Source organism: Moraxella sp. Pampa (assembly GCF_035181385.1).
Lineage (GTDB): Bacteria > Pseudomonadota > Gammaproteobacteria > Pseudomonadales > Moraxellaceae > Moraxella.
In genome coordinates, this window is sequence record NZ_JAXCJK010000002.1 from 288,358 (window position 1) to 375,635 (window position 87,278).

General features: G+C 41.5%; 78 protein-coding genes, 1 pseudogene and 1 CRISPR repeat array (1 of these 80 running past the window's edge). Of the genes and pseudogenes, 38 read left to right on the top strand and 41 right to left on the bottom strand.

What is annotated here, in order from left to right; genetic code table 11:
- A protein-coding gene (locus tag R0123_RS05700; RefSeq protein WP_323841042.1) for a thiol:disulfide interchange protein DsbA/DsbL crosses the window boundary here: on the top strand, nt 1–440 show its 3' portion. It extends 184 nt beyond the left edge of the window; 440 of the gene's 624 nt are visible here — the last part of the coding sequence; its start codon lies off the left edge, out of view; the stop codon is at nt 438–440.
- Nucleotides 441–758: 318 nt separating this feature from the next.
- Here the strand turns inward: R0123_RS05700 and yjgA are convergent, their stop codons facing one another.
- From yjgA to cysK, 9 genes are all read right to left on the bottom strand, one after another.
- On the bottom strand, nt 759–1,265 hold the full coding sequence (gene yjgA, locus R0123_RS05705) for a ribosome biogenesis factor YjgA (RefSeq protein ID WP_323841041.1): 507 nt from the start codon (nt 1,263–1,265) through the stop codon (nt 759–761).
- Nucleotides 1,266–1,348: 83 nt separating this feature from the next.
- Nucleotides 1,349–2,227 carry an RNase adapter RapZ gene (gene rapZ, locus R0123_RS05710; RefSeq protein WP_323843391.1) on the bottom strand — a complete coding sequence of 293 codons (879 nt, stop codon included), beginning with the start codon at nt 2,225–2,227 and terminating at the stop codon, nt 1,349–1,351.
- A 21-nt stretch (nt 2,228–2,248) separates the two neighbouring features.
- The gene (gene panC / locus R0123_RS05715) at nt 2,249–3,097 is read right to left on the bottom strand and encodes a pantoate--beta-alanine ligase (protein ID WP_323841039.1); all 849 of its coding nucleotides are present in this window, start codon (nt 3,095–3,097) and stop codon (nt 2,249–2,251) included.
- Between the two features lie 20 nt (nt 3,098–3,117).
- Nucleotides 3,118–3,939 carry a 3-methyl-2-oxobutanoate hydroxymethyltransferase gene (gene panB / locus R0123_RS05720; RefSeq protein ID WP_323841038.1) on the bottom strand — a complete coding sequence of 274 codons (822 nt, stop codon included), beginning with the start codon at nt 3,937–3,939 and terminating at the stop codon, nt 3,118–3,120.
- Between the two features lie 127 nt (nt 3,940–4,066).
- Nucleotides 4,067–4,558, bottom strand: a complete 492-nt coding sequence (gene folK, locus R0123_RS05725) for a 2-amino-4-hydroxy-6-hydroxymethyldihydropteridine diphosphokinase (RefSeq protein WP_416381498.1) — start codon at nt 4,556–4,558, stop codon at nt 4,067–4,069.
- A 31-nt stretch (nt 4,559–4,589) separates the two neighbouring features.
- On the bottom strand, nt 4,590–6,389 hold the full coding sequence (gene pcnB / locus R0123_RS05730; protein ID WP_323843392.1) for a polynucleotide adenylyltransferase PcnB: 1,800 nt from the start codon (nt 6,387–6,389) through the stop codon (nt 4,590–4,592).
- A 120-nt stretch (nt 6,390–6,509) separates the two neighbouring features.
- A complete protein-coding gene (locus R0123_RS05735) occupies nt 6,510–6,887 on the bottom strand; it encodes a ComEA family DNA-binding protein (RefSeq protein WP_323843393.1) in 378 nt (125 codons plus the stop codon).
- The gene (gene mazG, locus R0123_RS05740; RefSeq protein WP_323843394.1) at nt 6,860–7,684 is read right to left on the bottom strand and encodes a nucleoside triphosphate pyrophosphohydrolase; all 825 of its coding nucleotides are present in this window, start codon (nt 7,682–7,684) and stop codon (nt 6,860–6,862) included. Before mazG ends, R0123_RS05735 begins: the two co-directional genes overlap by 28 nt.
- A 154-nt stretch (nt 7,685–7,838) precedes the next feature.
- Nucleotides 7,839–8,762 (bottom strand): cysteine synthase A, encoded by a 924-nt coding sequence (gene cysK / locus R0123_RS05745; RefSeq protein WP_323841033.1) that lies wholly within the window; start codon nt 8,760–8,762, stop codon nt 7,839–7,841.
- 214 nt (nt 8,763–8,976) lie between these two features.
- Between cysK and R0123_RS05750 the strand changes: the two genes are divergently transcribed.
- Nucleotides 8,977–10,392: a phosphomannomutase CpsG gene (locus tag R0123_RS05750; RefSeq protein ID WP_323843395.1), complete on the top strand. Its 1,416-nt coding sequence runs from the start codon at nt 8,977–8,979 to the stop codon at nt 10,390–10,392.
- A 65-nt stretch (nt 10,393–10,457) separates the two neighbouring features.
- Here R0123_RS05750 and R0123_RS05755 read toward each other — a convergent pair whose 3' ends face one another.
- Nucleotides 10,458–11,336, bottom strand: coding sequence for an SPFH domain-containing protein (locus tag R0123_RS05755; protein ID WP_416381696.1), 879 nt, complete (start codon nt 11,334–11,336; stop codon nt 10,458–10,460).
- Between the two features lie 121 nt (nt 11,337–11,457).
- Nucleotides 11,458–12,843 (bottom strand): argininosuccinate lyase, encoded by a 1,386-nt coding sequence (gene argH / locus R0123_RS05760; RefSeq protein ID WP_323843396.1) that lies wholly within the window; start codon nt 12,841–12,843, stop codon nt 11,458–11,460.
- A gap of 109 nt (nt 12,844–12,952) precedes the next feature.
- On the opposite strand from argH, the gene R0123_RS05765 reads away from it, so the two are divergent.
- From R0123_RS05765 to dnaK, 5 genes are all read left to right on the top strand, one after another.
- Nucleotides 12,953–13,696 (top strand): LytTR family DNA-binding domain-containing protein, encoded by a 744-nt coding sequence (locus tag R0123_RS05765; RefSeq protein ID WP_323843397.1) that lies wholly within the window; start codon nt 12,953–12,955, stop codon nt 13,694–13,696.
- 94 nt (nt 13,697–13,790) lie between these two features.
- Nucleotides 13,791–14,744, top strand: coding sequence for a hydroxymethylbilane synthase (gene hemC / locus R0123_RS05770; RefSeq protein WP_323843398.1), 954 nt, complete (start codon nt 13,791–13,793; stop codon nt 14,742–14,744).
- 19 nt (nt 14,745–14,763) lie between these two features.
- On the top strand, nt 14,764–15,558 hold the full coding sequence (locus R0123_RS05775; protein WP_323841028.1) for a uroporphyrinogen-III synthase: 795 nt from the start codon (nt 14,764–14,766) through the stop codon (nt 15,556–15,558).
- Between the two features lie 135 nt (nt 15,559–15,693).
- Nucleotides 15,694–16,215 (top strand): nucleotide exchange factor GrpE, encoded by a 522-nt coding sequence (grpE, locus tag R0123_RS05780; protein WP_323841027.1) that lies wholly within the window; start codon nt 15,694–15,696, stop codon nt 16,213–16,215.
- A 265-nt stretch (nt 16,216–16,480) separates the two neighbouring features.
- Nucleotides 16,481–18,391 carry a molecular chaperone DnaK gene (gene dnaK, locus R0123_RS05785; protein WP_323843399.1) on the top strand — a complete coding sequence of 637 codons (1,911 nt, stop codon included), beginning with the start codon at nt 16,481–16,483 and terminating at the stop codon, nt 18,389–18,391.
- Between the two features lie 160 nt (nt 18,392–18,551).
- Here dnaK and R0123_RS05790 read toward each other — a convergent pair whose 3' ends face one another.
- Nucleotides 18,552–21,374: a lactoferrin/transferrin family TonB-dependent receptor gene (locus R0123_RS05790; RefSeq protein WP_323843400.1), complete on the bottom strand. Its 2,823-nt coding sequence runs from the start codon at nt 21,372–21,374 to the stop codon at nt 18,552–18,554.
- 93 nt (nt 21,375–21,467) lie between these two features.
- Nucleotides 21,468–23,294, bottom strand: a complete 1,827-nt coding sequence (locus tag R0123_RS05795; protein ID WP_323843401.1) for a transferrin-binding protein-like solute binding protein — start codon at nt 23,292–23,294, stop codon at nt 21,468–21,470.
- Between the two features lie 419 nt (nt 23,295–23,713).
- Between R0123_RS05795 and nqrM the strand changes: the two genes are divergently transcribed.
- The gene (gene nqrM, locus R0123_RS05800; protein WP_323843402.1) at nt 23,714–23,980 is read left to right on the top strand and encodes a (Na+)-NQR maturation NqrM; all 267 of its coding nucleotides are present in this window, start codon (nt 23,714–23,716) and stop codon (nt 23,978–23,980) included.
- A gap of 106 nt (nt 23,981–24,086) precedes the next feature.
- Here the strand turns inward: nqrM and rlmB are convergent, their stop codons facing one another.
- Nucleotides 24,087–24,926 (bottom strand): 23S rRNA (guanosine(2251)-2'-O)-methyltransferase RlmB, encoded by an 840-nt coding sequence (gene rlmB, locus R0123_RS05805; RefSeq protein WP_416381701.1) that lies wholly within the window; start codon nt 24,924–24,926, stop codon nt 24,087–24,089.
- A gap of 243 nt (nt 24,927–25,169) precedes the next feature.
- Between rlmB and recN the strand changes: the two genes are divergently transcribed.
- From recN to ribB, 11 genes are all read left to right on the top strand, one after another.
- Nucleotides 25,170–26,843 (top strand): DNA repair protein RecN, encoded by a 1,674-nt coding sequence (gene recN / locus R0123_RS05810; protein ID WP_323843404.1) that lies wholly within the window; start codon nt 25,170–25,172, stop codon nt 26,841–26,843.
- A 60-nt stretch (nt 26,844–26,903) separates the two neighbouring features.
- Nucleotides 26,904–27,470, top strand: a complete 567-nt coding sequence (locus R0123_RS05815; protein ID WP_323841020.1) for a YqgE/AlgH family protein — start codon at nt 26,904–26,906, stop codon at nt 27,468–27,470.
- Nucleotides 27,470–27,964: a Holliday junction resolvase RuvX gene (gene ruvX / locus R0123_RS05820; protein ID WP_323841019.1), complete on the top strand. Its 495-nt coding sequence runs from the start codon at nt 27,470–27,472 to the stop codon at nt 27,962–27,964. The genes R0123_RS05815 and ruvX overlap by 1 nt, the downstream gene beginning before the upstream one ends.
- Before the next feature lie 83 nt (nt 27,965–28,047).
- Entirely contained in the window at nt 28,048–28,521 is a 474-nt protein-coding gene (locus tag R0123_RS05825) for a hypothetical protein (RefSeq protein ID WP_323843405.1), read from the top strand.
- The gene (gene tusA, locus R0123_RS05830) at nt 28,521–28,751 is read left to right on the top strand and encodes a sulfurtransferase TusA (RefSeq protein ID WP_323841017.1); all 231 of its coding nucleotides are present in this window, start codon (nt 28,521–28,523) and stop codon (nt 28,749–28,751) included. Before R0123_RS05825 ends, tusA begins: the two co-directional genes overlap by 1 nt.
- Nucleotides 28,752–28,753: 2 nt before the next feature.
- Nucleotides 28,754–29,683 carry a site-specific tyrosine recombinase XerD gene (xerD, locus tag R0123_RS05835; RefSeq protein ID WP_323843406.1) on the top strand — a complete coding sequence of 310 codons (930 nt, stop codon included), beginning with the start codon at nt 28,754–28,756 and terminating at the stop codon, nt 29,681–29,683.
- Between the two features lie 188 nt (nt 29,684–29,871).
- Nucleotides 29,872–30,477, top strand: coding sequence for a class I SAM-dependent methyltransferase (locus tag R0123_RS05840; protein WP_323841015.1), 606 nt, complete (start codon nt 29,872–29,874; stop codon nt 30,475–30,477).
- A gap of 11 nt (nt 30,478–30,488) precedes the next feature.
- Nucleotides 30,489–30,989: a hypothetical protein gene (locus R0123_RS05845; RefSeq protein WP_323843407.1), complete on the top strand. Its 501-nt coding sequence runs from the start codon at nt 30,489–30,491 to the stop codon at nt 30,987–30,989.
- A 64-nt stretch (nt 30,990–31,053) separates the two neighbouring features.
- Nucleotides 31,054–32,325, top strand: a complete 1,272-nt coding sequence (locus tag R0123_RS05850) for a replication-associated recombination protein A (RefSeq protein WP_323843408.1) — start codon at nt 31,054–31,056, stop codon at nt 32,323–32,325.
- A gap of 61 nt (nt 32,326–32,386) precedes the next feature.
- Complete coding sequence (locus tag R0123_RS05855; protein WP_323843409.1) at nt 32,387–33,577, top strand: CynX/NimT family MFS transporter; 1,191 nt, start codon at nt 32,387–32,389, stop codon at nt 33,575–33,577.
- Between the two features lie 296 nt (nt 33,578–33,873).
- Nucleotides 33,874–34,962, top strand: coding sequence for a 3,4-dihydroxy-2-butanone-4-phosphate synthase (ribB, locus tag R0123_RS05860; RefSeq protein ID WP_323843410.1), 1,089 nt, complete (start codon nt 33,874–33,876; stop codon nt 34,960–34,962).
- Between the two features lie 168 nt (nt 34,963–35,130).
- Here ribB and R0123_RS05865 read toward each other — a convergent pair whose 3' ends face one another.
- From R0123_RS05865 to rpmH, 13 genes are all read right to left on the bottom strand, one after another.
- The gene (locus R0123_RS05865) at nt 35,131–35,757 is read right to left on the bottom strand and encodes an L-threonylcarbamoyladenylate synthase (RefSeq protein ID WP_323843411.1); all 627 of its coding nucleotides are present in this window, start codon (nt 35,755–35,757) and stop codon (nt 35,131–35,133) included.
- Nucleotides 35,735–36,940 (bottom strand): DNA-processing protein DprA, encoded by a 1,206-nt coding sequence (gene dprA, locus R0123_RS05870; protein ID WP_323843412.1) that lies wholly within the window; start codon nt 36,938–36,940, stop codon nt 35,735–35,737. The genes R0123_RS05865 and dprA overlap by 23 nt, the downstream gene beginning before the upstream one ends.
- Nucleotides 36,941–37,010: 70 nt before the next feature.
- Nucleotides 37,011–38,426 carry a threonine synthase gene (gene thrC, locus R0123_RS05875; RefSeq protein ID WP_323841008.1) on the bottom strand — a complete coding sequence of 472 codons (1,416 nt, stop codon included), beginning with the start codon at nt 38,424–38,426 and terminating at the stop codon, nt 37,011–37,013.
- 100 nt (nt 38,427–38,526) lie between these two features.
- Complete coding sequence (gene rsmB / locus R0123_RS05880; RefSeq protein ID WP_323843413.1) at nt 38,527–39,855, bottom strand: 16S rRNA (cytosine(967)-C(5))-methyltransferase RsmB; 1,329 nt, start codon at nt 39,853–39,855, stop codon at nt 38,527–38,529.
- Nucleotides 39,845–40,864, bottom strand: a complete 1,020-nt coding sequence (gene fmt / locus R0123_RS05885) for a methionyl-tRNA formyltransferase (RefSeq protein WP_416381492.1) — start codon at nt 40,862–40,864, stop codon at nt 39,845–39,847. The genes rsmB and fmt overlap by 11 nt, the downstream gene beginning before the upstream one ends.
- 95 nt (nt 40,865–40,959) lie before the next feature.
- The gene (locus R0123_RS05890; protein ID WP_323841005.1) at nt 40,960–41,619 is read right to left on the bottom strand and encodes a riboflavin synthase; all 660 of its coding nucleotides are present in this window, start codon (nt 41,617–41,619) and stop codon (nt 40,960–40,962) included.
- Between the two features lie 311 nt (nt 41,620–41,930).
- The gene (gene ribD, locus R0123_RS05895; RefSeq protein WP_323841004.1) at nt 41,931–42,989 is read right to left on the bottom strand and encodes a bifunctional diaminohydroxyphosphoribosylaminopyrimidine deaminase/5-amino-6-(5-phosphoribosylamino)uracil reductase RibD; all 1,059 of its coding nucleotides are present in this window, start codon (nt 42,987–42,989) and stop codon (nt 41,931–41,933) included.
- 8 nt (nt 42,990–42,997) lie between these two features.
- Entirely contained in the window at nt 42,998–43,465 is a 468-nt protein-coding gene (nrdR, locus tag R0123_RS05900) for a transcriptional regulator NrdR (protein WP_323841003.1), read from the bottom strand.
- 9 nt (nt 43,466–43,474) lie between these two features.
- Complete coding sequence (mnmE, locus tag R0123_RS05905) at nt 43,475–44,869, bottom strand: tRNA uridine-5-carboxymethylaminomethyl(34) synthesis GTPase MnmE (RefSeq protein WP_323843414.1); 1,395 nt, start codon at nt 44,867–44,869, stop codon at nt 43,475–43,477.
- A gap of 121 nt (nt 44,870–44,990) precedes the next feature.
- Nucleotides 44,991–46,631: a membrane protein insertase YidC gene (gene yidC, locus R0123_RS05910; protein WP_323843415.1), complete on the bottom strand. Its 1,641-nt coding sequence runs from the start codon at nt 46,629–46,631 to the stop codon at nt 44,991–44,993.
- 151 nt (nt 46,632–46,782) lie between these two features.
- Complete coding sequence (gene yidD, locus R0123_RS05915; protein ID WP_323843416.1) at nt 46,783–47,112, bottom strand: membrane protein insertion efficiency factor YidD; 330 nt, start codon at nt 47,110–47,112, stop codon at nt 46,783–46,785.
- 22 nt (nt 47,113–47,134) lie between these two features.
- Nucleotides 47,135–47,506 (bottom strand): ribonuclease P protein component, encoded by a 372-nt coding sequence (gene rnpA, locus R0123_RS05920; protein WP_323843417.1) that lies wholly within the window; start codon nt 47,504–47,506, stop codon nt 47,135–47,137.
- Nucleotides 47,507–47,588: 82 nt separating this feature from the next.
- Nucleotides 47,589–47,723, bottom strand: coding sequence for a 50S ribosomal protein L34 (gene rpmH / locus R0123_RS05925; protein WP_003662232.1), 135 nt, complete (start codon nt 47,721–47,723; stop codon nt 47,589–47,591).
- A 774-nt stretch (nt 47,724–48,497) separates the two neighbouring features.
- Between rpmH and dnaA the strand changes: the two genes are divergently transcribed.
- The 4 genes from dnaA (at nt 48,498) to gyrB (ending at nt 54,895) form a co-directional block, all read left to right on the top strand.
- Nucleotides 48,498–49,880, top strand: a complete 1,383-nt coding sequence (gene dnaA, locus R0123_RS05930) for a chromosomal replication initiator protein DnaA (protein WP_323843418.1) — start codon at nt 48,498–48,500, stop codon at nt 49,878–49,880.
- Nucleotides 49,881–49,964: 84 nt separating this feature from the next.
- Nucleotides 49,965–51,119: a DNA polymerase III subunit beta gene (gene dnaN / locus R0123_RS05935; RefSeq protein WP_323843419.1), complete on the top strand. Its 1,155-nt coding sequence runs from the start codon at nt 49,965–49,967 to the stop codon at nt 51,117–51,119.
- 26 nt (nt 51,120–51,145) lie between these two features.
- Nucleotides 51,146–52,294 carry a DNA replication/repair protein RecF gene (gene recF, locus R0123_RS05940; RefSeq protein WP_323843420.1) on the top strand — a complete coding sequence of 383 codons (1,149 nt, stop codon included), beginning with the start codon at nt 51,146–51,148 and terminating at the stop codon, nt 52,292–52,294.
- A 144-nt stretch (nt 52,295–52,438) separates the two neighbouring features.
- The gene (gene gyrB / locus R0123_RS05945) at nt 52,439–54,895 is read left to right on the top strand and encodes a DNA topoisomerase (ATP-hydrolyzing) subunit B (protein WP_323843421.1); all 2,457 of its coding nucleotides are present in this window, start codon (nt 52,439–52,441) and stop codon (nt 54,893–54,895) included.
- A gap of 309 nt (nt 54,896–55,204) precedes the next feature.
- Here gyrB and R0123_RS05950 read toward each other — a convergent pair whose 3' ends face one another.
- The gene (locus tag R0123_RS05950; RefSeq protein WP_323843422.1) at nt 55,205–55,750 is read right to left on the bottom strand and encodes a lipocalin family protein; all 546 of its coding nucleotides are present in this window, start codon (nt 55,748–55,750) and stop codon (nt 55,205–55,207) included.
- A 78-nt stretch (nt 55,751–55,828) separates the two neighbouring features.
- On the opposite strand from R0123_RS05950, the pseudogene R0123_RS05955 reads away from it, so the two are divergent.
- The 3 genes and pseudogenes from R0123_RS05955 to R0123_RS05965 all read left to right on the top strand — a co-directional run.
- Nucleotides 55,829–55,948: pseudogene (locus tag R0123_RS05955) on the top strand (IS1595 family transposase); the annotation flags it as partial.
- A gap of 270 nt (nt 55,949–56,218) precedes the next feature.
- Entirely contained in the window at nt 56,219–57,781 is a 1,563-nt protein-coding gene (gene guaA / locus R0123_RS05960) for a glutamine-hydrolyzing GMP synthase (RefSeq protein WP_323843423.1), read from the top strand.
- Nucleotides 57,782–57,867: 86 nt separating this feature from the next.
- On the top strand, nt 57,868–58,632 hold the full coding sequence (locus R0123_RS05965; RefSeq protein ID WP_323843424.1) for a hypothetical protein: 765 nt from the start codon (nt 57,868–57,870) through the stop codon (nt 58,630–58,632).
- A 226-nt stretch (nt 58,633–58,858) separates the two neighbouring features.
- Here the strand turns inward: R0123_RS05965 and msrAB are convergent, their stop codons facing one another.
- The 8 genes from msrAB to R0123_RS06005 all read right to left on the bottom strand — a co-directional run bounded on the left by msrAB (nt 58,859) and on the right by R0123_RS06005 (nt 65,343).
- Nucleotides 58,859–60,541, bottom strand: a complete 1,683-nt coding sequence (msrAB, locus tag R0123_RS05970; protein ID WP_323843425.1) for a bifunctional peptide-methionine (S)-S-oxide reductase MsrA/peptide-methionine (R)-S-oxide reductase MsrB — start codon at nt 60,539–60,541, stop codon at nt 58,859–58,861.
- Between the two features lie 44 nt (nt 60,542–60,585).
- A complete protein-coding gene (locus R0123_RS05975; RefSeq protein ID WP_323840990.1) occupies nt 60,586–60,792 on the bottom strand; it encodes a hypothetical protein in 207 nt (68 codons plus the stop codon).
- A gap of 24 nt (nt 60,793–60,816) precedes the next feature.
- On the bottom strand, nt 60,817–61,473 hold the full coding sequence (locus R0123_RS05980; RefSeq protein ID WP_323840989.1) for a sigma-70 family RNA polymerase sigma factor: 657 nt from the start codon (nt 61,471–61,473) through the stop codon (nt 60,817–60,819).
- A 21-nt stretch (nt 61,474–61,494) separates the two neighbouring features.
- Entirely contained in the window at nt 61,495–62,136 is a 642-nt protein-coding gene (locus R0123_RS05985; RefSeq protein ID WP_323843426.1) for a DoxX family protein, read from the bottom strand.
- Nucleotides 62,137–62,173: 37 nt separating this feature from the next.
- Nucleotides 62,174–62,995 (bottom strand): DNA-binding domain-containing protein, encoded by an 822-nt coding sequence (locus R0123_RS05990; protein WP_323843427.1) that lies wholly within the window; start codon nt 62,993–62,995, stop codon nt 62,174–62,176.
- Between the two features lie 20 nt (nt 62,996–63,015).
- The gene (locus R0123_RS05995; protein WP_323843428.1) at nt 63,016–63,912 is read right to left on the bottom strand and encodes a DUF692 domain-containing protein; all 897 of its coding nucleotides are present in this window, start codon (nt 63,910–63,912) and stop codon (nt 63,016–63,018) included.
- Nucleotides 63,913–64,022: 110 nt separating this feature from the next.
- Nucleotides 64,023–64,361, bottom strand: coding sequence for a hypothetical protein (locus R0123_RS06000; protein WP_323840985.1), 339 nt, complete (start codon nt 64,359–64,361; stop codon nt 64,023–64,025).
- Nucleotides 64,362–64,794: 433 nt separating this feature from the next.
- A complete protein-coding gene (locus R0123_RS06005; protein WP_323843429.1) occupies nt 64,795–65,343 on the bottom strand; it encodes a DUF2059 domain-containing protein in 549 nt (182 codons plus the stop codon).
- 479 nt (nt 65,344–65,822) lie between these two features.
- Here R0123_RS06005 and R0123_RS06010 point away from each other — a divergent pair, with 479 nt between their 5' ends.
- On the top strand, nt 65,823–67,103 hold the full coding sequence (locus R0123_RS06010; protein WP_323843430.1) for a valine--pyruvate transaminase: 1,281 nt from the start codon (nt 65,823–65,825) through the stop codon (nt 67,101–67,103).
- 75 nt (nt 67,104–67,178) lie between these two features.
- On the opposite strand, the gene R0123_RS06015 is transcribed toward R0123_RS06010, so the two are convergent.
- Both R0123_RS06015 and R0123_RS06020 read right to left on the bottom strand, forming a co-directional pair.
- Complete coding sequence (locus R0123_RS06015; RefSeq protein WP_323843431.1) at nt 67,179–67,529, bottom strand: RidA family protein; 351 nt, start codon at nt 67,527–67,529, stop codon at nt 67,179–67,181.
- Nucleotides 67,530–67,555: 26 nt separating this feature from the next.
- Nucleotides 67,556–68,806 carry a D-amino acid dehydrogenase gene (locus tag R0123_RS06020; protein WP_416381697.1) on the bottom strand — a complete coding sequence of 417 codons (1,251 nt, stop codon included), beginning with the start codon at nt 68,804–68,806 and terminating at the stop codon, nt 67,556–67,558.
- 350 nt (nt 68,807–69,156) lie between these two features.
- Here R0123_RS06020 and R0123_RS06025 point away from each other — a divergent pair, with 350 nt between their 5' ends.
- The 7 genes from R0123_RS06025 to cas6f all read left to right on the top strand — a co-directional run bounded on the left by R0123_RS06025 (nt 69,157) and on the right by cas6f (nt 80,246).
- A complete protein-coding gene (locus R0123_RS06025) occupies nt 69,157–71,004 on the top strand; it encodes an ABC transporter ATP-binding protein (RefSeq protein WP_323843433.1) in 1,848 nt (615 codons plus the stop codon).
- Nucleotides 71,005–71,070: 66 nt separating this feature from the next.
- A CRISPR array of direct repeats spans nt 71,071–71,578; the repeat unit is 28 nt; unit sequence TTTCTAAGCCACCTGTGCGGTGTGAAGG.
- Nucleotides 71,579–71,838: 260 nt separating this feature from the next.
- A complete protein-coding gene (gene cas1f, locus R0123_RS06030; RefSeq protein WP_323843434.1) occupies nt 71,839–72,780 on the top strand; it encodes a type I-F CRISPR-associated endonuclease Cas1f in 942 nt (313 codons plus the stop codon).
- A complete protein-coding gene (gene cas3f / locus R0123_RS06035; protein ID WP_323843435.1) occupies nt 72,781–76,080 on the top strand; it encodes a type I-F CRISPR-associated helicase Cas3f in 3,300 nt (1,099 codons plus the stop codon).
- A 226-nt stretch (nt 76,081–76,306) separates the two neighbouring features.
- Complete coding sequence (gene csy1 / locus R0123_RS06040; RefSeq protein ID WP_323843449.1) at nt 76,307–77,653, top strand: type I-F CRISPR-associated protein Csy1; 1,347 nt, start codon at nt 76,307–76,309, stop codon at nt 77,651–77,653.
- Nucleotides 77,653–78,585: a type I-F CRISPR-associated protein Csy2 gene (gene csy2 / locus R0123_RS06045; protein ID WP_323843436.1), complete on the top strand. Its 933-nt coding sequence runs from the start codon at nt 77,653–77,655 to the stop codon at nt 78,583–78,585. The genes csy1 and csy2 overlap by 1 nt, the downstream gene beginning before the upstream one ends.
- 29 nt (nt 78,586–78,614) lie before the next feature.
- Complete coding sequence (gene csy3 / locus R0123_RS06050; RefSeq protein WP_323840977.1) at nt 78,615–79,670, top strand: type I-F CRISPR-associated protein Csy3; 1,056 nt, start codon at nt 78,615–78,617, stop codon at nt 79,668–79,670.
- Between the two features lie 6 nt (nt 79,671–79,676).
- Nucleotides 79,677–80,246: a type I-F CRISPR-associated endoribonuclease Cas6/Csy4 gene (gene cas6f / locus R0123_RS06055; protein ID WP_323843437.1), complete on the top strand. Its 570-nt coding sequence runs from the start codon at nt 79,677–79,679 to the stop codon at nt 80,244–80,246.
- 61 nt (nt 80,247–80,307) lie between these two features.
- Here cas6f and def read toward each other — a convergent pair whose 3' ends face one another.
- Nucleotides 80,308–80,829: a peptide deformylase gene (gene def, locus R0123_RS06060; RefSeq protein ID WP_323840975.1), complete on the bottom strand. Its 522-nt coding sequence runs from the start codon at nt 80,827–80,829 to the stop codon at nt 80,308–80,310.
- 191 nt (nt 80,830–81,020) lie between these two features.
- Here def and hisB point away from each other — a divergent pair, with 191 nt between their 5' ends.
- Nucleotides 81,021–81,617 carry an imidazoleglycerol-phosphate dehydratase HisB gene (gene hisB / locus R0123_RS06065; RefSeq protein WP_323843438.1) on the top strand — a complete coding sequence of 199 codons (597 nt, stop codon included), beginning with the start codon at nt 81,021–81,023 and terminating at the stop codon, nt 81,615–81,617.
- Nucleotides 81,618–81,627: 10 nt separating this feature from the next.
- Nucleotides 81,628–82,269, top strand: a complete 642-nt coding sequence (hisH, locus tag R0123_RS06070; RefSeq protein WP_323843439.1) for an imidazole glycerol phosphate synthase subunit HisH — start codon at nt 81,628–81,630, stop codon at nt 82,267–82,269.
- A gap of 152 nt (nt 82,270–82,421) precedes the next feature.
- On the opposite strand, the gene fabF is transcribed toward hisH, so the two are convergent.
- Nucleotides 82,422–83,726 (bottom strand): beta-ketoacyl-ACP synthase II, encoded by a 1,305-nt coding sequence (fabF, locus tag R0123_RS06075; protein WP_323843441.1) that lies wholly within the window; start codon nt 83,724–83,726, stop codon nt 82,422–82,424.
- A gap of 447 nt (nt 83,727–84,173) precedes the next feature.
- Between fabF and R0123_RS06080 the strand changes: the two genes are divergently transcribed.
- On the top strand, nt 84,174–84,566 hold the full coding sequence (locus tag R0123_RS06080; protein WP_323843442.1) for an MliC family protein: 393 nt from the start codon (nt 84,174–84,176) through the stop codon (nt 84,564–84,566).
- Nucleotides 84,567–84,768: 202 nt separating this feature from the next.
- Here the strand turns inward: R0123_RS06080 and R0123_RS06085 are convergent, their stop codons facing one another.
- Nucleotides 84,769–85,992: an anhydro-N-acetylmuramic acid kinase gene (locus R0123_RS06085; RefSeq protein WP_323840970.1), complete on the bottom strand. Its 1,224-nt coding sequence runs from the start codon at nt 85,990–85,992 to the stop codon at nt 84,769–84,771.
- A gap of 246 nt (nt 85,993–86,238) precedes the next feature.
- Here R0123_RS06085 and R0123_RS06090 point away from each other — a divergent pair, with 246 nt between their 5' ends.
- Nucleotides 86,239–86,658: a DUF7606 domain-containing protein gene (locus R0123_RS06090; protein ID WP_323843443.1), complete on the top strand. Its 420-nt coding sequence runs from the start codon at nt 86,239–86,241 to the stop codon at nt 86,656–86,658.
- The last annotated feature ends 620 nt before the right edge of the window (nt 86,659–87,278 follow it).

An 87,278-nucleotide genomic window follows, 5' to 3' on the forward strand; every position in this document is an offset into this window, starting at 1 on the left:
AGCCTCATATGCAAGCATGGGCAAAAAATCGTGATAAAGATGTGGCATTTTTTCGCACACCCGCTGCCATGAACCCTGCATGGGAGGTGGCAGCACGAGGCTTTTATGCAGCACAGCAAATGCAGCTTGACAACAAGACTCACCAAGCACTATTTGACGCTATCCACAAAGACGGTCAAAGAAACATCATTGCCAACCAAGAAAATTTGGCCAACTGGTATGCAGCACAAGGTGCGGACAAAGCAAAATTCAACAGCTTTTACAATTCTTTTCCAGTCAGCACCAAGATTGAGCGTTCCAAACAAGGTGCTTCACGCTATCAGCTAACAGGTGTGCCTGCAGTTGTCGTTCATGGTAAATATGTGGTGTCTGGCGAGGACAAGAAAGTCACAGAAGTTGTTGATTTTCTCATCAACAAGGTACGCACTGAAAGCAAATGATGAAAACGCCGACAATAAAGCCACAATCATTTATGGCTTTATTGTCGGCAATCACTTACAAAGATTGGCGATATTCGCCAATAGCCATATTCATCAAATTTTGCGATACTATACACACAGCAAAGGAATGGACAAATGGATATGTCAATTAAGGATAAATGCTGTGATACATGGAGTAACTGCAAGGGGCAATATCGCCAAGGAAGTGATAATACAGCCAAATGATTCATCATTTGGCTGTATTATTTTGCTATTTTGATGGTCTTTTAAAATCTTAACTCTTAAAAACTGGCACTTTATCAGCCTCACAACAAAAAGTTAGCTTGATAAAATCGCCACTTCTTTAACATAACTTTCAAAATCTGCCACGCTTTCATTAAAAAGTTCATCATCTTGTAAATGCTTGGCATACTCAATCCATAGCAAAAGCTGATAAATGCTATTAAATTCACTGGCGTTAAATTGTTTGACAAATTGCTTGATGGTACCTTCATCATGCAGTTTTAGGCGGCTGAACCAAGTCTCAATTTTTGCCATCTGCTCTTTGGTAAATTTGATTTCAAATAAGGCTTGGGTCAGTGTATGGCGGTCTTCTTCAATGATGAGTTTGCCTACTCGTTTGATTTGTCTATTCTTGGCAGCGGCACTGGTGATGTTTGACAAATGCTTCAATTCATCCAAAAAAAACTCACTCACAGGTAGATTGTCAAGCTGTTTTTTGGATAGATTTGCCAGTGGCGTAGCAAGAGACTGCAAACGCTCATGTGCTTTTTTAATTTCAGTGCGAGACACTCGCATGTCTTGTTTTGACCAGTCAATATTCATAATTTTCTCTAAATGCTTGGCTTATATGATGAATCTATCTTTCTTTAATCTTTAAAACCAGTTGGTATTGATTGCTCAGTCATTCACCAATGGCGTTTTTCACGGTGTTTGATGCGTACTTTTAAATAAGAAGGCAAGTGTTTACTTAATGTTAAGCCCACCTTCTCAGCAACATAAACCGAGCGGTGTTTACCACCTGTACAGCCGATGGCAACTGTCATGGTATGGCGGTTATTATCAGCAAAACTTGGTAGCCATTTTGACAAATACGCGATGAGATCAGCCACCATGTCTTGCACTGCTAAATGGGTGGCAAAAAATGCCTTGACTGCATCATCTCGCCCAGTCAGCAAACGCAGGTCTTCATGCCAGTGTGGATTGGGCAAAATTCGCATATCAAACACCAAATCAGCATCAAGCGGTACGCCATATTTAAAGCCAAATGACAGCAAATTGATGATCACTTGATTTTCAATACCCAAATAATCACGCACTTTTTGTTTTAGTTCATGCACATTTAATAAGCTGGTGTCAATCTTGATGTCAGCAAGGCGGGCAATCGGTTCAAGTAAGGCAACCTCACTGGCAATCGCCTTTGGCAAATTGCCCTTGGTCGCCATCAAAGGGTGCACTCGCCTAGTAGAGCCAAAGCGTGCCACCAACACTTGCTCTTTGGCGGTGGCATACACCACGGTTACGGCACGCTCACCATATTCATGCACCAAGCTACGATGCAAAATCGGAAAATTCACCAAATCTGTCTGCGGCAGACGACTGTCAATGCCCAGTGCAATCTTATGAATGCTATCACCAACCATCAAACGCTTAATGGCATCAAACGCAAACGACAAGGGCAAATTATCAATGACATAGTAACCAAAATCTTCTAGTATATTTAATACCGAGGTTTTACCAGAGCCTGAGCGTCCTGATACGATAATGATGGAAATTTGCTCGCTCATTGTTGCACCCAAGTTGATTGATCAATTGACTGGTAATTCAATTTCCAAATTATCCAAAAGCCTTGCTTTGCCCACATATACAGCAGCCAATACCACCAAATGTTTGTCTGTCGGCCTCACGGCTTGCAGTTTATCATTATACAACTCCAAATAATCCACAAGCAGACCCTCATCGGTTAACTGCTGATGATATTTTTGAATAATCTTTGAATACTGCTCAAATGATGCACTTAGCACATCGGCTTCAATTCGTTGTAAAGTTTTTTGAATGATTGGGGCGGTACTGCGTTCTTTTTTGGTCAAATAGCCATTGCGTGACGAGAGTGCCAAACCATCATCAGCACGAACAATCTTAGCCCCAATGATTTCAATATTAAAATTCAGCTCGCGATTTAATTGACGGATAATGGCCAGCTGTTGGTAGTCTTTTTTACCAAAAACTGCCACAGCAGGGCGAACAATATTAAAAAGCTTACTCACCACAAGCCCCACCCCATCAAAATGTGTGGGGCGAGATTTTCCGCATAAAATCTTGGTAATATCGCCACTTAATACAGCAATATTTGGCGGATAAACAGGATACATTTCATCAACGCTTGGAGCAAATACCACATCTGCACCAACAGTTCTTAATTTCTCACAATCCTCATCAAGCGTGCGTGGATAGCTGTCAAAATCCTCACCTACGCCAAATTGGGTGGGGTTAACAAAAACACTCACCACCACCATATGAGCGTTTTGCTGGGCGATTTTGACCAATTGTAAATGCCCATCATGCAAGTTGCCCATCGTGGGAACCAAGGCAATTTTTTTGTCACTGTGTAATTTTAATTCAGATTGTAAATCAACAATTGTATGAAAAATTTTCATTTTTTGCCCCAAACTTATGACTAAAAACTATGTTCAGCACTTGGGAAGGTCCCATCTTTGACTGATTGATGAAAATTCACAAACGCCCCCAAGACATCATGCGTTTGATTGCCATCGTCAGTCAAAAAATCTTTAACAAATTTAGCAGGTTTTCGGGTGTATACACCCAGCATATCATGCATCACCAGCACCTGACCGTCCGTATCCCCTCCTGCTCCAATGCCAATGACAGGAATGGCAAATTTTTGGGTAACTTGTTTTGCTAACTCACTGGGCACGCATTCTAATAAAATAATACTTGCCCCTGCATTGACCAAAATTTCACAATCTTTTAACAACTTTTTGGCCTTTGCATCTGTTTTGCCTTGCACTTTATAACCGCCGAAGACATTCACCGATTGTGGTGTTAGACCCAAATGTACACAAGTTGGCACACCATTATTGGTTAAAACTTGTACGATATCAGCAAGCTCGCCACCACCTTCGATTTTAACCACATTTGCCCCTGCCTGCATGACCGCCCGAGAACTGGCAACTGCATCATCAAGCGTGGCATAACTCATGAACGGCAAATCAGTCATGATCAGGGCATGATGGTTGCTTCGTGCCACATTTTGAGTATGATAAACCATGTCAGCAACTGTAACAGGCAGGGTAGAATTTTGTCCTTGCACCACCATGCCCAGACTGTCGCCTACCAAAATCGTGTCAATCTCGGCCAATTGCATCAAATGGGCAAAGCTTGCATCATAGCAAGTCAAACAAGAAAATTTTTGCCCATTTTTTTTGTATTTTTGAAGGGTGGATAGGGTAACTGGGTTTTTTTGGGTTAAATATGTCATGTTTACTCTTGATTTACATTAGCTAAGATATTGATTTTGTTTAATTTTATTAAATAATTTGGTAAGTATCTCATCTTGTTTGGACGCCTCGTTTGATCGCTTGACCAAAATATTTTCGCTCTACGATTTACAAACCAAGCTTTACCAAACCTGTCATGTCCTGTACCAATGGCAAATCAGCAATTTTATGCTCGTTGATAACCAACTCTGAATTTAATTCCAATAATGGCACAAGCACAAAATTTCTTAGTAAAATTTCTTTATGCGGTACAGTCAGTCGCTCATGATCAATCACTTCATCACCATAGAGTAAAATATCCACATCAAGACAGCGTTCACCCCAATGCCTAAGACGCACTCGCCCTGCCATATTTTCCAGATTTTGGCAACAGTCTAGCAGTTCAAGCGGAGTCAAATGAGTATCTGCCTGCAAGACGGCATTAAAAAAATCAGGCTGATCGGTTACTCCATAGGCCTTTGATGAATAAAATGATGACACAATGACACGCTCAAAACTCTCACTGCTTTCAAAGAATTTTATCGCATTTTGCAAATGCTGAATGGGTGTGCCAAACTCATTAGCGATATTACCACCCAAACCAATATATACAGTTGTCATACTCATCTTAATCGCCTATCTCGTCTTTTGTCTAGTCTTTTGCTCGTGATTTGGCATTGGACTTTTTTCGCCGTCTTGGCCTACTGGTATTATCCGAAGACGGCTTGGTCTCTGCCACAATCTTGGTTTGACGCTTGGGTTTGGTTGCAGATTTCTTTGCTGGCAATTTAGATTGCACCGTCTTTGGCAATGCCATTTCTTCGGTCATTCCCTGCATTCGCTCCTTGATGGATAAGGTTGATGATGGCTGGCGTTTGCGATAACGCATGGCAGGAATATAAGGCTCATCATTACCAAGTAATTTTAAAAAATCTTCATGGGTATACTCTATGTATGCAAATTCAGGCGTAGCAACCCTTGGGCGTGGCTCTGGTCTGTCATCTTTTTTGACAGGCAAAAAATCATCAGCATTATCCACCACAAACAATGGCTTTGGTTTGGTCTTATCATCGCTGATTTCGCCACTAGACAGCTGTTGAAGCTGCAGCAATTCATCACTCACCTTATTACGATTGCGACGACGGCGAGATGACGATCTTTTGACATTGCCACCATCAGCAAAAATCTCCACCATCTGTGTACGAGTGCCCGCATCTGAATCTTGGTAAGCCTGCCACCATACACCCATACCATTAGTTGGCTCAGACAGCTCATGCTTATCGTATGACTCACGCATGACAAGAAAATCAAAAGCTGCACGAAATTTGGCGTGGCGTTCAAGACTGGCAATATCGTGCACTCGTGGACTGACCAGTTTTGGTTGCATGAGCCAAATACCTGTAATAAACTCTTCAGCAAATTTAGGAATGGCGGTCTTTTGACGCTGGGTGTCTACCACCTTGGCCGCAGCTTTAATCTGTGCTTCGTGAAATGACAATCCTTTTTTCTTAAATTTGGCCAGCTGATGCAGATAATTTTCCCACAACAGTGCCGCATAAAAGAACGCAGGATTTACACCCTTGCCCTGCTTGACACGCTTATCCGTATTGCTAGCAACAGCCTTCATAAGCATGGTTGGTTCCTTGGGTGCATATGCCATCAAATGATTAATCGCCCCATGCTCAAATAAAATTGGCAAAAGGGGTGTAAGATAACCACCTGTGAACATTTTTTGCGTCTCATCATACAGGCGGTGTGCCGAGACTTGCTCAAGCAATGTCCAATTAGCCTCATGAAACTGCTTGGCAAGATTATCATCAAATTCAAAGCCCAGTTTTGCCTTAAACCGCAAAGCTCGTAGCAGACGGACAGGGTCTTCTTCAATGCGTACCTTGGCATCGCCAAGCAATCTTAGGGTGCAATTTTTGATGTCGTCAATCGCCCCACAAAAGTCCAAGACCTCACCTTTGATGGGCTGATAATACAAAGCATTAATTGAAAAATCTCGGCGTGCAAAGTCCTGATTGATGTCGCCCCAAACATTATCACGCGTAATCATACCATCTTCCGTGGTGTGCGTATCGTCCTTGGGTGGTGCACGAAAAGTTGCCACCTCAATCAGTTCACGCCCAGAATAGACATGAGCCAGCTGAAAACGCCGACCAATGATACGACAACGACCTCCAAAAATCGCTTTTATCTCATGCGGACGAGCATTTGTTACCGCATCAAAATCCTTAGGTGCAAGCCCAAGTAGGCTATCACGCACACCACCACCCACAATATACGCCTCAAACCCTGCCTTGTTAAGCGTGCTGATCACCTCAACAATGCTATGTGGCAAGGCAGACTTATGCAACCCCAAGGATTTGTCATGATGAACGATGATTTTTTGTGTTTTTTTGGATTTGCTTCTGCTGGATTTCCCAGAATTCGCAGGCTTATTCGCCATGCTGAAATTCTCCTTGACAGCCATAATTTATTTTCTTTGCTGAATTTCTTTGGTTAAACCGTCTATTTTAACCGTTCTTAATAAAAAAAGCGAATTTAACACACATATTGGTGTTTTTTATCAATCAATCACACTTAGGCGATGCCGATTCTTATCAAGCACTGCCTTGCCCACGCCTTTCACATTTTGAAGTTCATCAACACTGACAAACCCTCCTGCTTGCATACGATATTTGACAATGCGTTCAGCGGTGGCCATACCCACACCTTGTAGGTTGGCAAAATCGCCAGCAGTGGCGGTGTTAATGTTTATTCTACCGGCCTGCTTTTTGGCAAGTTTTTGTGCTTTTATCATCGCATCATAGGCACTAATTGCATCACGATAACAAGGTTTTGACGGGCTTTGATCTGGAAAAACCTGCTCCGTCAAGCCATTTTTTGTCGCCATTGCCAGCAATACCACACCAAAAATCAGCCCAATTTTAATGATTTTTCGCACTGTTTTGCCATCTCCCAATAACCATCCTTCTCCAGCTCATCACTTTCTTCAAAAGTCTTGCCAGCGTCTTGTAGCGACTGCTCCACAAAAGCAAATCGTTGTCTAAACTTGTTATTCGCCCCTTGCAGTGCCATTTCACCATCTATGCCCAAATGCCTTGCCAAATTACTCAGCACAAATAAGACATCACCAAGTTCATCTGTGATTTTTGATTTTTGCTCATGAGTTATTTTATCTGGTTTGTAACCAAAATCAGCGTTTGGTAATTCAGCCTTCAACTCATCAATTTCTTCACCAAGTTTATCTAGCACACCGCCCAAATTCGCCCAATCAAACCCCACGCTTGCTGCTTGCTTTTGCAAATTTTGCGCGGTCATCAAAGCCGTTCCAGCCTTAACATTGGACAACAAGCGTTGTGGTTTGGCTTGATTTTCCAATACTTTAATTTCTTCCCAGCGACGCTTGACCTCTTCATCAGTTTTTAGATTTTCTTTATCAAACACATGAGGGTGTCGGCGAATGAGTTTTTCCATAAGATGATAAATAACATCACCAATATCAAACTGAGCATTCTCACCATAAATCTCAGCATGAAAAATGACTTGGAGCAACACATCGCCAAGCTCGCCTTTAATCTCCTGCAAATCATTGGCATAAGTTGCCTCAACAAGCTCATAGCTTTCTTCTAGCAGATAAGGCAAAAGGCTAAGGTTGGTCTGCTTTGCGTCCCACGGGCAATCGCTACGCAGTCGGTGCATTAAGGCAAGTAAATCATTAAAATCACGGCTGGGAGTCATCGCACATTTCCAATAAATCATTGTTAATAAGTAAAGCCCATTATACAAGATAATGGGCTTTGTCGCACCTGACTTAGCGTACTTTTTTCACATCAAAAAGCATGGCTTCTTAGTTTTGGGGCATGGGCAGACAGAAGCAATAACCCAACTGACACTAGGCCAAATCTGCAAATAATGCCGTGGACAGATAACGCTCACCTGATGACGGAATCATCACGACAATATTTTTGCCCACATTCTCTGGACGATTTGCCACTTGCAATGCCGACCACACTGCCGCCCCTGCACTAATACCTACCAAAATTCCCTCCTGTGATGCCATTGCTCTTGCGGTATCAAAGGCATTTTGGGTGGTTACGGTAATGACCTCATCATAAATGGCGGTGTTTAAAATACTTGGGACAAAGCCAGGGGCAAGACCTTGTAGTTTGTGCGAGCCTTTTTCACCGCCACTAAATACAGGCGAGTCAGCTGGTTCTACTGCCACAATTTTAATATTGGGATTTTTTTGTTTTAATACTTCACCCACACCTGTAATCGTACCGCCTGTGCCAATGCCTGCCACCACGATGTCCACCTTACCGTCTGTATCATGCCAGATTTCTAGGGCGGTGGTTTTACGATGAATTTTAGGATTGGCAAGATTATCAAACTGGCGTGGCATAAAATAACCATTTTCTTTGGCAAGCTCATTCGCACGAGCAATCGCCCCAGCCATGCCGTCAGCAGCTGGCGTTAATACCAACTCTGTCCCATAGGCACGCAACAAAGCACGGCGTTCTAAGCTCATGCTCTCAGGCATGGTGATGATCAAACGATAACCACGAGCGGCAGCAACCATTGCCAAGCCGATGCCCGTATTACCCGATGTGGCCTCAATCAGTGTGTCTCCTTTTTTAAGCTCGCCCGTTTTTTCTGCTTCATCAATCATGGATAATGCAATGCGATCTTTGACTGAGCTTGCTGGATTAAAATATTCAAGCTTAGCAAAAATATTGGCATGGCTATTATTTAAAGCGTTTAATTTGACAAGAGGCGTATTGCCAATGAGGTCGGTAATGCTGTTTGCGATATTCATGAATTTTCCTTATTTTAAAGATACGAGATTTTAAAAATACTAGGCTAGCATATCAAATTTTTAGTCAGTTTAACAGCAAGGCCTCAGAAGTTTTTAAGCAAAAAAGGATAAGCATTATTCCAATTTAGACTTTACAAAATAGCATATTTTGACTGGCTAACTTATGATAAAATTGGTTTTATTTCATCAATATTTTATCAATTTGGACACACCCATGAGTCTACACCCCCCTATTGCCATCACTTGTTTTAAAGCCTATGATGTGCGTGGCGAGCTTGATGTGAATCTAGATAATACCATTGCCTATCGTATTGGGCGTGCTTTTGCTGAATATCTCAACCCAAGCTTTGAAAACAGCAAGGTCATCGTCATTGGCTCAGACATTCGCCCAAGTAGTGATGACCTAAAAAAATCTACCATAGATGGCATTTTAGATGCAGGTGTAGATGTCATTGATTTGGGCATGAGTGGCACAGAAGAAGTATATTTTGCCACCAGTTTTTATCACGCCATCGGTGGTATTGAAATCACCGCCAGCCACAACCCCATTAACTACAACGGCCTAAAAATGGTGCGTGAAAACTCCAAACCCATCAGCGCCGATACAGGACTTACCGACATTCGCAAAATTGCCGAGCAAGGTAGTTTTATTACACCAGCTGTTCGTGGCAAATATCAATTAAAGAATGATAAGACCGCCTACATTGATAAACTCATGGGATTTATTGACACTGGCAAATTCACACCCAAAACAATTGTGATTAACAGTGGTAATGGCTCGGCAGGCCCTGTGGTTGATGAATTAGAAAAACGCTTGGGCAGCCAAATCAAACTGATTAAAATTCACCACCAACCTGACGGCTCATTCCCCAACGGCATACCCAATCCCATGATTATCGCCAACCAAGAAGTGACATCAAAGGCGGTCATCACATATGCAGCAGACTTTGGTGTGGCGTTTGATGGTGATTTTGACCGCTGTTTCTTTTTTGACGAATCAGGTCGATTTATTGATGGTTCTTATGTGGTTGGTATGCTTGCTGAGGCCTTTTTAAACAAGTATAAGGGCGAGAGTATCGTCTATGATCCACGGGTGGTTTATAATACCCAAAGTGTCATTGCTCAGCATGGCGGCATTGCCCAAATCAGCAAATCTGGGCATTCTTTCATCAAACAAGTGATGCGTAAAACACAAGCGGTATATGGCGGTGAGATGTCAGCACATCATTATTTCCGTGATTTTGCCTATTGTGATAGTGGTATGATTCCTTGGCTATTGGTGATTGAACTGTTATCCAACACAGGTAAAAGTCTATCCGAACTGGTTAATGGCTATATTGATGATTTTCCAAGCTCTGGCGAATTAAATTTTCGCCTAAATACACTGACCGCTGATGATATTTGCAAGCAATTAGAAAGCCAATACAGTAAAGACACCCCCAGCAAAAACACCTTAGACGGACTCAGCCTAGACTTTGGTACATGGCGGTTTAATTTGCGTTCGTCTAATACCGAACCGCTGATTCGTCTAAATATTGAAACCAAAGGCGATAAAGCATTATTACAAGCCAAAACCGAAGAGATTTTACAACTCTTAGCAAAAAGCGGTACAATATCAGCCGACGCCTGATTAAGTTTATGAACAATAAAAAAAGACCCAATAACACAGGGTCTTTTTTGTGCTTATATCATCGCTTAGGATTTGGGCAATTGACCACCCATCAAACCCTTGACTGTATGCAGGATATCAGCAGGAATGATGACAGTTTTGGCGTTATCTGATTGTGCCATGTCATTCATCGCCTTGATGTACTGTTCGCCAAGCAGATAAACAAGTGGCAGCTCCTTACCGTCCATCGCCTGTGAAATCAAACGAATTGACTGCTCCGAGCCTTTTGCCAAGACGACTTGTGCTTCGGCATCACGACGAGATGCTTCAAGTCGCCCATCAGCTTCCAAGATTGCTGCTTGCTTCTGGCCATCAGCACGGGTTACCATTGCACGGCGTTGGCGTTCGGCAGCTGCTTGCTCCTCCATTGCCATTTGCATGGTGCTTGATGGTTTGATGTCTTGTATTTCCACGGTTTTTAGCGTAATCCCCCAATCAGCAATATCATCAGAAATGGCGTGTTTTAATTGTGCTTTAATCTGATCACGACTGGACAACGCTGCGTCCAAATCCATCTCACCAATGATAGAACGCAAAGATGTCTGCACCAAATTGCGAATGCCTTGTTCATAATCTTCAATGCCATACACCGCATGAGCAGGCTGCACGATATTAATATAAGCAACAGCATTAGCAATGATGACGACATTATCCCGAGTAATGACCTCTTGGCTTGGTATATCTAATACAATATCTTTTGTGGTAACCTTGTACGCCACCATATCCACATAAGGAATGATAAAATTAAGCCCAGGTTCAAGCGTCTGATGGTATTTGCCCAATCGCTGCACAACCCACTTCTCGCCCTGCGATACCATGCGTACACCCTTTAAAATGGTCAATACCACAAAAACAATCAACACCAGTATCGCCACACTGCCATTGGCCAAAAAATCAAATAGCATGTTTACCTCCAATTTATTTTTGCCTTACTAAAACCATCATGCCTTATTGTAATATTGCAAAAAACCCAGTAAGACAATTACACAAAAATTCAGATACAATTTTTTCGTCAATTTTTTTTAATCAGCTGATACGCTCTCGCCCCTGCTCAATCGCCAACTTCACCGCCTGTGGGGCAGTTCCGCCAATATGATTGCGAGCATTGAGCGAACCTTCTAGCGTTAGGCAGTCAAACACATCGCTGTCAATCAAATCGCTAAATTGTCTTAATTCATCAAGACTAAGCTGTGCCAAATCCACGCCCTTTGCCACACCAAGTGCCACCGCACGCCCCACCACCTCGTGAGCGTCCCGAAAGGGCAAGCCTTTTTTGACCAAATAATCCGCCAAATCGGTGGCGGTGGCATAGCCTTTTAAAGTCGCTTGACGCATATTGTCCGCTTTTGGTACAAGATTGGGAAGCATATCGCCAAAGGCAATGAGCGAGCCTGTGAGTGTATCCACCACATCAAACAGTGGCTCTTTGTCTTCTTGATTGTCTTTGTTGTACGCCAAAGGCTGACTTTTCATCAAAGTCAAAAGCGTGGTCAAACTGCCAAACACCCGAGCCGTTTTGCCACGCACAAGCTCTGGCACATCAGGGTTTTTCTTTTGGGGCATAATGCTTGACCCTGTGCAAAAGCGGTCAGGTACTTGCACAAAATCAAACTGTGCCGACATCCACAGGATAATTTCTTCACTCATTCTTGATAAGTGCATCATCAAAATGCTGGCATTGCTGGCAAATTCAATGGCAAAATCACGGTCAGACACGCCGTCCAGCGAATTTTGGCAAATGCCTTCAAAGCCGAGTAACTCGGCAGTCATCGCACGGTCAATCGGATAAGTCGTGCCTGCCAGTGCCGCCGAGCCAAGTGGCATTTGGTTAATGCGGTGTCTTGTGTCAATAAACCGCTGGCTGTCTCGCACAAGCATTTCAAACCACGCCATCAAATGATGAGCAAAGGAGATGGGCTGGGCGGTCTGCAAATGGGTAAAGCCTGGCATAATCGTGTCGGTGTGCTTGTCCGCTAAATCAAGCAGTCCTGTTTGCAAACGCTTTAACAACGCTAAAATTTTGTCGGTCTCATCACGCAAATACAGACGAATGTCGGTGGCGACTTGGTCGTTGCGACTGCGTCCTGTGTGCAGTTTTTTGCCGACATCGCCAATCAAAGCGGTAAGACGGCTTTCAATATTCATATGCACATCTTCAAGTTCAATTTTCCACACAAACTCGCCACGCTCAATCTCACTTTTGACTTGATTTAAGCCGTCAATAATCGCTTGGCTGTCATCATCTGTGATAATGCCACACGCCCCAAGCATCGTGGCGTGGGCGATAGAGCCTTGTATGTCGTGGTAGGCAAGGCGTTTGTCAAAATTGACCGAGGCGGTAAATGCTTGCACAAAGCTGTCGGTGGCTTCGCTAAAGCGTCCGCCCCACATGGTAGAAGCGTTGTCAGTCATGATGCCTCCTGATTCATTATTCATTTGCCTTAAATTTAGCAAATTATAGCACAGCGACGACATAAATTCGGTATCAATGCAGGAAAATTTATATAAAAAATGCTATGATATGATCAGAACAACTTTTTTTCACTTTGCCATCTTAATGATTATTTTACTGGTCAGCACATATGCCACGCTCATACAGCACGCTCACCAAACAACAAGCAATGATGCTCACACACTCATCACAGTAGGCACGGTGCCTGATGCCATCAAAGCCTGCAAGCTACATCAGCCTGCCATCATCATGCTTGATATCTCATCAGCCAACCTCTCATGCTTTGCCGATGAATTTAGCAAATGCTATCAACAGACCACTCGTCCCACACTCATCATTCTTAGTCAAACAAAACCGCCTTCTGAGGAGATTTTAGCATTGGGGATTGGCGGATTTGCTCGTTATGATGACAATCACCTACCACCACTATTGTCGCTAATCACTCACGCACAAAAACCAACTTTAGCACAACAATCACCCAATCAACCCACCATCATCACCCATACACATCGTGGTCGTGAGCGAATATTTATTGATGATGTTTTATATTGTCAATCTGAGCAAAAATACACCAAAATTCATCATAAGCACGGCGTCACTTATATTGACAGTCCCTTAAAATCACTTGCATTGACTTACCCTAGCGATTTTATTCGCATTCATCGACACACGCTCGCAAGTGTTCGCCACATTCGCCAAATCAGTAATGATGGTACAAAATTAACTCTTTATGGCATGGCAGAACCACTAATCATTTCAAGACGATGCCTGCCAGCATTACGATTAAGGCTGGCAAATTTGGGTAAAATTTGATAAATTTGATGAATCTAAACCAAGCAAAAAGCCATTTGCTCAAATGCGATTATTGTGGTTAAATACCAACATCACAATCAATAACGAAATCTTTATGAATATTCCAAACACACTGACCATCGCCACTCGTCAAAGCCCTCTAGCTCTATGGCAAGCCCATTTTGTTCAAAAAATTCTAGAAAAACTTTATCCTACCATGAAAGTTGAACTGCTAGAAATGGTAACCAAGGGCGATAAGATTCTAGACACACCGCTTGCCAAAATCGGTGGTAAGGGCTTGTTTGTCAAAGAATTAGAAACCGCATTGTATGAAAAGCGAGCCGACATTGCTGTGCATTCATTAAAAGATGTGCCAATGGTATTACCAGAGGGTCTGACCCTAGGAGCATACCTTGAACGCCATGCACCAACCGATGCTTTTGTGTCTAACAAATACAAGCACCTAAATGACCTACCAAACGGTGCCGTGCTGGGCACATCAAGCCTACGCCGTGAATGCCAAATCGCCCACGCCTACCCAAATCTTACCATTAAGTCTTTGCGTGGCAATGTTGGCACACGACTGTCCAAACTTGATGATGGTGAATACGACGCAATCATCTTAGCAACCAGCGGACTTGAACGCTTGGGGCTAAACGAGCGTATTTGCCATGAATTAGACAAAAAACTGAGCTTGCCTGCGGTTGGCCAAGGGGCGTTGGCGATTGAATGCCGAGCAGAGGACAGCACAATTTTAAATTTACTCGCCCCGCTAAACCACACCGCCACACGCCTGTGCGTTCTTGCTGAACGAGCCATGAACCGCACACTAGAAGGTGGTTGCCAAGTACCGATTGCAGGCTTTGCCACCATTGATAGCGATACACTCACTTTGCGTGGGCGAGTTGGTAGCATTGATGGCAAAACCCTGTTAAAAAGCAAAGATAACATCACACTAACCCACACAGCAGCTGACGAAATTGCAGCCAAAACCTTAGGCGAGAGCCTTGCCAAAGACCTGTTATCAAAGGGTGCAGACACCATTTTAAAAGAAGTTTACAACAGCTGATTGCACTGATTTACCGTTCATGACCGCACTATTTATTAACACACGCCCCACACACCGTAGCACTGCCTTAAACGAGCTTGGCAATGTGGCTGGCGTGTGCGTGGTCAATCTACCCTTGCTTGCCATTTGTAATTTACCCATCAATGAATGCGAGCAAAAAATGATGAACGATTTGCTTGATGGTGCTTATCAAACGCTCATCATCACCAGCGTAGAGTCCGCAAAACGAGCGATTGATTATCTAAAAAAAATAGGATATCAACACGCAAATGATTTACCCCAATCATTTTCCACCCCAATCATTGCAGTAGGTTCTGCCACCGCAAAAGCATTGCAAGCATTTGGTCTATCAGTCATACTGCCCATCACTGCTAATAATGAGAGCATGCTTGAATTGGCTGTGATTAATAAACTTCAAAAAGGGGACAAAGTGCTGATTTGGCGTGGTATGGGTGGTCGCAGACTGCTACAAGACACCTTGTCAGCAAAAGGCGTCAACATTGATGCCATCAGGTGGTACAAGCGAGTTACTCCACCAGATTTAAAAGATACTTATCATGCCATCGCCCCACAGCTTGTTCAAGCCCACAATAACAACACACCCATTTTCATACTGATTGCCAGTCAAATGGCTTTTGAAAATTGGCAAAATCTTGCTTGTCCTTTTGCCAAAAGTATTCGTTATCTGACCCTAGGCGAGCGATTGTTTGAGCTGGTAAAAAACACCCAGCCCAACGCCCAAATTTTACTCATTGATGAACTTGGCAAACAGCACATTGAATCAATGATTACCCAAATTACCAGCACTTGCTAGGCGCCACCTACCCACCAGAATTATCTCCTTTACTCATTTTTTTCAGCATTTTGTGTCATATCTCCCCTTGAAAAACCATGAAAAGTCTTTATCAAGATAAGGATTTTTTGTTTTTATTGATAAGGTGGAAAAACCATGACTGACGCAACCCAAAACGAGACCATCGCACCACAAGAAACCGCAGAAACGGCGACACAAGAGACCTGCGAGATGACCACAAAAATTGCTCAACTAGAAGCTGAGATTAAAGAGGCAAAAGAGGTGGCGGCACGAGCCAACGCTGAAAGCTACAATGCTCAACGCCGCATGGAACAAGAAACTGAAAAAGCCAAAAAATTTGCCTTGCAAAAATTTGCCAAAGAATTGCTTGATGTGGTGGACAACCTAGAAAGAGGATTGGCCGCCAGCGAGCAAACAGGTGCAGACGAAAGTGTGCTTGAAGGCTTGCGTCTAACACATAAATCGCTACTGTCAGTATTAGAACGCAATGGCGTGGTCGCAGTAGGCGAAGTGGGTGAAGCATTCAACCCTGACCTACATGAGGCAGTCGGTATTTTTCCTAATGCAGACAAAGATGTCATCGGACAAGTTTTGCAAAAAGGTTATATGCTAAACGAGCGTTCCATTCGCCCTGCGATGGTGCTTGTCGGAGCGTGATTGTGGGTGCTTAGATACATCTGATTAAGATATCCTATCTGGACCGACTTGCAATCAAAACTTAAAGCTTTGTGGATTTTATTTTAAATTTCAATGACTTAAAACAAAGTTTTTTATAAAAAAATTTAAAATTTGTCAAATTTTCCCTTGAAAATCAAAATTTGACACAAATATAGCAGACAAGTTTGGCAAAACACAGATTTTTTAAAAGATTTAAAATTATCTAATTTGCTAAAAAATTAACCAAACAAATCGGAGAATAATTATGGGTAAAGTAATTGGTATTGACTTAGGTACAACCAACTCATGCGTTGCCGTTCTAGAAAATGGCAATGTTAAAGTCATCGAAAATGCAGAAGGTGCACGCACCACACCATCTATTGTCGCCTTTAAAGACGGTGAGACTTTGGTTGGTCAATCAGCCAAACGCCAAGCGGTAACCAACCCACAAAACACGCTATTTGCTGTCAAACGCCTGATTGGTCGTCGCTATGATGAGCAAGCAGTACAAAAAGACATTGGTCTTGTGCCTTATAAAATCGTCAAAGCAGACAATGGCGATGCTTGGGTAGAAGCGGGCGACAAAAAACAAGCACCGCCACAAATCTCGGCAGAAGTTTTGAAAAAAATGAAGAAGACCGCCGAAGATTACTTAGGAGAGCCTGTTACCGAAGCTGTTGTTACAGTACCAGCCTACTTTAACGACAGCCAACGCCAAGCCACAAAAGACGCAGGTCGTATTGCAGGGCTTGATGTCAAGCGTATCATCAACGAACCAACCGCTGCTGCCCTTGCTTTTGGTCTTGACAAAAAAGAAGGTGACCGCACAATTGCTGTCTACGACCTAGGTGGCGGTACTTTTGATGTGTCTATCATCGAGATTGCTGATGTAGATGGCGAGCAACAGTTTGAAGTACTTTCAACCAATGGTGACACTTTCTTAGGCGGTGAGGATTTTGATATTGCTTTGATTGACTATCTGGTCGAAGAATTTAAAAAAGAGCAAAATGTCAATCTAAAAGGCGATCCGCTAGCCATGCAACGCCTAAAAGAAGCTGCTGAAAAGGCCAAGATTGAACTGTCAAGCTCAACCTCTACTGAAGTAAACTTACCGTACATCACTGCCGATGCGACAGGTCCTAAGCACTTGGTGATCAACATCAGCCGTGCCAAACTAGAGGCCCTGACCGAAGAGCTAGTGGCTCGTACCATCGCTCCATGCAAAATCGCTCTAGAAGATGCAGGCTTGTCAGCATCTGACATTGACGATGTGATTTTGGTGGGTGGTCAAAGCCGTATGCCATTGGTTCAGCAAAAAGTACAAGACTTCTTTGGCAAAGAGCCTCGTAAAGATGTCAACCCTGACGAAGCTGTCGCCATCGGTGCTGCCATTCAAGGTGCCGTGTTGGCTGGTGATAAAAAAGATGTCTTGCTACTAGATGTAACTCCGCTAACCTTGGGTATTGAAACCATGGGTGGCGTGATGACTGCCATTATTGAGAAAAACACCATGATTCCTACCAAAAAATCACAAGTGTTTTCAACAGCGGCCGACAATCAGCCTGCGGTATCCATTCAAGTTTATCAAGGTGAGCGTAAGATTGCCAACCAAAACAAACTGCTTGGCAACTTTGATCTGACTGACATTCCGCCAGCACCAAGAGGCGTACCACAAATTGAGGTTACCTTTGACATTAACGCTGACGGCATTATGAATATCTCGGCTCGTGATAAAGGCACAGGCAAATCACAATCCATTCAAATCAAAGCAGACAGCGGTCTGTCTGAAGAAGAGATTGAGCAAATGGTGCGTGATGCTGAGGCGAATGCTGAGGCGGATAAGAAATTTGCCGAGCTGGCAAACGCCCGTAACGAGGCTGACGGTCGCATTGGTGCGGTGCAAAAAGCACTAAAAGACAACGCCGATAAAGCCACTGGCGAAGAAAAACAAGCGGTTGAAACAGCCATCAGTGAGCTAGAACTTGCCACCAAAGAAGACGATGTGGAGGCAATCAAATCCAAGATAGAAGCTCTTGACAATGCTTTCTTGCCAATTGGTACAAAGATTTATAGTCAAGAAAGCGGTGCAAGTGCTGAACAGGCCCAACAAGCTCAACAACCTGCTGATGACGGCGTAGTGGATGCTGAATTCACCGAAGTCAAAGATGACAAGTAATCTTTAAGGCGGATTAATAAAAAAATAAGCTCCCATAAAGGGGGCTTATTTTTATCAATCTTACAAATTTTTAAAAACCGTGCAAATCATGGTTTTTTTGATTTTATGAATCAGTCGCACTCCGCTTAGCGTGCGACCGATTCAAATGATGATTTTTATTTTAAAATTTCATCTCCAAAGACACGGTGTAATTACGACCTGGTGCAGCATATCGGACATGATTTGTCCCAGTATCCTGATTGACCGCATTAATAGACGACTGACGCAAACTCTCCCAAGTGCTGTACTTGTAGTTCATCAAATTATGTATACCCGCTCGGACAGTAATATTTTTGTGAGGCATGAAATAGCCTATCAAATCATGCGTATACCAACTACGAGAGCCTTTATTAGGAATGGCCAACGCAATATTGCTACCATAGTAAGCAGAACCAGTCAGTTCATCGGCATTTTTGGCCATAGAGTAGGTAAGGCTATGATTAAAACCCCATTGGCCATCAGGAGCGTCATAACCAACCCCTACCACCATTCGAGCAGGTTGAATGGCATCTAAAATTGGATCGGTGGTCAATGTAAAGCCTTTGTGAATATGACGGTCTTTAACTTTAATATGATTATACGCAATATTAGAATATAGCCCATCAGGCAGTCTATCAGATACGCCATACCAATCAATCTTACCCAGCACATTAACACCCTCCAAAAGAAGATTTTGGATATTATAATAATCACTGATCAGCACCCCATCTTTTTTATCCCCTTTGGCAATTAGGTCCTTGTATTTATTGGTAAAATAGCTGGCTTCAAGTGTACCAAGCCGTCCTGACACGCCCACACCAAACTCATGGTTGGTAGATTTTTCAGGACGAGGAGCTACACGGCTTTTATAATCCTTATCGGTAAGTGCGTTATCTTTTCCAGATGCACCCGTACGAATGCCATACATTTCATAAAAAGCAGGCACTCTAAATCCGTTTGAATAGCGATAAGACAATGCTAAATAGTCCGTTGGGCGTACTGTCAATCCTGCATTGTACGACCAGTTTTTATAGTTACCCACCGCTGTCCATTCATCATCTGAGCGAAATTGGTATGTATCATGTCGAAGACCTAAGCCCAAATCCACCTTGTCGCCAATTTGTATATGATCTTTAAGTGCCCAAAAAGCATTTTTTCCTGTAATGACACGAGCCTGACAGCTGTTATTATCAGCACTGTTTGCATTACAAGCGGTACCCGACTGCATGGCAACTGGCAAACGCTCATACACCCAAGGAGTAATGCCAGTCGCTGCGTGTTTAGCTCCTTTATATAGGGTTTTATATCCGCCCGAAACATAGTTAAACGACAATGCCCCACGATCCAGCACAGATTTAAGATCGCTCACACCAATCAAAGCACCCACATGATGCTTACTTTTGGCAATCTCAAATCTTTTTTCAAGCTTGGTTTGTGCCAGCGTGATACGTTCTTGATATTTATTATGTTCCTTGCCTGACCATGACCAAGGCTTATCTAGGCTTGCTTGGCAACGACCCAGATTAGGATAGTCATTACAACGCATCAAATGCACTGTACTGTCCAAATTTACCACTTGATTATCCAGACTCACCGTTGCTTTATCAAGAAGTCCTTGTTGGTTTGGATTGGTAAACTGATACGACAAACCAAAACGATTTTTTTGATGCACTTCGTCAAAAAATCGTGTGTTACTATATCTGGCACCGTATTTACCAGTATTACCAGCATCAAATACCAAACCGCTTAACGGATTGTTAATATCATCAGGAATACCCAAATTACCACCCAGAGTTAAAGACTTAACACCATGACTATCCTTGGTGTAATAAGCGGGTAGGGTCATGTCTTGGATATTATAGTACTGTTTGGTATGCTCAATGACCGTCCACAAACGATGGGCATCATCAATACTATAGCCCGCCTTATAAAAAATAGATTTGCTTTTATAATCCATCGGATTGGCATGAACACGGTCACGCCCTGTATATTCTTTGGTGTTGGCAGTTTTTGTAGGATAAAGCGTACGATCAGCCTGAGCCTGCTCTTCGTCGGTTAATATGGGTGTGGTACGCACCGACAATGTGCTACGATTGACCTCAGCAGAAGGCAAAGGTAGGCAATCTAGCGTTGGACAATCATTCTTAACCAAATAATAAGCATTGCTGTAAGTGTTAGGCTGACTACTGATTAAATCATAACGATTAAAATAACCCACCAACGGCTGATAGCTATGCTGTTTGGCATCAATGTCGCTATGGCTAAGAGTTTGCTTACCCTCTCTGTGCGTATAAATCAAGATACTATCAAATTTATCGGCCTTAAACGCCCCTGCTATTGATTGCGTCCACTGATCATTTTTGCTACTATAAGCACTCTTACTGTCCAACCCCCAATTTTTTCCCTGCTTGATGACATCAAAAGCATCTTTGGTGACAAAACCCACTGCACCACCCAAAGCTCCGCTACCATATTCAGCAGAACTAGCCCCTTTACTTAGCTCAATATTTTTAATGTTTTCATATTCAACTTCGTTAATAGCACCGCCACCTGCTTGGGTTTTTAATGCCACATAGGATTGAGCCTGATTTAATCCATCTACCATAATTGCAACACGGTTTTTATCTACACCCCGTATCGCATAGCCTGAGGTTGCACCACGACCTTGCTCCACCACAGAAATACCAGGGTCATAGCGAGTCAGATCACGAATACCAAGTACCAAATCTTTATCTATGTCGGTGGCGCGTTTTACCACCTTGCCCAAACCTGTAATCTCATTAGTCTTGCGTGTTGCTTTTTTTTGCGAGACAATGTCAATATTTTCAAGAACAACAACAGGCTCAATATTGGCATTGTTAGCACTACTGATATTATTGGTATTTTGCTCTTGGGCCCAAGCTGAGTTGCCAAATAATGCCAAACTGACTGCCGAAAATAATAAATTGTATTTATACTGGTGCATATTTTTTCCTATTGCTAGATTAAATTTAGACTAGATACCTAATTGATATCTAGTCCAATGGTTTTTTACAAATTCAGTGATTGGTATTGATATTTAAGGTTTTTTCGTTTGTTTTTTACCCCCAAAAACCACCGCAATACCATCCTCACCCTCTTTTTTATGATGGATAACCCCACCGAGTTCTGAGGCATTAGGCCCATAAAAACCACCAGTAAAACCTGCATTGATATTGACAATCGCAGCAGCACCTGTGCTTTTAGGATCAAGATTGAAGCCACCCTTAGCTGTCTTGGCTGTACCACTAAAACCATTGCCTGCGATCACGCCATTTAACATCAAAGCAGGGCGATCATCCAGACCGTCATTATCAATCAGCTTGCCATCAAACTTCTTGCTACCAAAATCCACCTCAAAAAGACTGCGTGTACCAGACTGTTTATCAGCACTGGCAGATACCGTCCATCTGCGACCATCATCTTTGCTGTCAAAATAGCCCTCCCATGTACCACGATAGTAAGCCTTGCCATCTTTGGGCATTTTGTCAGCTTCGGTACGCTCACCCACCAAAAACAATCTGCCATCTTTTAAGATGATGACACCACCCTCTTGATTGACCGTGCCATAAACACCAAATTTAATATAATCCAAATTGTTACAGCAGACGCTAACAGAAAGTTTTTTACCATTATGATCTACCTGTCTGGTATGGATAAAGTCCATACCAGCAAAGCTAGCAATACCCTCAGGTAATAACGCCAAGCGTTTACCATCAATAATGAGATGGGTGATTTGCCCAAAAGTATCCATGCTAAATTTGTTCAAAGTGGCTGTATCAATGCCAATAGCATCAAATTTATGCTCCAAATTATCATCGCTTAGCTTATCACGCTTGGCAGCAAACACCCCAAATAGTGATTTATTTGTTGCCAAAAACTTACCAGCCAGCTCTTCAGCTTTTTCGCCAAAAAACCCACCTTCAAGCTGTCCATCTTGACCAAAAATGGTATGGCTCTTATCAGTAGCGGTCGCTGTGCCACTAAATCGGTTGCCTTTTAGTGTGGCATTGACTTGGTAACGCTCGGTGTTGGTTTGCTCTGATGCCTTAGATTCGGCAACATAACCATGACTGTATAATTTTCCTGCCAGTGTTTTTGCCCCAAAATCCACCTCAAACTCACTACCATGACCAACTTTAGCACCTTCAATACGGTTGTTGACATACGCATCAAGCGATGTTGCACCCGACAAGTTGCCAGGGCTATTTTGATTATCACTTGTAAAGCCATCAGGCAAAGAGCGAGTCTTGTCAGCATCAGAAGTAAAATCCCAAGTCCCTACATATTTGACTTTTTGGGTAGGCATGATGAATGATGGTGTTGCCCCTTGATAAAATACATAGCCACGAGGCCCCACATATAGCTGGCGTTTTTTCTCGCTGTCAGTTACCCAACTGCCCCCTGCCTCAGTATCAATAATATATCCTGAACGCACATACTGCATATCACGATTACGAGACAGTACGCCTTTATCATGTGAATAAACAATTTCTTCACTGGCCTTGTCTTGTTGGCTCAATAGCTTTTTGTAATGTTCTGGAATGTCTTGCAAACGATGATTGATGATAGAGGCGTCATTGATACCGACCTTATCTGTTTTATTGCCCCGTCTTGGAATTTCGGCAATATACCCCAAAGCAGGCTCCTGACCTTGAACTGCACCATCTAGCGTGCGTCTATCACCTTGCTCATCTTGATAGGTAGGCTCTTTGGGTGTGCTTGGTGCATTTGTGTTTTGTTGTGCACCCTGTGTATTAGGATTTTGAACATGATTGACATCAAAACTGCCGCCATTACTGGCACAAGCGGTCAATAGTAAGGCACCAATCATCACGCTCAGGGGCGTTTTTACATACAATTTCATACAATCCTCCTAAATGGTTTTGTATTTTTATAAAAATAAAGCAATAAAACATTGTTAAGCAATGATATGTTTAAAGAAAAAACCGCTCACAGTAAAGCCATCACAGCTTTTTTTTGATGGACAAATCAGATGAAAACAAAAAAAACTTAACCACATCTTTACCTGACAACACTTAACTTGACAACATGACTAATAAAAGTCATTTGATAATTATTCATAATTGTAAATAATATTTATTATTATGTCAATACTACAGAAATATTATTTCAATTTGTATCCTCATAAATACACAAATCAATAAAGCGATGGCAAGCCATTAGCAAAAAAAAAAAATCAGTCCTTACAAAAAAAAGAGACTGATTTTTTTATAAAAGTTCTTTATAATAAATTAAAAATATTCATTGATAAGGGACGGGCTGATGTCAGACATACTTTCTCAATTTCTTCCCATTTTCTTGGTTACACTTGGTGTATTTATCCTGTTTTTCTTGTTCATGGGGGTTGGTTATCTGATACAAAAAAAACCTCTCAAAGGCTCATGTGGCGGGGTAGCAACCTTAATGGGCGATGAATATTGCCAATTTTGTGGCAATGACCCCAATAAATGCGAAAGCCTAACCGATGAAAACAAAGAATCAATGCGTACCAAGCAAGCCAAGCTAGAGCAAATCACCAAGCAAGCATGAACAAAAAAGGGCGTATCAACCGCCCTTTATTGATCGCTTGGTTTGTTACTGCGGTTTTATTTATTCCATACGGAGCGGATGTCTGGTCAATGTCTGATTGCCAATCTTAACAGTCGGACACACCCACTCGTTGCCTTGCCACTTCATACAATGCCATACCTGTAGCAACGCTGACATTTAGGCTTTGTGGGCGGTCTGGATTGTCAGCCATGGGAATATACACCAAAGTATCACAATACTCTTGGGTAAGCCTTCTCATGCCATCGCCTTCTGAACCCATGATGACAGCGACTTTTCCGCTAAAATCACAAGCATACAAGGGTTTGGCAGTCTCATCAAGTGCTGTACCAAAGACGAACACGCCTGCTTTTTTAAGAACGTCAAGACTACGAGCCAGATTGGTTACGGCAATCACAGGGATCACTTCTGCCGCCCCCACCGATACCTTTGCGACCGCTGGTGTCATGGAGACACTTTGATGCTTAGGGACAATGACAGCATCCACGCCCATTGCACTTGCTGAACGCAGACACGCCCCCAGATTATGTGTATCTGTGATTTGGTCCAGTACCAAAAACAGCACATCAGACTTTTGAGCAAGCTCAGCCATATATGTCTCATCATACATTGGTGGCAGTCGTGCCGATAATACAACACCTTGATGCTGATGACTGTCACATAATTCGGACAGCCTGTCCTTATGTGTCATTTGCACACTCACGCCAACCTCTTTTGCCAAAGCAATGATGTCATCGTGTGTCTGGCTGACCAACCCGTCCTCACGAATCTGCACAAACAATGTCAGTGCATCATGTGGACGATGCTTTAATAAAGCAATAACAGCATGAACGCCGTAAAAATGCGGGGTGCGATTTGATTTATTTTTAGTATTTTTAGTCGCCAGTTTGACATTTGAATTGGTAGGCTTATTTTTTTTGTCAAACAATTTGTCTGATGAACGATGGTTTTTATGTGATTTTGACATGAAGTTGGCTTGGTTAAGAATGATGTTGCTATTGTGGCAAATTTGTATCAAATTGTCAAAATTTCATCTGTACAAGCAAGGGTTTATACGCACACTGTTCATCAAACCACCCATCATCAATGAAAATTACATTTCATAAATTGCCAAATTCACATAAATTGATTATCATAAACCACCACTTTTTACAAAATAAAGAACATCACTATGCTAGTCTCTTTAAGCCTAAACAATCTTGCCCTAATTGATGCAAAAGAAGTCAGCTTTGATGGGCGATTTAATGTCATCACAGGCGAGACAGGGGCAGGCAAGTCATTGATTTTAGACGCATTATCCTTGTGTACAGGTGAGCGTGCTGATAGTGGTATCGTCCGCCACGGCCATGATGAAGCAAGTGTATTTGGTGAATTTGATGTATCAAATAATGACGAGGTGGTCGCTTGGTTTGCCAAGCATGAACGAGAATTGGGAGAAGATACTCTGCTCATTCGCCGAAAAATCAGTACGCAAGGTCGCTCAAAATCATGGATTAATGGCGTGCCAGCAAGCATCAGCGAACTCAAATCACTTGGGCAAATCCTAGTCAATATCCACTCACAACACGCAGGATTAGAATTACTAAAACCACAATTTATCATCGATTGGCTGGATAAAGTTGGCAAACTCACCTCTCTAAAAGTTGCCACCAAGAATGCTTATCACGCTTGGCAAACCATCAAAAAACAAGCCGACAACACCAAAAGTCAATCAGCACAGCGGGCTGACCGCATGGCATTACTGTCAGCAAAACTCAATGACATCGAGCCACTATTATCGGTAAATCTTCATGAGATCGAGCATGAGTATGACGAGCTATCCAACCTAGAAGCTTTAATGACAGAAGCAATGACAGCGGTGAATATTCTAGATAATCATGACGAACCGAGCGTAGTAAGCCTGCTTGGGCGTGCGATGCGACTGTGTGATCATAGTGCCGATAAAAGCAAATTATTTGGTGAATGTGGTCAGTTACTTGCACTGGCCCAAGAACACATCATGGACGCTGCTGCTAAGCTGTCCGACTATGCCGAACAATCTTTGCCCGATGAAGAACGCTTGCACGAATTGGACAATCTACTCAGTTTAGCTCATCGCCTATCAAGCAAATACCACACGCCTGCTGACGAACTCATTCATGATGCCAATGATTGGCAGGCCGAACTGGATAAACTTGGTGCCATGCCCGATAATGATACGCTAGATGTGCAAGTCAAAGAGGCTTATAAGGCTTATCTGATGGCGGCCAATGCTCTTGATGAGGCACGCATCGCCATCGCACCAGATGTTTGTAGGCAACTACAAGCACAACTATCGCCATTGGCACTGCCAAACGCACACTGCGAGTTTGCCTTTTATCCCAAAGATGAAAACAGCTACAATGCACATGGCAAATACGATATTGCTTTACTGTTTAGTGCCAATGTCGGTATGCCACCACAGCCGCTACACAAAGTCGCCTCAGGTGGTGAATTGTCTCGCATCGCACTTGTGATGCAGGTCATGGTAACAGGCGATGGCAAAGACAATCGTCCAACACTGGTTTTTGATGAGGTTGATGTTGGTATCAGCGGTGGCACAGCACAAGTGGTGGGCGAACTTTTACGCAGCCTTGGCGAATATCAACAACTACTCGCCATCACGCATCAAGCCCAAGTTGCCGCCGCTGCACATCGTCATATTTTGGTATATAAAAACCATGGCGAACAGACAACAAGCGACATCAGCATCATCACAGGCGAATATCAGATTGATGAACTGGCACGAATGTCAGGTGGTGTCAATATCACAGATGCCACACGCGCCCATGTCAAAAGCCTGCTTGCTGACATCACGCAAGATTAAACACATCAGACGCATTAAAAGAATTGACAAACCAACCAAAATAACCAAAAAAACCAAACAATGGCCAATACCAAAAATTTTAAAAATCTTGCTCATCACTTCATCGCGGCCAGACCCAGCCTAGATGATGATCACTTTGCAAACACGCTCATCTATATTTGTCGGCATACCATCGATGGTGCATGGGGCTTTATCATCAATCAACCCCTACCATTTTCAGTCGGCGGACTGCTCAACGAACTTGAATTGCCTAGCTCACAAATCACCATGAACACACCTGCGTTGGATGGTGGTCCGATGCGTCCAGAGGCAGGATTCATACTACACACAGGATTGCCAAATTATCATTCATCATTTGCCATCGGTGAAAGTGTCTGCTTAACAACCAGCAAAGACATTTTAGAGCATCTATCAACAGACAGTGTGGCACACTATCTGATGTGCATGGGTTTTTGTAGTTGGAGTGAAGGGCAGTTAGAGGCTGAGGTGGCACAAGGCGATTGGCTTGTTTGCCCATCTGATTTAGAAATTTTATTCCGCACGCCATTTGATGAACGGTTAAATCAGGCTTATGGTAAAATTGGCATCAATCCAGATACTTTTGTCAGCACCGCAGGGTTTGCCTAATGATTGACAGTACACAACCAAAACTCATTCTCGCCCTAGATTTTGGCATCAAAAAAATGGGAATGGCACTGGGCAATTCTCTTACAATGGACGCCCGCCCCTTTGACATCTTGGCAATGAACAACGGTCAGCCAGATTGGGACAACCTACTTGGCATCATTGAGGCTTGGAAAATTAATGAAATTTTAGTGGGCTTACCCATAAACATGGATGGCACAGACTCTATGCTCTCAAAGCGTGCCGCCAAGTTTGCCCGACGCCTATCACACCGCCTAGGCGAACGACACTCCTTGGCTCGTGTGTTCATGTATGATGAACGCCTGTCATCAAGACAGGCCCAAGATTTGGCATGGGAGCGTGGCTGGATATCAAGTGAATACGAACCAATCGACGACATCGCAGCGTGCATCTTGATTGATGGGTATTTTAACGCACCGACGCTTGCCCAATATGTCAGCAGTTATCATGACAAAGAGCATAAGGGCAAAGATTGATTGCCACACGACATTCATTTGTCATTTTAAAATCATTAAATCTTAATAAGCCACCTAACACCACAACATCACACCAAAAACTCATGAATGATCATACCAGCACTCTTATTGCCCGCACCACCGAAACCCTACACCTTGCCAACATCAGCGTATATCTTGGCATGGTTGCCATCATTTGTTTTAGCGTGTTTGGCACGCTAGCAAGCATGGCAACTTTTAAAGACAATGCAATGATTTATTACGCCTTTCATTATCTACCCTATGCATTGATTGGAGTTAGCATACCAATCAGCCTATTTCATCTGTTTTTTTTATGGCGATATCAAATCATGCAGGGTGCAATTTTGGTATTGATATTTTTAACCGCCATGAGTCTAACACTGTTTGCACTGGGTAATTATGCCTTTTACGGCAAGACCACAACCTTTTTTATGGCGATTTTTTTGGCGATGGTGGCGTGGTTTGCCATGCCATATGTATTTAGAGTCAATTTAAGAAAGTTTTTAAATTTTTTGGAAGATAAATCAAGTCAATCAAACAACCCAGAGAATACCTAATGAGCCACATCCTAGATACCAAAGGGTTAATTTGCCCAGAGCCTGTCATGCTACTGCATAAAGCCATCAGACAGGCCAAAAGCGGTGAGCAGATTGAGATTTTTGCTACCGATCCTGCAACAACAAGAGACATTCCAAATTTTTGTCGCCATTTAGGACATATCTTACAAAGCGAAGAGGTGCTGGCTGATGGTAGCTATCGCTATGTCGTGATTAAAAAGTTGGCATAATCATGAGTAAGATTCGTGCTCGCACGCCTAGAATACCCAGCATCAACCATGACGATGCAGACCCCATCTATCTGACAGAATTTCGTACCGCCATGCTGGCTCGTGGCCTGTCTGTACGCACACGCAACGCATACATGACAGATTTGCGTCTTTGCCTAGCAACAACCAATAAGCCTTTAACCAAGTGGGATAAACAAGATGTGTATTATTGCCTACAATCTACCCAAGCCACAGGTAAAAACCCACGCACCATTGCCAGAATGCTTGCCAGCCTACGCCAATTTTTCTTATGGCAAATCGGCAATGAAGTACGCAAAGACAATCCTTGCGAAGACATCAAAAACCCAAAAGTCCAAAAACCCTTACCAAAAGTACTGTCTGAAGACGCCGTTACCCAATTGCTAGAAACACCAGATGGCAGTCTTTTAGGTCTGCGTGATAAGGCCATGCTTGAGATCATGTATGCCTGTGGTTTGCGAGTGAGCGAGCTTGTCAATCTATCACTAGAACAAGTTAATATGAATGCTGGCTGGCTACAAATTACAGGCAAAGGCAATAAAACTCGCCTAATCCCCATGGGAGAATATGCCAAAAATGCCATAGAAAACTATCTAACCTACAGCAGAGGTGAGCTATTGGCAGGAAAAACTGACTGTCAGGCAGTTTTTTTGACCGAACAAGGTGGCTACATGACACGGCATAACTTTTGGCACATGATAAAAAAATATGCCAAACTTGCTGACATCAAAACTGACATATCTCCACATACTCTGCGGCACGCATTTGCCACACATTTGGTCAATCATGGGGCAGATTTGCGTAGCGTACAGCTACTTCTAGGACACAGCGATCTATCCACCACGCAGATTTACACCCATGTTGCCACCGCCAGACTTCAAGCGTTGCATGGCGAACACCACCCTAGGGGCTGATCGGATAAATCCACAAATGAGTAAGCAAAGCCAAGCAAGGTAGCCAAGTCTACCACTCCATCATTAGCATCATCTTAGCATCAAAAGCCTGCCAAGCGACAAAAACCAGCGATTATTTTAGAAAAATTGTCAGATTGATGGACTTGTTGTATCATAGAACTTTTTAGAAGATTTAAAAGAGCAAGAATATGACCACCACCCTAGCAGACCTACAACACAAAGCCAAATTTTGGCGAGCCGACATCAATTTTTGCCAAGAAGTGCTTGGCAAACCCTTTGATTTTCGTACCACTTGGGGGATTTTTAGCCCAGAAAAGCTTGACGATGGTAGTCTGATGCTACTTGACTACATTGACTTTCGGCACAATGATAATTCTATTGACTTAGGCTGTGGCTATGGCGTACTGGGCATGACGGCGGCTCGTGAATGTCAAGATGGGCAACACCTATTGATTGACAAAGACTTTGTGGCAGTAGAATACGCCAAGCTAAACTGCCAAAAAAATGGTCTTGCCAACACCGAAGTCATGCTATCAAATGGCTTTGCACATGTGCCAAAAGAGCGACAATTTAGCCTTGTGATGAGCAATCTACCCGCCAAGGCAAGCAAAGAACAGCACTATTTGTACCTACTAGATGCCTATGAACGCATGGAAATGGGTGGTCGCTTTTATGTGGTTACCATCAATGGACTTAGAGACTTCATGAAGCGTTCATTCACCGAAGTTTTTGGTAACTCAGACAAGCTAAAACAAGGCAAAACTTATACGGTAACAATGGCAATAAAAGAATAATGGCACCAAGCATGAATCCATTTCGTCTACCATGGTTTATCAAAAAATACCACAAAAACAAGCCTATTGTTCGTGCTTTGACCACTGGTGAGATTGACTTAGCTAATAGTATATTTGGCAATTTGATTGATTATGGAACAGTAAAAATCATCAACTGCCCTTATGCCCCATGGCAGCCTGAGAATATCTTCATCGCACCCAATGGTTTTATTTTTGTTGGCGATAGGCATTACCGAGACGACTATTCAGCACACGGCAGGGCATATCAGCAGATCTTTATTCATGAGATGACTCATGTCATGCAATATCAGCACGGCATCAATGTGCTATGGCATGGTGCGATTTTGCAAGCCCTTTATTATTTAACTTTTAAAAAATACAACCCATATCACTATGTCTTTGATGAGCATAAAGATTTTTGGGATTATAATATTGAACAACAAGGCAAAATTGCCGAGCATATCTATTTGGGCTGGTGTAAAAATGTGATTTGTCAGAATAATAAACAATGACTGGTCATATCGATATTAATATCAACATCATTCATCTTAACTACCATTGGTTTAAAATCCTATAATGACTACCTTGACCACCCCGCTTGCCGAACGAGTTCGCCCACAATCACTTGCTGATGTCGTTGGGCAAACACATCTATTGGGTGGGAGCGCCCCACTTGGTCGTATGATAACAAACGGCCATCTACCAAGCCTAATTCTGCATGGTGAAGCTGGTATCGGCAAAACAACGCTGGCACGCCTGCTGGCTCATGCGGTCGGCCGTGAGTTTCATCTACTGTCCGCTCTTGACCTAACCGTCAAAGAATTACGAGAATTGATAGATGGTGGCAATGGCAGTAAAAATGGACTGGATTTTGGCCCACCTGTAATATTCATTGATGAAATCCATCGTTTTAATAAGGCTCAGCAAGATGCGTTGTTAGGGGCGGTAGAGTCTGGCAAAATCACACTGATTGGTGCAACCACCGAAAATCCATCATTTAGTATTAATAACGCCCTATTATCCCGCTGTCAAGTCTACCGACTCAATCCTTTGACCACAGATGAACTGGTGCAAATCCTGAAAAATGCCTTAGCAAAAGATAAGTTCTTACAAGGCATACAAGTGCAAGGTGAACTTGGCAAAATCGCTTACTTGGCAAGTGGCGATGCTCGCAAAGCCCTAAATTTATTAGAAATTGCCTGCCAAAATACCGATGGTAACACACTCACCATTGACGATGAGCTCATTGAAAATATTGCCCAGACCGTCCTAGCACACTATGACAAAGCAGGTGATATGCACTATGATATCATCAGTGCATTCATCAAATCAGTGCGTGGTTCGGACGCTGATGCAGCCATTTACTGGCTGGCCCGAATGCTGACCGCTGGCGAAGACCCTGCATTCATCGCTCGTCGTCTTGTGATTTTGGCCAGTGAAGACATTGGGCTTGCCAACCCCAATGCCATACTGATTGCCGACACCGCCCTACGCTCAGTGCAATCAATTGGTATGCCAGAGGCACGCATCATTCTTGCCCAAGCCACTGTATATTTGACAACTTCCGCCAAATCCAACAGCACCTACCACGCCATCAATGACGCACTTGCCTTTGTTAAAAATGACAACTCCCCCGTACCGCTTCATTTACGAAATGGCGTTACCAAGCTCATGCAAGCACAAGGTTATGGTGCAAATTATATTTATCCGCATGATTACCCCCATCATTATCACCCACAGCAATATCTGCCTGATCATTTGATTGGTAAACGCTTTTATGAATTTGCAGATAATCAAAAAGAACAGGCAAGTTTTGCATTCATTCACTGGTTAAAATCACAAAATTAGCCCACACTCATAGGCGGTTATAGGCAGTTAGCATCGCCATTTTAACAAAGGATTGTTTCACATGGAACATCAATCGGCCAAACCCATCTCCATCACCTTGCTTGCCATCGCTTTGATCTTGCTTGCCATCAATTTAAGAGCACCTATTGTCATGCTTGGTTCACTCGCACCTATTTTAAAGCAGACGCTAGGCTTGACGGATAATATGATTGGCTGGCTTGGTGCTCTGCCCATGCCCGCATTTGCCTTGGGCTCGCTGATATCACCTTATATTGCAAAACGAATCGGGCTTGAGCACACACTCATTATCATGGTTGGTTTAATCAGTGTCAGTCTGGTGGTGCGTATACTGGGTGATTCTTGGCTATTCTTTTTTGGTACAGCACTCATGGCTTTGGCCATTGGTTTTGTTAATACACTAGGGGCGCCAATCATCAAAAAATACGCTCCCAATCACATTGCCTTAATGACAGGACTACTCAGCCTTTGTATGTCAATATTTGCAGGCGTGATAGCATGGAGTGTATTACCATTGGCACAAACGATTGGCTGGCGATTTAGTATGGGGCTGTGGGCAATATTTGGCATACTGACAGTCGGTATCTGGATCATCATCAGCAAACACCATAAACAAGATGCAACCATTACACCCCCCACCTATGGACAGTTTAATGCTTGGAAAAATATTAACGCTTGGTTGCTTGCGGCATTCATGGGCATTCAGTCAATGTTATTTTATGGCATGGCAGCATTTTTACCAATGATTGGAGTTGCCAAAGGACTGGCATTAGAACGCGCCACCGAACTTCCTCTAACTTTTCAAATTGCCGCCCCGATTACCATCATCAGCCTAACATGGCTGATCAAGCACGGTATGTCAGTACGCATCTTAGCGATGGTGGCAGCAACCTTAAATACCGTTGGCGTAGCAGGGCTGATTTATCTTCCAGACCATCTACACCTATGGTCGCTTTTGATGGGGCTGGGAGCTGCATCCATCTTTACACTATCATTGATGATGTTTTCATTACGGACTTATGATAGCGATACCGCACGAGATGTCTCTGGTATGGTGCAAGCGGTCGGCTATTCAATCGCATTTTTTGGCCCTGTCATGCTTGGTAAGTTGTTTGAAACTCATCAAGACTGGCATAAACCACTCACCGCCCTACTTATACTCATGCTCATTAATATGGTGATTGCTTGGTTCGCCACCCGCCCTTATATGTTCACCGACAAAAAACTTTCGTAAAAAAGTCATCAAACCATCATCAAACGCCATATTACCCCCTATCACAAATATGGCTTTGACAACCAAGAGCAAACCGACCCAAGCAGTTAAAATAGTCAATTTTTCCACTTGGGCGACTAACACCTATAACGCCCATTAAAAACGAAATAAAATCCCATGATTTGATGAATGCTTTAAAAGACACACCAAAACCAACCTCTCATAATTTTTCCCAAAATTCACCCAAAACCCTTTATAATTACCAAACTACCCCCATATCTTTTGGCAACTCCAACCACTCAACTAGGCAGAAAATCATGGCACTAAACACCGCTACCGAAATCATTGAGGACATCAAAGCAGGTAAAATGGTCATCTTAATGGATGATGAAGACCGAGAAAATGAAGGCGACATCGTCATTGCGTCCAGCCACATCACGCCTGAGGCCATCAACTTTATGATTACACACGCAAGGGGTTTGGTGTGCCTAACCATCACTGAGGAGCGAGCAGAACAGCTCAATCTTGGGCTAATGAGTGGTAAAAATGGTGCAAAATTTAGCACCAATTTCACCGTATCCATTGAGGCTGCCGAGGGTGTTACCACAGGTATTTCAGCTGCCGACAGAGCCTTGACCGTACAGCGTGCCATCGCACCATACGCCAAGCCAGCTGACATCGTCAGTCCAGGGCACATCTTTCCTATCATCGCCAAAAAAGGCGGGGTTCTACACCGTGCTGGGCATACCGAAGCAGGTTGCGACTTGGCACGCTTGGCAGGTCTTGAACCATCGGCAGTGATTTGTGAAATCATTAAACCCAATGGTGAAATGGCTCGCCGTGATGATCTAGAAATTTTTGCCAAAGAACATGGGCTAAAAATCGGCACCATCGCCGACCTCATTCATTATCGCATGACCAATGAGCAAACCGTTGAATTGATTGATAGTGGCACGATAAACACCAAGTTTGGCACATTCAAATTGCATCGTTTTAGAGAATATGGCACAAGCCAAACACACATCGCCTTGGTCAAAGGAGACCTTAAACATGGCATAAGCACCGTAAGAGTGCACAGCCTAAACCCCCTAAAAGACCTCTTTGGTGCCAATGTCAAAGACGGTTGGGATATGCACTTAGCACTACAAGCCATTGCAAATAGTGAACAAGGCGTATTTTTATGGATTGACGAAGGCAAAACCCTAGACATCAGCAACGCTTTGGATAAATGCCAACAAAACAACAGCATTCATGAAGAAAGTGAACCCTATCGTACCATTGGCGTGGGTGCACAAATCCTAAAACTTTTGGGCGTGCGAGATATGCAGCTACTTTCAAGCCCTGCCAAGTTTAACATTTCAGGTTTCGACTTAAATATCGTTGAATCCATCAGTGCTCCGAAATAAATCACCATACGCTCTAAGCACACAAGTTAACGGTTTGGTTATGTTTTAGAGAATCTGGCTATTTTTAGGACAAAATCAATACAAATATTTGCCAAATTCAGCTCACAAACATAGCCAAGCCATGCGATTTACAAGGAGATTTACTTCTAAAAAAGAGGGGGGGGTGAATCAGCGTAGTATGGTACCTGTTACCACATCAACAATCTGACTTGGCTGAATAAAGCCTAAGGTCGGTGCATCCAAATAAGCCACCTGCTCACCAAAATAATCCATTGCCTGTTCTAGATTCAACGCAGACGGTTTGCCACTTAGGTTACAACTGGTTGATACCAAAAAACCATAAGGATTGCTATCATCAGTGATCGCTTGACAAATCTGCACCAGGGGCAAATGCCGTGTTACACGCACTGCCAAAGTATCACAACCATTTGTCAAAATCTTAGGTAATTGTAAGGATTTTGCCATTGGGACAAGCCAAGTTTGTGCCCGCATGGCTGTTTTGACATCAAAAGCATCATTCAAGGCGTGAATTTTTTGCAATAAATCAGCTTGTACGCCTTTTGGTAAATGATAAAACAACGGCATTAATTTATCCACACCATCAGTCAGCACAATCAAACCCTTGTGTGACGGACGAGATTTTAATTGAAAAATTCGCTCAATTGCCACATCGTTAAACGCATCACAGCCAAGCCCCCATACGCTTTCACTGGGGTATGCTAGTATGCCGCCAGCTTTAATAAAGTTGGCCGCCCTGTCAATATCGTCTTTTTTAAAAATCTTTGGCTCTGCCATAGCGACCCCCAACCTGTTGCACCAAACCCAACAACTCTAACTCCATCAGTCTTGCAAGCAACATACCTGTATCCACTGCCATTTCCGTCACAAGAGCATCTAAGTCCTTAGGATTATTACTTAAGCACACCCACAGATCCTGTAAATGCTCTGGTACCATCGGCGCAGGCTTTTGAGCATGCGTATGGAGGAGTTGCGATGTTTTTGGCATAAGGTCATTCATCTCATCATCAACAAATGCAGAAACACCACGAGAGAAAGTCTTTGGTAGGGCACTATACACAGCATCATTACCAAGCTCTTCTATGATTTGATTGGGGTGATATATCAAGGTCGCCCCCTCACGAATCAAATGGTGACAACCTTCAGCATTCTTATTATGAATCGTACTTGGTACAGCAAATACCTGCTTGCCCTGCTCAGCTGCTAGGCGTGCTGTAATGAGAGAACCACTTTGTAAGGCAGCCTCGGTAACCACTGTCGCAAGCGACAAACCCGCCACCAAACGATTACGACGCGGAAAAGTATGCTTGCTGGCTGGTGTACCTGGCAAAAGCTCAGTAATTAAAACACCGCCTTCTTGGATAATTTGAGCGAATAAGGCATTGTGATTTTTTGGATAGCATACATCAATGCCCGTCCCCATCACCCCAATGGTGCGTCCAAAACATACCAACTGCTCTAACGCCCCTAGATGTGCCGCCCTATCCACACCCTGTGCCAGACCACTAGTAACGCTAAATCCTGACTGCACCAAGTACTGCGCCATATCAAAGGTAATCTTCCTAGCCATCTCGGTAGGGTTGCGACTACCCACCATCGCAATCTGCTTATCCTTAAGTCTCTCAACACAACCTCGATAAAACAATACAGGTGGTGGATCATAGATATTGATTAATTGAACTGGGTAGTCATCATCACCCACAAACAACACCCTATACGCTCCATAAGATACCTCATCAAGCACTCGCGACACAAAAGCAAGCACATCATCAGCATCCTCAAAACGCTTTATATGAGCAGAGTGAAGGGATAATGCACGCCAATCACCAACCGTCATTGATAGTGCTGAGTACGCATCACCAAAAGCATCAATCAGCTTATAGTAAGATGATAACGAAGTATTGACAATGTACCACAAAGCAAGTACAGCAGAGTGGGTGCTAAGTTGTTGATATGACATGAGTTTAAATTCTTCACAATCGGTTAAAACAGCCAAATCACCGCACAACCAGCTGTCTTATTATGCTTAATCATCGCGCAGTAACAAATTTTTTGATTTGCTCAACCACCAGCTCTGCTTTATTGTCCAGCACAGTAACAAACTGCTCTTTTTCTTCAAGCCCTACGGTATGCTCAGGTCGTGGCAAATCAATCGCACCCAACGCCTCAACCATTGTTTCTTCAAACTTAATCGGCAATGCAGTCTCAGCGACAACAATTTTCTCGCCCATTTTTTTTACATCAAGAGCCACCTTCACACCATCAGCAGTATGAGGATCAATTAAGCGACCCGTGTCAGCATAGACCTTTTTGATGGTATTTAGGCGATCGCCATGCGTAGATTTACCTGCCACAAAGCCAAATCTACCTTGAATATCAGCAAGCCTATCTTTAATATCAAAGCCTTTGCCAGCCCTAACATCATTAAACAGTACACTCACTTTATCAGTATCTTTATCAAGCAACAGATAGATGAATCGCTCAAAATTCGACGCCTTGGAAATATCCATTGATGGACTGGATGTCACATAGGTCTCGCTCGCCTTGCGTGGTGCATAATTACCCGTATTAAAAAATTCATTCAAAACATCATTTTCGTTGGTTGCGACAATCAGGCGGTCTATTGGCAAGCCCATCTCACGCGCGATATGAGCTGCACAAATATTGCCAAAATTACCAGACGGTACACAAAAACTGACTCGCTCATCATTACTTGTCGTTGCACCAAAATAGCCCTTAAAATAATAAACAATTTGGGCAAGAATGCGACCCCAGTTGATAGAATTGACTGTACCAAGACTATATTTTTCTTTAAATTGGGCGTCTTCTTGGAGCGACTTAACAATATCCTGACAATCATCAAACATACCTTTAATGGCAAGATTGTGAATATTATCATCATTCAAACTGTACATTTGTGCACGCTGAAAAGCACTCATTTTGCCATGTGGCGACATCATGAACACCTCGATATTATCCTTGCCACGCAAAGCATATTCTGCTGCAGAGCCCGTATCGCCCGATGTCGCACCAATAATGGTCAAACGCTCACCTTTTTGTTTTAGTACATACTCAAAAGCATTACCCAAAAACTGCATTGCCATATCTTTAAAAGCAAGTGTTGGCCCATTTGACAGCTCAAGCAACATCATGTCATCATACAAACAAGTAACAGGTGTAATGTCATCGCTATTAAAAGTTGCTTTTGTATAAGTCTTGTTAATAAGGCCTCTTAAATCATCTTTTGGAATGTCAGTAACAAATAAAGACATGATTTCAAATGCCAATTCTGCATATGACAACGCACGCCAATCATCTAAAGTCTGTCTATCAATTACAGGATAAGACTTAGGCAGCATTAAGCCGCCATCAGGTGCAAGACCCATTAGTAAAACATCACTAAACAACATGGGGGCGGTCTGCCCACGAGTACTGACATATTTCATGGCTTTCCCAAAATTTAAAAAAAATCAACGAGCCGAATTTTAGCATAACTTCACAGCAAAACGAAATTTTATTCACAGACTGACTTATCAGCTTTGGCATTCACACCTTTTGCATCAACGCATAGTAAAAGCCATCTCCATCATCACAGCTTAATGGCAAACACTGATAACCAACCGCCTGCCTAATTTGATTGGGCAGATTCAAACCAAATGCCACCACTTTGGCATCGTTGTTTTTTGCTAAAAATCTCAATATCTGCCCCTCATTTTCCACCTTCAATAATGAGCAAGTGATATACAGCAAATAACCACCAACCGTCAAATTTTTCCACATATTTGACAAAATATCCGCCTGCAAGCCAACTGTCTGCATCACATCATCTTCGGTGCGAAGCAAGGTAATATCAGGGTGTCTGCGAATCACTCCTGTTGCTGTACATGGTGCATCAAGTATGATGACATCAAAAGACTCATCCGCCCGATAGTCTCGGCCATCAGCACAAACAACACTGGCCAAATCAGACAAACCTAAACGCGCCAAATTCTCATGCACTCGTTTTAAACGATGCTCGTCATCATCAAATGCCAAAGCGTGTTCCACATGAAACACGCCGCTTTCAGATAACTCCAAGACCTGTGCCAACTTACCCCCAGGTGCTGTGCAAGCATCAAGTATTTTAACCGACTTAGGCAAATCCAGCTTTGATAAAATATGTCCGCAAATCTGCGCATGACGATCTTGCACACTCACCCAACCATCAGCAAAATGAGGCAGGTTGTGAATTTTTACACCACCAATCAACTTAATCGTCTTTGCATCAGCAATACCAAGCGACACCACCTCAAAGGCAATTTTGGCTTGTTTTAGCAAATCGACATAATCATCAATCGTGGTAAATTTTGGATTAACCCTTAAAAATATCGGGGCGTTATTGCGTAGACTCCACCCCAAATCATCATAATACTCCACCCAATCTTTTTTAAATTGCTTAGCCAACCAATTGGGCAAACTATGATTTTTATTGACTTTTTTAAAAAACCTACCTTTATCATCAGCAACTTTACGCAATATGGCATTAATCAGGCCTGCACCATAATTTTTTCCAATCGCTTTCAACGCATTTAAAGTTTCATTGATGACAGCATAGCTGGGTGTATTCATATACAACAGTTCATACAAACCCATATTTAATGCACAAATAATGCCAACATCGCTCGGCGGCACTTTAATCAAGCTCTCACCGATACGATTTAAAGCATACCACCCCCGTAGCGTACCTAACAGCAACTCATGCGCAAAACCTTTTTCATTATCCTTAACACCATTTAGCAATCCATCAAGCAATGCCGATAACGAGCTGCCATTATTGATTTTTTCAAGTGTCAAAATAACATTTGCTCGGACGGATAGCTTTTGATTAATTTGCATTTTTTGCTCCAATGAAGCCATCGAACATCTCACCATCTTGAAGCTTATCCCCTACTGCAATTTGCTCAGCAGTCAAAGGTTTACCTCCCGCCCATTGCATTTTGGTGATATTAATCAAGTGACTTTGGCCATTGCTGTCCTGACCGCAAGCAATCAAAATCGCCTTGCGCCCCACACTGATAATTTTTCCCGCTGGCTCAAAAGTTGTCTGAGCAACCTTAATGGGTAGGCATTCTATCATCTTAATGCGTTCGCCATTTAAAAAGGTGTAGGCATTTAAAGCACGAATCTGGCGACTGATTTCAAAAGCAGGTTTTAGCCAGTTGATTTGCCCTTCATCGGTAGTAACTTTCTCAGCATAGCTGGCTTGAGTGTCATCTTGTGCAATTTTTTGTGCCTGATAGCCCTCCAAATCTTTAAGCACCGTAGTGATTGCCAAAGCACCAAGCTGAGCCAACTTATCATGCAAACCATGCGTGGCTTCGGTATCAGCAATATCACACTCCACCTTATACAGCATATCACCGGTATCCAACCCCAATGCCATTTGCATGATGGTGATACCTGTTTTGTCATCACCCGATAAAATGGCCCGATGAATGGGGGCGGCGCCACGCCATCTAGGCAGTAGTGATGCATGAATATTTAAGCAACCAAAGGTTGGGATATTTAATACCCCAAGTGGTAAAATTAAGCCATAAGCCGCCACGATCATCACATCTGGCTGATAATTTGCCAGTATTTCACGCGAAACCCGCCCCAACTCATGCTTTAAGCCAAAACTTACAGGTTGCTCCACAGGAATATTATATGATAAGGCCAATTCTTTAACAGGGCTTGCGGTCATTTTCTGGCCACGCCCCGCCCTGCGGTCCGGCTGAGTATAGACAGCAACAATATCTAGATTGAGCACCTCTTGGTTATCTATCAATGCTTGCAAAGAAACTCTGGCAAACTCTGGCGTACCAGCAAAAATCACACGCAATTTTTTATCAGCCACCATTCTCATTCCATCCATTTTGTTTTATCAGTTTTTAATCAACACAAATATTATTGACATCAACATTCAAGCTACATTTCAATATTTTTATTTATTGGTTTTAGTTAACAAAAACCACTCTTTATTAGTAGCGCCTCGGTAATCTGACTTTGCAACTTGTCATTTTTTACACCAATCAACCGCTCCAAATATCGTGCCACCAAATCCACTTCAATATTCACAGAACGGCCAACCACCCAATGACGCACAATATTTGTCATCTTGGCCGTATGCGGAATGATATTTAGACAGACCGTATTTTCTGATGGTCTGATGTGATTGGTTGTCAAGCTGACGCCATCAACCGTAATCGAACCCTTGTCAGCAGTATACTTCATCAGCTCAGCAGGAATAACAATCTCAACATACACCGAACGTGCATCTTTGGCAATTTTGGCGATTTTACCTACGCCATCAACATGTCCTGCCACAATATGCCCACCAAAACGAGTAGTTGGCAACATGGCCTTTTCAAGATTTAAAGTATCACCCACCTTCCATGTATTTAATGCAGTAACAAGCAATGTTTCTCGTGAAACATCAACAGTATAATCATCACCATCAACCGCCACCACAGTAAGACAGATGCCATTAGATGCAATCGAATCACCCAATTTTACATCGCTCAAATCAAGATTTGACGCACAGATGCTTAATCGCACATCACCACCCATGGGAGTAATCGCTGTCAGCACACCTGTCGCCTCAATAATACCTGTAAACATAACCCATCTCTTTTAAATACCTACTCACACCCAAGCTAAATCTAATATCAGCCACTCGGTTAGTTTTTGCTGATTCTTTTTCTTTGGTTAAATATACTCATACATACACCCACTACTCTTAAAAAAATCATGCAATACCAGCTTAATAGAAAAATATCCACAATCAAAGAAAGTAGCAAACACCATCAAATCAGCTTCATTATATTTATAAAAAATCAAGTAAAATCAATACATTAAATACAAAATATCTTTAAATAAAAAATAAAACAACATAAGTTATCCACAACAAAATTTCACACCATCAATACCAATCAAATCCTCTTAAATACCAATTTCAAATCACCACCAATCCGCTCGTGACTGACCATTTTAAAGCGTTTTTGTTCAGACAGTTTGCTCAATACCAAATCAAATGCAGGATATGCTTTAGCACCCAAAATACAGGGTGCCTGATAAACAACCAATTCATCAACCAAGTCTTGCTCAATAAAAGCCGCTGCCAACCGACCACCAGATTCCACCAGTACATCATAACACTGCACAGACTTTAAGTAAGTAAGTAATTCAGGTAAATCACCACGCCAAAGCAGTGTGTCATGACATTGGAAAACCTGATAGTAACTGTCATCACTCAACAGGTTTCGCCTATCTACAATCACAATTTTTGGCTGAATAATTTCGCTTAAATCAACACCCAAACACAAAGAACGCACATTCAACGCAGGGTCATCAGCGATGATTGTCCCAGAGCCCGTGATGATCGCCCCACTCTTAGCACGCAATTTTTGCACATCTTCTCGTGCTTCATTACCCGTAATCCATTTGGATTCACCGCTTTGCATCGCAATGCGGCCATCTAGACTCATTGCCATTTTTAGGCGTACATACGGCCTATCCATTTGCATAGCAGTCAAGAATCCCACATTCAATTCATAAGCTTCTTTTTCACACACCCCAACAGTAACCACAACACCAGCATCCATAAGCTTTTTTACGCCATTTCCTGACACAAGTGGGTTAACATCAAGACAGGCAATCACTACACGCAAGATGCCAGATTTAATGAGCGCATCAGCACAAGGCGGGGTTTTGCCTGTATGGCTACAAGGTTCAAGTGTTACATAGGCGGTTGCACCCTGTGTATCAAAACCCTGGTTTTGTGCATCTTGCAAGGCATAAATCTCAGCATGAGGCAAGCCTGATTTTGGGTGAAAACCTCGACCAATTATTAAGCCATTCTTAACAATAACACAACCAACCGCAGGGTTCGGTTTTGTAGTAAAACTACCTTTTTTAGCCTCATTGATGGCGAGTGTCATGTAATATACATCTTCAGATGTATAATCTTTATCAACATCAACAAACGACATACCGCCATTCATCCTTTAACCTGCAAATCAGCATGAATGTTTGCAAGCTCCGCCTGAAAGGCTGCAATATCCTGAAAATCTCGATAGATACTAGCAAAACGCACATAAGCAACATCATCCAACAACCTCAGTTCTGACATCACCACCTCACCCAAAGTTTTACTTGACACCTCTCTTTCACCCATATTACGAAGCTTTTGCTCAATGCGACTGATGGTTGCATCTATTTCATCAATAGTGATGGGGCGTTTTTGCAAAGGTAGCGAGATTGAACGACGCAATTTACTATGGTCGTATGGCTCGATGCGTCCATTAGACTTAATAATGCGTGGCATAACCACCTCAACCACCTCAAAAGTCGTAAAACGCTCACCGCATTCAGTACATTGGCGGCGACGGCGTACCTGCGCACCCTCCGCCGCCAATCGAGAGTCTATTACCTTGGTGTCAACTGCATTACAATAAGGGCAATACATTTTTATCCTTTATTTACCGATACAAAAACTTGAAAAGATTTTACCAAGCAACTCATCTGCCGTCACTCGCCCTGTTATCTCGCCCAATGCCTGTTGGGATAATCTAAGACTCTCTGCCACTAATTCACCGGCAAAAAATACAGTCAATTGTTCCTTTGCGTCTAGCGTATGTTTCTTAGCACGCTTTAAAGCATCAATATGACGAGTGCGGGCAATCAATCCGTTTTCTGGGGGGTGAAACCCCACCTTATCTTTTAATCTATCAATTAATTCATCAATACCCCAACCTGTTTCACATGAAACATAAGTAGGTACAATTAACTGATCTTTTATATAAAAAGTTTCATGTGGAACATCATTGAGTAAATCAACTTTATTGATAACAACAAGCAGTTTTTGCAAAATCTCATCAGTTCGATCAGTTTCATCAGAACCCAGCAATTCTTCAACAAACACCTTAAGATCAACCTTTGTTGCAACATCATGCACCACAAGTAGCACATCAGCACGATGGATTGCATCTTTTGCACGATGAATACCAAGTTGCTCAACTTTATCATCAGTCTGTCTTAATCCTGCGGTGTCCGTCAAGTGTATCACCAATCCACCAAGATTGATACGCTCCTCTAAAATATCACGAGTTGTCCCTGCCACATCGGTAACGATGGCTCGTTCCACACCTGCCAAGCGGTTTAGTAGGCTAGACTTGCCAGCGTTTGGCCTACCTGCCAACACCACATGCACGCCATCTCTAAGCAACTGACCTTGCTCAGCGGTAGCTAGAATGTCGTCCAATTGCCCCAAAATCTCATTGATCTTACTCTCAATTACCCCATCGGACAAAAAATCCACATCCCCTTCATCTGGAAAATCAATACTCGCCTCAACATAAAGGCGAATATTAGTTAATTTTTCCAATAACCCGTTGATTTTATTAGAAAAATTACCAGACAACGAACGAATGGCACTTGTTGCCTGAGCCATTGATGTGGCGCTAATCGCATCAGCAATCGCTTCAGCCTGCACAAGATCAATTTTACCATTTTCAAAGGCACGCATGGAAAACTCACCTGCTGTCGCCTGCCTTGCCCCAAGCTCAAAACAGCGAGACAAGAGCATATTTTGCAAAACTACACCACCATGCCCCTGAATCTCAACCACATCCTCACCTGTAAATGAGTGCGGAGCCTTAAAATAAATCACCACCCCTTCATCAATCACACCACTTTCACCTAAAAATTTAGCAAAATGAGCATGGCGTGGTATCAGTGTATTTTTTTGGCTAATTTGACAACCGATTTTATAGGCATTCTTACCCGATAAACGAATGACACCCACACCACCTTGCCCAATGGGTGTGGCAATAGCGGCGATGGTTGGCTGCTGTACGACAACCTGCGTCATAACAAACCCTTTTTTTTACCAATTAACTTTTTATTGTAACATTTTTTTTATAAAATAGGCGATCTTGGTGCAAAAAAAAATCCCACCATATCAGCAGGATCTTTTTGCCAAATCAATCAGATTAAACTTGTACTCGGGTTAGTTTTTCAACACGTTTATTCACCCAGTGCTGATGGATCATACTAAATAAGTTATTCACCGTCCAGTATAGCACCAGACCAGCAGGGAAAAATAGCATGAATGCCGCAAACACCAATGGCATAATTTTCATCATCTTAGCTTGCATTGGATCAGCAGGCTGAGGGTTTAAGAGCTGCTGGATAAACATTGTTGCCGTCATCAAGATTGGTAAAATCAACCAAGGATCCATCGCCGACAAGTCCTTAATCCACAAAATCCAAGGGGCGTGACGCAATTCCACAGATTCAACCAAGCACCAATACAGACCTAAAAAAATCGGCATCTGGATAAGAATTGGTAAGCATCCTGCCATCGGATTAACCTTCTCATCACGGTACAATTGCATCATCTCCTGACTCATCGCCATGCGGTCATCGCCATGCTTATCTTTTAGGGCTTGCAACTTTGGAGCAATGGCACGCATTTTTGCCATTGAAGTATAACTTTTGTTGGACAGCCAAAACAAAGCGATCTTCACCAAAATAGTCAGGCCAATAATTGCCCAACCCCAGTTACCAAAGAGCTTATAAAGCACCTCTAATACCGCAAATAAAGTTTTGGAGATGGGCCAAAGAAAGCCGTAATCCACAGTCTTTTCAAGGCCTACTGCCACAGATGCAAGTTCTTTTTGCACTTTTGGTCCAGCGTAAAGCGTGGCATTCATCGTAATTTGCTTACCCGCATCAACATTAATCACAGGGCTATTAAAGCCGATAAAATGATCATTGCCATTGTTGCGACTATAAAACTGTGCATCAAAATCACCTGGCGTCCACGCAGAGACAAAATAGTGTTGCACAATACCCACCCAGCCATCACGACTGGCAACACTTAACTCGCCATCGTTAAAATTACCAAATTTTAGCTTGTTGTACGGATCATCAGGCGTGCCCCAAGCACCACCCAAATAGGTCGCCATGCCCATCATACCCTTATCTTCAACGCCAGGGTCGGCACTATCATCGCGTTTCAACTGAGCGTACATCTGGCCCTGCCAAGCTGATGCTGATGCATTATTAATATTGTAGCTTAAATCAATTGGATAACCACCCGCTTTAAAGGCATAGGTTTTGGTAATGGTAACACCATCTTTTTGATAAACCAAAGGCACTTCTAGCGTGCCGTTTTCACCCATCTCATAATGCATTTGTGGACTGGTGTAAGTGGCACGACCTGCAGACGTATCAATACCATCTTGCCCAATCAAACCCGATTGGGCCACATAAGTTCGAGCACTTGATTCAAGCAATACAAAAGGTTCATTGCCATTTAGTGTAGCATCATACTGTTTTAAAGCAGCATGTACAATATCACCACCTACAGGGTTGATACGAATGTCGTAGCGATCGGTTGAGACGCTAATCAACTGACCATCTAATGCTGTCGTAGCTGGGTCCGATGAGGCATTGGTTGTGGTTGGCACATCACCTGCATTAGCATTTGGCAAATCTATAGTTGCAGCCTGAGTGGTTGCGGATGCAACTTTTGGGGTGTTAGCCGCATCATCACGCCAAGCCAACACAAGCAGATAAGTTGTGATGAGTATGGCAACAATGATTAAAATCCGAAGAATTTTTTGCATGGCATGATTCCTAACAAAGCATTTGAGGTACACATTAAGCGTGCATTATCAAAATTCGTCAATAAACTTATGAGAAAATCGTTTATTCTACTAAACTTTTATATAAAATCCTAGAAAATATTTAAAAATAGCCAGCAAACCCAGTCCAGCTTTACCTTCTCATCAGCCAATTTAGACGAGAAACATAACCAAATTCATCAACAAATACACCAAAACCAACATTACGACTTGGTGCAAAAAACACATCGTAGCGATACAAATACATTGGTACAGGCACAAAATCCACACCAGAACCTCCCCATGGATGGCAGCTCAGCACACGCTTAAGAACCAAAAACGCTCCTTTTTTTGTATCATGCCAAACCAAAGCCTGACGGCCATATTCTGAGCAAGTTGGATAATAACGACAGCGAGCCGACATACTCGGACTGATGAATTTTTGATAAAAGTAAACCAACCCAAGCAAGCATCGTTTAATCATACACAAATACCAATTTACAAATCTAATCTATTTTTAGTCTTGGATATTTTAATTTTGCCACTTCAAAAATTTTAACAATCTCATTAAAAATATCGCAATCTTTTGTGTAGCTTTTCTTAACAATAAGCACCAAATCCACATTAGCTAACTCATGCTGATTGAGTCGAAACACCTCTTTGGTAATGCGTTTTAATCGGTTACGCACAACAGCATGCTTGAGCTTTTTTTTGGTGATGGCAAGCCCCAATCGTGGCACATCTTTGTCGTTTACCCGAACAAAAATTAAACAATGTTCGGAGTGGATTTTTTTGACCGCCGTATCAAAAACGGTCTTGAATTCAGCAGGCTTTAACAATCGCTGCATCTTATTAAAACAAAATGACGGATGACTCATGATGACCCTACCAAAAGATATAAATATGTGTAAAATAGGTAATAAAAAAGCACCAGCAAGTGGTGCTTTTTTATTTCATCGTTTATACAGTTAGACGATGACGGCCTTTGGCGCGACGGCGTGCTAGGACTTGACGGCCTTTTTTAGTGGCCATACGAGCACGGAAACCGTGGGTACGCTTACGCTTTAATACGCTTGGTTGAAAAGTACGTTTCATAATACACCTTAAGGTTGGTAGGCATCACTAAGCTCTGCAGAAGCTGGAATAAGTGAAGACTTTTTTTGTATGTCACAGTTCGATGATTAGCATTTAACTAACAATCACACTTAAGACTTTCTAATTAGGTCGCTCGCTAAAATTAGCGAAAAGACGGTACTATTCTATCAAGGTTTTTTCACCATGTCAAGATGAGGGTTTGAATTATTATTGTGATACTATAATCAATTCATTTTTTTAAATTTCTAAATCTGATTTAAAAAGCATTGTGTTTATTTCACAAAGTTATTCTAGCAACTACTTTTTCTACCAGAATCATAGGAGGATATGTAAAAATACTACTTAATTTAATCAAAATAAAAAAAGTTATCCACAGGTTTGGTGTTTTTTATCTATTATATTATAAATTTATTGTTGGTAGTAATAATAGAGTATAATTTTTGTGGATAACTAAAAAATTATACTAAATATTATATACTTATATTGTGGAAAAGTATGTTAAATTAATGTTTAAATACTGTGATTAATCCACAATAAAAACTTATCCACAGTTTTTACCATAAAGTTATCCACAGAAAATTTTTCTTTAAAAACTTTAAAATCTATGCTAATATTCACCTGTCTTTAGATGAAGGCGTGCTTACGCCCTATTTTTTATTGAGGGTGTGGCAGATTAGTGTGGTAATTGCTTTATCATTTGTCTGGATTTAATGTGGTGTTTTTTAACTTTTTTATTATTTTTTTTAATCAGTTTGTCGTGAAGGATTGATGGGTATGTCATTATTTGATGAAAGGGTGGTGTCGCCTGACAGAACCACTTTTTCGCTTGATTTTTGGCAGCGATGCCTACAAGAGCTGTCTTTTGAGGTGTCAGAGGCTGACTTTTTGCGTTGGCTATCACCGCTAAAACCAAGCATGGATGGCGATGTGCTGGTATTGTCAGCGATTAACCAGTATTTTATCAATCGTGTTAATGAAGAGTATATTGATTTGATTGAGCGTCTGGTGCAAAAGCATGCACCAGAGGGTGTGCATGCTGTGCGTTTGGAAGTGGCTCAAGTGACAGAGAGTGCCCCAAAAAGCGAAAAGCCAACCAAAAAAAGTAAAGTTAGCACCCAAATTGAAGAGAGTGAGCAGATTGAAGAGGCTTACACCTTTGATGTATTTGTCAAAGGTAAATCAAATGCTTTTGCTTATAATGCTTGTTATGATTTGGCCAAGAAAGCAGGTGAGAGTTTGTACCCACTTGTATTTTTGTATGGCTCGTCAGGCTTGGGGAAGACGCATTTGATGCATGCGGTGGCGCACCGCTATCAAAAGTCTGGTTTGAGATTTTGCTGTTTGACCAAAGATCACTTTTTTCGCATCACTAAAGATGCTTTTCGTGATAATAAAGTTGATCAGCTGGTTAAGAGGATTTGCAAGGTGGACTTGCTGATTATTGATGATATTCATCTGATTAACGCAAAATCTGCACCAAAATTTTCAGAGCTGCTTTTGACGATTTTTAGTGAATTTAGTAAAAATAAACAGCATCGTATTATTCTGGCATCTGACAGGCAACCAACCCAATTAAATAATTTTGATGAGCGTTTTAAATCTCGTTTTTCAGGTGGGTTAAATTTGCTTATTGAGCCACCAGATATTGACATGCGTGTGCAAATCTTGGAAAAAAAGGCGAGCATGCTTAATATGGTACTGCCCAAAGAATGTGCTTTATTTATTGCGCAGAATGTCGCACCAGATGTGCGACGCCTAGAAGGGGCGCTCAACCAAGTTCATGCCAATCATACCATGTTACAAGAGCCTGTGACGCTGACATTGGTGCGTCACGCCATTAAAGACCATGTTGAGGCTCGTGCACGAGCGGTTAATGCTGATAATATTCGTGATTTGGTGGCACAATACTATGGTGTATCCACCAAAGATTTGATGGGTAAAAAGCGGGCTCGCAATATTGTGCGACCCCGTCAGATGGCGATGTCGCTCATTCGTGAGCTAACCCAAGATAGCTTCCCTGAAATTGGGCAGTTTTTTGGTGGTCGAGACCATACAACAGTCATGCATGCCTGTAAAGCGATTGAGGAATTGCGAGTCGGTGATGCTAAGGTAGAGAAAGCCTATCAGGCACTAAAAGCAACTTTGGAATTTGAGTGATGGATGTAAGCATTAAACAGAACTTGTGTTTACATCAAAAAGTGGGTACCATAAGCGGTAATAAAGTGTAATAGGAAGATAATAATGAAATTAACCATCAGTCGTGATGTTTTGATCAATGCCATCAGTTTGGTTGCTAAGGCCGCTGATAAGCACCATCGTATTGGACCAATTTTGGCAAATATTAAGTTTGTTTTGACAGAGGACTTACTAACGCTTGTGGCGTCTGATTTGGAGGTTGAGTTGACCGCCACTGTTAGCATACCTGAGGGTGCGTGCGTTGAAGCAGGTCAGACTACTTTACCTGCTGAAAAATTATTTGTCATTTGTAAGACTTTATCAGATGCTGTCATAACGCTTGATGCCAATCAAACGCGTTGCTTGGTAACAGATGGCAGGGCAAAATATACCTTAAAAACTTTGCCAGCTCAGGACTTTCCTAGTATTGGTGAGCCAGGTATTACTGTGTCGTTACAGATTTCTCGTGATATATTGCATGATTTAATCAGTCATACTCGATTTGCTATGGCAACCCAAGATGTGCGTCATTATTTGACAGGTATGTTGTTTGAGATTGATGGGGATAAATTAACTGCCGTAGCAACTGACGGTCATCGTTTGGCGGTAGCACATCGAGTACTAGATGCAAACTACGATGAGCGACGAATCATTATGCCTGGCAAGGCGGTTGGTGAGCTTGAACGGCTGCTTGGTGAGATTGCCAAAACCAGCAATGATGAGCAAGTATCGCTTAGTTTTGATGATGAATTTATGCAAGTGTCGCTTGTATTTAGTGATGATAGTGAATATTGTGGAATGCAAGTGGGGGTTGTGGCAAGATTGATTGAGGGCAAGTTCCCTGATTATCGTCGTGTGTTGCCGTCAAATTATGATAAATCGGTGGTGTTTAATGAAGAAGAGATGGGTGAAGTTTTGCGTCGCTTATCGATTTTGGTGAATAAGGATGCGCCAGGCGTACTGTTTAACTTTGCACAAGCCGATACCGTCAGAGTCAGTGTTAATAACCGAGAACAAGATGCCGCTGAGGAAAATTTGGCGGTCAGCTACGAGGGTGAGCCATTGGAGGTGTCGTTTAATGAGGCTTATTTGCGTGCGGTTTTAAGAGTGCTTAATGGTGATGTGCGTATTGAAATGACCGAGTCTGTTAAGCCTGCACTGATTTATCAAGTGGGTGATGAGATGAATCATCAATATGTCGTCATGCCGATGCGTGTGTAGGTAATTGTATTGCGATTGTATCAAGTATGATTAACGAGTTACGCATACATACCTTGCGAAATCTATCCCAAGCATCTTTGTTATTAGCAGATTGCAATTTGATTATTGGGAAGAATGGCAGTGGAAAAACATCGCTATTAGAAGCGGTGTTTTTACTTTCTCGGGGAAAAAGTTTTCGCCATCATGAACCCAAACGCTACATTCAGCACCACGCCAAATCTTGCACCGTCTGGGCGAGCATTGACCATTTGCAGACCATCGCCATCCAAAAGCAACTTGACTCATCAAACTTTGCTACAACACTATTAAAGGTAAATCAAAATACTGTAAATAGTCAAAGTACTTTATCATTTTTACTACCAACATTACTGATTGATCCGACTGGTATGATGGTCTTAGAAGAGGGTAGTGCCAATCGCAGGCAGATGTTAGACTGGCTAGTGTTTCATGTGGAACATCAATTTTACCCAGAATGGCTGTCTTATCAAAGATTATTAAAACAGCGTAATTCTTTATTAAAATCGCCTTTTTTATCCCTAAGTGAGCTGAATGCTTGGGATTGTGCTTTATCGGTACATGCCGCTGCTTTACATGAATGTAGACAAAAGGTATTTGATGAATGGCAAAGTTTTTTTAATCAAATGATAGGGCGATTGTTACCAAGCTATCAAGACGAACTGTATTTGACTTATCAGGCAGGTTTTGATGTAAAGACGGGTTTGTTTGAGACCTTGAAAAATCGGCTTGAACAGGATAAGGAGCTTGGCTATACCCGTGTAGGTGCTCACCGTGCAGATGTGATGGTGGGTTTAAAGCAGGTGAATAAAGATGGTGTGAAATTGCGAGAGCAGGCAGTAAATGTACTATCTCGTGGCGAAAAAAAACTGTTGATTATTGCTTTAAAGCTGTCTCAGTTGCAAATGATTTGTCGGTATCTAAAAAATGTTAAACCTGTCGTTTTGATTGACGATATTGATGCTGAGCTTGATGATGAGGCGATGGAGGTGTTTTTTGATACAGTATTATCTTTACCTTGTCAGCTTTTTATTACCAGTCTGCAAGACAGTACAGCTGATAAAATCTGTCAAAAAATGATGAAAAATAATCGACATATAAATGAGTTGAAAGTGTTCCATGTGGAGCAGGGTGAGATTTTTGAAAAAAGCGGGTGTTAAGGGTTGAAAGTGTATTATTTTATTGGGGTTTGGGCGGTGTTTATCCATGCTTTTTTTTGAAAAAAATGCTATAATAATACTTATTTTTGATATTTGATTGTGCTTATTAAGGTGTCAAATAAGTGCAATATCTAAGGATTTTTCATGACTGAGCAAACGCAACACAGCGAATCTCACAACCCTCAAAATAATGAATACAGCTCAAAAAACATCCGAGTTTTAAGGGGGCTTGAGGCAGTGCGTGTCCGTCCGGGCATGTACATTGGCGATACCGATGATGGCACAGGTCTGCATCATATGGTGTTTGAGGTGGTGGACAATGCCATTGATGAGGCTTTGGCTGGGCATTGTGATGAGATTAATATCGTGATTCATGAGGATGAATCGGTGTCGGTCATGGACAACGGCCGTGGCATTCCTGTGGATATTCACCCAGAAGAAGGGGTGTCTGCAGCACAAGTTATTATGACGGTTCTGCACGCTGGCGGTAAGTTTGATGACAACTCCTATAAAGTCTCTGGCGGCCTGCATGGCGTTGGTGTATCGGTGGTTAATGCTTTGTCCAAAAGATTGATTTTAAATATTTGGCGTGATGGATATTCGTATACTCAAAATTATACTGATGGCGTGCCTGACTTTGAGTTAAGGCAAGTTGAGCCGACTGATCGGACTGGTACGCAGGTTAGATTCTATCCAAGTGATGAGATTTTTAGTGGCACAATTTTTGATTACGATATTCTTGCCAAGCGTCTGCGTGAACTATCTTTTTTAAATTCTGGTGTGCGTATTGTACTGACTGATGAGCGAGATGATAGAGTTCAGGTTTTTGAGCATAAAGGAGGGCTATCTGAATTTGTTACTTTCATCAATGAGGGTAAGCAGACCCTGAACGATATTTTTCATTTTACCGCACAAGGAGTAGAGGGTATTGGTGTGGAGGTGGCTCTACAATGGTCGGATAGCTACACAGAAAAAGTGCTGTGCTTTACCAATAATATACCGCAAAAAGATGGGGGTACGCATTTATCGGGGTTTCGTTCGGCACTCACTCGCTGTCTAAATCACTACATGGAAAGTGAAAACATTGGCAAAAAAGAAAAGGTTCAGGTAACAGGTGATGATGCACGAGAAGGTTTGGTGGCGATTGTCTCTGTCAAAGTTCCTGACCCAAAATTCAGTTCTCAGACTAAAGATAAACTGGTGTCTAGTGAGGTAAAGTCTGCTGTTGAAACGACCATGCACGAACGCCTAAGTGAGTATCTACTGGAAAATCCAGCGGCTGCCAAAGCCATTTCTGGTAAAATTATTGATGCAGCTCGTGCTAGAGAGGCGGCTCGCAAGGCTCGTGAAATGACTCGCCGTAAGACTTCGCTGGATATTGCAGGTTTGCCAGGTAAGCTGGCTGATTGTCAAGAAAAAGATCCTGCTTTGTCCGAACTGTATATTGTTGAGGGTGATTCGGCAGGTGGTAGTGCCAAGCAGGGTCGTAACCGTAAAATGCAGGCGATTTTACCATTAAAAGGCAAGATTTTAAATGTAGAGCGTGCCAGATTTGACAAGATGCTCTCATCTGCTGAGGTTGGAACGCTCATCACGGCACTTGGCACTGGTATTGGTGCTGATGAATATAATGTTGATAAACTTCGCTATCACAAAATCATCATTATGACCGATGCGGATGTAGATGGCTCTCATATTCGCACATTGCTTTTGACTTTCTTTTTTCGCCAAATGCCAGAACTGATTGAGCGTGGGCATATTTATATCGCTCAACCGCCATTATATAAAGTCAAAAAAGGCAAGCATGAGCTTTATTTAAAAGATGATGAGGCGTTAAAATCTTATTTGCTGTCATCAACAATTGATGAAAACCAGCTGTTTTTAAGTAAAGATGCACCTGCAATTACTGGCATGGCACTTGAAAAATTGCTCAATAATTATAACCAATCACAGGTTGTTAAAAGCCGATTGCAAAATAAATATCCACCACAATTGCTTGATGCCTTAACCTTGATACCGAAGTTTGATGCTGATTTTAAAGATAAATCTAGCGTTCAAGCATGGGCGGATAAGCTGCAAGTTAAATTGAGTGAGATTGCTGGTAATTTATCGCCACAAGTGGCGTTGATTGAAGCTGTGAGTTCTGATGATGCTCAAAAGCAGCAATGGTTACCTCGAGTAACGATATTTGTTCATCGTTTGCCTCAATATTATACACTTGATGCGGGATTTTTAAATTCTGCTGAGTATGCAAGGTTATATAGGTTATCTGGTGAATGGAATACGGTACTGGGGGTTGATGCATTTTTGCGTCGTGGCGAGAAGGATTTGGCAATCAAAGACTTTCATTATTTGTGGGGGTATATGATGGCGGATGCACGGCGTGGTATGAGCATACAGCGTTACAAGGGTTTGGGTGAGATGAATGCCGATCAGCTTTGGGAGACCACGATGGACCCAGAGAATCGTCGAATGCTTAAAATCACCATTGAAGACGCCATCGCAGCGGACCACCTGTTTAATTGCCTGATGGGTGATGAGGTTGAGCCACGCCGTATTTTTATTGAGGAAAATGCATTGAATGCTGATGTAGATATCTAATTCATCAGGCTTATTACCCCTATCAAAATGCGGCTGCTGATCATTCCAGTCGCATTTTTTGTTTTTTGATTAAAAAAATGACTCTGCACCAGTAGTCTACCCCATGCTAGACCAGAAACATGAGGTATAACACTAAGTTAAGCACTTATAAGCTCAAAAAAGATTATCAAATGCTTTTGTATTATTAAGTAAGATTTTTTGATTTTTCTAGTCTAGGGCCTAAGTAATTATTTGGGTTTGTATAGTATTTAGAAGGGTGTAAAAATCCTGCAGAAATTAGGGTAACTTTTGTAGGATTTTTTTAGGATTTTATTCATCAAAAACCAAATCTTGGGTGGGATAGCCTTGTGATTTGGCAAGTGCAATGTAGCGGTTTTGGATATCCGTAGGCATTTGCTCACGAGCCAAAAGCCACAAATAACGCTTGTCAGGCGTACCAACCATCGCATAGCGGTAATCGTCATCAAGTGCCAGCACCCAATAATCGGCATTGCCAATACCCAATGCTCTGACAAACTTGGGGGCAAAATTTACCTTAAGTTTGGCATCGCCCACAGGTTTTGCGATGGCGTGTGCTTGGATACGCTTGCCATCTTTGTTAAGGCAGCTATTGACCACCTGCACCACGGTTTGTTCGCCATCTTTGGTCAAGGTGTAATTTGCCCTGCTGTCTTTAGTGCAGTTTCTTTGAAAAAACATGGGCAATCTTGCCACTTCTTGCCAAGAACCCATATAGCGTGGCAAATCAACCTTTGCCACGGTGGCAGGTGGGTTGGTGGGGGTATTGGGCATACTGGTGCAAGCGGTCAATCCTAAAACAAGGGTTATACAAAGACCCATTACAATACGAGACATAAAAATCCTTAAAAGACAAAAGTGTTTAAACAAAGGGGTATGGTAGAGTACAAAATATGATATACCATAAAAGTGATAAAATACAATGGCATGGAGAAGAAAAAACTTTTATCTTTTTATCAAAGAATGCGAGTTTCGTTTTAACTATGGCTTGCCTATAATCGGCTTAGAATACCCAGAAAATGGTGTGGGGTTTAGGGCTTATCTACTACAGCCCTAAACATTTTAATAAATCGTCAACATCTTGATATTCTGAAAAATTTATTTTTGAAAATCCATAACCAATGTAGCTGTCTTTAATCAATTCTGTTGGACTTCTATGAAATAAAATCACACCAATCTTTCCGTTTACATTTAAAAAATTATCCTAGCACAGTTTGATAAAATTCTCACGAAAAATCTTGGTCGCCAAATCCATCAAAAAATGTTAAAATATCAAGCAATTTTTCCCCAATAAAGGCAATCCAAATGACCAAAAATATCACCGCCGACCGCATTTTAATCCTAGACTTTGGCTCACAATACAGCCAGCTTATCGCTCGCCGTGTGCGTGAAATTGGCGTGTACAGTGAGTTGCACCCTTTTGATGTTGCCGATAATTTTATCCAAAACTTTGGGGCAAAAGGCGTGATTTTATCAGGCGGGCCCGAAAGCGTGTATATGGACGGTAGCCCCAAAATCCCCCAAGCGGTGTTTGACCTTGGCGTGCCTGTTTTGGGCATTTGCTACGGCTTTCAGGCGATGACGGCACAGCTTGGCGGGGTGGTGCAAGCAGGCGACATCAAAGAATTTGGCTATGCCAAAATTGACATTGTCGCCCAAGACAAATTGCTAGCCGATACGGCAGATGCCCACAACCAATCGCAAGTGTGGATGAGCCACGGCGATAAAGTTGCCAAATTGGCAGACGGATTTGTCGCCACATCAAGCACGCCAAGCTGTCCGTTTGCGTCCGCATCGGACGAAAATCGCCAGTTGTACGGCGTGCAATTTCACCCAGAAGTTACCCATTCGCAAAAAGGCACGCAAATGCTACAAAACTTTGTCCACAGCATTTGTGGCTGTGGCAAGGCGTGGAACTCAGACAGCATCATTGAGATGCGTATCAAACAATTACAAGCACAAATCGGCGATAATGAAGTGCTTTTGGGCTTGTCTGGCGGTGTGGACAGCTCGGTGGTGGCTGCGCTTTTGCACCGTGCCATTGGCGATAAATTGACCTGCGTGTTTGTGGACAATGGGTTACTTCGCCTAAACGAAGGCGACCAAGTGATGCAAATGTTTGCCGATAATATGGGTATCAAAGTGATTCGTGCCGATGCCGAAAACCGCTTTTTGGACGCACTAAAAGGCGTAACCGACCCAGAAGCCAAACGCAAAATCATCGGACGAGAATTTATTGAAGTGTTTAGCGATGAAGCACGCAAATTAAACGGCATTAAATTTTTGGCACAAGGGACAATTTACCCTGATGTGATTGAATCCGCCAAAAGCAAAAACGGCAAGGCACACACCATCAAATCGCACCACAATGTCGGCGGATTGCCTGATGATTTGGCGTTTGAATTGGTTGAGCCTTTGCGTGATTTGTTTAAAGACGAAGTGCGAAAAATTGGCGTGGCACTTGGGTTGCCTGCCGAAATGATTTATCGCCACCCTTTTCCCGGCCCAGGGCTTGGCGTGCGGATTTTGGGCGAAGTCAAAAAAGAGTATGCCGATATTTTGCGAGTGGCGGACGATATTTTTATGCAAGAGCTTCGTGCGTCTGGCTGGTACGACAAAACCGCCCAAGCCTTTGCGGTGTTTCAGCCGATTAAATCGGTGGGCGTGGTCGGCGACGGTCGCCGTTATGCGTGGGTGATTGCCCTCAGAGCAGTGGAGACGGTGGATTTTATGACCGCGCGTTTTGCCCATTTGCCTTATGATTTGGTGGATAAAATCTCAACACGCATTATGAATGAAATCACTGATGTCTCTCGTGTGGTCTATGATGTGTCTAGCAAACCGCCTGCGACGATTGAGTGGGAGTAATTGATAAAACTGGCTCTTTGGGGTCAGTTTTTATTTATAAGATAATTGATTGAAAAAATGCACAACAAACCTTTTTAAATACTGTAATGTGTAAAAAATCAAACAACCAATCCAATACTTGCCCACATTGCAATCAAGCACTTGATAATATTATAACGCATCAATCGGTAGTATTTTGTGGTTATTGTCAAAATAGCCTACTGATTAACCCATTTTTAAAATCATTAGAGCGATTGAGCTTTTGGCAGTTTATTGGTTATTTTATAAAAAGTCAGTATAAATTATATTTGGCTTGTGGTATTATATGTGGGTTTTTTGTAGCAATCATCACAATTTTTGATAATCTTGACAAGATTAATGTAAGCCAAACTTTTGGGATAAGTTTAATTATAATTGCACTTATTATTATCGGTGTTGGTATTTATTATACCGAAAAAAAATTACAAAACTATCCTGCCGATAAACTCAAAAATAAGCTAATTATCAAAGGCATAGATACTTATACACTTATCCAAAACGACTTTAAAATATCGTTTGCATTAGAAAAACTAGCCGAGCAATTTGATAAATTTACCGCTTGTTGTCCACATTGTGGGTCGCAAAGACTACATCAAAGATTGGATACATTTGTTTGCAAAAATTGTCATTGCTGTTTTGATTTAAATAAAAAACTCACGCATTTAAAAACAATTAACCTAGCTATCCAATATATTTTTATCTTTACTTTAATAAGATATTTGGATAATATTGTTTATGCAATGCCTTTATTTTTGATTGTTTTATTTTTTGTAAATTTAATCGCCCAATATTACTGGTTTAAGACCCCAAAATGGCACATACACGCCCCCTAGCCGAACGAGTTCGCCCCACATCGCTTGACCAAATTATCGGGCAAGGCCATCTATTGGTCGTGCCTGCAACCGATTGTGGCGGTAACATTTTCTAGGTTGCTTTTGTTTTAGATGAATGACAAAAGCGATGCAGGAGAAAAGAAAGGGTCTTGGCATCGTAAAGTTTGATTGGTAAAAAACAAACCCATCGGTATAACGATGGGTTTGTTGCCACAAGATAATAGAATTACTGTATCAAATCCACTAATGCCCCATAACCTGCATTTTGCATATCGCTTAGTGGGATAAATTGCAAGGCATCGCCATTGATGCAATAACGCAATCCGCCTTTGTCTTTTGGACCGTCATTAAACATATGCCCCAAATGCGAATCTGCTACACGAGAACGCACTTCGGTACGCACCATATTAAAACTGGTGTCAGGCAATGTTGTGATAACTTCTTTACTAATTGGTTTGGTAAATGACGGCCAACCACAGCCTGAATTGTATTTATCAGTGGATAAAAATAACGGCTCGCCACTTACCACATCTACATACAGCCCCTTGTCAAATAAATGGTCATAGTGATGACTAAATGCTCGTTCTGTTGCACCGTTTTGAGTGATGTTAAATTGAGCTTTGCTTAGTCTATCTTGTAGATTTTTATCATATTGCTGATAACGGGTAGGGTCTAGTGCTTGGCTTAATGTATCGGCTTTTGGCAAAAGGCTTTTGGGCTGAATAACAGGTATTTTTTGATTGGCAAGGCTGACATCAATATGACAATAGCCATTTGGATTTTTGGTTAAATAGTCTTGATGATAGCTTTCTGCTTCATAAAAATGGCGTAGTGGCTGATTTTCTACCACGATTTTTTGGTTAAATTGGCGAGATAGTTTGCTAAGATTATCATCAATAATGGCTTTATCGCTTGGGTCGGTGTAATAAATGCCTGTGCGGTATTGTATACCCCTGTCATTGCCTTGTTTATTAAGACTGGTTGGGTCTATTACTTTATTATAATACGCCAAAATGGTAGCAAGATTGGTTTTGTCGGTATCGTAAGTTACTTTTACGGTTTCGGCGTGTCCTGAGCCTTTGATGACATCTTCGTAGCTTGGGCTTGCTGTTTTGCCGTTGGCATAGCCAGATACAGCATCAACCACGCCTTCTACTCGCTCCATATAGGCTTCAAGTCCCCAAAAACAGCCACCTGCCAGATAAATTGTCCGTGTGTTAATCGGTGTTTTGCCGTCTGCTTGATAATAGATATTGTCGGTTTTTTTTGGGTTTTTGTTTGACATAGAGTGGTTTTGTGCTTGCAAGTTTTTAAGCCCTGCAAAATCATTGTCTGCATTGTCTGATAGTGCCGATATTTGGGCATCGGATAGATTGCCTTTGTGAAGATAAACCAAATTACCTTTTTTGTCCAAAATGGCAAAGGTTGGATACACCTGAATGCCAAATTGGTTAATTAGCGTGCCATTTTTGTCGGTCAGTACTGCTAAATTGGGGTATTCTTTGGCGACCACATTATACCATTTGTGAAATGCTTGCTCGTCTTTTTCGCCTAGCTGATTGGGGCTTGCTACGCTAATGACATTCATATTGGGATATTTTTTTGCCCAGTCATCACTTTCTTGTAAAGTGGCAAGGCACGAAGGACACCAGCTTGCCCAAAATTTTACGATTGTTGGGCGGTTTGGGTCAATCACGCTTTTGTTTGTTTGATAGATATTGGCGTTTGGCAGTGATTGCAATGTCGCCAGCGTTTGACTGGGTAGCATATCTTGGCTGGACTTTTGGTGCGTTTGTTCGTTTAAGTCATAAGACTTGGCGTTCATTTTTTGGCAACTTGATAAAAGCAATAAAGTTGCACATAAGGCACTGCTAAAACTTAGCGTATTATAAAGCAGTCGTTTTGACATTGTCGTATCCTTTCACAAATTAACATTGGAAAAATGGTTGGTTATCAATCATCTTGTGTTTTAAATTGAGTCATCATTTGATTGAGTGCTTGAATATTGTGTTTAAAGTTACGACAATTTTTACAAAGACATAAGTGGCTATATACTTGCCCTTTTTGTAAAGTACTAATGTTATCATCTCGCCAATGGCTAATCAAATGAATAATACGGTAGCAATGCTTATCTTGGGGTAAGTTTTGAGGTTCAAACATTTGTTTTTCCTTCTTTATTGTTAGTTAGAGATTTTCATCATCAAACCATTTGATTTGTAAGCATACTTGTAATCGTAATCTGGCCCGGCACATAATGACATAAAAATTTTGTTTGCTTATTTGACAACTTTCACAGATTTCTTCGGTGTCTAGCTCCAAGTATTCTTTCATCAAAAATATTTTGGCGTGTTCGGCAGGCAGGTTGTTTAAACACACTTCCAAAACCTGCCAAAAACCGTCATTTTGAGCTTGAATCTCAGGATTATATGCTCTTTCATCAAACGCTGTAGGGCGAGTGCTTTTGTGCCACGAACCGTCTTGGGTAAACAAAGTATTGATGACAAGCTCATCACTGTCATTATTGTCGTCATTTGTTAAATCGGTTAATGGAACATAGCGATTTTTTTGGCGCAAGTAGTCAATGATTTTGTTTTTTAAAATGGCAAAAACCCAAGTCTTGAGTGCGGATTTACCCTGAAAGTCTGTTTGGTACCGCAATGCAGTGGTTAATGCTTCTTGCACGATGTCTTCGGCAATATTTGTATCATTCAGTTGATTTTTTGCAAATTTTAGCAGTTCTTTGTAAAGGTATAACAAATAATCGTCATTCAATGAATGATGCATACTGTGTGTTTTGCTATCTTTTAATAGCCGAATAAATGTTTCATTATCATCATTCATTTTTATGCCTTTTATTTGTATTTACTTTAAAAAATGCTTTTTTAAAAAATAATCAATACTCACATAGTTACCTGCTCCATAAAACAATAAAGGCAATAGCATAATCAAATAAGTTACCGCAAATTCCACGCCATTATTTAAAATTACAAAATTTCCCATATCGGTAAGCCACTCGTAATTACCGTGTTCTTGCAAAATCTCACGAGCCTTTTCCAATCTTAATGCAACTTCTTGGGCGTTATTTAGACTATCATTGGCACTGCCAAAACCCAATTTTGACCAAAATAAGGCAGTGCTTGTGCCAGCTTCACTAGATGCAATGGCAAACCAACCATTTTTTAAATGCACGGTCCAGCCTGCCACTGCCATTGTAATGATTAGTATAATGCTAAAAAAGCGTGTAAAAACCCCAAATAGCAAAGCAAATCCACCAACAAGTTCAGCAAAAATCACCAATGCTGTCATCAAAGGTGCAAAAGGCAGTCCAAGCCCCCAGTCGCTATTGCCAAGCCATTCACTGGTTGCATTAAAGCTGTTTAATTTATTGAGTCCTGCAATAATAAAAATTGGCGCTAAATAAATACGCAAAGCAAGCAGTAAGGTAAAATCAAGCGATTTTAATTTGTGGATAAATCTATCATAAGTATGGATAATTTTTTGCATAAAAACTCTTTTTTTATAAAACACTAATTGGGCTAATTTATGTCATTTGAATTAACACAGATTGGCTAACTAATAACGCAAATAAATCATCGGTATACGCCAAAAGTTCGTCAATATTATCATAATCAATAGATTGACCAAAATCACGCATTAGTTGTTCATTAGATGAATATGTTTGTTCACTATTTTGCATAAAATCAATGAGTAAATGGGTCAAGGCATTAATTTGGATAAATTCTATTTTGTCATTATTGTCTTTTAAGACCACCAAAAAAGCATCAGACGGTTCAATATCGCTATTATCCACGCTAATGGTATGTACAGGATAATGATAGTGATGATTTTGTACACTATGATTTAAAGCGTACGAATTGTTGCTGTTAATAATGACCTTTGGCGTTGTATCTGGCAGGGTGTCTACATACAGTTCTAGCCATTCATAATGGGCAAGCTCGGGCAAATAATCAGGCACAAAATCAATATCACTTTTTTGAAGTGTTATTGCATTATGCCAATCACTATCGTTGTCATCGTTTAGTTTTGATAAAAAATCCACAAATTGCATTGGAATTTCACTAAAATATGGCGAATGTGTTGGATAACATTGAAAAAAATACAACGATAAAGGTTTGAAGTTATCGTCCAATATCGCCCGACAAACGGGAAAGCATTGATTTAAAAAACCAGACATATTGTTAAAAATCAAGTCTTGGTAAATTTTGCCAACCTTGTGGGGAATAGTATCGCTAGCAGATTGAGAACGCAAATAATCACCAAATTGCAATTGAAATTTTTGCAAAGAATAAGGCGGTTTATGACTATTAACTGTGCGATTTTTTTCAAATAAAGTTATTGTCATTGCTTTTTATCATTTTAAAATCAGGCAGATAACTGCTGTTTGTTTGGATTTAAAGATTGACACGCATTTTTTTGAGCATGGTGAATCATATCAATCTCTGTCAATAATTCATCTAGGGCAGGAAAATTAAAATCTCGCTCCAAACAGGTGGGAATGTCGGTGGCTTTTTTGCCTGTACGATGATAAATCTCACGATAGGCTTCGTCCAATAACTGCCAAACAGGTTCTATGACATTATTGCCGTGCGTGTCTATAATAAAACCATCTTCTGCCACATAATGCCCTGCAATGTGCATATAACATACTTTTTCTAGTGGCAACTGGTGTAAATAGGCAATGGGGTCAAAGCCAAAATTTTGGCTATTGACATAAATATTATTGATATCCAAATGCAATAAGCAATCGGCTTCTTTGACCACAGCACTGATAAACTCGCTGTCGGACATATCACTGTCTGGTGGCGTGTAATAATAACTGGCGTTTTCAAAACCAATTTGCATACCCATAATATCTTGGGCTTGTTTTATGCGATTGGCAGTCCATTTGACCGCATCGTTGGTACAAGGAATAGGCAATAAATCATACAAATGTCCCTTGTCATCAGATGTCCACGCCAAATGCTCAGTATATAACTGCATACCGTGTTCTTGCATAAATTTTTTGGTATTTTTTAATAAATCAATATCCAATTTGGCACTACTGCCGATTGACAAAGACAAACCGTGGCAAATAAAAGCAAATCGCTCGGTATAGGATTTGAGTAGTTTGTGATACTGCCCACCCATTTGCCCTGCCGAATTAAGCCAATTTTCAGGCGACACTTCAAAAAAATCAATCGCTGATAAATCGTGTGTTTGCATATCTTGGCAAAGCTCACGGCGAAAGCCTAAGCCTGCACCTTTTAAACAATTACTCATATCGGTCTCAACGATAAATGGCATTAAAAAACACTTAGAATCAATCAAACAAGCATATGCTTATTTGATTGATTAATAACGCTAAGTAAATAATGTTAAGTTAAGTCGGCTTATTTAGCTCCGCCACACTTACCTTCGCCACATTTGCCTTCACCGCACTTGGCTTCGGCTTTTTTGGTGGTAGGTGCTTTGGCTGTGCCACCGCATTTACCTTCGCCACATTTGGCATCTGCCTTTTTGCTGGCTTTGGCTGTACCGCCACATTTGCCTTCACCGCACTTGGCTTCTGCTTTTTTGCTCGCCTTACTTTTGCTGACACAAGCCTTGTCAGCTTTGTCGCATTGTGTGGTTTTGTTTTGGTAGCCTTGTGCCATCGCATTTAATGCAAATGGGCTAACGCCTGCTACAACCAATGAGCCAACTAAGGCGGTTTTTGCTAATTTTTTCATGGTATAAACTCCGATTGTATGTTTTATCAAGTTTTGGTATGATTTTTTGGTAGTCATGCCAAAAGTAAAAATAGGACATTTTGTTAATATTTAAAAAAACAGAATGTTCTATTACAATAGTCGTAAATCAAACGCAAAACCTTACAATTTTTTTTAATATTTTTTGTATTATGTTGAAAATTCATACTTATCATACATGGCAAGGTGGATTATGGTTTGTATGTTGGATTGTCGCCAATAGATGGTAAGGGCTGGGATTATCAAATCTGTTGATGAATTTTGACGGTTTGTCGGCTGATTACATTCAATATTTGAGTGAGGATAATAATATTATCCAGATGAGCAAAAATCGTGGTTGGGTTGTTGTCAATACTGTGAGTAGTGGGCGTGTTTTAAAAAGCCATTTAATTTAAATTAAATGGCTTTTTGTTAATTATTTTAATAATTCTTGTACTTGTTTTTCAAATACTGGCAAATGTTTTGCAACGGATTTATCTATCGCCTGTATAAATTTGTTGTTATCAGCAAGCGACATAGCGGACTTAGTCAGTGCCTTTGTTACCAAAGCCTCTTTGGTGATGATGCTTTGACCAACTGGTGTTTGATAAAACTCAATCATTGCATTCACTTCTTGTTGTGTATAGTGTTCTTTGGCAATGTTAATGTAGGTATTGATGATCTGCTCAGATAAAATACCAAGATTGACATCTTGCCAAATTTTTTCGCTCAGATCATAAAGAAGGGTCTCAACTTGTGAACGCTTTTCTTCTGGTAGGTAATTGACCATAGAGTTCATGCTAGTATGTACAAATGCATTAACAAAACCAGATTTCATCGTCTCTTGGACAATTTGCTCTGTGTTGGTAACCTTTGTTAATGTGAGCAATGAGTCATGACTTGGTGTTTTTGCCATGACAGTAGTTGAGCCAAAGAGTAGGCTTGTGGTCATCAATGTTGTGATAATGCTCTGTTTAATATTCATGTTTTAACCCTGTTTGATAATCGATGAAATAAAAAGTTGTTAATATCAATGTGTAAATGAAAGTTATTACCATATAATATGATGGAAAAGCTATGATAGCAGAACCAACCTTTTTGTCAATACTGTATTTGCACAGCTATATTTGTGTCTTTGAAAAACTTACCAATGTATTTATAAAAATTTGCTATAATGTATGCAAAGATGGCTGTTGCTCAAATGACCCAAAAGATATACTAAAAAGCATTTGATATTTTTTTTTGATGGACTTTTGAGCTACTCTTAAAAAATCAAATCAATTTTATATTGTTTCATGTGAAACAGTTATCAATGACCATGAATTTGGTTTGGTTGTTACTTGGTTTAAAGTCATTGATGCTGGTGGGTTGGTGGTTTTGATGTCATTAAAAAGTGATGAGTTAAAGACTGTCTTGGTGATTTAACATTTGACAGAAGCGATAAGAATAGGGTGTGGGTGATTTGTGAGATTTTCCAAATTTGGCGAAAAATTTACCAAAAACAGTGGTATTTTGCAGTTGATGGACGATTTGGGTAGGGCTTTATCAAGCGATAAGCCTATTAATATGCTGGGTGGTGGTAATCCTGCCGTCATTGATGAGGTAAACAGGGTTTATCAAAAGACTTTGATGGATATTGTTGCTTCGGGTGATGCGATTGACAGCATGGCCAATTATTCGACACCGCAGGGAGATGCTAAGTTTATTGATACGCTGGTTGATTTTTTTAATCGCCATTATAGTTGGTGTTTGACAGCGGATAATATTGCATTAACCAATGGTTCGCAAAATGGATTTTTTTGTTTATTTAATCTATTTTCTGGGCAGTTTACTGATGGGGAAAAATCTATCTTACTGCCTATGGCGTCTGAATATGTGGGCTATGCAGATGCTCATGTGGATGGTACGCATTTTTTGTCGGTGCCACCAATCATTGAGGAGGTGGTGCATGATGGACAAACAGGGTTTTTTAAGTATCGTGTGGATTTTGAAAAACTAGAAAGTCTGCCAGAGTTGGCTTGTGGTGAGATTGGGGCAATTTGTTGTTCTCGTCCAACCAACCCGACAGGCAATGTATTGACCGATGATGAAATGGCACGCCTTAAAGATTTGGCTAAAAAGCACGACATTCCTTTAATCGTTGACAATGCCTACGGCGAACCATTTCCAAACATCATTCATACTGATACGAATTTAAGCTGGGATACTCAAACGATTTTGTGTTTTAGCTTATCAAAAATTGGTCTGCCAGGAGTGAGAACGGGCATTATTGTAGCAAATCCTGAGGTGGTGCAGGCGGTGAGTGCAATGAATGCGATTGTTAATTTGTCTCCTGTGCGTTTTGGGGCAACAATTGCCACGCCGATTTTTGCTGATGATACAATCGTTAAGCTTGCCAGAGCGTATATCCGCCCATTTTATGTTCAGCAAGCGAATTTTGCCATTGCATTGTTAAAGGAGCAGTTTGCTGATTTGCCAGTAAAAATTCACAAACCTGAAGGGGCGATTTTTCTGTGGGTGTGGTTTGAAAATTTGCCAATTTCTACAACCAAGCTGTATGAAATACTAAAAGCAAAAGGCACGCTCATCATTCCAAGTGAATATTTTTTCTTGGGTATTGATGTCGCTAATTATCCGCATGCCAAGGAGTGTATTCGCCTTAGTATTGCTCAAAATGATGAAACGCTCATTTGTGGCATCAAGATGATCGGTGGGGTGGTGCGAAATCTTTATCAGAAAAGTTAATCGTACCTGCTTATTATACCAAGCTAATAAAAATCCCAAATCATTGAGATTTGGGATTTTTATTAAATTAAGCAACTAAACCGCTGCAATCACCATGATTTCAACAAGCCAGTTGGGGTTAACCAGTTTAGCTTGTATGGTGGCACGAGCAGGTGGGGTGGTGTCTTTGACCCATTCATTCCACTCTTCATTAAAGCCATCAAAGTTTGCCAAATCACTGATGAATACTTGTGCTGATAAGATTTTGGATTTGTTTGTACCTGCTTTGGCAAGAGCCTTATCAATATTGGCAAAAACTTCACGAGATTGCCCTTTGATGTCTAGGCTATCATCGTCAGGTACTTGCCCTGCCAGATAAACTACGCCATGATGAATAGCGATTTCGCTTAAAGTGGCGTTGCTGTCAAGTTTGGTGATGTTGGTCATAGATTTTCCTTAAAGGTTTGCAAAATTTAGTGATAACGAGCCAAAGACAGTCCATCGAGGCTGATATCGGGCGTTTGTCGGGTGATGATGTCGGCAATCAGTTTTCCAGAGCCACACGCCATTGTCCAGCCAAGTGTGCCATGTCCTGTATTAATAAATAAGTTGCCAAACCTAGTGCCACCAATGATGGGTGTGCCATCTGGTGTCATTGGGCGTAGTCCCGTCCAAAATTTGGCATTTGGCAAATCGCCACCTGTGAACAAATCGTTTGTTACCATCTCTAAGGTAGCACGGCGTTTGGGATTTAGAGTGAGATTAAATCCAGAAAGCTCAGCCATACCACCTATTCTGATGCGATTATCAAAGCGTGTGATGGCGACTTTGTAGGTTTCGTCCAGCACGGTTGAGACGGGGGCGTTTTTCTCATCAAGAATCGGTACGGTTAAAGAATAACCTTTGACAGGATAAATTGGCAAATCTAGCCCCAGTTGTTTGGCAAGATTGCGAGAATAACTACCAAGAGCAAGTACATAATGATCGGCAATCATCATCTCGCCATCAATCATCACACCAACAATCTGATTGCCATTGTGATGGATGTTGTCTATGGTTTTGTTAAAAACAAAGTTTACGCCCAAGTCTGTGGCCAGCTTTGCCAAATTCTTGGTAAATAGGTTGCAGTCGCCAGTTTCGTCGTTAGGTAGACGCAGACCACCCACCAGCTTATCTTTGGCATGTATCAGGGCGGGTTCAACTTTATCCAATTCATCACGACTGATAAGCTCATAATCTACGCCACATTCTTTTAATACTTCAATATCACGACCAACAACATCCAGCTGAGCTTGCTTGCGAAATAATTGTAGCGTGCCTTTTGTGCGATGCTCATAGTTGATGTTTGTATCGCTTCGAAGTTGTTGCAGGCAATCACGACTGTATTCGGCAACTCGCATCATGCGTTCTTTGTTGATGGCGTAATCGTGAGCATTGCAGTTGGCAAACATTTTGCTTGCCCAGATTCCTTGCCAAGCTGTGCCATCTGGACTGATGGCAAAAGGGGCGTGCTTTTGAAATAGCCATTTGGCTGCTTTGGTAGGAATACCAGGTGCTGCCCAAGGGGTGGAATAACCAGGGGAGATTTGTCCTGCATTGGCAAAACTCGTCTCTTCGCCAACATCTGCTTGACGGTCAATGACGGTAACTTCCACACCTAATTTAGCAAGGTAATAAGCGGTTGTTACGCCTATCACACCACCACCTAGGATGATTGTTTTCATGAGGTATTTCCTTGTTTTTTTATTGTGTACCTTTTGCGTACTTGTAAAAATTCTGCGACTTAGCCTTGCGGTATTGTATATGATGCCAATCATGAAAACAAGCTGCTTGGTAGAGATGAAAAAGAGGCTGGCGTGAATTTATTGTTGATTGGCGGTGCGGTACTGGGTGCAGTGTTTCGTTATTTTCTTGGTGTTTTTGTAAATATATTGATGGGGTGATGAGCTTAGCTGTGGTTTTGTTTTGAATAAATTTCGTCCAACACCAACCAAGTTTTGTCAAACTTGGTCAAAAAAGATACCTAAAAATCTGTTATAATAATCTAAATTTTTATAACAACCTGTGAAGAAATATGTCCTTATTTTCTTATTTTGAACGCAAAATTGATCCTTATCCAGAAGGTCCTATGCCTGTAATGACTCGAGCTAAGCTTCTGTCCTTTCTTTGGGTGTGCACCGAGGGGGCAAGGGTGTGGATTTTTATTCGTGTGTTGTTGTCGGTGTTGTTGGGCGTATTTGGTTCGCTACTTTTTGCGTGGGTGGGTGATGTGGTGGACTGGCTGACCATCTATGCTCCAAGCACACTTTGGCAGGAAAAAGGACAAACTATCATGATGATTTTGGGTTTGTGCTTATTATCAATCATTGGTGAATTTTTTGATAATTTGGTGCGTTTTCAAGTGCTCCAAGGTGTGATGCCCATGCGTCTAAGGTGGTGGTTTCATAAGCACATGCTCGGACAGTCCATGCAGTTTTATCATGATGAGTTTTCTGGGCGAGTCTCTGCCAAAGTCATGCAGACAGCACTTGCTGTGCGTGATACCATCATGACAATGGCGGAAATGGCATCGTTTGTATCTGCTTATTTAATTACCAGCGGTGTGATTTTATTAGGTTTGGATTTTTGGTTGTTTGTGCCTTTTGCCTTATGGCTTGTTGTCGTTGTTGTTGTGATGAAGTTTTTTTTGCCACGCTTAAGACGCACCGCCAGCGATCAAGCAGATGCTCGTGCTTTGATGACAGGGCGAGTTACAGACGCTTATGCCAACATCAGTGCGGTCAAATTATTTAGTCATTCCCAGCGTGAGTTGGGCTATGCCAAATCTGCCATGCAAGAGTTTATGACCACTGTTCATGCGCAGATGCGTTGGGTGTCGCTACTTGGTACAACTACTGAGACCATTTCTTTGCTGATGATTATTGGCAGTACAACAATTGGTGTGTATCTATGGATGATTGGGGAGGTTACGGTGGGGGCGATTGCCATCGCCTCTGGTATTGCTCTAAGATTAAAAGGTATGATTCAGTGGATCATGTGGGAGATGGCAAGCTTATTTGAGCACATCGGCACGGTGCAAGATGGTATGGATACGCTGACCACGCCACATACCATCATGGACAAGAAAGATGCAAAAGATTTGGTTGTTAATCGTGGTAATATTGTTTTTCGCGATGTATCGTTTAATTATGGTAAGTTAGACAGCTCAATTCAGCTGTTAAATCAGTTTAATCTGAACATCAAAGCAGGCGAGAAAGTGGGTTTGGTTGGTAAGAGTGGTGCGGGCAAATCCACGCTGGTCAATCTACTGTTGCGTTTTTATGATGTACAAGATGGTGAAATTCTTATTGATGGTCAGGATATCAGTGGGGTTACTCAAAATTCTTTGCGTGAGAACATTGGTATGGTAACTCAAGATACGGCCCTTTTACACCGAACTGTGCGTGAGAACATCGCCTATGGCAAACCTGATGCAACCGATGATGAGATTATCTTGGCTGCTAAGGCTGCCCATGCTTGGGATTTTATTTGTAATTTGCAAGACAAGTATGGCAATAAAGGTCTTGATACGCAAGTGGGTGAGCGTGGTGTAAAACTCTCTGGCGGTCAGCGTCAGCGAATTGCGATTGCTCGTGTGATACTAAAAAATGCACCAATTTTGCTGCTTGATGAAGCAACTTCTGCTCTTGATAGCGAGGTGGAACACGCCATCACACAAAGCCTTGATGATATGATGGCAGGCAAGACCGTCATCGCCATTGCGCATCGTTTATCAACCATTGCTAGCCTTGATAAGTTGGTGGTCATGGATCAAGGACGAATCATTGAGATTGGTAGCCATGATGAACTCATTGCCAACAATGGTGTGTACGCCCATTTGTGGTCAAGGCAATCTGGCGGATTTTTGGGAAAAATGGAGTAGGGTGAGTCTATCAACCAATCACCTATGCGGTGTGAAGGAATAGATAACCAACACACCCCCTCTTTTTTTCTAAGCCACCTGTGCGGTGTGAAGGGCCATAAAGTATCTATGGCGAGCAGGATTAAATTTCTAAGCCACCTGTGCGGTGTGAAGGTAATTTTTGTCTGGCTTACTCTTCAGCTTCTTTTTCTAAGCCACCTGTGCGGTGTGAAGGTCAAAATTGGCAAAAGCCGTGGGCATTTTATTTTTCTAAGCCACCTGTGCGGTGTGAAGGTCAATATTACCAAGCTCAATGTTGCCGTTATATTTCTAAGCCACCTGTGCGGTGTGAAGGAACTGCACTTTTTTTACATTGTGCTGGGTGCTTTTCTAAGCCACCTGTGCGGTGTGAAGGTGGTGTTGATACGCTCAAATCATGATGGACATTTTCTAAGCCACCTGTGCGGTGTGAAGGTGTTATCCATCGTTTTCCACGCCAAATCAGGATTTCTAAGCCACCTGTGCGGTGTGAAGGGATGAGATTTACCGCTTTTTAATTGCTACCAATTTCTAAGCCACCTGTGCGGTGTGAAGGTAGATATTCTACAAAGCATTATCAGAAAAATCAAGCTCTGGCGATGATTATTGCCAAAAAAACCAATATTTTTTCTGATAAGTGCAACTTATTGATTTTATTAAGTTTTTAAATAATAAAAAAAATAAAGGGTAGAAATTTGCTTTTTTGCCTTATTTCTATCATATCTTAATCTTATTGGAAAGGCAAATTGCTTGACTGTCGTGCAAAAGGGTGCTTTAATGATGGTGTATCAGTTTTGTAAATGTGATGAGTTTATCATGATGATGCTCCAATCCTCTGATTTAAAAGCCATTTTGCACTCCAAACGCGCTAACCTTTTTTATTTAGAACACTGTCGAGTAATGCAAAAAGACGGGCGTGTTTTGTATCTCACCGAAAGCAAAAAAGAAAATCTTTATTATAATATTCCAATTGCCAATACCACTTGCATTTTATTGGGCACAGGCACTTCAATCACCCAAGCGGCAATGAGAATGCTTGCACAGGCAGGGGTATTGGTGGGTTTTTGTGGCGGTGGTGGCACGCCTTTGTTTAGTGGCTGTGAAGTACAATGGCTGTCGCCACAATCTGAATATCGACCTACCGAATACATACAAGGCTGGCTTTCTTGGTGGTTTGATGATGAAAAACGCTTAAAAATCGCCAAAAAATTACAATTAAAACGCACCGAATTTATATTAAAAATCTACACAAAAGACAAAGAGTTTAAAACCTATTGTTTTCACGAAAATATCAATGACATTATCGCCAATTATCAATCCCAAATTCCCAATCAAAATAGCAATGCTGATTTATTAGCTTTAGAAGGGCGAATGACCAAGCAGTTGTATAAAATTGCCGCCAAAAACACAGCCAATGCAGGCTTTGTTCGTGATTTTGGCAGCACCGATAAAGCCAATGTATTTTTAAACCACGGCAATTATTTGGCGTATGGTTTGGGGGCGACCACCGCTTGGGTGTTGGGGATTTCGCACGGATTTGCGGTTATGCACGGCAAAACACGGCGTGGGGCTTTGGTGTTTGATATTGCCGATTTGGTCAAAGATGCGATTGTGTTGCCTTTATCGTTTATCTGTGCAAAAGAAAACACGACCGAGCAAGAGTTTCGCCAAGAAGTTTTGAATTATTTTACCGATTATCAAGCGCTTGATTTTATGTTTGAAGTGGTTAAAGAAATGGCGCTAAAAAAGGACTTTTAGATGAATGTCATTTTCATTTGCCAATGTCAGAAAAAATCGCTGATAAAAACCAGAAGAGTTTTGGACGCTTATGCCAATCGTATCGGCGACAATGTGTGGCAAACCAGTATTACCGAAGATGGCTTGATAATGGTGCGAAAATTATTACGCCAAAGTGCCAGCAAAAATACCGCTGTGGCTTGCCATAAAATCAAAACCCGAAACCGCACCGAGCTGGTGTGGGTAGTGGGCAATAAAAATGAATTTAACGAAAGTGGGTTTGTGCCTGTTAATAAAACCAAACGCAGTATTTTGCACTTTGACTGGGAGAATGATTGGCAATTTTTAAATGCCATTTCTATTGTGTCGGTAATTTCTGCCTTAATGCACGATTTGGGAAAATCAAGCGTGGGCTTTCAAGATAAATTAAAAAAATCTGCTAAAACTTCTGACCCTTATCGCCACGAATGGCTGTCTTTAAAATTATTTTTGTGGCTTGTCCAAAATTGCCAAACCGATAATGAGATTTTTGAAAGGTTTTTGACCGTTGAAGATTATCTTGCTAAAACCAAATTAAATATTGATGACTTAGTACAAAATATAGAAAAAACCCAATTACATCAATTGCCACCGATTGCAAATTGGATTGCGTGGCTGATTGTTACCCATCATCGCCTACCTGCTTTGACTGACTATTATTTTAAAGATAAGAAAAAGTACTTACAAAGTGATAATCGCTATTTGAAAGTAGATTTAAACACTTATTACAAAAGTTTATTTAAACCAATGGAATATTGGGTAAAAAATCCCAATTGTGATGTCAATATTCATCAATTTTTTGCTTTTAATGATATTGTTTGGGGCAGTCCTCTTTGGCAAAAACAGCTTAAACGCTACGCCAAAAAAGCACTTAACGACCCAACTTTAAATAAGCTCTCCCAATTGGGTCGGCCGATTGCCAACCCATTTTTGGTGCAATTATCAAGGCTTGCTTTGATGGTGGGAGACCACAATTATTCGTCATTAAAAATAGATAGCCCACAGCGTGTTTTGGGCAGTTTAAATTGGCAAAACACACTCATCGCCAATACCGATAAAACAGGCAATACCAATCAATCTTTGGACGAACATTTGCTGGGTGTGGCGGATATGACCGCTAAATTTTGCCGTAGTTTACCAATTTTGCACGAAAATCTGCCCAGACTTGATAAGCACGAACCGCTTGCCAAAAATACCGCAGGTGAACTGTTTTTGTGGCAAAACAAAGCCTTTAAACTGGCAAGCACGCACAGCGAAGATAGCCATATAAACGGCTTTTTTGGTGTAAATATGGCATCAACTGGCAGGGGCAAAACCATTGGCAATGCTCGCATTATGTATGCATTGGCAGGGGAAAAAGGCACTCGTTTGACGATTGCATTGGGTTTAAGGGTTTTGACTTTGCAAACAGGGCAAAGTTTTCGCAAAAACTTGGAACTAAGCGATAGCCAACTTGCGATTTTGGTGGGTGGCTTGGCACAAAAACAGTTGTTTGAAAACAATGCGCTGAGCGGTAGTGAATCTGACCAAACTTTGCTTGATGGTCTGGTAGATAGTGACGATTTTGCCGATATTGTGGCGGATTTAAAACTTGGCACGGTGCTAGACGCCAAAAATGCCCAAAACCTACTCATCTGCCCTGTAGTAACTTGCACAATCGACCATTTAATGCAAGCTTGCGAAGGCAGTCGTGGCGGAAGATACATTGTTCCGCTGCTGCGTTTATTTGGCTCAGATTTAATTTTGGATGAGCCTGATGATTTTGATCAAAGTGATTTGCCTGCTTTGTCTCGATTGGTGCATTTAGCGGGAGTTTTTGGTTCTAGGGTTTTATTATCATCTGCTACGCTACCACCCGATTTGGTGCAAGGTCTTTTTAATGCCTATTTGGCGGGTCGCAAAATCTATAATGCCCAATTTAACAAGCCAAACCCATCTGTCGTTTGTGCGTGGTTTGACGAAAATGACTGTAATGCCACACAATGCAAAACTGTTGAAATATTTAATCATCACCACGCCAATTTTATTCAAAAACGCCTGTCTTTTTTGAAAAAAGAACCCATTAGAAAAATGGCAAAAATTTTACCAATTCAAGCAAAATTTAATGGCGAAAAACCCCAAGAATTTTATTCTACAATTGCTGAGCAATTATTAGGTAATGCCATAAATTTGCATTCAAAAAATCACATTATTTTGGATGATAAAAAAATAAGCATAGGCTTGATACGAATGGCAAATATTCAGCCTCTAATGCAAATTGCCGAGGCGTTTTATCGTTTAAAATCGGCACATTTAAATGACACGCAAATTTATTTGTGTTGTTACCATTCTCAGCAAATTTTGGCTTTACGAAATCGCCTTGAAACTCGCCTTGATGCCGTGCTTAGCCGTAAAAATATCAGCGATAAAGAGTGGGCAAAACAAGCCGATATTGCTGATTTTATCCATAAAAATCCCAATAAAAACAATCATTTATTCATTGTGCTTGCCACGCCTGTGGCAGAAGTGGGACGAGACCACGATTATGATTGGGCGATGGTTGAACCAAGCTCTATGCGGTCAATTATTCAGCTGGCTGGGCGAGTCAAACGCCACCGTCCGCATTTATTTGCTGATACACCCAATGTTGGCATTTGGTCGCACAATATTCGTGCTTTAAAAAATGAAAATATCGTTTTTACCCGCCCTGGCTTTGAAAACGACAAAGATGATGATAAATATGTGTTAAATACCAAAAATACCACAGAACTGATTGATAAAAATATTTTAACTCAATTAGATGCTAAATGTCGCATTAGCAAAAATCCGACTTTAAATATCAAAGAGAATTTAGCCGATTTAGAACAGGCGGTTATGGAAGATTTGATGAATAACAACAAGCCAAATGTCGTTAACAGTTATTTTGATAATGAAGAAACCGCCAATCGCCATCATCTGCATTTGAGTCTTTTAACGCCATTTCGGGCAGGACGGGCAAACAGCGATTTTATCGTTGTGCCAAGCGATGATGAGGGTACTCATTTTAAACACAAGGCACAGGTGGATGAACATGGCTTAAATTGCAAAAATGCCAGCGAAATAACACCCAAACGCCTTGATACCCAAAACGACAATGTCTCGGTTTGGCTGGCACAAAGTGTGGCAGATGAGCTTAGGCAGCTTGCCCAAGCTTTCCCAGAGTTGTCAAAAAGCGAGCGAATTAAGCGGTTTTTGGGGGTGTCGTTGGCTGAAAATGCCGTTTTTTATTTTGATGAACGGTTTGGATTTTGGCGTAAAGATTGAAATAAAAAGCGGTTTAGCTTCTTTAGGACTAAAGGTACCAAACTGCTTGATTTTAAGCCCTCTATATGGTGTGCGATTAAATCGCGCTTAGTGGCACTGGCACCGCTGTTTTTAGTAAGGCTTTGCCATTTTTTTAATAGCAAAAATATCAAAAAAATAGTTTGACGAATGATTTTTGATGTAGTGTAATAAGTGTTATCAAGACGACTAGGAGACAAGTGTGTCTATGCAGATTGACAGACAAACAATCGAACAGGCAATTTTGAATTTTTTGACCGCCCAATATAACAAAAAAACCGAAAAAGAGCAAAAACAGCTTGATAAAGCCATTGCTGATAACGATGTGGAAAAAGTAGCTCAGTTACAGGCAGTTTTAAAAACCGAACAAGAAAAATACCAAAAAGATATTCGTTTGACTTATATGGCGGATTGGATGTCCAAGCAATTAAGTTTTGGTACGCATATTTCTAAAGGCATTCATTCTAGCTCCAAAGGCGATAATTTGATTTTTGATGTCAAGCATCAAATTGAATTTGCTGGTCATCATAATCTAGATCAAGCAGTGGTTGATGCTAGTGGAAATGCAGCAGCCCTGCCATTGGCGGCTTTTTTAAATTATATTGTAGTGGGCGATGTAACAGTTGGGCAGATGATTGCTCAAAAACATTCAGCCTTAAAGGGTGTTTTTCACTCTGATGAAAAAGAATCTGACCGCATTCAGACAATTTTTTATCAATTGGTGTTAAGTCAAATTGACCAGCCTAGAACTGATGAGCGTAATAAACAAATTTTATGGGCGAAATGCAATGAGGATTATGTTTGTCTTGTGCCTTTGTATCCAATATCGGTTGCCCATTATGTTTACAAGACCATTCAAGAAATGCGTTTTTCAGAGCAAAATGTGCAAGCTCGCAAAAATCGAGGTAAGGCAAATGCATTACAGCAAGCGTATCCAAGTTTGCACGATTTGGCGGTGGTGAATATTGGCGGTAGCAATCCGCAAGGGGTGAGCCAACTGATGAGTAAACAAAGCGGAAAAAACTACCTTTTGCCATCATTGCCACCGATTTTTAGAAGTTCAGGTAGTATATCCATTCCCAAGAATACCAAAAGCATTTTTGATTTAAAAGCCCTTGATTATCACGCAAGATTTCAGTTGCAAAGCTTATTTGAAATCATTAAAAATACCACCAATAATGTCAAAATCCGTGATGCCAGAAAAGCCACTTTAGACGAAATAATATACAAGGTTTTTGAGATTGCCATAGGCATTCAAAACACCCGCCCAGCAGGGTGGTCAAAGGACTATCCAAATTTAAAAGTGGCGCAAAAATATTGGCTAGACCCCAATCGTGGTGAATTGCAAGATGAAGAAGAGTTTAAACAAAGCCGTGAATTGGGCGATTGGCGAGAAGAAATAGAGATTGCCTTTGCCGAGTGGTTGCAACGATTATTAAAATTGGAATTTGATAAAATCGCCCACGAATTTGGCGAACCTGAGCAATACGAATGGCGAGACGAATTTAAAGATGAAATCAAAAAGAGTGTGCGATTGGGCAATGGAGTATTTTGATGAGTTTTATTTATGATGATTTGGAGTGCGTGGGTTATTTGCTTTTTAAAAATATTAAAATTTTAAATGCCAACACCATATCCAGCCCTTTAACTTATGGTTTTCCTGCGATTACAGGTTTTACGGGCGCAACGCACGCATTAAGCCGAAAAATTGCCCAAATAGATGAATTGAACCACATTCGTTTGGATGGTGTGTTGATTGCGTGTCTTGATTGCACGGTGCGAGCCTACCGTGAAAATGCGTATAAAGAATTTTCGTTTGTTCAAAGTCGCAATCCGATTTTAAAAACAGGCAAAACCGCGCCAATTATTGAAGAAGGCAAATGCCATTTGACAGTTTCTTTGATGATGGGTGTTTATACGGATGGTTTTTTGAGCGAAGAAGAAAAGGACAGCTTAAAAAACAATGCCCTAACTTTATTACAACAGCAACGCCTTGCAGGTGGCAGTGTTATTGAAATAGACAAATTTAACCCTGTGCAATTTATTGAAGCTGAAGAACTCAATAATTTTACCAAACAATTATTGCCTGCCTTTGTGCTTATGGACGCACATCGCCATCTCATTGAAATCACTGAGCAACTAAAGCAGACCAATCCCAATGCCACTGCCTTGGATGCATTGATTGAAACGGCCGTGCTACACCACCACCCAGACGATATAGGTCAAAAATGGCAAACCACCAGCGTCAAACAAGGGCGTGGCTGGCTTGTGCCGATGCCTGTGGGTTATCAAGGCATTTCTCCTGTGTTTGAAGCAGGGCAAATGGCAAGCAGTCGCAATCTTGAGTACCAAAGCCAATATGTAGAGAGTATTTATTCGCTGGGTGAGTGGTGTTTTCCACACCGCATTGACGATTTGGAGCAGGCATTTTGGTATCAAGTTTACAAGCCTGAACAAAATTTGTATGTTGTTGCACAAAAATCTTAAGTTATGCTAAATCTTAATTGGAGAAAGTTATGGCAAAAAATGAGTTAAAAACCGCATCTGTATTGGCATTTGAGCGTGTCTTGGACATCTCGGACGGCTTTTTTTGGCAAGAAAACAGCGCGGAAAAAAATCCAAATCGCACCATCATTAGCGTCCAAGAAAAATCGGTGCGTGGCACAATCAGCAATCGCTTAAAAAATGCGGTTGCCAATGACCCTGCCAAATTGGATGCAGAAATCCAAAAAGCCAATTTGCAAAAAGTAGACTCAGCCAGCCTTGATGAACAAAACGACACATTGGTTGCCAAATTCACTTGTAAAGTATTGCCATTTACAGGCAAACCGTCTGTGTGCAACGACCAAGATTATGCCAAAGCGTTGGCAAAGATTATCGCCGACTACAAAGAAAATCAAGGGCTTGGCGAGCTTGCCAAACGCTATGCGGTCAATATGGTCAATGCCCGCTGGTTGTGGCGCAACCGTGTGGGCGCACAAAAAATTCAGATTAAAGTGGTTTTGAATAACGATGAAGACAGTGCTTTAATTTTTGATGATGCCAAGGCGTTTAGCCTGCACTCTTTTGATTTTGAAGATAAAAATCTGGCGACTTTGGCAGGCTGGATTGAAGAAGGTTTGGTGGGTGAGCGGTTTGTGATTTTGTCAGTACAGGCCCGTGCGGTGGTCGGTTTTGGACAAGAGGTCTATCCATCGCAAGAGCTGGTTTTGGACACAGGCAGTAAAAAAAGCAAGGTACTTTATCGTGTGGGCGATACCAGCAAAAACCACGCAGGACTGCATTCGCAAAAAATCAGCAATGCCATTCGCACGATTGATGATTGGTATACAATCAGACAAGACGACAATCTATTAAACGCAAATAATCAAAAAACCATCATTGCAGTAGAGCCTTACGGTGCAGTAACAACTTTGGGTATGGCGTTTAGACAGCCAAAAAACAAGCAAGATTTTTACAGTTTGTTTGATAAATGGGTGCTAAAGGGCGAAAAACCAGATGTCGGGCAACAGCATTATGTAATGGCGGTGCTGATTCGTGGCGGTGTATTTGGTGAAAGCGGTAAAGAGTAGATGGTGATGAAATATTATCAAGAAATCACGCTGATTGCCGATGAAGAAATCACGCCCTATTTTTTGTGGAGTAGGGTGTATGCACAAATCCATATTGCTTTGGTGGACAACAAAAATCCGCAGATTGGGGTTGGTTTTCCACAATACCATTTTAACAAAAAAAGGGGAACGCTCGGCTTAAAATTACGAGTGTTTGCCCAAACAGAGCAGGAATTGTCTGAGTTAAATTTGGTAAAGTGGCTGGAACGATTGAGTGATTATTTGCATTTAAAATCTATTCAAGCTGTACCTGTTTGCCATCGCCATGCTATTTTTTACCGCTATCACCCTGATTCATCTAAAGAAAATCTAGCAAGGCGATATGCTAAGAAACATGCACTTAGCTATAATGAGGCAGTGGCGAGATTGGGTGATTACACGTCAGACCCTATTATTAACTACCCCTTTGTCATGCTTAAAAGCCAAACGACTGGCGTGGATTTTTGTTTACGCATTGCCAAAAAAATGGTAGATGATGCTGTCATTGGCGAATTTGGGTCGTATGGACTAGGTGGTGGTAGTGTGCCTGATTTTTAATGGTGATTAATATTAATAAAAAACACCTCAAGACATATCGTCTGGGGTGTTTTGGTTCAGCTTAATTGGCTCTTTCACGAGTTTTGAGTACTTTTTTGACCTTGTCTCTGGCTCGGCTTTGTTTGAGTGATGACAGATGGTCTACAAAGACAATGCCTTTTAGGTGGTCTAGCTCGTGTTGGATACATACAGCAAGCAGTCCATCAGCCTCTGTGCTAAATGCTTGGCCGTGTTCGTCCATTGCTTCGATACGCACGCGAGCAGGGCGTTCAACGGTATCGTAGACCTCTGGAATTGAAAGACAACCCTCTTGATAAGGGGTGAGTTCTTCGGTCAGTGGTGTGACTTTTGGGTTGATGTAAACTTTAGGCTGTGGTTTTTCGCCTTCTTTTGCCAGATCCATGACAACCACTTGTACATGCCTATCCACTTGCGTCGCTGCCAGACCAATGCCACGAGCATCATACATGGTCTCAAACATGTCTTGAATTAAGTTCTTGATGTCATCGTTAATCTGCTCAACTTCTTTGGCAACCGTACGCAAGCGTGGGTCAGGATAATTTAAAATTGGTAAAAGTGCCATAAAATTCTCAAGGTTTTGGATAATATTGGCATTATTATAATTCAAAGCATGGTCATTGGCAAAATTTATCTAAAAACTGGTAATAGTTTCTAAAAACTCTTAATAATTCTCCCAAAAATTACCTAATTTTGTGTAAAATGGGATTTTAATTTGTTCGGCCAATCACCAATCAAGATTATTAAGGGTTAGTTATGACTGCAGCACGCACCGCTCACATTGCTCGCAACACCACTGAGACACAAATCAGTGTTTATCTCAACATTGATGGTGCTGGCGTGGGTAATATTGACACAGGCATACCATTTTTGGATCATATGCTTGAACAGATCACACGGCATGGGCTGTTTGACCTTGATGTTAAATGTGTGGGCGATACGCACATTGATGATCATCACAGTATGGAAGATACAGGCATTGCCATTGGTCAGGCTTTAAAAATCGCCTTGGGAGACAAAAAAGGCATTCGCCGTTATGGGCATTTTTATGCACCCCTTGATGAGAGTTTGAGTCGTGTGGTGGTGGATATTTCGGGTCGTCCTAGTCTGCACATGAATGTACCGTTTACTCGTGCTTATGTGGGCAGGTTGGATGTAGATTTATTCAGCGAGTTTTTTTATGGTTTGGTAAATAATGCGGGTATTACGCTTCATATTGATAATCTAAAAGGTAAAAACAGTCATCATCAAATAGAAAGTGTTTTTAAGGCGTTGGCACGAGCATTGCGTATGGCATGCGAGATGGATGAGCGTGCAGGCGGTAAGCTACCCTCAACCAAAGAAATGCTGTGAGGAATTGGATATGACTAAAGTTGCACTTTTAGACTATGGTGTGGGCAATTTATTTTCGGTGGCAAATGCCCTGACGGTTGCAGGGGCCAGCGTGGTCATCACGAACGACCCAAAAGATATTAGGTCTGCCGATAAAGTCATGTTGCCAGGTGTAGGAGCGATTGGTGATGCCATGCATCATATGCGATTGTGCGGTGTTGACATGACCGTTCAGGAAGTGGTACGAACTAAGCCTGTGATGGCAATTTGCGTGGGTATGCAAGCATTGTTTGATTATTCAACCGAAGGAGGCAAGGTACCTTGTTTGGGGTTGGTTGCAGGTAGTGCACAACGCTTCGATAAAACCTGGATGCAAAACGGTCAAGGCATTAAAATCCCTCATGTTGGCTGGAATGTTGTGCACACTGATTCCAATCATGCACTGTGGCAAGGCTGTAATGATGAGTATTTTTATTTTACACACAGTTATTACTGCAAGCCTGATGTTGCTGATGTAAAAAATCAGGGGCTTATCACAGCAGTTAGTAGCTATGGGCAGGAATTTTGTGCAAGCATCATTAAAGACAATATTTTTGCCACGCAGTTTCACCCAGAAAAAAGCCATCGTGCAGGCCTGCGTCTTTTGAGTAATTTTATTAATTGGCAAATATAGTGTTCCATGTGAAACAAAAACACATGATATTTAATTGATGTATTCAAGCACGCATATTTGGCGTGCTTGATTTTGGTGTGATACAAAACTTGGCTTGTGATATTGTGGATTTTAACCCAGTAAAATCCATCTTGCCCCAAGCTCTATCTTTGTTAATCTTGCCAACGAGTAAAGACTAAGCTGCCATTTGTGCCACCAAAACCAAAGCTATTACTAATGGCATAGTTAAGGTTTTCTACCTTACGAGCGGTGTGGGCAATGTAGTCAAGGGTGCAGCGTTCATCTGGGTTTTGCAGGTTGATCGTTGGTGGTAGGATTTGATTTTGCAATGCCAATACGGTGATGATCGCCTCGACCGCACCAGCTGCACCGAGCAGATGTCCCGTCATAGACTTGGTTGAGCTGACCAAGATATCATCACCAAATAATGTGGCAATCGCACGGCTTTCGGCAACATCGCCGGCTGGCGTGCTGGTGCCGTGTGCATTGATATACCCAACTTTATCTGCAGATATTCCTGCATCGTTTAGAGCGTTTTGCATGGCGCGTTTTGCACCGTTGCCATCTTCTGATGGGGCGGTAATATGACTTGCGTCGTCGCTCATGCCAAAACCAACCAGCTCTGCTAGAATTGTTGCTCCACGAGCTTGAGCATGATCAAGAGATTCTAGCACTAACGCACCAGCACCATCACCCAATACAAAGCCATCACGATCCTTGTCAAAAGGACGACTTGCCTTGGTTGGTTCATCATTGCGAGTAGATAGAGCGTGCATTGCACCAAAGCCAGCCATGCCAAGCGGTGTTGAGGCTTTTTCACTACCACCAACCAAAACCGCATCTAGGTCGCCATAGGCAATGAGGCGTGCACCCAAACCAATGGCATGTGTCGATGTGGTGCAAGCTGTTGAGGTAGCAAGGTTTGCACCTTTGAGGCCGTGTCTGATGGCAATCAAGCCTGCTGGCATGTTGACAATTGCTCCCGGTATGATAAACGGAGAGACCTTTTTTGCCCCTTGTGCTTTAATAATGTCTCGACTGCTTTCAATTGTACCAATGCCACCAATGCCAGAACCCATCACTACGCCAAATTTCTCACCATCGACATTGATGGGTAGGTAGTCGCCCTTGATGTCAGCAATCAATCCTGCCTGATATAATGCTTGTGCGGCAACAACTTGAGCATAATGCACAAATTCATCATAGCGGCGTACTTCTTTTGGATTTAAGTAGTTTTTGGCATCAAAATCTTTAATCAGCCCTGCAATTTGTGAGCGAAATTCATTAATATCAACATCATTGCCAAACTCATCGATTCTACTAATGCCACTAATACCATTTATTAGATTTTGCCAAATAGTATCCAGATCATTGCCCACAGGAGTGATTGCCCCCATGCCTGTAATGACGATGCGTGTGCAATTTGAGCGTGCTGAGCGTTGAGTTTGTTGGGTCATGATTGCCACCAGCTTAGAAACAATATAGATAATGGAATGGATAGGTCATTTTTTGTTACAATTTTATTTGGCATTATATTAACATGACTGTTGGTAAATGAAAAGTGTACAGTTGTATTTTATTAAAACTAATGAAATCATTTGCTCAGTTGATGTTGTATGGGGTTGATTATGTAGGTTTAATGAAAAGCAGGGTTGGTAAAAATAATAAAAAATAATAAATTGATGAAAGGCATCGCAACAATAAACAAATAAACAAATAAACAATAGGTATGAATAAAAACACACAATTGATACAATTGATGACTTGATGGAGAGTGTTGTTTTGAGGTATATTTATTCGCGTAACATGAAAAAGCCAAACAAAAATATCTACGATGGCCTAGGTTGTATCTAGATATTAAATTAAATTTCTCATACCACTATATAACACCAAAGGAGCGAACAATGAAAGTCTTATTTTTAACAGCTGCCCTTACTGCCATTGCTTTAGTAGGTTGTGCTTCACCAGCTCAAAATAATATGGGTCATAGCAATCATGCGTCAACCGTCAAGCATACAAATGGCTATACGGTGTCATCTAAACAATTTATTTGTGAAAATGGTATTGCACCAAAGCTGACTTATTTGAACGATAGCCAAGCTCAAATGACAATTGACGGCAAAACCACCTTGATGAATATTGCACGAGCAGGCTCTGGTACTTTGTATCGTGCAGATACTGGCATTTTTGGTAATCGTGGTGGCGAATGGCATGAAAAAGGTAATGATATGGCAACATTTACCTACAAAAATGTTCACAGTGGTGCATCAGTTGATGTTAACTGTAGCCCTGAATGATTGATTTCGTATCCTTTTTCTTCTTGGTAATTGCCAATCTTAGGTGAATCTAAGATTGAGATAATTAAAGATAAAGATATCGCTATTGTTAATTTTGTTAATTTATCTTAAAAAAAACCGCAATTTAATCTTTGCGGTTTTTTATTTGCTATCATATCGGCTTTTTTGTGTCATTTGAGACTTTATTTAAGTTCAAAAACAGCTAAGGAAAGCATACCTGGCCCAATACGACAGGCTTACTTGCCCCTGTTACACTTGGCAGGTTGCCTACTTGTGATAGCATGGTTTGCTGAGCCAGCCAAGCAAAAGCAAGGCTTTCAACAAGCATGGGCGGTATGCCAAGTGCACCACTGGATTTTATTTGCCAGCTGGGCAGGTGATGTGCTAAGCGTGCCATCAGGTGGTTATTTAACGCACCACCTCCACAAACATATAGTTCGCCAGATGGGGCGATTTGCAATAGTGCATCGGCAACGCTGATGGCGGTCAAATCTGTCAATGTGGCTTGTACATCGGCATTGTCGTAATTTGATTGACTGATATTGAATTTTGCCAATTCTTCATCAAGCCAAGTCAAATTAAACTCTTCTCTACCTGTGCTTTTTGGGTAAGGTTTTGTAAAAAATGAGTGTTTTAGCAGTTGATTGAGCAGCGGTGCAATGATTTGTCCAGATTTTGCCCATTCACCATTTTTATCAAATTCCATGCCCATGTGTCGCTGTATCCAGCCGTCAAGCAAAAGGTTGGCGCAACCAGTATCAAAGCCAATGACTTCACGCACACCATCAGACAGCAGTGTGATATTAGCAATGCCCCCTAGGTTAAGCACGGCCGTATTTTTGGTGTCTGCGTGATTTAGGTTGTTAAATATTGCTTCATGAAATGCAGGTGCTAATGGTGCACCTTGACCACCCACAGCCATATCACGACGACGAAAATCACTGACCACAGCAATGCCTGTACGCTCAGTCAGGACATTAGGATCAAGTAGCTGTAGGCTAAACTGCCAATGTGGGCGATGACGCACTGTCTGCCCATGACAGCCAATCGCACATACACTGTTGTTGTCAATATTTGATTTATTGAGCATTTCAAGTACAACTTGGGCAGCAAGTTCCCCATAAAATACACTTGCCCAACCAAAAACATCAAGTTCGCTTTCAAAGCTAAGATTGTTTGTTTTAATGTAGTCATTCACGCCATTGGGTGTGGTAAGGGCGAGTAGGGCGGATTTTAAATCATTGGGAAAGCTAATGCTATGGCTATCAATGACAATCGGGCGTTTGTCATCAAATCGGCACAATACCGCATCAAGTGCATCTAGGCTTGTGCCACTCATCATGCCAATAAAATAAGGCTGCGTCTCCAACTGCATTTCTAGACTTTGCCAAGATTCTAAATTTTGGGTAAAATCATCTAAATTCATAGATTGCTCAATTTGGATTATAAAAATTTAAAGACCATCAAGCATAGCAAATTTTTTGATAAATTGTAACTATTTGCGCAAAGTCTGTGTAAAAATGCTAAGTCTTTAATTATTTGTAATAAATCATCAACAAATCTTTACTATTATATGATGGAGATATAAAAACAAACAATTTATAATTAATCTTAGCTGTGGATTTCCTAATAGTCTCAAACTTATAGAAAATAGAAATAGGGAGTGTATGCAATGAAGATTTTAAAAAAGATTGCCCCAGTATTTATTATGGGTGTGGCGTTGTCTGGTGTGGCAAGTGCAAGTGATTTGATGGACGCACGCACAGCAGATGAGACAGCCACCAAAATTCGTGAAGTTACTTATCAATGCAAAATAGGTGGTAAGGTAAAAGTTAATTTTGGCTTTAATGAGCAAAAACTACCAACTTTTGCTGAATCATACTTAGGTGGTAAAGTCCGCTTTTTACCAATTAATTTAACGCATTCAAACATTGCTAGTACTTTATTCGGTGATGAGAACAGCTGGATGATTGGTTCTAGTGCCATCACGCTGGGTAATTACCACAAGTCGGACATCTTAGTTCAAGACCCAGATTCGGTAATTGCTTATAAGCATTGCAAGGTCATCAAGGTTAATAAACTAAAGGGCTAAACCTTTTTAATCCTTGCAAAAACAAAACCAAAGGCTGTGTAATTGCACAGTTTTTGGTTTTTTACTTAAAAAACTTGGAAACTCTTAATGAAAAAATAATAACAAAATCATACACTTAAGAACTTTATTAAGCCTCATCAAAAATACCGCTTGATCTTAAACAATTTCCCTGTATAATACGCACTCATTCAGACGATGGTTGATGATAAGACATCAATAACAAACCAAAGTTTGAATGATACAAAACCAACCCAGTTTTTTTAAACCTATTTAACTATTAGTTATTAATTTTAATATTTTAATTTAATTACTTTTAAAAATTAAAAAAATAACCAGTTAAAATAAAAAAACTTTAAAAAAACGCTTGACATAATAATTTTATGTGATAAAATGGTTGGCCTTGATTGATGATACAGACGATGTATCACAAACTATTTAAAATCAAAACTAAAGAACAACTTGTGTGGATTTTTGCTAATACAAGATAATACAAAAATTATCATTTATCAAGCAAAAATACTCAAAGTTAATTCATTTACACGATGAGCAAATTTGCTAGTAATAAATGAGCCAAGACTGACCCACTCAATGGGTTAATTAGTTATAAAGATTAAACTGAA

What these genes read in the sequence shown, in the direction of transcription:
- rapZ (WP_323843391.1), bottom strand. Translation starts at nt 2,227, where the DNA reads ATGAGCGAGCAAATTTCCATCATTATCGTATCAGGACGCTCAGGCTCT.
- guaA (WP_323843423.1), top strand. Translation starts at nt 56,219, where the DNA reads ATGACCAAAAATATCACCGCCGACCGCATTTTAATCCTAGACTTTGGC.
- R0123_RS05755 (WP_416381696.1), bottom strand. Translation starts at nt 11,336, where the DNA reads ATGCTATTTGATTTTTTGGCCAATGGCAGTGTGGCGATACTGGTGTTG.
- R0123_RS05815 (WP_323841020.1), top strand. Translation starts at nt 26,904, where the DNA reads ATGGCCAATACCAAAAATTTTAAAAATCTTGCTCATCACTTCATCGCG.
- dnaN (WP_323843419.1), top strand. Translation starts at nt 49,965, where the DNA reads ATGAAATTAACCATCAGTCGTGATGTTTTGATCAATGCCATCAGTTTG.
- R0123_RS05965 (WP_323843424.1), top strand. Translation starts at nt 57,868, where the DNA reads ATGTGTAAAAAATCAAACAACCAATCCAATACTTGCCCACATTGCAAT.
- R0123_RS05990 (WP_323843427.1), bottom strand. Translation starts at nt 62,995, where the DNA reads ATGACAATAACTTTATTTGAAAAAAATCGCACAGTTAATAGTCATAAA.
- msrAB (WP_323843425.1), bottom strand. Translation starts at nt 60,541, where the DNA reads ATGTCAAAACGACTGCTTTATAATACGCTAAGTTTTAGCAGTGCCTTA.
- R0123_RS05795 (WP_323843401.1), bottom strand. Translation starts at nt 23,294, where the DNA reads ATGAAATTGTATGTAAAAACGCCCCTGAGCGTGATGATTGGTGCCTTA.
- csy2 (WP_323843436.1), top strand. Translation starts at nt 77,653, where the DNA reads ATGAGTTTTATTTATGATGATTTGGAGTGCGTGGGTTATTTGCTTTTT.
- R0123_RS05995 (WP_323843428.1), bottom strand. Translation starts at nt 63,912, where the DNA reads ATGAGTAATTGTTTAAAAGGTGCAGGCTTAGGCTTTCGCCGTGAGCTT.
- R0123_RS06020 (WP_416381697.1), bottom strand. Translation starts at nt 68,806, where the DNA reads ATGAAAACAATCATCCTAGGTGGTGGTGTGATAGGCGTAACAACCGCT.
- dprA (WP_323843412.1), bottom strand. Translation starts at nt 36,940, where the DNA reads ATGTCATATCAACAACTTAGCACCCACTCTGCTGTACTTGCTTTGTGG.
- panC (WP_323841039.1), bottom strand. Translation starts at nt 3,097, where the DNA reads ATGAAAATTTTTCATACAATTGTTGATTTACAATCTGAATTAAAATTA.
- nrdR (WP_323841003.1), bottom strand. Translation starts at nt 43,465, where the DNA reads ATGTATTGCCCTTATTGTAATGCAGTTGACACCAAGGTAATAGACTCT.
- R0123_RS05975 (WP_323840990.1), bottom strand. Translation starts at nt 60,792, where the DNA reads ATGTTTGAACCTCAAAACTTACCCCAAGATAAGCATTGCTACCGTATT.
- R0123_RS05985 (WP_323843426.1), bottom strand. Translation starts at nt 62,136, where the DNA reads ATGCAAAAAATTATCCATACTTATGATAGATTTATCCACAAATTAAAA.
- R0123_RS05775 (WP_323841028.1), top strand. Translation starts at nt 14,764, where the DNA reads ATGACCGCACTATTTATTAACACACGCCCCACACACCGTAGCACTGCC.
- ribD (WP_323841004.1), bottom strand. Translation starts at nt 42,989, where the DNA reads ATGTCGTTTGTTGATGTTGATAAAGATTATACATCTGAAGATGTATAT.
- csy1 (WP_323843449.1), top strand. Translation starts at nt 76,307, where the DNA reads ATGCAGATTGACAGACAAACAATCGAACAGGCAATTTTGAATTTTTTG.
- R0123_RS06025 (WP_323843433.1), top strand. Translation starts at nt 69,157, where the DNA reads ATGTCCTTATTTTCTTATTTTGAACGCAAAATTGATCCTTATCCAGAA.
- R0123_RS06015 (WP_323843431.1), bottom strand. Translation starts at nt 67,529, where the DNA reads ATGACCAACATCACCAAACTTGACAGCAACGCCACTTTAAGCGAAATC.
- dnaK (WP_323843399.1), top strand. Translation starts at nt 16,481, where the DNA reads ATGGGTAAAGTAATTGGTATTGACTTAGGTACAACCAACTCATGCGTT.
- ribB (WP_323843410.1), top strand. Translation starts at nt 33,874, where the DNA reads ATGGCACTAAACACCGCTACCGAAATCATTGAGGACATCAAAGCAGGT.
- R0123_RS05750 (WP_323843395.1), top strand. Translation starts at nt 8,977, where the DNA reads ATGAGTCTACACCCCCCTATTGCCATCACTTGTTTTAAAGCCTATGAT.
- cysK (WP_323841033.1), bottom strand. Translation starts at nt 8,762, where the DNA reads ATGAATATCGCAAACAGCATTACCGACCTCATTGGCAATACGCCTCTT.
- argH (WP_323843396.1), bottom strand. Translation starts at nt 12,843, where the DNA reads ATGACTGACAACGCTTCTACCATGTGGGGCGGACGCTTTAGCGAAGCC.
- tusA (WP_323841017.1), top strand. Translation starts at nt 28,521, where the DNA reads ATGAGCCACATCCTAGATACCAAAGGGTTAATTTGCCCAGAGCCTGTC.
- recN (WP_323843404.1), top strand. Translation starts at nt 25,170, where the DNA reads ATGCTAGTCTCTTTAAGCCTAAACAATCTTGCCCTAATTGATGCAAAA.
- R0123_RS05980 (WP_323840989.1), bottom strand. Translation starts at nt 61,473, where the DNA reads ATGAATGATGATAATGAAACATTTATTCGGCTATTAAAAGATAGCAAA.
- rnpA (WP_323843417.1), bottom strand. Translation starts at nt 47,506, where the DNA reads ATGAGTCATCCGTCATTTTGTTTTAATAAGATGCAGCGATTGTTAAAG.
- cas6f (WP_323843437.1), top strand. Translation starts at nt 79,677, where the DNA reads ATGAAATATTATCAAGAAATCACGCTGATTGCCGATGAAGAAATCACG.
- yidC (WP_323843415.1), bottom strand. Translation starts at nt 46,631, where the DNA reads ATGCAAAAAATTCTTCGGATTTTAATCATTGTTGCCATACTCATCACA.
- R0123_RS06090 (WP_323843443.1), top strand. Translation starts at nt 86,239, where the DNA reads ATGAAGATTTTAAAAAAGATTGCCCCAGTATTTATTATGGGTGTGGCG.
- R0123_RS05950 (WP_323843422.1), bottom strand. Translation starts at nt 55,750, where the DNA reads ATGTCTCGTATTGTAATGGGTCTTTGTATAACCCTTGTTTTAGGATTG.
- R0123_RS05865 (WP_323843411.1), bottom strand. Translation starts at nt 35,757, where the DNA reads ATGGCAGAGCCAAAGATTTTTAAAAAAGACGATATTGACAGGGCGGCC.
- pcnB (WP_323843392.1), bottom strand. Translation starts at nt 6,389, where the DNA reads ATGGCGAATAAGCCTGCGAATTCTGGGAAATCCAGCAGAAGCAAATCC.
- nqrM (WP_323843402.1), top strand. Translation starts at nt 23,714, where the DNA reads ATGTCAGACATACTTTCTCAATTTCTTCCCATTTTCTTGGTTACACTT.
- R0123_RS06080 (WP_323843442.1), top strand. Translation starts at nt 84,174, where the DNA reads ATGAAAGTCTTATTTTTAACAGCTGCCCTTACTGCCATTGCTTTAGTA.
- xerD (WP_323843406.1), top strand. Translation starts at nt 28,754, where the DNA reads ATGAGTAAGATTCGTGCTCGCACGCCTAGAATACCCAGCATCAACCAT.
- cas1f (WP_323843434.1), top strand. Translation starts at nt 71,839, where the DNA reads ATGATGATGCTCCAATCCTCTGATTTAAAAGCCATTTTGCACTCCAAA.
- def (WP_323840975.1), bottom strand. Translation starts at nt 80,829, where the DNA reads ATGGCACTTTTACCAATTTTAAATTATCCTGACCCACGCTTGCGTACG.
- R0123_RS06085 (WP_323840970.1), bottom strand. Translation starts at nt 85,992, where the DNA reads ATGAATTTAGATGATTTTACCCAAAATTTAGAATCTTGGCAAAGTCTA.
- mazG (WP_323843394.1), bottom strand. Translation starts at nt 7,684, where the DNA reads ATGACTCCCAGCCGTGATTTTAATGATTTACTTGCCTTAATGCACCGA.
- mnmE (WP_323843414.1), bottom strand. Translation starts at nt 44,869, where the DNA reads ATGACGCAGGTTGTCGTACAGCAGCCAACCATCGCCGCTATTGCCACA.
- R0123_RS05855 (WP_323843409.1), top strand. Translation starts at nt 32,387, where the DNA reads ATGGAACATCAATCGGCCAAACCCATCTCCATCACCTTGCTTGCCATC.
- rpmH (WP_003662232.1), bottom strand. Translation starts at nt 47,723, where the DNA reads ATGAAACGTACTTTTCAACCAAGCGTATTAAAGCGTAAGCGTACCCAC.
- R0123_RS05790 (WP_323843400.1), bottom strand. Translation starts at nt 21,374, where the DNA reads ATGCACCAGTATAAATACAATTTATTATTTTCGGCAGTCAGTTTGGCA.
- dnaA (WP_323843418.1), top strand. Translation starts at nt 48,498, where the DNA reads ATGTCATTATTTGATGAAAGGGTGGTGTCGCCTGACAGAACCACTTTT.
- fabF (WP_323843441.1), bottom strand. Translation starts at nt 83,726, where the DNA reads ATGACCCAACAAACTCAACGCTCAGCACGCTCAAATTGCACACGCATC.
- recF (WP_323843420.1), top strand. Translation starts at nt 51,146, where the DNA reads ATGATTAACGAGTTACGCATACATACCTTGCGAAATCTATCCCAAGCA.
- R0123_RS06000 (WP_323840985.1), bottom strand. Translation starts at nt 64,361, where the DNA reads ATGAAAAAATTAGCAAAAACCGCCTTAGTTGGCTCATTGGTTGTAGCA.
- grpE (WP_323841027.1), top strand. Translation starts at nt 15,694, where the DNA reads ATGACTGACGCAACCCAAAACGAGACCATCGCACCACAAGAAACCGCA.
- gyrB (WP_323843421.1), top strand. Translation starts at nt 52,439, where the DNA reads ATGACTGAGCAAACGCAACACAGCGAATCTCACAACCCTCAAAATAAT.
- hemC (WP_323843398.1), top strand. Translation starts at nt 13,791, where the DNA reads ATGAATATTCCAAACACACTGACCATCGCCACTCGTCAAAGCCCTCTA.
- R0123_RS05825 (WP_323843405.1), top strand. Translation starts at nt 28,048, where the DNA reads ATGAATGATCATACCAGCACTCTTATTGCCCGCACCACCGAAACCCTA.
- panB (WP_323841038.1), bottom strand. Translation starts at nt 3,939, where the DNA reads ATGACATATTTAACCCAAAAAAACCCAGTTACCCTATCCACCCTTCAA.
- cas3f (WP_323843435.1), top strand. Translation starts at nt 72,781, where the DNA reads ATGAATGTCATTTTCATTTGCCAATGTCAGAAAAAATCGCTGATAAAA.
- rsmB (WP_323843413.1), bottom strand. Translation starts at nt 39,855, where the DNA reads ATGCAAATTAATCAAAAGCTATCCGTCCGAGCAAATGTTATTTTGACA.
- thrC (WP_323841008.1), bottom strand. Translation starts at nt 38,426, where the DNA reads ATGAAATATGTCAGTACTCGTGGGCAGACCGCCCCCATGTTGTTTAGT.
- R0123_RS05840 (WP_323841015.1), top strand. Translation starts at nt 29,872, where the DNA reads ATGACCACCACCCTAGCAGACCTACAACACAAAGCCAAATTTTGGCGA.
- fmt (WP_416381492.1), bottom strand. Translation starts at nt 40,864, where the DNA reads ATGAGAATGGTGGCTGATAAAAAATTGCGTGTGATTTTTGCTGGTACG.
- hisB (WP_323843438.1), top strand. Translation starts at nt 81,021, where the DNA reads ATGACTGCAGCACGCACCGCTCACATTGCTCGCAACACCACTGAGACA.
- R0123_RS05765 (WP_323843397.1), top strand. Translation starts at nt 12,953, where the DNA reads ATGATCAGAACAACTTTTTTTCACTTTGCCATCTTAATGATTATTTTA.
- folK (WP_416381498.1), bottom strand. Translation starts at nt 4,558, where the DNA reads ATGACAACTGTATATATTGGTTTGGGTGGTAATATCGCTAATGAGTTT.
- R0123_RS06005 (WP_323843429.1), bottom strand. Translation starts at nt 65,343, where the DNA reads ATGAATATTAAACAGAGCATTATCACAACATTGATGACCACAAGCCTA.
- R0123_RS05890 (WP_323841005.1), bottom strand. Translation starts at nt 41,619, where the DNA reads ATGTTTACAGGTATTATTGAGGCGACAGGTGTGCTGACAGCGATTACT.
- csy3 (WP_323840977.1), top strand. Translation starts at nt 78,615, where the DNA reads ATGGCAAAAAATGAGTTAAAAACCGCATCTGTATTGGCATTTGAGCGT.
- ruvX (WP_323841019.1), top strand. Translation starts at nt 27,470, where the DNA reads ATGATTGACAGTACACAACCAAAACTCATTCTCGCCCTAGATTTTGGC.
- yidD (WP_323843416.1), bottom strand. Translation starts at nt 47,112, where the DNA reads ATGATTAAACGATGCTTGCTTGGGTTGGTTTACTTTTATCAAAAATTC.
- hisH (WP_323843439.1), top strand. Translation starts at nt 81,628, where the DNA reads ATGACTAAAGTTGCACTTTTAGACTATGGTGTGGGCAATTTATTTTCG.
- yjgA (WP_323841041.1), bottom strand. Translation starts at nt 1,265, where the DNA reads ATGAATATTGACTGGTCAAAACAAGACATGCGAGTGTCTCGCACTGAA.
- R0123_RS05850 (WP_323843408.1), top strand. Translation starts at nt 31,054, where the DNA reads ATGACTACCTTGACCACCCCGCTTGCCGAACGAGTTCGCCCACAATCA.
- R0123_RS05845 (WP_323843407.1), top strand. Translation starts at nt 30,489, where the DNA reads ATGAATCCATTTCGTCTACCATGGTTTATCAAAAAATACCACAAAAAC.